This window comes from Martinezella lusitana (assembly GCF_010668395.1).
GTDB classification, from domain to species: Bacteria; Pseudomonadota; Alphaproteobacteria; order Rhizobiales; family Rhizobiaceae; genus Rhizobium; species Rhizobium lusitanum_A.
In genome coordinates, this window is sequence record NZ_WUEY01000008.1 from 1 (window position 1) to 115343 (window position 115343).

Consider the following 115343-nt stretch of genomic DNA (forward strand, 5'->3'; position numbering starts at 1 on the left):
CCCGCCAACCCCAACAACAGCAACCAACGCCGCAATGAGGAGGCTCCGCTTGAGGAGCTTCCGGCCGGCCCTGGGAGCGGGGGCGGCGGGAACGGATGCCTCGACCGCCGGTCCCTTGGGGGCTTCGGCGGCGGGGGACTTTGCTACTTCGCCGGCCGGAGCGGCATCGGCTTGGCTTGCGTTTCTGAACGCATCGTTGCGGGGCAGTTCGACCATGGTCCGTTTCCTTCGGTATCGCCACCCCTTTGCACGGGGCCAATTTTGATGCGATGAAGATGCGTCGGAACGGTCCTTCTGATAATCTCCTCAAATCTGGAAGGATCATCAACTCACAGTGGATAATCCGAGGACGAAATGGATCGGCTGACCAGCCTCACAGTCTTTGGCCGGGTGGTGGAATGCGGCGGCTTTTCCGCCGCCGCTCGCCGGCTCAACATGTCCGTCACCATGGTGGGCAACCATGTGCAGTCTCTGGAAGATCGCCTCGGCGTGCGGCTTCTGAACCGCACGACACGCCGCATCAGCCTGACGGAAACCGGCAAGTATTACTATGAGCGCTCCTCCCAGATTCTTGCGGACCTGGAAGAGGCGGATCGGGCGGCGGGCGCGCTCAGCACCATGCCGCGCGGCACGCTGAAGATCTATACCAGCGGCGCCATCGTCCGCTTCCTGTTGCCCGTCATCAATGAGTTCATGACGCAATATCCCGCGATCTCGCTCGATTTCAATGTCGGCGAACGGTCGATCGACATGATCGAAGAGGGCTATGACCTGATGATCCGCACGCTGCCCGCGCCGGATTCGACGCTCGTCGCGCGCAAGCTTGCGCCCTGGCGTCACATGCTCGTGTGCTCACCCGAATATCGCGACCTGCATCCCATGCCGAAGGTTCCGGCCGACCTCGCGGCGCATAATTGCCTGCAATATGCCTATTATCCCTATGGCGACGAATGGCGTTTCGAAGATGCCGACGGCAATCAGAAAGGCGTCAAGATCTCCGGCAATGTCGTCTCCAACAGCGCCGAGACGCTGCGGTTTCTGCTGGCGAGCGGGCAGGGCATCTTCCTTGCTCCGAGCTTCATCGTCTTCGACGATGTCGCCGCCGGCCGCCTCGTGCGCGCCATGCCCGACTATCGGGCTGTGGAGTTCACGATCAGTGCGATCTACCCGAACCGCAGCCATCTGCCGACGAAAGTGCGATTGTTCATCGACCTGCTGGCGGAGCGTTTCGCCGAACATCGCAAATGGATGACCTGATCGGCCGAGGCAATCCGACTTGCGCGCCAGAGCAGCCGTCCCCCGCTGCCCCGGCAGTCTTGCCAGGGCCGATTTCGCCTGGAATGGTCTTGGCGACCGTCAGCCTATTTCAGCGACACGACGCCGGCCGCGACATCCGGTATGGCCGGAATGATGCCGCTCTTGGCATACCATTCGGCGACTTTGCCGATCTGCGCGGCATCCGCCGCGGAAACCGCCGTCGTCGGGACGGCATTGTTCTCGCCGATCTTCTGGGCGAGGTCGGCCGGCACGTTCATTTCCTTGACCCAGATGGCTCCGGCTTCGGCCTTGTTGGCGATAGACCAGGCATTTTCCGATTTGATCACATCGAAGACGAGCTGAAGCTGGTCGGGTTTCGATTGGGCGAAGTCCTTGCTGGCGACCAGGACGACGGCATTGTCCGAGCGGATGGCGCCGCCGTCGGCGACGACCTTGCCGTCATAGGCTTTCTCGGCGATCGTCAGAAACGGATCCCAGGTGGCCCAGGCATCGACATGGCCCTGGGTGAAGCTTGGGCCGCTGTCGCTGGGGCTCAAATAGACGCGCTCCACGCTCTTCGGATCGACGCCGTTGGTCTCGAGACCCTGCATGAGCAGGTATTCGCCCGTGCCGCCGCGATTGACGGCGACCTTCTTGCCGGCGAGGTCCTTGATGGAGCCGATCGTGGAATCCTTCTTGACGACGATCCCTTCCGAACCCGGCGCCATCTTCTGGTAAGCGAAAATGACCAGCGGGACATTGGCCGCGAGTGCGGTGATCGCGGACGTCGAGCTGCCGGCGGTGATGTCGATGCTGCCGGCGTTCAGGGCTTCAAAGGCGGGAGCTGCCGCCGGGAAAGGCCCGGCCCATTCCACCTTGATGCCCTTGTCGGCAAGCGCCTTTTCGAGCGTGCCGCGTGACTTGGCGAGCGTGATGTCGTTCGGCCCCCGCAGCCAGCCGATACGCACCACCTGGTTCGCCGCTTGGGCGGCGGGGGCGAGCGTTGCGATGGCGGCTGTCGCGGCCATGGCGACGAAGAATTGACGCTTTGTGATCATTTTGCTGTTCCGATCTGCCGAAATGGCGTGCGTGGGAGCGATAGATATCAGGCATGGGAGGGTTCGACGCCGAGCTCGGCCAGGAGCTCGGCTTCGATACGGGCTGCCTCGGGAGAGCTGCGCCGACGAGGATGGTCGAGAGCGACGCGGATCTCCTTGGTAAAGCGGCCGTTTTCGAGGACGAGGATGCGGTCGGCGAGCGTGATGGCCTCCCCTATGTCATGGGTGACCAGCAGAACCGCAGGTCGGTGTTTCTGCCAGAGATCGAACACCAGCCCATGCATGCGCAGGCGCGTCAGGGCGTCGAGGGCCGCAAAAGGCTCGTCCAGCAACAGCAACTCGGGCTCGCGCACAAGCGCGCGGGCAAGCGCTGCGCGTTGCGCTTCGCCACCTGAAAGGGTCAGCGGCCAGGCATTCAACCGATGCGAAAGCCCGACGTCCTCAAGCGTTTGAACGGCGATGGAGCGCGCGTCGCTGCGCCTGACGCCGAGAGTGACATTGTCGACGACCGTCTTCCACGGCATCAGCCTCGGCTCCTGAAAGACGACCGAGCGACGCCGCGGGAGCTGCAATTGCCGCGCCGGCGCATCGTCAAGCCCGGCAAGCATGCGCAGCAAGGTGGATTTACCGGACCCGCTGCGACCGAGGAGGGCAACGAATTCGCCGGCCGCGATCGTCAGATCGATGCCGTCAAGGATTGCCGGGCCGCCGAAGGTGCGTGTGAGGCCGCGGATATCGACCGGCGCCGTCATGCCAGTACCTGCGGGCGCCAGCGCAGCGCATAGGCTTCGATCAGCCGCACCAGCCCATCCGTCAGCAGCCCCATGATGGCATAGACCATGAGGCAGACCACGATGACATCCGTCTGCAGGAAATCGCGGGCATAGGTGATGATATAGCCGATGCCGCTGGAAGCATTGATCTGTTCGCCGACCACCAGACTGAGCCACGCGACGCTGAGGCCATATCGAACACCGATGAGAAGAGAAGGCAGCGCGCCCGGAATGACGACGTGGCGGATGATGCCGAACGTATCGAGCCCCAGCGTGCGGCCGGCTTCGACCAGCTTTCCGTCGATACCGCGAATTCCCCCATGCAGGGTCAGATAGATCGGGAAAACGGCGCCGAACGCGACGAGACCGATCTTCGGCCCTTCGCCGATGCCGAACCAGAGGATGAAGAGGGGCAGAAGCCCGAGAAATGGCATGGCCTTCAGCATTTGAAGCGGCGGATCGATGGCCGTTTCCCCGAGCCTCGACAGGCCGGCGGCAAGCGCCAGCGCGACGCCGACGGCAAGGGCGATGGAAAAGCCGGCCAACACGCGCAGGAAGGAAACCGCAAGACCTGTCACCAGCTCGCCCGAGATGACCAATCGATCGGCGGCCCGGAGGATTTCACTGGGTGCTGCGAGCGTGTGTGGCGAAAGAACCCCCGTCATGCTGGCGATCTGCCAGAGAGCGATGATTGCGACTGGTGAGACGAGGCGTGTCGCAAATCGCACCCGCCGCCCGCCCGCCGGCCGAGGCGGCGGAGAACTGTCGGCCCGACGGGAAAGGTCTTGGTCGATGGTGGATACTTCAGCCATTCGAGGGTTTTCCGCCGAGGTCTCGATCGAACAATGTCGACCAGGTGAAGTGCTTGCGCTCCGGTGCCGTGCGCTCGACGGGAAGTCGGGGCAGAACAAGTTCGCCGAAACGATAGGCCTCCTCCAGAAGCGGCATGCCGGAGAGGATGAACGTGTCGACGCCGACTTTCCGATAGGCTTCCAACGTCCGGATTACCGTATCCGGCGAGCCGACGATGGCGGTGCCCGGACCCGGCCGGACGAGGCCGATGCCCGCCCACAGATTGGGGGAGATCTCCAGATCGCGCAGATTGGCGGGCTTGATGCCGCCGTGCATGGCGCTCATTCTCTGCTGACCGATGGAATCCGTATTGGAGACGAACCGCTGGTTGGCTGCGATCGCCGCATCGTCCATCTGCTCGTAGAGGTCCGCCGCCGCTTCCCAGGCCTTCTCGTCGGTCTGGCGGACGATGACATAGAGGCGTATGCCGTAGTTGAGGTCGCGACCGTGGACTTCCGCGCGGGCCTTCACCTTCTCGACTTTCCGGCCCATCTGCTCCGGAGTCTCGCCCCATGAAAGGTAGGTCTCCACATGCTTGGCGGCGACCTCTATGGCGCTGTCGGACGAGCCGCCGAACCAGAGCGGCGGCGGCTTGATGGCCGATCCGGCCGGCAGCGCGAGTTTCGCCCCTTCCGTCTGGAAATACTTGCCCGTGTGAGTGACGCTTTCACCGGCCATCAGCCGATGCCAGATGGTCAGGTATTCGTCCGCCATCAGATAGCGTTCGTCATGCGGCATCATCATGCCGTAGGCGCCGAGCATCTTGGCGTCTCCGGAGACGACATTCAGCATCAGCCGGCCGTTCGAGAATTCCTGGAAGGTGGCCGCCATCTTTGCCAGAAGCGTCGGAGCGATAAGCCCCGGATGGAAGGCGATGAGGAACTTCATCCGCTCCGTGTAGGGAAGGAGTGCGCCGGCAAGCGGCCAGACGTCATGCGCGCCGGTTGCAAACAGCGCGCCGGTGAAGCCGAGATGGTCATAGGCTTGAGCAAGCTGCTTGTAATAGCCGTAGTCGATGGTGCGCGACCCTTCGGGTTTCCAAGGATAGGCGCCATCCGGCGCGCACATGTACCAGAGTACGTTCATTTCAAATCTCTTTGTCGCTTGTCGTCACTATCGTCAGTCTGGCCGGCAGATCACCGTGGTCGAAGAGCGTGTCGGCCTCCGCCTGCTGTTCGCGCAGAAGCGCGGCATCCGCGGCTGTCGCCTGCCAATTCCGGCCTGAGACGACGCGCGTCCAGGCCCGCCTCTCCGTCTCGTCTCCGCCGGCGGCAAGAAGGGCGGCCGCCTTTTCGGGGTCGGCGGCAATTTCCGCCCCGAGGCGTTGCAGCTCTCCGGCAAAATCGCTCATCGCGTCCCTGGACAGGTCTCGATCCCGGATGGTCCAGAACAGCGAACGGTTTGGAATGAGGTCGCCGCAATGGGCGAGCACACGGAACTCTCCGCTGACGAGCGATTGCTCCAAATGCGGAGCCATGGCGACCCAGGCCTTGACCGTTCCGCTCCTCAGCGCCTCGCGCGAGAGCACCGGCGCCAGGTCGCGGCGATGGATGTCGGCCAGCTTCAGATTTGCTTCCCCGAGCTGCTTGGCAAGGAAGTAGGTGAGAAAGGAGCCGTCGACCAGGGCGACCGCTTCCCCTTTGAGATCGGCGACGTCCTCGATATCGGAGGTTTTCGATACCAGGATTGCGCCGTTGGCCGGGCGGGGCGCCGACGCTGCGACATAGGAAACCGAAAGCCCGGACACCGCCGCAAGGATCGGCGGCGTGGATCCCGTTCCGCCAATATCGAATTCGCCTCGAACGAGCTTGTCCGCCGTGTCACGCCCTTCGTGATAGCCGATGAATTCCGGGTTCATGCCGGCAAACGCTCCCGGCCATAGCGATGCCAGGCGAAGGTGCAGATTGTTCGGATGATGGCCAATCCTGAAAGCCAAGACATTTACCTCGTTGCTTATTGTTATATAAATTTATATAATGACTAGAGAATTCTTGGCGAGAAATTCAACGCTGAAAATTTGAAGAGAAAGAGAAAAAAATTCCGAACAAGCGCAGGATCAGAAGCGGATGACGAGCAGCTCCAAGATCGAGAAAAGCCGGACGCGCCAACCCCATGAACCCAAGGTGAAATGTCGTGCCATCGGGGCCGCCTCCGATTTCCTGAAGGCCATGTCAAATCCGGTTCGGCTGGCAATCCTGTGCGTTCTCATGGAAGGCGCGAGAACCGTGGGGGAGCTGGAGGAGATTCTCGACGTGCACCAGCCGACGCTATCCCAGCAGATCGGTGAATTGCGCGATGCCGGTATCATTGCCGGCAGGCGCGTGGCGAAGGCCGTCGTCTATCGCCTGGCGGACCCGCGCGCGGGCCAGATCATCGGCCATCTGCGATTGCTCTTTCCCGATTCCACGGCGTCCGCCGTATGGCGCGGAACGCAGTTCGAGCCAGCCAATGCTGTGGAGATGGGCTAGATCTCCGATCTGGAACAGCACGGAAATCCAGTGCTGTCGGAAGCCATATCGATGCATGCCCGCATGAGGCGGCGGACGAATTTCCCGGTGAGCCGTTGGTTTAGACATCATCCTGCCGTCGCCCCGGCCGATCAGACACCAAGTTGCGGATAATGACGGACTTTGCGGATGTCGTTTCAATAGTCTCGCGAAAAATAGAAGACTAATTCCATAGACGATATTGGAATGCCGTGGCCGCTTCGATACCCTTCCGGAACATTCGGTATCCGAGGGATTTCAATGACGATAGCAGCAAATTTCAAGGCATTTATTCTGACGGCCGGCCTCGTGTCGTTGCTGTCGTCAGCCGCATTTTCGGCTGACGACAGCAAGCCCGTTCAGGGTGGCACGCTCATCTATCTGGAGCAGCAGTCACACACGAACCTCTATCCGCCCGCGGGCGGCTTTTATCCGAATGGCGGCGTGCTGAACCAGATCACCGACAAGCTGACCTATCAGAATCCCCAGACCTTGCAGATAGAGCCTTGGATCGCGGAATCGTGGACTGTCAACGACACTGCCACGGAATATACCTTCAAGCTTCGCAAGGGCGTGACCTTCTCCGACGGATCGCCGCTCGACGCCAATGCCGTCGCCAAGAACTACGATACGTTCGGCCTTGGCAACAAGGAGCTGAAGCAGCCGGTTTCGGAGGTCATCAACAACTACGACCACAGCGAAGTTGTCGATCCCGATACCGTGAAGTTCTATTTCAAGAAGCCGTCGCCCGGCTTCCTGCAGGGTACGTCGGTGATCGGATCCGGCCTCGTCTCGCTGAAGACGCTTGCGCTGCCCTTCGACCAGCTCGGCGATGCGACGAAGATCATCGGTTCCGGCCCCTTCGTCGTCGCGAGCGAGACGCTCGGCAAGCAACTCGAACTGAAGGCCCGGCCGGATTACAACTGGGGTCCGGCTAAACTCGAGCATCAGGGCCGCCCCTATCTCGACGGTATCAAATACATCATCACCGGCGAAGACAGCGTGCGCATCGGCGCATTGCTTTCCGGCCAGGCCGATTTCATTCGTCAGCTTCAGGCCTATGACGAAAAGCAGGTGGTCGATCAGAGCTTCGCGATCTATGCGGCGCCGACCCGTGGCGTGAACGACAGCGTCGCCTTCCGCCCGGACAATCCGCTCGTCGCCGATATCAAGGTTCGCCAGGCGCTCCTGCATGCCACCAACAACAAGGAAATCGTCGATACGTTGTTTTCGACGAATTATCCGCAGGCAAAGTCGATCATTTCGTCGGCTGCGGCCGGATATGCGGATCTTTCCTCGAAGCTGACCTACGATCCGGCCGCCGCAGAGAAGCTGCTGGACGAGGCGGGCTGGACGAAGGGAGCGGACGGCGTTCGCCAGAAGGACGGCAAGCCGCTTTCGCTCGCTGTCTATGAATCGATACCGCAGCCGCAGAACAAGGCCGTCTTGCAGCTCGTCGCTCAGCAATGGGCCAAGATCGGCGTGAAATTGCAGGTTCTGGCCGGCACATCCGGAAATCTGGTGACCGACAATGTCGATCCGGCCAAGACGCCGCTGGTGGTCGCTGAAGTCGGCCGCGCCGATCCCGATGTCATCAAGAGCCAGTTCTATGCGAAAAACCGCGATGCCCTGCTGCAGAAGGGTGGCCTCAACCCCAAGGCGACGTTCTCGGACGACAAGCTGAACGGCATTCTCGAGACCGTTGCTTCCGAAACCGACAGCGGCAAGCGATTGGCCGCAGCCAAGGCCGCGCAGGAATATCTGCTGGATCAGGCCTATGTCATCCCGTTCTTCGAGGAACCGCAGGTCTTTGCGGGCGCGCCTTATGTGAAGGGGATTGCATTCGAGGCGGTCGGCCGCCCCTCCTTCTACGGCACATGGCTTGCTGCGCATTGATGAAAAGCTGCGAGCCCGGCGTAGCGCCGGGCTCGTCGAATGTGAAGGCGTAAGATCGGCATGGCGAAATACATATTATCCAGAATCGGGCAGGCCCTGTTCGTGCTGTGGGCTGCATTCACGGTGTCCTTCGTGTTGCTGCAGTCGCTGCCGGGTGATGCGGTACTGATCAAGTTTCAAAATCCCGACTATGGGCTGAGCCCCGAGCAGCTTGCCGATATCAGGGCTGCCTACGGCGCCAACGGATCGTTCCTGCAGCAATATTTCCATTCCGTCGGGAATTTCTTGACGGGCGATTTCGGCTATTCCCTGCAGGCGGGGGTTCCGGTGAACTCCCTGCTTGCCACCAACGTGCCGCCGACCCTGCTGCTTGCGGGGCTGGGTTTCGTGGTGGCGGTCATTCTTGCCGTTCTGATCGCGATCGCCTCCAATCTTTCCGGCTTCGCATGGCTGCGCGGCCTGATACAGGCCATCCCCGCGCTCTTCATTTCGGTGCCGACCTTCTGGCTCGGCATCATGTTTATCCAGATTTTCTCCTTCCGCTTCCGCCTCGTGCCGGTCATCAATCCGGGCCCTTGGGAAGGCCTCTTCCTGCCCATTCTGACGGTTGCAGTCCCGATCTCGGCTCCGCTCGCGCAAATATTGCTGAAGAATATCGATGAAGTGCTGACCAGGCCTTTCGTGCCGGTCGCCCGCGCCAAGGGGCTTTCCCATGCAAGGGTCTTGTGGGCGCATGTCGCCAAGAACACGCTGCTGCCGGTCCTGACCGTTGCCGGGCTGTTGTTCGGTGAGCTGGTGGCCGGGGCCGTCATCACGGAAACGGTCTTCGGGCTCAACGGCATCGGCGGCCTGACCAAGCAGGCGGTCGACAGTCAGGATGTCGCCGTTCTCCAGGCGATCGTCATCATTGCCGCATGCGCCTTCGTCGTCATCAATCTCGTCGTCGATCTGCTCTATCCGGTGCTCGATCCGCGTCTGAAGACCAAGCTGGGAGCCGCATGATGGCAAGTATCGAAACCGCCCGCCATCATCCGGGGATCGATGCGTCCGAGCCGGAAGGCAGCACGTCGTCGGCAACGCTCCAGACCCAGCTTCGCGGAAGCATTCCGTCCGGGCGACGGTGGCCAGTCATCCAGCCCGGCCTCGTCCTTGCGTGCCTTGTGCTCGCGCTGGTCGTGCTTTGGGCCATCTTTCCCGGCATTTTCACGGTCTATGATCCGGTTCAGGGCTTGCCGGGCCAGCATCTTCGTGCGCCGAGTGCGGCACATCTGCTGGGGACTGACTCGCTCGGTCGCGACCTTTATGCCCGCATCGTCTATGGGGCCGTGCATTCGCTGTCCGGCGCGCTCGCCGCGGTGGGCATCGCCCTTCTGGTCGGTACGACGCTCGGCGTATTGGCCGGCTCGCTGGGAGGCCGGTTCGAGACCGTCATCATGAGGCTGGTGGACGTCATGCTGTCCATTCCGGACTTGCTGCTGTCGCTTAGCATCATCGTTCTCCTCGGCTTCGGCACGGTCAATGCGGCAATCGCGGTCGGCTGCACGCTGATCGCCAAGTTTGCCCGGTTGGTCCGTTCGGAAGTCGTCACGGTGCGGCGAAGCGAATATGTCGAAGCCGCCTTCGGCAGCGGCGGCACCTTCTTCAAGGTGCTGTGGCGTCATATTCTTCCCAATTCGCTGACCTCGGTGATCGCCTTTGCCGCCCTTCAGGCGGGCTGGGCCATCCTGCAGCTGTCGACCCTCGGCTTCCTCGGCTATGGCGCCCCGCCGCCAACGCCGGAATGGGGTCTGTTGATCGCCGAGGGACGCAACTACATCGCAACCGCCTGGTGGCTGACGGCGGCGCCCGGTCTCGTCGTGGTCCTTGTCGTCATTTCCATCAATCGCATCAGCCGGGCTATCGGAAGGATCGGGAAATGACGGTTCCAGTGATTGGCGCGCTCGAGAGCAACACCGCTCCCATCCTCGACGTGGCAGGCCTGCGGATCGGCTATCGCGACAAAAGCGGCCTGCGCACGGTCGTTCACGATATCGATTTCCAGGTTCGCGCCGGCGAAGTCGTTGCCCTGGTCGGCGAGTCCGGCTCCGGCAAGAGTTCGACGGCGCAGGCGGTGATCGGCCTTCTGCCGGAAGGCGGTCTTCTGCAGCAAGGCACCATCCGCCTGAATGGCGAGGAGATCGGCGGCTGGCCGCAAAGACGGCTGGACAGCATTCGTGGATCGGTTATCAGCCTGGTGCCGCAGGACCCCGGCAATTCCCTCAACCCGGTCAGGACGATCGGCGATCAGGTGGCCGAGATCCTCGTCGTCCATGGCAGGGCTTCGGGGGCCGCCGCCCGCGTCCAGGCGATCGACCTTCTGGAGCGCGTCGGTCTCAGCCAGCCCCAGTTGCGCGCGAAGCAATATCCGCATGAGCTTTCCGGCGGCATGCGCCAGCGCGTGCTGATCGCCATCGCCATGGCCTTGAAGCCTTCGCTTATCATTGCCGACGAACCAACGAGCGCGCTTGACGTCACGGTACAGAGGCACATTCTCGACCTCATCGACGATCTCAGGCGTGAATACGGCACGGCGGTCCTGCTGGTCACGCATGACCTCGGCATTGCCGTCGACCGATCGGACCGGCTGATCGTCCTTCAGCATGGCTGCATTCAGGAGCAGGGGCGTACCGCCGACGTCGTGAGGCATCCGCAGAGCGCCTATACGCGGCGTTTGCTTGCCGACGCGCCGTCGCTGAACGTGGGCCCGCAACGCATTCCCGCTCGGCCGATCGCGTCCGTGCCGCAGCCGGCCGACGACATCATCGTCGTCGACGGGCTGGTTCAGGATTTTGGCCATGACGGAGATGCGGACAGGTTCAGAGCCGTCGATGATGTCTCGTTTCGCGTCCGCCGCGGCAGCACGCATGCGATCGTCGGCGAGTCCGGCTCCGGCAAGACGACGACGATACGGATCGTCTCGGCTTTCCAGCGGCCGACCTCCGGGAAGGTTGTGATCGACGGGCTGGACCTGTCTTCGCTGCGTGGCGAAACGCTCAGGCTTTTTCGCAAGAAAATTCAGCTGGTCTATCAAAATCCCTATGGATCGCTTGATCCACGCCAGACGATAACGACCATCGTGGAAGAGCCGTTGCTGAATTTCGAGCGGCTGCCGCGCCGGGAGCGATTGGCAAAGGTGGCCGCGACCCTCGACAGGGTCAAGCTGCCGGCCGAGGTATTTCAGCGGCGGCCGCACGCGCTCTCGGGAGGGCAGCGCCAACGTGTCGCGATTGCCCGGGCGCTGGTGCTGGACCCGCAGATCCTGGTGCTGGACGAGGCGGTCTCCGCCCTGGACGTAACCGTGCAGGCCCAGATCCTCGATCTTCTGGACGAGCTGCAGCGCGAGCTGGGGCTGACCTACCTGTTCGTCTCCCACGATCTTGCCGTGGTGCGGCAGATCGCAGACACGGTCTCGGTTCTGAACGGGGGGCGGCTCGTCGAAACGGGCACGATCGACGATGTCTTCAGCAATCCGCAGAGCCCCTATACGCGCGAACTGATCGATGCCGTTCCCGGCAAGAAGTTTCCGCGAGTAATCGATTCCACCATCAGTGCAGGATAATTCCATGAGTACGCCATTGTCACCGAAAAGACTGGGCTTCTTCAGCCGCGTTCTCGATCAGGCGGACGCCGCGACCCGCTACCGGCTTGTCGCCGAACAGATCGTTCACGCGGAGGAACATGGCTTCGACAGCGCCTGGGTAGCGCAGCACCATTTCAACGGCGAGGAGGGCGGGCTGCCCGCGCCTCTGGTATTCCTTGCTGCACTGGCGCCGCAGACCTCCCGCATCCGCCTCGGCACGGGCGTCATCACCCTGCCGATGGAAAATGCCGTGCGGGTAGCCGAAGATACCGCCGTGCTCGATCATCTGCTTGGTGGGCGCCTGGAAGTCGGCTTCGGCACTGGGGGAACTCCGCAAGCCTTCCTGCCTTTCGGCCTGGAGAGCGGCGAGCGCGGACAGGTCTATGGCAAGCACCTCGCCCTGGTGCGCGAGGCCTGGGCCGGAGGCGAGCTTGCGGGCGGCAATCGTCTTTATCCCGTCGCGCCGCACCTGCGCGATCGTGTCTGGCAGGCGACTTTCTCCGTCGGCGGCGGCATCCGCGCCGGTGGCGATGGGGATGGGCTGATGTTGTCGCGCACGCAGCCGCGACCGCCGGAAACGCCGGACGCCGAGCTCTGGGACCTGCAGAATCCGATTATCGATGCCTATCTCTCGGCCCTGCCTGTCGGGCGTTCGCCGCGAATTCTGGGCTCGCGCAGCCTGTTCGTCTCCGAGAGCAGGAAGGAAGCCCTGCACTTTGCCGAGATCGGCCTGAGGCGCAACGTCGAGCGCTTCAAGGCGAGCGGCTTTACGTTTTCGGGCGAAACGACAGCCGATTTGATCCGGGCTTTCGACGTTCATGTCGGGACGCCGGATGACGTCATTGCGTCGCTCCGGGCCGATACCGCTTTGTCACGGGTTACGGATCTGGTGTTCCAGGTCCACTCCGTCGATCCGCCGCACGAATATATTCTGCGCTCGCTGGAGCTCATCGCGAAGCATGTCGCGCCTGCGCTCGGCTGGGTGCGGCAAGGTCCCGTCGCGAACGAACCCCGCTTGGCGGCGCGGGTCTGAATACCGGCATTTAAGGAAGGGCATTAGCCATGACGTCACAGACCACCGATACCATCGATCTTCTTGCGGGAATTCACGCCGGATCCTTGCTGGATCGCCTGCGTGCGCAAAGGCCGGAGACGCGCCTCAATGCGCAGAAAAGCTATCAGGCGCTGTTTGAGCCCGCGCATCAGGGCGATGTGACCCCGCGGGAGCGCTTTGCCGTCGCCGTCTTCGTTGCAGGGCTTCACGGCGCCGCCGAGGCCGGCGGCTTCTACGCCTCCAGGCTGAAGGAACAGGCCGGCGGGGCGGCGCTCGCCGTCTCCGTCGATGGGGAAGTCGAGCGCGGCCGCACGAACGGCCCCTATGGGCACTATCCCGCCGGTCCGCTTTCCGGAGAGGATCGGCCCGGACTCGTCTACGAGGTTTCGAACGAGAGCAGGGACGCTCTCGGGCCGAAGCTGGCGGCAGCGCTCGAGCACAGCCATCTTCTGGTTTTCCGTCCGAGAGAGGCAAGTGCTGCGGCGTTGCAAAAGCTGCTCGATGCCGGCTGGACGACCACCGGCATCGTCACGCTCTCGCAGATCGTCGCATTTCTGGCGTTCCAGATCCGCGTTGTCGCCGGCCTCAGGGCATTGGCAGAGAACGCGGCGAATGCCGGGCAGGCGGCTTCGGCCTAGTCGAATCAAGAGGAATTCCCATATGACCGAAACTGTCATTCATCCCGCAATCGAGAACCGGCCGAATGCTTTCACCCAGGCCGAAATCGGCTGGACCCCGTGGCTGCAGCCACTTGACGAGGCGGATCTGACCGAGCGTCACTGGGCCGGTCTCGTGGATGCGTCCCGCGCGAAATCGCCCTACTTCATGTTGCTGGCGCGCGACCCCGACATTCTCCAGGCTCGTACCAAGACGGACAAGGATATCTTCTACAACGTCTCGGCGGGCCTTCCCCGGGCCGAGCGCGAGCTTGCCGCGACGGCCGCCTCGCGCGCGAATGGCTGCATCTTCTGTGCATCGGTTCATTCGCGTTTCGCCTCGCATCATTCCAAGCGGACGGATGACGTGCAGCGTCTGCTGGACGACGGTCTTCAAGCCGATCTCGGCAGCCGGTGGAATGCCGTTGTCGAAGCGTCGGCGGCCCTGACGGCAACGCCATTGCAATTCGGCGCGGACGAGATCGCCAGACTGCGCGAGGAAGGATTGGACGATCTGGAGATTGCCGATGTCATCCATGGCGCGGCCTTCTTCAACTGGGCAAACCGGCTGATGTTGTCGCTGGGAGAGCCGACGCCGGCGGGCTGAGGCTTTCGGGGATACCGAGTACAAGGTTCGCAATAAGAGCCGCGTTGCCGCAAACGGGCATCGCGGCTTTCGCTTTGGCCAAATCGATCCGATCTGGGACTGCCGCTACGATTGCGTCTGGCTTGCCGGCTGTCGCGTTTCCGCCTGGCGCGCTGCCGATACCAGGCGTCGTTGCGCGCGGATGGCGCTCCATTGCTGGTCGATCAGCACGCCGAGCAGGATCACGCCGCCCATGACCGCGAAGTTGAGCGAGGAGGGGATACCGAGAAGGTTCACGAGATTCTGAAGCTCCTGCAAGAGGATGGTGCCGAGCACCACACCGATCAGGGACCCTTCGCCGCCGCGCAGAGAAAAGCCGCCGAGGACCGCCGCGGCGATGGCGTAAAGCTCGTAGAACTGCCCATGGCTCGCCGGCGAAATGGAGCGCGTGTACATGGCGAAATAGATTGCGGAAAGCGCCGTCAGCACGCCGCAGATGGTGTAGGAGACCGTCACCATCTTTCTCGTGCGGATGCCGGAATATTTCGCGGCCTCCTCGTTCTTGCCGATGGCGTAGAGATAGCGGCCATAGACCGAGCGGTGCAGGACGATCCACATGACGGCTGCAATGATCACCAGCGCGATGAAGGTGTTCGGCACGCCGTAGAAACGGCCGGCGGTCAGGAACTCCAGAGTCGGAAAATTCTGGCCGAAAGCAAAGCCGGCCGTGCCGTCCGCCGTGTAGAAGCGCGCCGCGCCGCGATAGATCAGCAAGCCGCAGAGCGTGACGACGAAAGGCTGAAGATTGAGCTTGGTGATCAGCCAGCCATGGATCGCCCCAAGGACGCCGCCGAGGATCAGAATGAGAGGAAGCGCAACCGCCCAGGGCATGTTCTGGACGGCAATGAAATCGATGAACAACACGCCGAGCAGGGCGACCAGCGAGCCGACGGAGAGCTCGATGCCGCCGGTGATGATGACGAAGGCCTGGCCGATCGACAAAATCCCGAAAAGGCCGATAAGGTTCGACGTGTTGGCGAGGTTGATCGGCAGAAGGAAGCGCGGATTGATGATCGCGACGACGATGCCGACGACGATGATCAACAGGAGCAGGCCCAGATCTTTCTTACTCATCGATTTCCATTCCCATTGGCCGCAGCCGTTAGAGCAATTCCAGGAAAAGTGCGCAGCGGTTTTCCGTCCGGAATTGCTTAAAACAAGGAGATAGGGCGGTTCAGAGATCCCATGGATAGCCGAACCGCCCTAGTGTAGCGTCTTGCCGACGGCCAGCAAAAGCACGTTTTCCTGACTGAACTGATCCTTATCCAGAATGCCGGATATCTGGCCCTCGTGCATGACCGCGATGCGGTCGGAGACGCCGATGACCTCCTCCATGTCGCTCGAGATCATCAGGATCGCCACGCCGGCATCGGCGAGCTTGCGCATCAGGCTGTAGATTTCGCTTTTCGCGCCGATATCGATGCCGCGGGTGGGTTCGTCGAAGATCAGCACCTTCGGATGCATCGCCAGCCATTTGGCGAGCACGACCTTCTGCTGGTTGCCGCCTGAAAGCGTGCCGGTGCGGGTCGAGATCGATGGCGCCTTGATGCCGAGCTGCCGGCGCTGGCTTTCGGCCGCTGTATTTTCGCGTTCCGGCGAAACCATGGAGCGGCGCGCATAGGCCGGAAGATTGGGCAGGGATATGTTCTGCGAGATCGGCATATCGAGCAGGATGCCATTGAGCTTGCGGTCTTCGGGCACGAGGAAAATGCCGTTGGCGACGGCGTCCCGGGCGGATCTCAGCTTCAGATCCTGCCCGCCAAGCGCGATGTTGCCGCCGTAGCTCTGGTCGATGCCGAAGAGGACGCGGGCAAGCTCTGTGCGGCCCGAGCCGACGAGGCCGGCGAGACCCAGGATTTCGCCGTAACGGATATCCAGATGGACCGGCTGCATCGGATAGGCGGCGGTCTGGACTGCGGAAATCTTGAGCGCGACCTCACCCGGCGGCCGGGCGGCTTCTATCGAGCGTGCGGCCAATGCGCGGCCGATCATCAGCTTTACCATGCGGTCGTGATCGATCGACTCCTTGGGCAATGTGCCGACCAGAGTTCCGTCCCGCAGCACGACGACGCGATCGGCGACGCGTTCGACTTCATGCAGTCGATGCGAAATGAAGATCACGCTGATGCCGTCCGCCTTCAGCGACGATATGACGGCCAGGAGCTTCTCCGTTTCGGCCAGCGGCAGGCTCGACGTCGGCTCGTCGAGAATGACGAGGCGGGCATTGATGGAGAGCGCCTTGGCGATTTCGACCATCTGCTGCTGGGCGAGCGAGAGCGAAGCCACCGGCGTATCCGGTGAAAAATTGGCGCCGACGCGCTTCAACAGAGGGGCCACCATGTCGCGCAGGCGGCTTCGGTCGACCAGCTTCAGAAAGCCGCCCCGCAGCGGCTCGCGGCCGAGAAAAATATTCGCAGCGACATCGAGATTCTCAAACAGGTTGAGTTCCTGATGGACGAAGGCTATGCCCGAGGCGATGCTGCTTTCGACCGTGAAGGCGCCCTGCTCGGCTCCATCGAGGCGAATGGTCCCGCGGTCCGGCTTGACGACGCCACCGAGGATTTTCATCAGCGTCGATTTGCCCGCGCCGTTTTCGCCGACAAGGCCGATCACCTCGCCGGGAGCGACATCCATCGAGAAATTATCGAGCGCCACCACGCCAGGATAGGTCTTGCCAATTCCCGAGAGGCTCAGAAAAGGCACCGTGGCTTTCGGCGCTGCCAGTGTATCCGATCGTTCAATCATGACGAGTATCGTGCCTGTGCGGTGTGGCTTCGGAAGCCGTCGCGTCGTGAGCATTTCATAAATCCAGCAGCGCCGGTCGCCGCAACCGGCGCTGCTGGAGAATGGCTTTAATTGCCAGCCATCGCCTTCAGATTTGCAGCATAGGCGTCGACGTCATCCTTGCCGATGATCTTCGTCGGGATGATGATCAGCTTGCTGTCCGGAATGCCCGACTTGTCGCCCTTCAGATAGGCGGCCATCAGCTTCATGCCCTGGTAGGCCCAGAGATAGGGCTGCTGTACGACGGTGCCGGCAATGGTGCCTTCCTTGACGCCGCCGAGCGTGATCGGATCGTCATCGAAGCCGACGACGGTGATCTGGCCGAGCTTGCCGGCTTCACGCAGCGCCTCGTAGATGCGCGGTGTGTTGTAGGAGTAGAAGCCGACCATGCAGGTCACGTCCGGGCTTGCAACCAGTGCGTCTTCGACGTTCTTCTTTGCTCTCGTCTGGTCGATGTCGTCGCCGCGCACGTCAACCAGTTCGATCTTCGTGCCGGCTATGCCGTCCTTCATGCCCTGGATGCGCTCCTTGGCATTGTCGGCGCCGAGAAGGCCGACGAAGCCGATGCACTTGCCGCCGTTCGGCAGGGCCTTCTTGGCGATTTCGGCCGCCTGCTTGCCTGCATCGACGTTCGAAGAGCCGATATAGGCGACGCGGTTCGTGTCGGGCGCGTCGCTGTCGGTGGTAAACAGCGCGGTTTCCGAACCGATCTTGTTCAATCCGTCGGTCGAGGTCTTGGGATCGACTGCGGAAACCATGATCCCCTTGACGCCGGCGGCAACGAGGTCTTCCATCAGTCGCTGCTGGATGGCGACCGAGGATTGCTCGGGATACTTCAGTTCCATATCGAAGTCAGGCAGTTCGGCCTGGGCCTTCTTGACGCCGGCTTCGGCGGCTTTCCAGAAGTCGGATGCGCCGTTGACCACAAATGCGAGCGTCGGCTTGTCGGCGGCGTAGGTTGCCGATGCATAGCTTAGCATCAGCCCTGCCGCAAAGGCGGCAGCACCTCGTCTTAGATACTTCATGATCATCCTCCCATAGACCCGCTGGCGGGATCTAGTTGCAAATCGCGGCGGATCGTCCTGCACCCCCTCCAAGGGTTTCTCGCCAAGCGAGATGCGGCACGTCCAACCACAACGCAACGGTATACGACTAATTTCGATTAGTAAATAGAATTAGTAATACAAATCGGCGTTGGACGCGCGCCATAGCGGGGAAAGCGTCGTTTCCCGTGTTATTCCAGTGGCATGTCGCTGTAAATTTGTGGGTGATCTCCCAATTTATCATCGCACCAGTTGCCGAACTCGCTCCATTGGTGATAATAAATATTAGCGAAGCCGGTGGTGGGATCCGTTGGCCGGCCTCGTTTCACGGGAGATGAGACGCAATCATGAAGAAGATATCGGCCGCAAACGGCGATCAGACGGCCGACGACAGCCGGGGCTCGAAGCGAAACGGCCGCCGCCCCGGCGCCAGGGTCACGATGACCGATATCGCCAAGGCCGCCGGTTGCTCGCAGACCGCGGTATCCTTCGTCCTGAACAATACGCCGGGCATGCGCCTGTCGCAGCAGACCCGCGACAAGGTGATCGAGGCTGCCCGCCAGCTCGGCTACGTCGCGCCGGTGCTTTCCACTCCGCCTGCGCTTCTGTCTCCCTCGCAGCTGGACGGGGTGATCGGCTTTGCCGTCGATCAGCTCGCCACCAGCCCGGAGGCGGTCGTTGCGATCGAGGGCGCGCGCCAGGCGTCCTGGAATGCCGGGAACGTGCTGCTCGTCGCGCAAACCATGAGCGATCCGATCATGGAGCCGAGAGCGCTTCAGGCCTTGAGCAACAGCGGGATCTCCGCGCTCATCTACATGACGATCTTCACCCGCGAAGTCGAGGTTCCGGACTATCTCTACGACCTCAACATTCCGATCGTCCTTCTGAATTGCTATACGTCCGACTACGCCTTTCCGGCTGTCGTTCCAAGCGAGATAGCCGGCGGCCAGACGGCGACCCGGCATCTGATCTCGCACGGCCACCATCGCATCGCCACGATCACGGGCGAGCCATGGATGCAGGCAGCACAGGATCGTCTCACCGGTTATCGCCGGGCCCTGGCGACGGCGGACATTCCCTTCGATCCGGAGCTGGTCATCGAGGGCGACTGGTCGGCGAGCGCCGGCTATTCCGGAACGATGAAGCTATTGTCGCTCGCCGAGCGCCCGACCGCGATCTTTTGCCAGAACGACCGCACCGCCATCGGATGCTATGAAGCGCTCAAGGAAGCCGGGCTTCGCATTCCCGAGGACATGTCGGTCATGGGCTATGACGATGAAGACATCTGCCGCCATCTCGTGCCGCCGCTGACGACGTCCGTGCTTCCCCACATGGCCATGGGCCAATGGGCGATCGAGCATCTCGAAACCGCTGTCTTGCCGCGCGAGCGCCGCTACCAGATCACCAAGCTCGAATGCTCCCTTGTCAAGCGCGCATCCGTTGCCGCTCCGGCCGGCCTCACGGCTGGGCGCAAGACCCGGAAAGTCTGACGGAAGCAACGATGCCGGTCTCGGGACCGGCTTCTAAGCGCGAGCGGCCTGTCTGCTCGCCTGCTGCCGGATATCGGCCGCCCCGCCACATTTCCGTCGTCGTGCAGACCGCTCGGACAGAATGGGCCCAATGGTAAGTGCGCAATCGACGTTCTTGCCCGTCGAACCGATGGAAGCCCATGAATTCAATCTGAAAGCGGATGCCATCGTGCGAATGGATGAATTGAAAAGCGGCCGCATTCGGGCGCCTTATGTATCGGGGCGAGACGTAGAAGGGCGGTTTCTTTCGTTAGGCCCCGATAACACAAGCGGGCGAGTTGCTGATCCATGCGTCTCATACTTGTCAACGATGTTTCGACCGTTCGCGGTGGCGCGACCAAGGTGGCGCTGCAATGTCTTGAGGCGAGCCGTGACGCAGGCCTGACCTGTGCCATGCTGGTCGGCGACGATGGCGAAGGCCTGAAGCCCCGCTTTGCCGAAATCCGCACCGTTGCGCTGGGCGAGCGGCCTCTTCGGGAGGGCCCGACAGTCGCCGATGTCTTTGCGAAGAGCTACAACAGACGCGCCTATGAGGCGATGGAAGGGTTGCTTCGGGAATCGAACGAGGAGACCGTCGTCCATGTGCACGGCTGGTCGCAGATCCTGTCTCCCTCGATCTTCTACGCGCTGGCCAAGCACAAGGCCAAAGTCATCGTTACGGCGCACGATTTCTTCCTGAATTGTCCCAACGGAGGGCTTATCAATTTCCGCAGCGGCCATGTCTGCACGGTCAAGCCGCTATCCGCCGCATGCCTGACGACCAATTGCGACAAGCGCAGCTATTTCCACAAGCTCTGGCGTTTCCGCCGGGCCTTGACCCAGCAGGGCGTGGGCGAGGAGTTCTGGAGCCGCGTCGGCATCGTGCTGGCGCATGAAAACATGGAAGCGCATCTGCGCTCCGGCCCGCTGCAGCACTTCACGACCTTGCGCACACCGACGGAGCCGTTGACGCAGGGACCGGTGGCGGCGTGGCGCAACCGCCATACAGTCTTTCTCGGCCGCATGTGCTGGGAAAAGGGGGTGCGGACACTGGCGGACGCGCTTAACAAAACGGGGCGAACGGCAAGGCTCATCGGGCGCGGACCGTTGCTTGCGGAGATGCAGCAGGCGCTCCCGCATTGCTTCGTGCCTGGCTGGCTGAGCGATGAAGAGGTGACAAGGCTTGCCGGGGAGGCGCGCGTTTTCGTCATGCCCTCGCGCATGCCCGAGCCCTATGGCCTGGTTGCGGCCGAGGCATTGATGTCCGGCATCCCGGTCATCGTCAGCAGCAATGCGCTGATAGCGGCGGAAGTCGCGAGCAACGGGGCCGGCCTGGTTTTCGATAGCGGCGATGCGGATTCGCTGGCCGAGAAATTGGCCGAGACCGACGACGACCATCTCATGCGAAGACTGAGCGAAGGAGCATTTGCACTTGGCAAACGCATCGCGCCGAGCAGAGCGGAATGGGCGCGTCGCATGGTGGACATCTATATGGGGCGCAGCGGTTTTCTGGCGCATTAGTGGGGGTGGATGATGGCACATGCTTTGGTGACGGGCGGCTGCGGGTTCGTGGGGCGGCATCTTGTCCGTCGGCTTCTTGCCGAAGGGCTCGACGTCGTCTGCGTCGATTCACTGGTCGCCGGGACAGGAGCGCTTCATCCCGATCTGTGGCAGGGTTTCGGGCGCTCCCGCTTCGTCTTTCTCCAGGAAGACTGCCGCGCATTCTTTGCCCGTCCGGCCGAGCATTTTGACTATGTCTTCCATCTGGCAGCGCTGGTCGGCGGCCGCGTGACGCTGGAGACGCAGGCGCTCGATGTCGCAGAGGATCTGGCGGTCGATGCGGCGCTATGGCAGTGGGCGTCGCGGGCCAATCCCGGTTCGGTGGTTTTCTTCAGCTCCAGCGCGGCCTATCCGGTATCGCTGCAGACAGCCGAGAATCATCGGCTGCTGTCGGAGGACATGATCAACTTCGACGCTGCCGTCGGCGTGCCCGATCTCAGCTATGGCTGGGCAAAGCTGACCGGCGAGTACCTGATGAAGCTCTATGTCGAGCGCTACGGCCGGAGGGCCATCGCCTACAGGCCGTTCAGCGGCTATGGCGAGGATCAGGATCTTGCCTATCCTTTCCCGGCGATCTGCCGCCGCCTGCTGGCGGAAAGAGGGGCTGCGGAAGTCTTCGTCTGGGGCTCGGGCCGGCAGTGCCGCGACTTCATCCACATTTCCGACTGTATCGAGTTCATCTGGCGGACGAAGGAACTGCTTCCCGACGGCGCGAGCCTCAATCTTTCGACCGGCATTGCCACCTCCTTCATGGAGCTGGCCGAGACCGCCTGCCGGCAGATCGGCTGGCAGCCAGCCGTCGTCGGCCGGTCGAGCCGTCCCGAAGGCGTTTTTTACCGCTGCGGCGATACGGCCCTTCAAAGATCCTACGGACTGACGCCGTCGATCAGCCTGGAAACGGGGATCATGCAGATGCTGGAGTATCTGCAATCCGAGTCGGCGCCATATGCGCTCGCCATCTGAACCGTGATCGGCCGGTTCCTGCGGAAGTCCTCGCTTGTCAATGTGGCGGGCGCGGATATAACCTTTATCCATAGGAGAGGCCGCGCCCGTGGAGGAGAAGGCGCGACCGCAGATGTCATGTTCGCTGGGCACGATCCGTTTCTCGTGGCGCTTTCGATAGCGGTCGCGATCATGGGTGGCTATACCGGCTTCGGCTTGGCCGCCCGCATCCGCAGTTCGCCTTCGGTCAACCGCAGGCTGATGCTTGCCGGCGCCGCGGCGTTTCTGGCGTTCGGCATCTGGACGATGCATTTCATCGGCATGCTGGCTGCGCCGATGCCGGCCGATGCCGTCTATCTCGTGCTTCCGACCGTGGTGTCCTTCCTGATCTGCGCGCTGGTCGTCGGCGTCTCCCTCTATTTCGTCAGCATCGGCGAGCCCTCGCGATTGCGGATCCTCGCGTCGGCGCTCCTGCTCGGGCTCGGCATTGCCTCCATGCATTATGTCGGCATTCACGGCCTTGCCGGCCACTTCGGCATCGAGCACGACTACGGGATGGTCGCGCTTTCCGTCGTCATCGCCATCGTTGCCGCCTATGGCGGCTTGCGGATCTATCTCGCGCGCCATGGCGGCTTCAGGCTTGCCTTCAGCGCGGTAGCCTTCGGCATCGCCGTTTCGGGCATGCATTACACCGCCATGTACGGCATGCATTTCCGACCCGCCGGCGGCATGGATCATGCCATGGCGATGGATGGGTTGACGGCCTCGCCGCAGGTGCTGGCGCTGATCGTCGCGCTGCTGTGCTTCCTGATCACCGTCGGCTTTCTGCTGTTTCTCGTGCCGGAAGCCCGCCAGCGGCCCGCTGCGGTCCCCGCCGATCAAGAGATCGTGTCCGGTGAGGACGGGAGCGGGCCGGAGGAGGAGCATCCGCCGGTCGTTCGGCCCCGGACGATCGTCGGCCCGCTTGCGGGCCTCGGCCAGCCACCGCAGCGTTCGACGGCGACGCGGGTGCCGATCGAGGCGGCGAACGGGACGCAATTCATCGACGCCGTCGAGATCCGCAGCATCCGCGCCGACGCCCACTACACGCTCGTCCATGACGGCCAGCGCGAACGCATGTGTCCATGGCCGATTTCCGAGGCGGAGGCGCAGCTCTGTCCCGATATCTTCATGCGCGTCCATCGCAGCCATATCGTGGCGGTGCCGCATATCACCTTCATCCGCAGGGAAGGGGATGGGGCCATGGTGGAACTGGATGGCGTCGTTCCTCACCTGGTTCCGGTCAGTCGCGCCAAGATAGCGGAGCTGAAGTCCCGCCTCGGTCTTGCCAGGGGCGAGACGACGAAAGCTTCGAGATAGGCCAGCCGGCCTGACGCAGTTCGTGCGCCGAATACCGCCGTTCGTGCGAAACTCAACCCTTGGTGATTGATTTTCCCTCCTCTCCTTGCCTGCACCGGCGGCAAGGGAAATGCTCGATTTGCGTCGTGCTCCGATCGAACGGGAGGAAGATCATGATACCGGGCGCATTCGATTTCCATCGGCCGGAAAGCGTGGCCGATGCGATCAGGCTTCTTTCCGAACTTGGCGACGAGGCACGGCCGCTTGCGGGCGGGCATAGCCTTATACCCATGATGAAACTGCGGCTTGCCGCGCCCGAGCATCTCATCGATCTGCACGGCATTGCGGCCCTTAGGGGCATCCGGCGCGAAGGCGATCTTGTCGTCATCGGCGCGATGACGACGCAGCACGACCTTGTGGTCTCTCCGGAGATCTCGAGCTTGCTGCCGATCCTCAAGGAGACGGCGCTGCTGATTGCCGACCCGCAGGTGCGGTATCGCGGCACGATCGGCGGCAATGTCGCAAACGGCGACCCCGGCAATGACATGCCGGCGCTGATGCTCACCCTCGATGCACGCTATCGTCTCGACGGGCCGAGCGGGCGGCGTGAAATCGCCGCCGCCGACTTCTATCAAGGGGCCTATTTCACGGCATTGGAGCCCGGAGAGCTGCTGACGGAGATCGTCATCCCGCAACCGGCAGAGGGACACGGCTACGCCTACGAGAAGCTCAAGCGCAAGATCGGGGATTATGCGACTGCGGCCGCTGCCGTCGTGCTCACCCTCTCCGGCGGCAAGGTCGCAAGCTGTCGTATCGGCCTTACCAACCTTTCAGAGACCGCGCTGCTTGCCGAAGATGCTGCCGCGGCGGTTGTCGGAACGAGTCTCGACGAGGCGAGCCTGCAGAAGGCGGCCCAGCTTGCGCAGGCGATCATGCAGCCGGCCGCCGATGGACGCGGGCCTGCCGAATATCGAAGACATGTTGGCGGCATCATGGTCGTGCGCGCGCTGAAACGCGCCGCCGCCCGGGCCGCGTGAGGAGACGACGATGGCAAAGACGCATGTGACGATGAAGGTAAACGGCGCCGAGGTCGAGGGCCTCGTCGAACCGAGAACGCTGCTCGTCCATTTCATCCGCGAGACCCTGGCCCTGACTGGAACCCATATCGGCTGCGAGACGACGCATTGCGGCGCCTGCACCATCGATCTCGACGGCATGTCGGTCAAGAGCTGCACCGTCTTTGCGGTTCAGGTACAGGGAGCCGAGATCACCACCATTGAAGGCATGGCCAATCCCGACGGCACGCTTTCGGCCTTGCAGGAGGGCTTTCGCCAGATGCACGGTCTGCAGTGCGGCTTCTGCACGCCCGGCATGATCGTGCGCGCCCACCGGCTGCTTCAGGAAAACCCGAATCCCAGCGAGGAGGAGATCCGCTTCGGCATCGCCGGCAATCTCTGTCGCTGCACGGGCTACCAGAACATCGTCAAGGCCATCCAATACGCCGCCGCCAAGATCAACGGCACGGAATTCAAGGAGGCCGCAGAATGAACGAGATCATCGTTACACGCGAGCAGCGCGAGGCCAAGCTCGAGGGCATGGGCTGCAAGCGCAAGCGGGTCGAGGATATCCGCTTCACGCAAGGCAAGGGCAACTATGTCGACGACGTCAAGTTGCCCGGGATGCTGCACGGAGATTTCGTCCGCTCGCCTTATCCGCATGCGCGCATCAAGTCGATCGACAAGGACAAGGCCCTGAAGGTGCCGGGCGTTCTTGCGGTGCTGACGGCCGAAGACCTCAAGGGCGTCAATCTCGCCTGGATGCCGACGCTTGCCGGCGACGTCCAGATGGTGCTCGCCGATGGCAAGGTGCTGTTCCAGAACCAGGAAGTCGCCTTCGTCGTCGCGACGGACCGCTACGCGGCCGACGACGGCATCAATGCGGTCGAGGTCGAATACGAGGCCCTGCCGGTTCTGGTCGATCCCTTCCATTCGATGGACGCGGACGCGCCGATTCTGCGCGAGGATATCAAGGACAAGAAGGACGGCGCGCATGGGCCGCGCAAGCATCCCAATCACATCTTCGAATGGACCGTGGGCGACAAGGACCTGACCGATGCGGCCTTCGCCAAGGCCGAGGTGACGATCAAGGAGCTGATCTCCTATCACCGCACACACCCTTCACCGCTGGAAACCTGCCAGTGCGTCTGCTCCTTCGACAAGGTCAAGGGCGAGCTGACGATCTGGGGCACGTTCCAGGCGCCGCATGTCATCCGAACGGTCGTCGCGCTGATCGCCAAGATCCCCGAACACAAGATCCATGTGATCGCTCCCGATATCGGCGGCGGTTTCGGCAACAAGGTGGGTGCCTATCCCGGCTATATCTGCGCTGCCGTCGCCTCCATCGTCACCGGAAAACCGGTGAAATGGGTCGAGGACCGGATCGAGAACCTGACCTCCACCTCTTTTGCCCGCGACTATCACATGACGACCGAGATCGCCGCCACCAAGGAGGGCAAGGTCACCGGGCTGCGCGTGCATGTGCTGGCCGATCACGGCGCCTTCGATGCCTGCGCCGATCCATCGAAATGGCCGGCCGGCTTCTTCAACATCGTCACCGGCTCCTATGATTTTCCGACGGCCCATTTGGCGGTCGATGGCGTCTATACCAACAAGGCGCCCGGCGGCGTTGCCTATCGCTGCTCGTTCCGGGTCACGGAAGCTGCCTATTGCATCGAGCGGGGCATGGATATCCTTGCCCAGAAACTGGGCATGGACCCTGCCGAGCTGCGATTGAAGAATTTCATCAAGGCGGAGCAGTTTCCCTATCATTCGGCTCTCGGCTGGGAATACGATTCCGGCGACTATCATACGGCCATGCGGAAGATGATGGAGACGGTCGACTATGCCGGTCTCCGCCGTGAACAGGCCGAAAGACGCGCCGCGTTCAAGCGTGGCGAAACGCGGGAGATCATGGGCCTGGGCGTCTCGTTCTTTACCGAGATCGTCGGCGCGGGGCCGTCGAAGAATTGCGATATCCTCGGCATCGCCATGTTCGACAGCTGCGAGATCCGGCTGCACCCGACGGGCGCCGGCATTGCCCGCATGGGCACGAAAAGCCAGGGGCAGGGCCACGAGACGACCTGGGCGCAGATCATCGCCACGGAGCTCGGCATTCCGGCCGACGACATCATGGTCGAGGAGGGCAACACCGACACCGCCCCCTACGGTCTCGGCACCTACGGCTCGCGCTCGACGCCTGTCGCAGGGGCGGCGATCGCCATGGCGGCGCGCAAGGTGAAGGCCAAGGCGCAGATGATCGCCGCGTATCTGCTTGAAGTGCACGAGGACGACCTCGAATGGGATATCGACGGATTTCGCGTCAAGGGCCTGCCGGAGCGGTTCAAGTCGATGAAGGACATCTGCTGGGCGGCCTACAATTCGCCGCCCCCCGGCCTGGAGCCGGGGCTGGAGGCCGTCAGCTACTACGATCCGCCGAACATGACCTATCCCTTCGGCGCCTATCTCTGCGTCATGGACATCGACGTCGATACCGGCGTCTACAAGGTTCGCCGCTTCTACGCTCTGGACGATTGCGGCACCCGCATCAATCCGATGATTATCGAAGGCCAGGTGCATGGCGGGCTGACCGAGGCCTTTGCAATCGCCATGGGCCAGGAGATCCGCTACGACAATGACGGCAACGTCGTGACGGGCTCGTTCATGGACTTCTTCATCCCGACGGCGGTCGAAACGCCGCATTGGGAAACGGATTTCACCGTGACGCCTTCGCCGCATCACCCGATCGGCGCAAAGGGGGTCGGGGAAAGCCCGAATGTCGGCGGCGTTCCGGCTTTCTCCAATGCGGTCAACGACGCCTTCTCCTTCCTGGGCTCGACGCACATCCAGATGCCGCACGATTTCTGGCGCAACTGGCAGGCGGCCAAGCGCCTTGGAGCGATCGCCTGATCGGAAGTGTCCACGATGTCTGCGCAATCCACCTCCCAGGACGCAAAAGGTCCCCTCTCCGCAAAAGGAGAGGGGACGACCAAGGCGGACGTCATGCCGCGCAGCCTGATCGTCGAGCGGCTCGCTGCTGCCGGCTACATTGCCGACCGCGATCTTGCCACCGCCATCGGCCTGATGCAGATGCTCGGCCGTCCCTTGCTGCTGGAAGGAGAGGCCGGCGTCGGCAAGACCGAGGTGGCCAAGGCGCTCGCAGGCGTCCATGAAACGGAACTCATCCGCCTGCAATGCTACGAAGGGCTCGACCAGTCGGCAGCGCTCTACGAGTGGAACTACCAGCGGCAATTGCTGGCGATCCAGGCAAGGCAGGGCACGGACGCCGCCGAGATCGAGCGAGGGATCTTTTCCGAGGACTATCTTCTCGAAAGACCGCTGCTGGCGGCGATCCGCCGGGCGCGGCCGCCCGTGCTGCTGATCGACGAGGTCGATCGGGCGGATGAGGAGTTCGAAGCCTTTCTGCTGGAGCTGCTGTCCGATTTCCAGATATCCATACCCGAACTCGGCACCGTGCGGGCGACATCGATCCCGCATGTCGTCCTGACGTCGAACGGAACGCGCGAGCTTTCCGATGCGCTGCGGCGGCGCTGCCTCTATCACTATGTCGACTATCCCGACGTGGACCGCGAGGCGCGCATCATCATGGCGAAGACATCCGGCGCCGGCGCATCGCTGGCGCTTCAGATCGCGCGCATGGTCGAAAAGATCCGCAAGGAAGATCTGAGGAAAGTGCCTGGAGTGGCCGAAACCCTGGATTGGGCCGCCGTCCTCGTCGGCCTCGACATCGCCGATCTGCATGGCGAGCCGGAAGCCGTCCACGAAACGCTGATGTGCCTGCTGAAAACCCGCGAGGACCGTATGCGGGTCAGCCGCGAGGTGACGGAACGCCTGCTCGGGAGGGTCGCATGAGCTGCTGTGACATGCTTCTGACGTCGGAGGATATGAACGAGTTTTCCCGCCTGGTGGCGGCAAGGCTTGGCGCCTTCCTCAGAACCCTGCGCGACAATGCGTTCGCCGTCGGATTGAAGGAGGGGCAGGACGCCGCGCGTCTCATGCAGACGGATATGGTCGAAAAGCCCGATCTGCTGCGCTCGGCCTTCAAGCATCTCTTCTGCGCCCGTAAAGCCGATTGGGATCGGTTCGAGGGCGTGTTCGATGCCTTCTGGCTCGGCAGGCACGTCCGCTCGCGAACGACGGTTTCAGGCGGAGGGTCCGGGCTTTCGCGGGAGCCGCGGGCTTCGGAGGGTGTGGATGCCCGGAACGGCTCCACGCTCGCCGATCAGGTGCCGGCTCCGGATACGGCCGAAGACCGCAGGACGGGCGGGCAGACCCGGATGGAGGGTGCGTCGCGCGTGGAGGCCCTTGAAAGCATCGATTTCCGCAAACTGGCCGATCCGGCCGATGTCGAAAGAGCGCATGCCATTGCCGCCCGGCTGGCCGCCGCCATGCGCGTCCGCCTGACGCGCCGGCATCAGGCCCGGCGCAAGGGTTACCGCCTCGATCTGCGGCGCACCATCCATCGCAACGTCAGCCACGGCGGCGTGCCGATCATCCCCGTTCGGCGCCGGCGCAAGGACAAGCCGCTGCGGCTCGTCATGCTGCTCGACGCCTCCGGCTCGATGAGCGCCTATACGGCGATATTCCTGCGCTTCATGCATGGCGTCCTCGACGAGTTCCGTGAGGCGGAAGCCTTTCTTTTCCACACGCGGCTTGCCCATGTTTCCGACGCCATGAAAGAACGGGATGCCGCCCGCGCGCTCGACCGCCTGTCGATGATGGCGCAGGGCGCCGGCGGCGGCACGCGTATCGGCGAATGCCTCCAGACCTTCAACCACGCCTATGCCCGGCAGGCGATCCATTCGCGGACCTGCGTGATGATCGTCTCGGATGGCTACGAGACCGGAGACGCGGCGCTTCTGCGGCAGGAAATGGCAGCCCTTGCGCGTCGCTGCCGCAGGATCGTCTGGCTCAATCCGATGATGGGCTGGGACGGTTACGCGCCGGAAGCGGCGGGTATCAAGGCGGCATTGCCCTACGTCGATTTGCATGCGCCCGCCCATTCCTTGCGGAGCCTCGCCGCTCTCGAACCCTATCTTGCCAGGCTCTGAGGGAGGCAAATCATGACCGCCCATGTCGATGTGATGGAGTTGGTATCGAGGATGCGGTCCGCCGAGGAGGCCTTCGTGCTGGCCACGGTCGTCCGCACCGTCGCGGCAACCGCCGCCAAAGCCGGCGCCAAGGCCGTGATCCGTGCCGATGGAACGATCGCCGCCGGATGGATCGGCGGCGGCTGCGCACGCGGCGCGGTCTTGAACGCCGCGCGGGATGCCCTGATCGATGGCCAGTCGCGCCTCGTTTCGGTGCAGCCCGAAAATCTTCTGGCCGAACTGGGCGTTCAGCCGGGCGAAAGCCGTGACGGCGTCCGTTTCGCCAAGAATGCCTGCCCGAGCAAGGGAACGATGGATATCTTCATCGAGCCGATGCTGCCGCGCCCGTCCCTCGTCATCCTGGGAGCGAGCCCGGTTGCAATCGCATTGTCGGAACTGGCGCGGCGCTTCGGGTTTCATGTGACGGCCGCCGCTCCCGCCGCCGATTTCGCTGAGGCGCCGGATGCCGATGCCGTGTTCGATGGCTTCGACATTCCGGCGGGTACGACGACGGACCATTTCATCGTCGTTTCGACCCAGAGCAAGGGCGACGAAAAGGCGCTGAGGGCCGCCCTTGGGGCAAACGCCGCCTATCGCGGCTTCGTCGGCAGCCGCAAGAAGATTGTGTCGCTGAAGACGAAGCTCGCCGCGGAGGGCATGGACCCCGCGGCGCTGGACGCAGTCAAGGCGCCGGCCGGCCTTGATCTGGGGGCAATCACGCCCGACGAGATCGCCCTGTCGATCCTTGCGGAGATCATAGAGTTACGCAGGCATGGCAAGCGCGACACGAGCGCTCGTCCCTCATCATGAAAAGGGGAATATCGACATGGACATGAGTGGCAGCGAAAGGATCGAGGCGCCTCTGGACGCCGTATGGCAGGCGCTCAACGATCCGGAGATCCTGCGGCAATGCATTCCGGGCTGCGAAAGGCTGGAGAAGACCTCCGATACGGACATGACCGCAACCGTTTCCCTCAAGATCGGCCCCATCAAGGCGCGCTTCGAAGGCGCGGTGCAATTGTCGAACCTCGATCCGCCCCATTCCTATCGGATCGCGGGTGAGGGCAAAGGCGGCGTCGTCGGCTTCGCCAAGGGAGGTGCCGATGTGTCGCTCCAGGCCGAAGCCCCCGATGTCACCATCCTCAGCTACGTGGTCAAGGCCGATGTCGGCGGAAAGATCGCCCAGCTCGGCGCGCGGCTGATCGATTCCACCGCCAAGAAGCTCGCAACCGAATTCTTCGGCACTTTCCGGGAAATCGTCGGTAAGTCACAGGACCGGCTGGCAAGCTGACGCCGATATTCCCCGCGCAATCCAGGAGCAGACGAAGGCGGCCGCGCATTTGCAAACCCCGACCGCCCCTGTCGTCGGGTCGGCAAACGGGAGGCGGATGCTCCGACGGTAACTATCGATGACATCGCCCCGATCGGCATCATGGCCATCAGGGCGATGATCGCGCCGGCCGGCTTTCGTTTCAGCAACGCGACCAAAGGGAAGGGTGTGAAATCCGTCCCTCGTTTCAGCGCCCCGATCCGCCGTCGATAAACCTGAGCGGAACGGGTCTCCGCCAAACAAAACAATACAGCCCTCCACTCCCGAATTGAAATTGTTTCCAGCGGTTCGGCGCGGCCAGTGTCCTTCCGGCCGAGCGGCCGTCGACGGAAAATCCGGAGCGCGGGCGATCGTGTCCCGCGCCGGCCATGGGCCGACATCCTGTACCGATGATGTATTTACCATCCGCGGGCGCCCTCCTTATGCTTCATGTCATGGAAACTGTCCCGATCGAGGCAGGGGAGCCAGGATAGTCCTTAGGAGGAAACAGGGAATGACGCAGCTTCTCAGCGCGGATTTTGCTGCATCGAAAAATCGAGGCGGTGCATAGTGGACATTGTTGCAAACGCCGTTCTCAACGCGTTGACCATCATCGGCGTGCTGGCTCTGATCGGCCTCGGCCTGACCATCAGTTTCGGCCTGATGAACATCACCAATCTCGCCCACGGCGAATTCGTCACGGTCGGCGCGTTCACGGTCTATTTCGTGCAAAGCCTCGGCGGTTCGTTCTGGCTTGGCCTCGCGTTTGCGCCCTTGACGGCTGCCGTCGCCGGCATCCTGCTCGAATGGCTGGTGCTGCGCCATCTCTACGAGCGACCGGCAGCGGTCATTCTCGCGACGCTCGGCGCCAGCCTGGTCATCCAGCAGGGGTTGGAATTCCTGTTTGGTCATGGTGCCAAACCGGTTTCCGCACCCTTCGCCGGTACGGTCGATCTCGGTTTCACCACCTATCCTGCCCATCGCATTCTCGTCATTGCCGTCTCGCTCGTCGCGCTGGCCGGCGTGCATCTCGTCATGCGCCGCACCGGCTTCGGCCTCGATATGCGCACCGTCATCCAGAATAGAGACATGGCCGAGGCGGTCGGCATCAACACGCGGCGCACATTCGCCGTGGCATTCGCCTTCGGCGCGGCCCTGGCCGGCCTCGCCGGCGCCCTGATCGCGCCGATGACCTCGGTCCTGCCGCAGATGGGGGTCGGCTACCTCGCCAACGCCTTCTTCGTCGTCATCGTCGGCGGTGCCGGCTCGGTCGGCGGGGTTCTGGCCGGCAGCTCGTTCATCGGCGGCTTGACGACCTTCTTCAATTATCAACTCGATCCGTCGCTGTCGCAGGCCCTCGTGCTTCTCGCCGCCATCGTCATGGTGCGGCTGCGGCCCTACGGCATCGTCGCCATCCGGGGGCGCCAGTCATGAAACAGTATCGCTGGATAACGGTATACGTCGTCGGTATCGCATTCCTCGCCATCTATCCCGCCTTTGCCGGCTCCTACGATCTGACGGTCATGCGCGACGCGCTGATCTTCGCCATGTTCGCCGTCAGCCTCGACCTGTTCTGGGGGCGTACCGGCATTCTCTGCTTCGGCCACGCCGCCTTCTTCGGCGCCGGCGGCTACGCCATGGCGCTGGTAACCCTGTCGTCCGGTCTCGTCGCATCGACATGGCTTGGCCTTCTGGCAGCCATGCTCGTGCCGGCGCTGCTGGCAGCGGTCGTCGGTTATTTCCTTTTCTATGGCGGCGTGCGCGGCAGCTATTTCACCATCGTCACGCTCGCGCTTTCGGTCATCGCGCAGCAGGCGGTCATCGCCTGGAGTTCCGTGACCGGCGGCGATACCGGCCTGCTCGGCATTCCGCCCCTGTCCCCCTGGGGTTTCGATCTCTCCGGCGATCTCGCAAGCTATGCGCTGGTCGCGGCAACGCTTGCGCTGCTGCTGGCCGGCTTGCGCCTGCTGACACGCGGCCGCTGGGGCCAGGTGCTCAAGGCGATCGGCGACAACGAAATCCGCGCGGCGGCCCTTGGCCACGACGCACCTGCGCGCCTGACGGCGGCCTTCGTCCTCTCGGCAGCGATCGCCGGCCTTGCCGGAGCGCTTTATGTATCCGCCTCCGGCGTCGTCGCTCCCGACATGATCGGTCTTGCGCTCTCCACCGAAGTCGTTGCCTGGGTCGTGATCGGCGGGCGTGGCACGCTTATCGGCCCTGTCATCGGTGCGGTTCTGGTGCAGCGCGCCCAGCAGGAGATCAGCAGCCTTAATCCGGTGCTCTGGCCCATGATCATCGGCCTGATGTTCGTCGCCGTCGCCTTCCTGCAATCGGACGTGCTGGAGCGTTTCGCCAAGCGCTTCGCGGCGCGCAAGACGGAGAGGGCGCAATGAACGGAACCCTGCTGCAAGCCGAAGGTATCGGAATGCGCTTTGGTGGCTTCCAGGCCCTTTCCGGCGTCGATTTCGACGTGAAGGAAAACTCGGTCGCCTGCATCATCGGCCCCAACGGCGCCGGCAAGAGCACCTTTCTCAACATCATCACCGGCACGCTCACGCCGACCGCCGGAACGGTGCGCTTCGCCGGCCAGGCGATTGCGGGTCTTGCGCCGCACCGTATCGCCCGGCTCGGCATCGCCCGCAAGTTCCAGATCCCGTCGGTGTTCCCGTCGATGACGGTGGCGGAGAATGTCGAGGTGGCGCTCTGGGGCGGCCGTTCGCCGGCTGGCATCGACGAGATGCTGGAGATTATCGGCCTGTCGCGCCGCCGGCTGGATCTTGCCGGCGATCTCGCCCACGGCGAGAAGCAATGGCTGGAGATCGGCATGGCGATCGCCACCGGGCCGAAGCTGCTGCTGCTCGACGAGCCGACCGCCGGCATGACGCCGGAAGAGACGCGCGCCACCGCCGAGCTGATCCATCGGCTGAGCAACCGCTGCACCGTCGTGGCCGTGGAGCACGACATCAACTTCGTGCGGGCCCTCGACACCGACACGCTGGTTCTTCACCAGGGGCAGTTCTTCCGGCGAGCGCCCTTTGTCGAAATCGAAGCGGACGAAGCCGTTCGCGATGTGTATCTCGGGAGGCGCTGAGATGCTGGACTGCAAGGATATCCGCTCCGGTTACGGCCACCTGCCGGTGCTGCATGGCATCGACCTGACCGTCGGCGCCGGCGAAGTCGTGGCGGTGCTCGGCCGCAACGGCGTCGGCAAGACGACGCTGCTGAAGACATTGGCCGGCGCTCTTGCCCTGCGCTCCGGCGCTATCCGTCTCGGAGGCCAGGACGTCAGCGCGTTTGTCGCCCATCGCCGCGCGCGCTCCGGCATCGCCCATGTGCCGCAGGGGCGCGGTATTTTCGGCCGGCTGACGGTCGAGGAGAACCTGACGGTCGGCACACGAGCCGCCGGCAGCAGGGCGCGCAAGGACATGTTCGACGACATCTTCTCCTTCTTTCCCGTGCTGCGGGAGCGGCGGAGTGAGCCTGCCGGCAATTTTTCCGGCGGCCAGCAGCAGCAACTCGCCATCGCCCGCGCGCTCTGCGGCGAACCGAAGGTGCTGTTGCTCGACGAGCCGTCCGAAGGCATCCAGCCCAACATCGTCCATGAGATCGGCGAGCTCATTCCGCGCCTTGCGCGCCAGTACGGCATCGCGGTGCTGCTGGTCGAACAGAACCTCGACCTCGTCAGCCACGCCGCGACGCGCTGCCTGTTCATGGACAAGGGGCGGGTCGTGCATTCGGTGCCCACGAGCGAGCTTGGCGACGAGGCGCTCCTGAAGAGCCTGCTTGCCCTGTAATTCATCCGCCAACCAAAAAAGAGGGAACGACCAAATGCAATATTCCATCACCCGCCGCACCATGCTGAAGGGGAGTGCCGCCGCTGCGTTCGCTGCGACCGGGCTCGGGGCGCCCGGCATTCTCCGCGCCGCCGATACGGTCAAGGTCGGCCTGTCGATTCCGATCACGGGGCTGCAGGCGATTCTCGGCGAGACGCTGCTCAACTGCTACCGGATGGCTGCCGACGAGCTGAACGCCAAGGACGGCATCGGCGGACGCAAGATCGAACTGATCGTCGAGGACAATCAGACGACCACAAAAGGTTCGATCGACAAGGCCCGCAAGCTGATCGGCCAGGACAATGTCGACGTCCTTATGGGCAACATCATTTCCGTCGAACGCAGCGCCACGCTTTCCGTCACCAGGCGCGCCAAGAAGCTGTTCTTCTACCCGACCCAATTCGAGGGTGGCGAATGCGATCCCTATTTCGTCGCCATGGGCGCGATCCCTCCACAGGAAGTCGACCCGGTCGTGCCGTGGATCGTCGAGAATGTCGGCAAGAGCGTCTACGTCCTCGGCTCGGACTACGCCTGGCCGCGCAAGATGACCGAGGCGATCACCGCCGCGCTCGACAAGGCCGGCGGCAAGCTGGTCGGCGCCGATTTCTATCCCTTCGGCACCCAGGATTTCGGCCCCGCCTTCCAGAAGATCAAGGATGTGAACCCGGATCTGGTGTGGAGCATGGTTGTCGGCAACGATGGCCTGGCGCAGCTCAAGCAATATCGCAGCTTCGACATCAAGCCGCCGATGGTCGGCCCCTCCGACGACGTGATGATTCAGGAAACGCCGGAACTGGCGGCGGGCAGCTATGCCGCGCATTCCTATTTCATGGCTGTCGACACGCCGCAGAACAAGCGCTTCATCGAGAGCTACCGCAAACTCTACGGTGCCGAAAAAATGCTCAATACCATCGGCGAGTCCGGCTACAATAGCCTGCATCTCTATGCACTGGCGGCCACCAAGGCCGGCTCCGTCGAGGATGCAAAGGTACTGAAGGCCTTGCCGACCGTCGAGTTCGAGGCACCGCAAGGCGTCGTGCGCGTTGACGCCAGCAACAATCATTGCGTCCTGCATTCGTTCTTCGCAAAGGTCGACGCCAAGGGCAGCCAGTTCGAAGTGGTCAAGAGTTTCGGCGCCATCGCGCCGGTTACGCCCTACTGCAAGCTCTAGGCGGCACGACGGTCGGCGGCGGGCCGCCGCCGCTGACCTCGCTCCCTGCAATTTCGAGAATGGACAATCATGCAAGCCTCCATCGTCATCCGCAACGCGCGCGTGCTCACCATGGATGAAACGCAGCCGCATGCTGACGCCGTCGCCATCTCCGGCAACCGCATTCTTGCCGTCGGCAGCGATGTCGACGTCGCCCGTTTCGTCGGCCCGCAGACGCGGCGGATCGATGCCGGAGGCGCCACAGTTCTGCCTGGCTTCAACGAAAGCCATCTGCATATCTTCAGCGGTTCGGTTGCGCTCAATACGCTGTCGCTCTTCGGCGTGCGCGGTTTCGACAATCTCAGGACGGCCTTGCTGCGCTTCGCCGCCGAACGGCCCGACAGCAAGCTGCTGATCGGCAAATCGGCCGAATACACGCTCGTTTCCGAGACGCGCAACATGACGCGTCACGATCTCGACGCCATCATCCCGGACCGTCCCGTTATCCTCGTCGCGCCGGATCACCACACCGGCTGGGCCAACACGCTGGCGCTGAAGATGGCCGGGCTGCTCGAAGGCCGCGATGTCGGTGTCGGCAACGAGGTGGTGATGGCCAAGGATGGCCTTGCCCATGGCGAGTTGCGCGAAATCAACGCCATGGGGCCGGTTTTTGCGCTGGGCGATACCGGCGGCCGCGAAGGGCTCGGCTTCGAAACCGGCGGCGAGCCGGCGCATGTGACGGCAACGGAACGGGTTGCCGATATCGCCGTGCTCAGGCAGGGTCTTGCCTATTGCGCCTCGCTCGGCATCACATCGATCCAGAACATGGACGGCAATCTCTACCAGCTCGAACTCATGGACGAGATCGAGCAGACGGACGGTCTGCCGGTGCGCGTGCGCATTCCCTTCCATATGAAAAGTTTCATGCCGCTTTCGGACCTGGAAGCGAAGGCGGCCGTCTGGCGCGACCGTTACGCTTCGGACAAGCTGCGTTGCGATTTCGTGAAAATGTTCATGGATGGCGTCGCCCAATCAGGGACGGCCGTCTTCGTCGATGATTATGCCAACCGGCCGGGCTGGAAGGGCGAGCCTCTCTTCACGCAGGACCATTTCAACGAGATCGCCGCCAATGCCGACCGGCTCGGGCTGTCGATCGCCGTGCATGCCATCGGCGACGGCGCGGTGCGGATGGTGCTTGACGGCTACGAGGCCGCCGCCGCCGCGAACGGTCCTCGCGACCGGCGCAACCGCATCGAGCACGCCGAAGTCGTCCATCCCGACGACCTGCCGCGCTTCGGGCGTCTCGGTGTTGTCGCGTCCATGCAGCCGACCCATCCGCCGGGCAGCGCCGGCACGCCGCTTGAACCCTATGTCTCCTGTGTCGGCGAGGCGCGCTGGCAATATTGCTTTCCTTGGCGCCGCCTCGTCGATACCGGCGCGAGCATCGTCTTCGGCACCGATTGGCCCGTCTCGCCGCTGGCGCCGATCAGCTGCATCTACGACGCCATGAACCGCAAGGTCTGGCGGGATGACCTGCCCGATCATCGCCTGACGCTTGCCGAGACGCTGGCGGCCTATACGCGCACCAGCGCCTGGCTGGAATACATGGAAGACCGCAAGGGCATCCTGCGTGAAGGCTATCTCGCCGATCTCGTCATGCTGTCGGGCGATATCGAAGCCATCGGCCTCGACAAGCTCGATACCCTCCGCCCGGTCCTGACGCTCTGCGACGGGCGCGTCACCTACGAAGCCTGACCTCCCAAGCCGAGGCCGCTCGTTTTCGCGCGGCTTTCTGCCCGCTGGATTTTACGACCCATGCAGAATTTGAAGATCAATGCCGACCGGCTATGGTCGGACATCCATGAGACCGCTGCCATCGGCGGCACCGAAAAGGGCGGCGTACGACGCCTGACGCTCACCGACCTCGATCGGCAGGCGCGCGACTGGCTGGCCGAGCGCTGCCGCGCGCTCGGCTGCGACCTGACGATCGATGAGGTCGGCAACATGTTTGCCTGCCTGCCCGGTACGGATCCTTCGCTGCCGCCGATCGCCATGGGCAGCCATCTCGATACGCAGCCGACCGGCGGCAAGTTCGACGGCATTTTCGGCGTGCTGTCCGGTCTCGAAGTACTGCGCAGCCTGAAGGCTTCCGGCTACCGTACCCGCCATCCCATCCTGCTCGTCAACTGGACCAATGAGGAAGGCGCGCGCTTTTCGCCCGCAATGCTGGGCTCGGGCGTTTATGCCGGCCTGTTCGACCGCGCCTATGCCGACGCGCGGCGGGACGAGGACGGCGTCACCTTCGGCGAGGCGCTGGAGGCGATCGGTTATCGCGGACCCGCGCCGGCCGGGGCGGTGCGGTTCTGCGCCATGTTCGAGCTGCATATAGAACAGGGCCCGGCGCTGGAAGCCGCGAATAAGGAGATCGGTGTCGTGCTCGGCGTGCAGGCGATGCGCTGGTACGATATCGAGATTGGCGGCACGGAAGCCCATGCCGGCTCGACGCCAATGGCCATGCGCCGCGACGCGCTGGCGCTGGCAGCGCGCATGATCCTTACGGTGCAATCGCTCGCCGATGCTCATTCGGCCTCGGTCGCCACCGTCGGCTTCATCGAAAGCGGCCCGAATTCGCGCAATGTCATTCCCGGCCGGGTGCGCTTCAGTGTCGACCTGCGCCATCCGCAGGATGCGGTGGTCGATGCGATGGAAGCCGCATTGAAGGCTTCGGTCGCGGCCCTGCCGGCGGAATTCGACGTGACCTGCTCCGAGGTCTGGCGCAGTCCGGCCGTCCATTTCGATCCTGCCTGCGTCGATGCCGTGCGCGAGGGCGCGGCGCGTGCAGGGCTGTCCACGCTCGATCTCCATTCCGGCGCCGGCCATGACGCCGCCAATATCGGCCGCATCGTGCCGACGGCGATGATTTTCGTACCCTGCCTCAACGGCCTTAGCCACAATGAGGCCGAGAGCATCACCTTCACGCAATGCGCGGCCGGCGCCCAGGCATTGCTCAACGCCATTCTCCTCTACGACAACAAGGATTGGACGCAGGTATGATCGACACACGCAAGTTCTATATCGACGGACAATGGGTCGCGCCGAAGGGCGGCGAGGTTTTCGACGTGGTCAACCCGGCGACGCTGCAGCCGGTCGCTACCATCTCCCTGGCGAGCGTCGAGGATGTCGATGCCGCCGTCGCGGCTGCGCGGCGGGCTTTTGCCACCTATTCGCTGACGCCGCTCTCCGAGCGGCTGACGCTGCTTGAAAGGCTGCAGGCCATCTACAGGCGGCGCTACCGCGAGATGGCCGAGACGATCACCCTGGAACTCGGCGCTCCGGCCACCATGTCCTACGAGCAGCAGGCCGATGTCGGCACCGGCCACCTGCAGGCCTTCATGGATGCTCTGCGCGAGCACCGGCCCGTCGAGGTCCTGCCGAACGGAGAGACGGTATTGCGCGAGCCGATCGGCGTCTGCGGGCTGATCACGCCCTGGAACTGGCCGGTGAACCAGATCGCCCTCAAGGTGATCCCGGCGCTGGCCACCGGCTGCACCTGCATTCTGAAACCCAGCGAGTTCACGCCGCTCAGCGCCCTGCTCTATGCCGAGATGATCGACGAGGCCGGTTTCCCGGCCGGGGTCTTCAACCTTGTCAACGGCAACGGCGCCGTCGCGGGGGCGGCGCTATCGAAACATCCCGATGTCGACATGATGTCCTTCACCGGCTCGACCCGGGCCGGCATAGCCGTCAGCCGTGACGCGGCCGAGACGGTCAAGCGCGTTTCGCTCGAGCTCGGCGGCAAATCGCCGAACCTCATCTTCGAGGACGCGGATATCGAGGCGGCGGTGCGTCGTGGCGTTCAGCATTGCTTCAACAACTCCGGCCAGTCCTGCAACGCTCCGACCCGCATGCTGGTGCAGCGCTCGGTTTACGAGCGCGCCATCATTGCTGCCGAAGCGGCCGGACGCGAGGCGCAGGTGGGAGACCCGGTTCAGCAAGGGCCGCATATCGGCCCGGTCGTCAATGCGCAGCAATGGGAGCGCATCCAGACCCTCATCCGCGCGGGCATCGATGAAGGCGCCCGGCTACTGGTCGGTGGTCCGGGCAAGCCCGAAGGCTTCGCAAGCGGCCATTTCGTGCGCCCGACCGTCTTTGCCGACGTCAGGCCCGACATGCGCGTCTTCCGCGACGAAATCTTCGGGCCTGTCCTGTCGATCACCCCGTTCGACACGGAAGAGGACGCGATCGCACTGGCCAACGACACGCCCTATGGCCTGGCTGCCTATGTGCAGAGCGGCGACGAGGCGCGCATCGGCCGCGTCATCCCGCGGCTGCGGGCCGGCATGATCCACGTCAACGGCGCCGGCCGCCGCTACGGCAGCCCTTTCGGCGGCTACAAGCAATCGGGCAACGGCCGCGAAGGCGGCAAGTTTGGGCTTGAGGACTTCCTCGAAGTCAAATCGATCCATCGCGGCTGAGAACATCGGCCGTGCCGACAGCCTGGCGTCCCGCGCTCCTCAGCCGGGTGCCGGGCCTCGGACGTCTCAGTTCAGATAGTGCTCCAGCGGGTCGTCGTAGAGATTGGGCGCCGACGACACGGATTCGATGAACAACGAAAACAGCTCGGTCTGCGAGGTGATGTCGAGCTTGGCGTAGAGATTGCTGCGGTGGAGCTTCACCGTGGTTTCCGAGATCGACAGCTTTTCCGCCGCCCCCTTCAGCGAATAGCCGCGCAGGATCAGCCGCGCGACTTCGCACTCGCGCTCGGTCAGGATGCTGGAGCCGAAGCGCATCATGGCGTGCTGCAAGGCGACCCCCAGCGGATTTGCCGACCGCTTGCCGGCCGCCGGATTGAGGTCGCTCCAATGGCGCGTAACGGCCGAGCGCAGCAAGGGCTCAAGCTCCCGCAGGATTCCTTCGTCATGGGCATCGAACGGCGCGTTGTTCGCCTGGCGGCTGAGCGATATGGCGAAGGTCACGCGCTCGTCCATCCTGAAGAGATAGTTGAACTCGTCGCCGAAGCCCGCGTCGCGATAATATTCCTGATAGTATTGCGTGTGCGTGAAGTTGGAGGGCGCGACTTCGCTCAGCGCGTAGAGGCCGTCCACGGGCTCCTCGACTGCAATGCCATAAAATGGATCCCGCAAATAAGGGCCGCCGAGATACTTCTGCAGGCCGAGGACGCCACGTTTCGTCGTCCAGTCATGGAACAGCAGTCGCGGGCTGCGATCCCTGTGGTAGATGAGCAGCAAGCTGGCGTCGATGGCGAGATGCTGTTTCAGCGCGCTGGCCAGTTCGGCTTCGAAATTCGCGCGTCCGGCACAGCCGATCAGCCGGGCTGCCAGATCGTATTTCCCCGAGGCAGGCTGGGCTTCGCTGGGCGTGGTCATGGATGCTATTCCCCATCAAAGCGGATGCCGAAACGGTTTCCTGATGGATGCGGCATCGGCCCGTAGCTATACAACGCGGCGGGTTGGCGCGCAATCGGACCTATGCGAAGGATGTATTTCCTCCCCCATACCGCAACTCCATAGTGCTCCCAACCAGCGTGCCATGCACGGCTCCGGCCGCGGGACATGCTGGCGATCCGGACCCCGCGGGGGTGCCGGCAGAGAACCAATCGGCGCCGTCGCGGAAACGGCTTTTGAGGATCAATCCATGCGCTCCTATACCAATGCCGATGTCAAACGCCTCGACATCGAGCACTTCATCCATCCCTATACGGATTTCGCCACGTTTCGGCAGGAAGGCAGCCAGATCACCGCTTCCGCCAGCGGCGTGCATATCTTCGACGAGGAAGGCCGGAAATATCTGGATGGCATTGCCGGTCTGTGGTGCGTGAACCTCGGCCATGGCCGGCGGGAACTGGTGGATGCCATCGCCCATCAGGCCGCGACCATGCAGTATTACAACCCGTTCGGTCATTCGACCAACGTACCCGCGGCCCTGCTCGCCGCCGAACTCGCCGAGCTACTGCCCGGATCGCTGAACCATGTCTTCTATACCACCGGCGGCTCGACGGCGAACGATCTCGCGATCCGCATGGTGCACCACTATTTCAACCGGCTGGGCAAGCCGAACAAGAAGAAGATCATCGCCCGCGTCGATGCCTATCACGGCTCGACCTACGTCACCGCACAGCTGACGGGTATTCATGCCACGAAATATGGCTTCGATTCCGTCGGGCAAGACTTCATCCACCACATCTCCGCCGCCAACTCATACCGCCGGCCGGCCGGCATGTCGGAAGCGGCCTACTGCGACCATCTGGTGCAGGAGTTCGAGGACCGCATCCTGCAGCTTGGACCGGACAATGTCGCCGCCTTCATCGCCGAGCCGATCATGGGTGCCGGCGGCGTTCTGGTCGCTCCTGACGGCTATCATAGGCGCATGCACGCGATCTGCCGGAAATATGGGTTGCTCTACATCGCCGACGAGGTGGTAACCGCGTTCGGCCGTCTCGGCGAATGGAGCGCTTCCGAAGCGTTGTACGGCTATGTCCCGGATATCATGATCCTCGCCAAGGGCCTGACCTCGGGCTACATCCCGCTCGGCGCGGCGGTGTTCTCCTCGGAATTCTACGACGTCATCGCCTCGCCGCAATGCGAGGGCGGACAGCTGACGCTTGGCTTCACCTATTCCGGCCATGCCGTCGCCTGCGCCGCCGGGCTTGCGACCATCGAAACCATGAAGCGCGACGGGCTCAACGAGCATGTGCGCGTTGTGGGGCCGGCCTTCCTCAAGGCGCTCGAAGCCCTCAACGCGTTCGAGATCGTTGGCGACGTGCGCGGCAGCCATCTGATGTGCGGCATCGAGCTCGTCAAGGACAAGGTGGCGAAGCGCTCCTTCGCACCGACGGTCGGCTCGGCCCATCAGGTCTTTCTCGCCTGCCGGGAGCGGGGCCTGATCGTTCGCCCGATCGGGGACAAGATCGTGCTGTCACCGCCGCTCATCTTTACCGAAGAGCATTGCCAGGAGACCGTGCGCATCCTTTCCGAAGCCATTTCCGCCGTTTCCGACACGTTGCTGGCGGCTTGACGCTTCTCCCGGTGGATGCCGCATCCACCGGGATGTCTTGGCCGAGACGCCTGTCCTGTCGAAGCTCAATCCGTAAGTAATTACCTACGCATTGCCGCCAGGCCAATCTGGACCGGGCGCTGCTCCCGATGGACGGATCGGTGCCGATCGTTGGTGGCTCAACCCTCCGGATCAGGCCTGATCGTTGACTTGCCTGCGGATATCGTCGGCGAGCGGGTGCAGAGCCTCCGAAGGGAGAGAGCCGACGAGGCTGTAGCCCAATCCGTTCGTCGCCCAGGTCCAGCCATCGACCTTGCCTTCCGAATAGGGAGCCATCGTTCGCGTCTGGTCCACGATCATGGGTCTCGTCAGCATGACGAGGCGCGTGCCGTGGTCGTTGTCGTACATCAGCATGAGCCCGGCGCCGTGCGGGGTGGAGACCACCCGTCCGCCCATCAGCCGGTATCCGGATTTCGACAGATCCGGCAGCACGGGCCTGCGGCCCATGCGTTCGGTCGCCCAGTCCACCAGCTCGGTCATGTTGTCTGCCCGAAGTTCGACCGGCCTGATCTTGTCGGACGCATAGGTCGCATAACTTTCGGACGCTTCCCGGGCAAGCGCGGCCACGCCTTCGCTCGCCGGGGTCATCATGTCGCGCATGTACCACCCGCCCGATCCGCCGGCGACCAGAAGAACAACGGCCGCGGCAGCGAGCCGCCACGAGGAGAGATGGTTCTGTCGTTTCGTTGCGATCATGTGCTTGAGATTGAGCCGAGTCGGGATCGGCTCCTCTGTTACACTGTCGAATGCGGTGCGCAGGGCATCGCGCTGCGTGGAATAGGATGCGAAACGTCCGGCCACATCCGGATGCCTTTGCAGATAGGCGGAGATCTCTGCGCTGCGGGCTTCGTCCAGGCGGCCGTCGACATAGGCGTGAAGATCGTCTTCGGTAATCGGCTCGTCCGTCATTTCACTCTCCGCAGATGTGATCCCGGTTTAGCGTCGGAGACGGGATTCTCCAAGATTTGTCGCAAACGCTCGCGGCCACGCGAAAGCCGCGACATCACCGTTCCGATGGGGATCGCCAGTACCTCGGCCACCTGGGCATAGGAAAGATCTTCCACCGAGACCAGCAGCAGGACGCTGCGCTGTTCTTCCGGCAGCTGCCGAAGCGCCGACATGATCTCCGCCCTTGCGAGGTCGTCTTCCTGTGTCGCCCTGTGAGCCAGCTGGTCTTCGCCGATATCATCGATGGCGACATTCCGGCCGCGACGCGAAATCTGCCTCAACCGATTGATTGCAAGATTGTGCAGGATGGTGAACACCCATGCACGAGCATCCTCGCTGCGCCGCCGGTTCCAATGGGCGACCACCCGTTCCAGGCAATCCTGTACGAGATCGTCGGCCGCAACCGCATCGTGGAGCAGGCCGCGCGCATAGCGCCGCAGCGCCGGAATCATCGGTTCGAGCTGGGAGAGGAGATCATCCATGTCACACCTTGCCGCGAGTGGAAGGCCCGCTCCTGGGAGCGGGCCATTATTGTCACTTCGCCTGTACCTGCACAACCTCGCCGGACTTGCCGTCGACGGCAGTGGTAACGACGAGATAACGCTTCTCGTCTTTGTGCTTGGCTTCGACGATCTGGCGGATCGGACCGACGGCGTTCACGATGGCGGAACCGGCGGGGTTGGTCATGAATGTCGCCAGAGCCTGGAGCTGGCCGCTTCCGTCGGCCTTTTCCGAGAGAGCCAGGACATAGGGCTTCTTGGGATCGAGGCCAGCGACCGCCGCCTGCAAGACTTGCGTCAGCCCCTGATTGAACAGGGTTACGCTTGTCTCTGGCTTTTTGTCGTCGCTTCCCTTGCCGGTGAGCGTCAGGTGGGCGGCATCTCCCGCAGTCCCGAGCGGCACCAGGTTTTGCGTACCGTCGCCTTCGGGAACGGCGTTCGGAACATAAGCGACGGCCTGGGGCGCCTGGCCGATCGGGATATTGGCGATGACCTTGTTCGTCAGCGTGTCGATCACGGCGAACTGGTCGGCATTCTCCAGCCCGACATAGACGCGGGTGCCGTCACCCGATGGCCAGATGCCGTGAGGCAGATTGCCGACGGGGATGGTCGCGACCTGTTCGAAAGTGTCGGTGCGATATACCTTCACCTCGTTCAATCCACCGACCGTCACATAGGCGAAGCTGCCGTTCTTGTTGACGACGAGATTGACGTGATTGGTGATCGGGCCGGTATCGAGGGTCTTGATGAGATCGAAGGGGGCTTGGGCATCGAAGACCTGGGTCTTGCCGACATCCTTCAGGGTGAACCAGACCTGCTTGCCGTCCGCCGAGGCCGCGATGTTCGGGCAGAACGGGCTTGCCTGCTTCACATGACCGACGATCTGGTGGTCGGCGACGGTCACGACGGCGACATCCGGATTGAAGGACGAGCAGATATAGCCGTATTTGCCGTCCGGCGAGAAAATCTGCATGCCGGGGCCGGGAGCAACCTTGATGCGGGTCTTTTCCTCGAAGCTGTTGGCATCGATGACGGAAATATAGTCTTCGCCGCGAACCGTCACCCAGATTTCCTTGCCGTCCGGCGTGTAGAACGCCTCATGCGGAGACCGGCCGACATAGGTCGTATGCTTGACGGCGTTGGTTGCCGTGTCGATGAACGTCACCGAGTTGGAGCCGATCGAGACGACCGCGAGGGTTTTGTGATCCGGTGAGAATCCCATGCCATGGACGAGCACCTGCCCCTTGTAGAGCGGGCTCAGGTTACCGGGCTGCGGATCGCCGAGCTTGATGACGCCAAGCAGCTTGTTGTCGACGGGGTCGGAGACCGAAACCGTGTTGGAGAACTGTTCGGCCGCATAAATCCGGTCCTTGTGGGTGATCGGAATATCCGGATCGGATGCCAGGCCTGGGGCCTGGCCGGCAAACGCCACGACGGGGAAAAGCACGGTGCTGGCAAGCAGAGCTATGGTCTTCAGGTTGGGTCTCATGTTTGGGGCTTTCTCAGTTGGCCGGTTTCATCATCATCATCCGCATGGCCGGTGCCTGGGATGACGTCTTCTCGTCGGAGCTTGAATTGCTGGCTGCCGCGTTCGCGTCGGCCTGGGTCGGAGCGGCATCGGAGGCCGGCAGCGGATCGCCGAGCGCCATGCGCATGGCGGCGATTTCCTGCTGCTGGTCGACGATGATTTCCTGGGCGATGCGTTTGAGCTGCTCGTTGTTGCCGTAGCGCAGATAGGCCACGGCCATGTCGATGGCACCCTGATGGTGGGGGATCATCATCTCGACAAAATCGCGATTGGCGTCGCCGGTCGGCTTGACGGCCATGTCGTTCATCATCTTGACCATGGCGGCATCGTTTTCCTGAAGGTACGGCCGTTCGTCGGCGGTGCCGGCCGCAGGCTGATGATCGTGGGTCGTCGCGTCCTGGGCGAAGGCCGATACCGGGGCGACGGCGAGGAAGGACGTCGTCACGAGAATGCGGGTGGAGCGGAAGAAGGCGGTCATTGTTTTCTCCTGATCTCTCTCGAAGCGTTCAGGAAGGTAGACACCGTGCATCGCGGTTTATTCCGGAGGGTCGAATATTTTTTGCGAAACGCTTTTCGTGGCCATGGCGAAGAGCCGTGATGTCGGCGGCGATCAAGCCGCAGCTCCCTTTGCGGGCCTGGCACCAGCCTGGGTCAGGCGGGGTCCTCCGTTCCGAGCGCCGCCACAAGCGCTATGACCGCCGCGCCCACGGCGAGTTCGAAAACGGCCCCGGCCGACAGGGCTCTTTCAGCCCAGCGGCTTCGTCTGCGCAAAAGCGGAACGAAGGCATATCGATTGATCATCGCCGTCAAAGCCATGATGGCGACAAGGCCAATCTTCATGAGAAGTTTCGTTTGATAGGCCGATCGCAAATCCGTCGGCAGATGACCGACGACGAGCAGGGTATTGGCGCCGCCACTCAGGAGAACCAGCGCAACGGCGATGTGGCCCAACGTCGAAAACCTGCGCAGGGCCGGGATTGCCTCGGGACGTAGTCCTGGCCGCCGGTTTGCCCGCATGACGAGAACGAAGCCGACGAGGCCGCCGAGCCACGCCCCTGCGGAGAGAAGGTGAACGATGTCGATTGCGGCGTGCCAGCCTCGTGCCGCGCCGCTATTCATCGCCGCATGGCCCGTCAATGCAAGAGAGGAGAGCATCAAGCCCGCAAGGATGGCCTGTACGGCTCCTCGATCCGGTGCCATCGCGCGAACTGAAACGAGAAGCAGCGATCCGGCGGCCAGACATATCCATGCATGTCCGGAGCTTGTCAGCGTGAGAAACGATATCGCCGTTTCAGGATCGATGGCACTGCGCCAGCTATCGGTGACCTCGGCAATCTGCGCCGGAAGAATAGCCAGCGTGGCAAACGAAAGAAGCGCAATGCACCCCGCTGAAATCCCGGCAAGATGCTGCGTCATTGCCGAGCGCAGCGGCGGTGTCGCCGCCAAGGCAACATAGCCGAAACAGCCCCACAGCAGCATCAGGGCCGCATCGATGGTGGCGCGGCCGATGATCCAGATCCAGTCTGCCACAATCACGGCTTGACCGTGAAGCTGTAGCTACCCTCTGTCTTGTGTCCGTCTGTCGCAAGGACGTGCCACTTAACCGTATAGCTGCCCGGACCAAGCTCTGACTGCAGGGGCACGGTCAGGTTCCGATCGCCGTTGGTAAGTGCGGGCTTTCCATGTGAGATCTGCTGGCCGGTCGCATCTATTATGTCGATGCCGGAAAAGGCGATGTTCAGCGCTTCGGTGAAGTCGAGCACGAGCGACGACGGTGAGGCCCTTACTATCGAGCGATCCGAAGGCGTTTCGCCCTCAAGATGCGCATGTGCGAGAGCCGGACTTGCCGCGAGGATGCAACCGAGGCTGCCGAGGGCGAAAATGGTCGAAGCGCATTTCATTGGGAATGTCCTTATCGATTGGCGGAACGAGTTCTGCCGACGTGGACATTGACCGGATGCGTTTATTCCATCCCCTCCAAAAAATCGAACTGCAAGACCGCCTGGGACCTATCGCGTCTCGAAGACAGGTTTCCCCGTATCGCGAGGTTCACGAACCCGCCTTCCAGAAGAAGGCAGGTTTCAGCAGCATGTTGGTCTGCTCGGTCTGAAAGGCGGCCTCGGCGCTCAGGCGGCGATAGGCGAGCCATTGCTCGTCGGTATAGAGGGCGGCCCGGCGGCGCTCGCGGTCGGCGGCGTCCTGGAACTGCCAGAGATGGACATAGGCGTTGACGTCGCCAGTCTCGACCGTGCCATAGAAGAGAGGATCGCCGAGATGGCGGCTTTGCGCGGCAAAGCCTTCGCGGGCATAGGCGGCAAGCTGGGCGGAGACCGTTCCGGGCCGGCAGCGATAGGTTCTGAGGTCATAGAGCATGGGGAGTTATCCTGGTTATCAGGCCGATACCGCCGTACGCCAGCCGAACCGCGCCGCAGCCCGGTTGACGAGGTCACGGCCGATGGGGATCGCCGACGTGGCGGCGGGCGAGGGGGCGTTGCAGACATGAATGCTGCGGGCGGTTTCGCGAATGAGGAAATCGTGCACGAGCGTGCCATCGGCCAGGACGGCCTGGGCGCGGATGCCGGGGCGATAGGGTTGCAGGTCCTTCAGCGTCAGCTCCGGGCAATAGCGTTGGCAGAGCGCGAGATAACCGCGCCTGTTCAGCGAATTCCACATCTCCGAAAGGCCGGAGCGCATGTTGGCGCGGATCACCCTGCGGAAGCCGGGATAGGCGATCATCTCCGCAAGGTCGCGCAGGCTGACGTCGCCGAAGCGGTAGCCGTCCCGGGCGAAGGCCAGAACGGCGTTCGGGCCGACGGTCACATAGCCGCCGATCATCTTCGTCAGGTGGACGCCGAGGAAGGGCAGGGCCGGGTCGGGGATCGGATAGATCAGATGGCTGACGATATCGTTCTTGTCGGCGCCGAGCCGGTAATATTCGCCGCGGAAGGGCACGATCCGAAAATCGAGATCGAGGCCGCCGAGCCGGGCGATGCGATCGGCCATGATGCCGGCGCAGGCGATCATGTTTTTCGCCTTGATCTCACGCTGGCTGGCGCCGATCGTCACGCCGGATGGCTCCTCGCCGATGCGATCGACGGTGGCGCCGGTGATGATCTCGACACCGCGTTCCTTCAGCAGCTTCGCCATGGTGCGCGCGACGAGGCCGTAATCGACGATGCCCGTCGTCGAGACGAAGAGAGCGCCGACGCCGCGGATATGCGGCTCGCGCCGGCGCAGTTCGGCGGCATCGAGACGCTCGACCGGCAGGCCGTTGGCGATGCAGCGCTCGTGCAGGGCGGCCATGCGGTCGAGCTCGGATGCCTGCGTCGCCACAAGCATCTTGCCGCACTGCTCGTAAGGCAGGCCATGGTCGCGGCAGAAGCGGATCGTCGCCTCGACGCCCTCCTTGCAGAAGCGCGCCTTCAGGCTGCCCGGCTGATAGTAGACGCCCGCATGAATGACGCCGCTGTTGCGGCCGGTCTGGTGCATGGCGACATCGCGTTCGCGCTCGAGGATGACGATCGAGAGACCGGGATAGCGGGTGCTGACCTCCAGCGCCGTCGCCAGGCCGACGATACCACCGCCGATGATTGCTAGGTCGTAACTCATGATGGATTCCCGGGTTCATGAGGGCCGGCCGGCGCCGGCCCTGCTTGCGCATCAGACGATCGGGGCGATCTTCTGCTTGCCGTTCTTGCGTTCCCATTCCGCCCAGGCGTCGTGCTCGTTGATGTCGCGCAGCGGCTCCGGATCGGAATAGATGATGTCGGCGATTTCATCCTTGCGCAGGAAGGTAACGCCTTTGTGCTTGCTCGCATATTCCAGGAAGCGCGCGAGCGAGCGGACGCGATAGGGGCGGCCCTGGATGCGGTCATGTGTGGAGATCGCCATCATGCGCCGGCGCGTTGCACCTTCCTCGTAAAGCTGGTCGAACTCGTCCTTCAACTGCTGTTCGTACTCGCCGGTCGAAAACTTGTAGGCCTCGAACTGGATGATGTCGTTGAGGTTCAGCGAATAGGGAACGATCGCCATGTCCTTGTCGCGCACCTTGATGAGAAAGGGTTCGTCCCGGCTGACGTCGTCGATGAAATACTTGAAGCCGAGCTCCTGCAGGATCTTCAACGTGTTGATCGTGCCACGCATGGCTGCCCCGTTGTAGCCGATGGGTACCTGGCCCGTTGCGCGTTTCACGCTGTCGATATTGTCCTGGATGAACTTCTTTTCGGCTTCGTAGTCCAGGTCGTATTGCTGCACCCAGTCGCGGCCGTGGGCAGCCGCTTCGTGGCCGCGATCGACAATCTCCTTGGCGACCTCGGGCGCGCGATCGACGGCCGAGCCGACCATGTGCGACGTCACCTTGATGCCGAGCCGGTCCCAGAGATCCAGCATGCGCTGGATGCCCTCGCGGTAGCCGTATTTGTACCAGGACTTGGTCGGAAAGTCCGGATAGGTCGGGTCCATGTCGATGAAGCCGGAAAAGGGTCCGCCCGGCCCGTAGGGCGCTTCGCCGCCTGCTTCCATTTGCATCGAGATGGAAATGACGAGACGGCTTCCATCAGGCCAAAAGGCTTTACTCATGATTGAACTCCATTCATGCGTGGGGGATTGGGGGGCGGAGGCCGGTGGCCTCCGCCCGAGGGGTCACTTGCCCGTCCAGATCTTGGCATAGGCGTCACGATAGCCGTTATCCGGATCGTAGACATTCTTGGGTCCGCCGTCCGAGCCGATGTTCGCTGCGACGACCAGATGGACGGGGGCGGAAAAGCCCGATGCCGGCTGGCCGGCGAAGGCGCGGTTCAGTTCGTCCACCGCCTGCCAGCCCTGCAGGTGAAGCGGCTCGGCCACCGTGCCGGACTGGTAGAAATTCGTGCGGATGCGCTGGAAGGCCGCCTCGCTTCCGTCACCGGCGGAAATGTTGCGGGGATGACCGTCCTGGGCGATGCCGGCGGAGGCGAGCGAGGCCGACATGAAGTCGAAGGTCAGGTCGTTGATGCTCAGCGTGTAGGTCCACTGATCGCCGAAGCGCTGCAGCAACGAGGTCGTCAGCTGTGGAATACGGGTGCTCGCCTCTGCAAGCGGTGTATCCTCCACGTCGAGAACCTTGCAGCCGCCGCACGCCTTGATGACATTGGCCATGGCGTCCGATTTCGCGACGGCGATCGCATAGGTCGAGTCGGTGAAGATCACCACGCCGGCCTTGCCGCCGGAATCGGCGACCGCGAACGAGGCTGCCGCCTTGGCGACGTCGAGCGGATCGGTTGCGATGTTGGTGAAGAGCTTGAACTCTTCGGAAGGCCCCGGATTGGTGACGGAATGCCAACCCACTACCTTGATGCCGGCACCCGCCGCTTGCGCGATAAGTTCGGCCTGTTCCTTGGCATCCACCGTGCCGAGCACGATGCCGTCAGGCTTGAGTGCAATGGCCTGCTGCAGGGCGGAGGAGCGCCCGGAGACGGTTCCCTGGCCGTCCAGCACGCGCACCGTCCAACCGATCGCCTTTCCGGCTTCCGCCACGCCGTCGCCGACACCGAGCGCGCCGCCGTTGCGCTGGTCCGCCGAGACGTAGACGATCGTCTTGCCCTTCTGGGCGGCGGGGCCCGAGGTCGGGCCCGTCCATGGCGGGTTCGGCTTGGTGACCGCGGCGATGTAGTTCTGCGCGGCCTGCGCGCCATCGTCCTGGGCATAAGCGGAGATGGCCGTCATCGTGGTTCCGAGCAGCCCGAGGGCAAAAAGGCCGATGCTTTTCCGGTAGTTCAATGTCATTTGATATCCTCCCTTGCATGACATGTTGCGAATGTTGGCTGACGCGGGCGTCAGGTCCCGATTTTCTGGGGCGGCTTGGCTCGGCCGATGGCGCGGCGGCGCTGCGAATACCCGGCGATGCCGATGGCGACGAGCAACGTCATGCCGTTGAAGAGCGGCTCGACGTAGAAAGCGCCGCCGAATTGTTGAATGCCTGAAATGCCGACCGCGAGGATGCTGACGCCGATGACCGTGCCCCAAACGTTGACGCGGCCGGGCTTGATCGTCGTGGACCCCAGAAAGGCGCCGACCAAAGCCGGCAACAGGAATTCGAGACCGACGCTTGCCTGGCCGATGCGCAGCTTGGCGGCAAGGACGATGCCGGCAAAGGCGCCGAGCACGCCCGAGGTGACAAAGGCGCCGATGACGAAGCGGCGGGTGCGAATGCCGTTCAGCGACGCGGCGCGCTGGTTGGCGCCGATTGCATAGAGCATGCGACCGATCGGCAGGTAGTCGGCGACGACCCAGAGCACGATGCTGATTGCCAGCACATAGAAGGCGGCGACAGGCAGGCCGAAGATATTGGTAGCGTAGATATTGGTGAATTCAGGCGGCAACGCACCGATGACCTGACGACCGCCGGTATGCCAGAGCGCCAGCGCATAAAGCACCGTACCCGTGCCGAGCGTGGCAATGAAGGAATCGATCTGGGCGATCTCGACGAGAAGGCCGTTGATAAGCCCGAGAAGTGCTCCAAGAGCCAGAACCACGAGCACGGCCGCGATCCAGTTGAAGCCATATTGGGTCTGCAGGCTGATGGCCAGCACATGCCACATGACGATGCCGTAGCCGACCGTCAGGTCCATGCGGCCCGCCATCATCGGCACCATGGCGGCGAGCGCGAGGACGCAGATGATAGACTTGTCGCCGAGCACCGAACGCAGGTTGAGCATTGTCGGAAAGGTCGTCGGCAGCAGGATGCTGAACAAGATGATCAGCGCGACGGTCAGGATCGGCAATCCGTAGACCGGCAAGAGCCGCATCATGCGCTGCAGGAGCGACAGATGCGCGAGCTCCCTCGGCGTGGGTTCCAACGCCGTCGATTTGATAGATTCCATGATATCCTCCCTTCCGGCCCGCAGAGTTTGGCCGGCGTCTTTGTGTGCAGGTTGCTGTCAGGCTACGGGCGAAAGCGATGCGGCGCCGAGAAGCTTGGTGACCGATAGATCGGCCGCCGGAATTTCCGCCACCACCTTGCCGGAATGGAACACGTAGGCGCGGTGGCAAATGGCCGTCACCTCCTCGAAATCGGTCGAGATCAGCAGCACGCTCAGGCCGTTCGACAGTGCGTCGGCCAACAATCGGTAGATCTCCGCCTTGGCGCCGATATCGACACCCGCGGTCGGATCCTCGAGAACGAGGACTTTCCCGCCGATGCGCATCCAGCGCGCCATCACCACCTTCTGCTGGTTGCCGCCGGACAGCGTTTCGATCGGCGCGGAGGGCAGGTTCGGCCGCAGCCGGACCCGGGCCCCCATGGTCTCCGCTTCCCGGTCCTCGGAGGCCGAAGAGCGCAGGCCGAAGAGGCTGCGGCCGGAGGCCACCGGGTTCAGGAACATGTTCTCGCGCACGCTCATGCCCTGGGCGACGGATTCGGCATTCCGGTCTCCCGCAACCATCAGCACACCCTGGGAGATGGCATCGAGCGGATCGTGCGGGAGATAGGCGGCGCCCGAAAGGCGGATGGTGCCGGAGGTGACCTTTTCGGTGCCGAACAGCGCCTTGCCGATCGCGTCCTGCCCGGCGCCGCGCAAGCCGACGAGACCCACGACCTCACCGGTCTTCAGCGAAAGATCGACGGGCCCAACGGTCCCGATCGCGACGGCTTCGAGACTGAGGACGGTCCCGGCCCCGTCCGGCGCCGATGGGCGCACGAAGACCTGCTCGTGCGGCCGGCCTATGATCGACTGGATCAGGGAGCCGGCGTCTATCTCCGAGGTTTCGGCAGTCGTCGCGACAACGCCGTCACGCAGGACCACCACGCGGTCGCAGAGCGCATAGACTTCATCGAGGCGATGGGAGACATAGATCATTCCGACGCCGCGCGAACGCAGCCGCCGCAGCACGTCATGCAGCCTCTCGACCTCGGACTGCGGCAGGCTGGCCGTGGGTTCATCGAGAACGATCAGCTCGGCATTGCTGGCCAGAGCCCTGGCGATGGCGACGAGCGACTTGTCGGTGCGGCTCAGGCTTTCGATGCGGTCACCGGGATCGATCTCGCCGCCGATCTCGGCCAGCGCCCGGCTTGCGCGCTCGCGGCTGGCACGCCAGTCGATCAAGCCGAGGCGGCGCGGGTAGCGGGTGGCGAGCATCATGTTCTCGGCCACGGTCATCCAGGGGATCAGGCCGAGGTCCTGGTGGATGAACGCAACGGATCCGGCTTTGGTCGCGGCCGGGACGCTGTCGCCCTTGAAGCTCAGGGTGCCGGTATCGGCCTGATACACGCCGGCCATGATCTTGATGAGGGTGGATTTGCCTGCACCGTTCTCGCCCAGCAGCGCAACGATCTCGCCTCGGGACACCGCGAACGAAACTTCGCGCAGCGCTATCGTGCCGCCGAACCTCTTGCCGACGCCCGAGACGTCCAGAAGCGTCTCCGAAGGGCGGCCTGAATGAGCCCCCGGCGGTGCGTAACCAAGACTGGACATGTTCGTTCCTCCCCGGAGCGGTTTTAGATTTTCTGCTCCTCACCACTTGCGACGCTGATCTTGTCACGTTAAACCAAGGCCGTCATTCGGAAATAGGCCAGCAATTTACTAATATCGGACAATCTCGCGGAGGACGAAATGAAAGCAATGGAGCCTGAGGAAAGCTGTCCGCTAAGCGGTTCGGTAAAAGTGATGCAGCGCTTCGTTCTCGGGAGGCGGGACGAGCGCTTCGCGATTTCGCGCGCCCAGCCGTCCCATGCCGTGGAACTGAAGCTCTCCTCCTTCGATGCGAGTTCCGAGCGCGAATCCGGCGGCATGCTCGTTTGCGTTCACGATGGAGAGGCGAAGCTGTTTGGCGCCGCCGGCTGCTGGACCCTGCCGTCCGGCCACATGGTCTTCATACCCGCGGATCGCTCTTATCGTCTGGTGGCGACCGGTCCTGTGGAGCTGACACTGGTAAAATTCACCGGCGCCGAAGCGGTTTGGCATCATCCGGGCTGCTGGGCCGTCGCGATGCCGGCACTTGCCGTCGAGATGGCCTCCTTCGCGCGTCGCTGGGGCGTGGATCGCGATCCGGCCGACCAGGTCGCCAATGATTTCTTCCGTACGATGGGCCATCTCTTCGCGATCTGGTTCGATACCAGGCGCAAGATGTGGACCCCCTTCGGCAACGGACCCGACATGGAGCGGGTCATCGAATTTGCGCGCGATCATCTCGAAACCGCGTCGCTGACAGATGCCGCCGCCGCGGTTGCGATGTCCGAGCGTACCCTGCGCCGCCGCTTCAAGGACGAACTTGGCATCAGCTGGCGGGAATTTATCAACGAACTTCGCATGAGCGAGGCGATGCGCCTGCTGCGCCAAGGCAATATCAGCGTGACGGAGACGGCCTATGCCGTGGGCTTTAACAGCATCGGCGCCTTCACAGTCGCCTTTACAAGCTATACCGGATCGACGCCGGGTAGTTTCGTACGGCGGCACACGAAGGCCGGCCGGATCTCCGGCCGGGATGTGCATGACGGACAAGGCACCGCACCCCTATCGCTTCATGGAGAAGAACGCCGGCGACAGCACGCTTAGGTTCACTGCTGAGGCTGGTCGCGGAAAACGAGTTCGAGCAGGATGTCGGTCGGCGTTTGCACGAAGATGCGGCGCTCGCCGAGTTCCGGCAGATTCATGAGCGAATGAGGAATGCGCAGCGCCTCCACCTTGCCGAGCATTCCTTCGTAGTCGTCGAGGCGGAAGGCGACGTGGTCGATCGCCTCTCCATCCCGTTTGACCGGCCCGCCACGGGCGGGAATAAGATGGACGATCGGCTCGCTGCCGGCATAAAGCCAATAGCCGGGGAAGGAAAAGGCCGGGCGATAACCGACCTTCAGGTCGAGAAGCGTCTCGAAGAAGGTGCGCGTCGCCTCAAGGTCGCGGGTCCGCAAGGTAACGTGGTCGAGCAGATACACCGTCATGCCGCAGCTCCCGTTTGTGCAAACACCTTGAACCAGTCGGGCAGCGATGGCCCCTTTGGCTGCCATCCCAGACGACGGGCGTTGAGCGCATTGACGTAGCTGTTGGAAGCGACGCCGAGCCTGGCGCTTTCACCGAATTGGCGGATGATGTCTGCCACCGGAACGCTCACCGTCCGGCCGTCGAGTTCAGGCAGGGCGCCGATCATCTCCGCGATTTCCCTAAAGGAGTTGTATCCGTTCTCGGCAAAGAAAAACGAGCCGCCGGGCGCCTTCTCGAGCACCAGCAGGTAGAGGCTCGCGAGATCGTCGATGTGCACGTTCGAATAGACGTTCAGGCCCTTGCCGAAATAGACGCCGGCGCCGTTCTGGCGCGAGAGGCCGATGAGCTTGGGAATCTGATCGCTGTGGGGTTGTATGCCGTGGCCCGCGCCGTAGATCATCCCGGGGCAGATGACGATCGTGCGAACGCCCTTTTCGATCGCTGCCTGCCGCACATAACGGTTCAAGTCGACGCGGGAGCGCCGGTGGGGAACAGGTTCGAAATAGTCGTCCTCGGCGAGCGGCACTTCGGCGGCATATTCGCCATCGGCATGGTCGGTAACGATCGAGGATCCGGAGGTGTGGATCAAAGGCTTGCCGCTGCGCTCGAGCGCGGTGACGAGCGTGATCACCGAGCCCGCGTGATCGGCGTTGGCAGAGTGGATGACCGCGTCGGCCGCTTGCGCAAGTGCCGTCAGCTTCTCGGCGTCGTCGAGTTCGCCGACGACGGCATCGATCCCGCGCGCCTTCAGCAAAGGGACGTCCTTCTCCGATCGCACCAATCCGACAATGGTGTGGCCGGCGGTTTTGAGGCCCTCGGCGACCGAGCCGCCGATGTAGCCGGCCGCTCCCGTGACAAAGATCTTCATGATGTTCCTTTCGCGCGCCGTTCCTGTCTTGTCTCGGCGGCGGCTTGACTATAGTGTCGACTAAATGACAGCGGTCGCTGTCGTTTGTGCGACAGTGATTACTGTCGAATTGAATGTCAAGAGGGTCATGTGTCCTATGGTCAAGACTTGGTCGGCCGATAATCCCAAGGCTGCGTTGATGGAACGCAAGCGCGCGCTCATCGTCGACGCCGCGTTGAAGGCGTTTCTGGATTCCGGCTACGCCGAAGCCTCGGTCAATCATATCGCGGCGGAGGCGGGGGTCTCGATCAAGACCCTTTATCGGCATTTTGACAGCAAAGACGACCTCTTCAGCGCGGTCATGCAGGCGGCCTGCGACCAGCCGCTCGGTCCGCATGCACCCATTCAGGACGGGACGCCAGCCTGGTATGATCTTCCTCCTGACGAGGCATTGCCGATAGCCGGTGAAGAGTACCTTCGGCACGTCCTGTCTCGCACACAGCTTGCGCTCTATCGCGTGGTTGCGCGCGAGGCCGATCGCTTCCCCGATCTGGGCCGCAGATACCAGGAGCAGACGAGTGGCAGCATATATGCGCAGTTTGTCCGCTATCTCGAGCTTTGGGCCGAGCGCGAGGATTGGCGCCTCGTCGATAAGCGCCGCGCCGCCCAAACATTCGCCGCTCTTCTCAAGGCCGGGATCTTCGACGAGGCTCTTCTAGGCCTGGGCGTGGCGTCGCCGCAGGAGATTGCAGAGCGGGCGGAGAGGGCTTCCCGTGAGATACTGCTACTCCTAAAGGCCCGGTAGAATCATACCTGCGCGGCCGCCAGATCGGCGATTTCGCATCAGGCAGCCATCCGCGCCATGTCCCTTTGCCGTGCGGAGGACGGAGCGCTGCTCTGAAGAGTGCTTCTATGCACGCACCGCATCGAGAACGGCCTGGACAAGGCGGCTCGATCGAACATTCCGCGGCCGCAGCAACCCGATTTCGCGATGCGGGGCATTTCTCAGCGGCAGCCGCGCAACTCGCAGGTTGTCGAAAAGCGAGGAGCGCCAGTCGGGCATCAGCGATACGCCCAATCCCGCTTCCACCATGACCGCGATCGCCTCCAAGGAGTCCAGCTCAAGCCATTCACGCGGCAGGATGCGGAGCGACTGGAGATAGGTATCCGCCAGGCGCCCGCCCCAATTGCTTCTGTCGTAGCGGATGAACGGCTGCTCGCGCAGCAATTGATCGGCGGGTGTTTCTGCGAATTCCGGCGGCGCCAGCAGAACAAACGGCTCCGAGCGGATCAGATCCCACTGCAATGTCTTCGGTATGGGGAAGGGCGGCTTGACGAGGATTGCAGCATCGATCTTCTCTTCCAGAAGCCCGTTGTAAAGCTCTGCGGACGTGCCGGGCAACAGGAAGATGTCTACGCCGGGAATGGTGTCGAAAACCCGCCGTAACCCACCGGGAAGCAGCCCCGTCAACGCCGTCGAGATTGCCCCGAGGCGCAGTTCGCCGAATGCCTGGTCGTCGTGCGCCAGACTTTTCAGCTCTCTGACCTCCGACAGGACCCGCCTGCTCTTTTCCATGATGGCGAGGCCAGCCTGCGTGGGTTTCACGCGCCTTCCGGAGCGCGCGAGAAGCGGCAGGCCGATTTCATCTTCCAAGGCTTGAATGCGCTGCGCGATGCCGGCCGGCGTCACGCCAAGCCGTCGCGACGCTTCCGCCAGCGAGCCATGCTGGGCGACCATCAGGAAGGTTTCGAGGAAGCGCGTTTCCATAATCATATTTTCTATCGTCTGAAAGAACAAAAAGGAAGGTTTTCTTTTGTTTTCGAGCGGTCATAGTAGCCCCGAACCATTGGAGGAAGAGTTGGATCTTCAGTTGAACAACAAGACGGCACTTGTCTTCGGCGCCGGCGGCGGCCTTGGCGGGGCAATTGCAAAATCGCTGGCGGCCGAGGGTGCTTCCGTCGTCGTCGCGGATATAAACGAAGAGAGCGCGAGAGTGACTGCGGATGCCATCGCGGCCGAAGGCGGCAAGGCGATTGCGCTCTCATGGGATATCGCCGACCTGTCGTTGATCGGCGGGAAGCTCGATGAAATCGGCAAGGCATTCGGCCCAGTCGACATTCTGGTCAACAATACCGGCGGACCGCCGCCGACGACGGCTGCGGGACAATCGCCGGCAGAGTGGTCGAAATATTTCGACATGATGGTCAGGTCCGTCATCGCCGTCACGGATGCCGTTCTTCCGTCCATGCGCGAGCGCAAGTGGGGCCGCATCATCACGTCGACGTCGTCGGGCGTCGTCGCACCGATCGCCAATCTCGGAATATCAAACAGCCTGCGCCTTGCGCTGGTGGGCTGGTCGAAGACCCTCGCGCGCGAAATCGGCCGCGACGGCATCACGGCCAACGTCGTCTTGCCGGGCCGCATTGCGACCCAGCGCATCGTTTTTCTCGACGAGCAGAAGGCGAAGCGCGAGAACAGGCCGGTGGCGGATGTCACCGCCGAGAGCACCGGCTCCATTCCGGTCGGACGCTATGGCGATCCGAAGGAATATGGCGACACGGTCGCTTTTCTCGCCAGCCCGCGCGCATCCTATATCACCGGCTCCATCATCCGCATCGATGGCGGCCTGATCGGCAGCATCTGAAAGAAAGCGAGGTCTTCATGTCACTCGATCCCCGCACGGTTGAACTACTGCAGGGCATTTCAACGGCGACATTGACGACGGTTCTGTTGAAAAAAGGGCTGCGCAATGTCTGGATGCGCGGCACAAAGCCGTTGAAGGCGGGCCAGGGGCGTGTCGTCGGCAAGGCATTCACGCTGCGGTTCATTCCTGCCCGCGAAGACCTTGCCACGCCCGCCAACTGGGCTTCGCCGATCTCGACCCGCGCCGCCATCGAAGCAATGCCCGAGGGCTGCATCGCGGTGGCGGATGCGATGGGGACCGTCGACGCCGGTATCTTCGGCGATATCCTCTGCGCCAGAATGGCGAAACGCAATGTTGCCGGTCTGGTGACCGACGGTGTGATGCGCGATGCCGAGGGCGTTCTCGCAAGCGGCATGAAGGTGTGGTGCAACGGCGTGGCCGCGCCGCCTTCGGTTGCCGGCCTGACATTCGTCGGCTGGCAGGAACCGATCAACTGCGGTGGTGTCGCCGTCTTCCCGGATGATATCGTCGTGGTCGACGAAGACGGGGCGGTCCTCATTCCGGCGGCATTTCTGGAACACGTTATCGCCGAGGCTCCCGAGCAGGAGCGTATGGAAGCGTGGATCATGCGTGAGGTCGATCGAGGCGTACCGCTTCCGGGCCTCTATCCGATGAATGCAGAAACGAAGGCCAGATATCAGGCCTGGAAGGACAGCCAGCAATGACGTTCAGCACCGAATCCAAAGGCGTCTATGCGATCGCGACAACGCCGTTCTTCGAGGACGGCTCGATCGACTTCAATTCGATCGACAGGCAGACGGACTTTTACGAGGAAAGCGGCTGCACCGGTGTTACGATCCTGGGCATCATGGGGGAAGCCCCGAAGATGGAACCGGAAGAGAGTAGGGCCATCGTCAAGCGGGTCGTCGCCCGCGCGAGGATTCCCGTCATCGTTGGCGTCTCGGCGCCGGGTTTCGCGGGGATGCGCTCCCTGGCGCGAGACTCGATGGACATGGGTGCGGCAGGCGTGATGATCGCGCCGCCGCCGGCGCTGCGGACGGACGACCAGATCGTCAATTATTTCGCCGGCGCCGTCGAAGCCGTCGGCGAAGACGTGCCGTGGGTCCTTCAGGACTATCCGCTCACCTTGACCGTCGTCATGGCGCCCGGTGTGATCGCGAAAATCATGACCAACCATAAATCATGCCTGATGCTGAAGCACGAAGACTGGCCGGGTCTGGAGAAGATTTCGACGCTGCGCGCAATGCAGAAGGCTGGCACGTTGCGCGACTTCTCGATCCTGTGCGGCAATGGCGGTCTCTTTCTCGATTTCGAGCCCGAGCGCGGCGCCGATGGAGCCATGACCGGCTATGGCTTCCCGGACATGCTCACCGAACTGATGGCATTGTCCGCCGCCGGCAAAAGGGACGAGGCGCACGACCTGTTCGATGCCCATCTGCCGCTGATCCGCTACGAGCAGCAGCTCGGTATCGGCCTTGCCGTCCGCAAGCATGTGCTCAAGCGGCGCGGCGTGATTGCCACCGACGCGCAACGCAAGCCGGCGCAGATGCTGACGCCGGCCGCGAGAGCCGAGGTCGACTATCTCCTTGCCCGCGTCGGCAGGCGCGACGAACGGGCAGCGCTTTAACCGAAGCCGCCGCCGAGCAGGAAAGCCGTTCTCCGATCTCGACGTTCGCATGTTTCCAGGCAGAGGCGCGGGCGTTTCGCCTCGGCTGCGTGCCAGCGCGACAAAGGAATCGGGCAACCGGTCCGGCGGCAGACGCTAGAAACGTCCTGCCGTCAAACGGTTGCCGTCCTTCAGCAGCGTTGCCGGAGCAGCCTCCAACGCCGACCGGGAAGACGGTGCGATGCGGAAGCCATTCCTTCCCGCCGATTTCACCTCGTAGAGGACATGATCGGCCTTTGCGAATATATCCTTTGGCGATTGCCCAGGCACGATGATGGCCGCCCCGACCGACGTCGCGATCCGAATGTTCCTCGCCGGCGTCGAAATCGTCCAATGCATGCCTTTTACGACGCGGGCGGCGATCTTTGCGAGATCTTCGGGCGATGAACACGGATGGATGACGGCAAATTCGTCGCCGCCGATGCGGGCAACCATATGCGCATCGGGGACAGCCCGCGATAGCCTGCGGCCGGCAACCTTCAGGCAATCGTCACCGGCCTGATGCCCGAGAGTGTCGTTTACGGACTTGAAGCCGTCGAGGTCCGCCAGGAGCAGGGCCTTGGCCCCATGGCCGTCGGCTCCGCATATCTCGCTCAGGAAAGTTTCAAACCTCGTCCGTGAAGTCAGCCCCGTGAGGATATCGCGCTCTGCCAGATGGCGGAGCTGCTCCATCATCGTCTTCTCGGCGGTGATATCCTGCTTGACCCCGAAGATCCTTGTGGCCGTCCCGCCCGCAAACTCCACGCAGGCGGTTATTCTTATCCAGCGATTGTTTCCTTTTGCCGTAACTATCTGGGCGTCGAGGGTGAAGCCTTCACCTGTGCGAATTGCCCTGTCGCGAAGCTCGTTGAGCTGCCTGCGGGTCCCCGGGGTGTAGAGCCTGACGATTTCATCGCGCGCCAGTGCTGTCTGCGGGGCAAGATCGAAGAATTCATAGACCGTATCCGTCCATTTCAGCGTCTGGTCCGGCAGGCTGCATTCCCATACTCCGATCCGGGCTGCTTTGAACGAACGGTCAAACAGTTCCCGCAAATGCATGAACTCCTGGGAGCCGACTGCATGAGGCTGCGGTATTTCATTTTCATTGCAAGGCATGCGACGCCCTCGCCAGCTGAACGAAGATGGTTTCCCGATCCCGTCGTCATGTCCGGGATTACCATCGGGAACAGAGGCTGGCACATATTGCTTGCGTTCGGGTTTCTAAAAAATATCGAAAGGCTAAATTTTTTCCAACCTAGGCTCGTGCTCGATGCACTGGCTTCATGCCCGGGGCGCCAAAATGAGGCATTTCGTTTGCAAACGGGGCAATCTCAGGCCGCAGGTGCTGCGAAACCAGGTTGCATCCCGCTGAAACGGCGGCATCTCGGGCATGGCCATAGGCTGGCATTCGTGTCGCCATACTCCCGATTAGCGGGTCAAATTCCCGTTTTGCAGAAATCCCGCAGCCTGTGGGCGGCGGCCAGCATATCGGCCGTGCGATCATCGTTCACAGGATCGACATCGGTCGACAGCTTGATCATCGCAAAGTCCGACTCCGGGTCCATGTAGATATATTGGCCGAAGATGCCGAAGCACATGAAGACGCGGCTGTCGGGGTCCTCGATCCAGAACTGGTTGCGATAGGCTCCCCGCGGCAGCGCGCCCTGGCGCTTGTTGCCGAAGATCTCGTGATCGGCATCGCGGATCGCCTCGATCCACGCGGCTGGCACGATCTGGCGCCCATGCGCCTTGCCGCCGCGCAGCAGGAGCAAGGCAAAACGGGCAAAATCGCGCAGCGTCGCATTGAAACCACCGTCCGCAAGGCCGAAGCCGCCACGGTCGAGCGTGATGTAGGCGTCGTCCTCTGCGCCCATTGGCGCCCAGAGTTCCTCGCTGATCAAGTCCGCAAGATGCTTGCCGGTCGCACGTTGCATGATGAAGGCCAGCACATCCGTTTCGATCGACCGGTACTGGAAGGCCTTCCCATGCGGGCGCTCCTGCTCGGTAAGCTGGAGGACGAGCTGCCATACGGTCATCGGCCATGCGGGATCAATGACGTCGAACCAGCCGCTTGCCTGCCCAAGCTTCTGCATGTGGGAACCAGGCGTCGTGTAGGTCTCGTCAAAATAGACACCGCTCGTCATGTCGAGCACATGCTGGACCGTCGCGCCGCGATAGCCGGTCCCTTCCAGCTCCGGCAGATATTTCGTCACCAGCGCCTGCGGATCGATAAGCCCGCGATGGACGAGAATGCCGAAGACCGCCGAGGTGACGGACTTGGAGACCGACATGGCGAGATGCTGCCGGTAGGGCTTAAGCCCGTTCATGTAGCGTTCCGCGACGACTTCGCCGCGTGAGAGCACCATGAAGCCGTCCGTTGCGCTTTCCTCCAGATATTGTGCCATCGTGCGGCGTCCGGCGCGCGTCTCGAAGACGATACCGTCGATATTGCGCTTGCGTTCCGGGAGCGGCAGGACCGAGCCGGGACCGCGCCAGATCTGTGCGGTGGGCGCCATCTCGCGCACATGCTGGAAGGTCCAGCGATGATAGGGTGGAAAATCCCATTCCCCGCGCGGGATGATGGGAGCGCCGGGGTTTTCCGGGTCGCGCTGCCACGGTTGCCTGCTGGAATTCATGAGTTCCTCCCTTTTGCTGACGTGGCGATATCAAGCGATCGCTTCTTCCTAAATTTGTGATCTCAGATCACGTATAAAGTCAACTTATTTTCTGCGTTACCGCTTGCGATACGAAATTGATACGATATGGATTATCAGATCTGAGATCACAGTGCGCGGTCTTTGACATCGTTAAGAATTCGAAATAATATCGATTTTTTGATAGATATTCAGCCATTGTGGAAGGTAATCTCGATGTTAATGATCGAGAAATGAAAGCTGGATTGGGAGATTATCGAGAATTGCAGGACGTCTTGCCTCGAGGGGGCCGTCAAAAACTAGATCGAATTTTGTTCAGTTTTCGGTGAGTTTTATTCGGTGGGAAATTGGTGAATTTCTGAGCTAACCGCCGGAATCCAGCTGCCGCAACAAGGCTAAGGAGTGGAGATTTCATGGTCGATACGACCACATTCGAAGAGAGATACGGCTTTCGCCGCGATGAGGTGACGCTCGCGAACTGGCGTCTCGATCCCTACGGCAGATGGTCGTTCCAGAATGTCGGCGAACTGGTGCCGAGCGCGCATGTCTGGCGCGGGACGGGAGCCGAGGACGCGCCTGCAGCGGAAACGTCCGCTCTCGTCGCCGAGCGAGTACGGCTGGCGAACGGTGAGGAGCGGATCGCGGATTTCCTCGCGCGCTCCTATGCCGACGCGCTCGTCGTCATGAAGGGCGGACATTTCGTTGCGGACTGGTTTGCACCGAGCATGGATTTCGGCAACCGCCATATCACTTTCTCGATCAGCAAGTCGATCACGGCTGTCGTCGCCGGCGCCCTGCAGGAACGCGGGCTGCTGGATCCCGGCGCGCCGGTCGTTCAATACGTGCCGGAGGCCGAGGGTTCCGCTTACGGCGATGCTACCGTGCAGCATGTGCTGGACATGACGGTGGCTATCGACATCGACGAAGCCTACCTGGACCCGCAAAGCCCGTTCGGTCGCTATCGTCGCGCCATGCTCTGGAATCCGGGCGGCGGAGAGGAGGGGCTTCGGGAATTCCTGTGTAGTCTCAGGCGCCTGCCGGGCGACCATGGGGAAATCTTCCGCTATCGCTCGCCGAACACCGATATGCTCGGCATCATCCTGGAGCGCGCCTCCGGCCTGCGCATGGCGGATCTCTTGCGCGAGATAATCTGGGCTCCGCTCGGGGCACGGGGCGAGGTGACGATGACTGTCGACCGCGAGGGAACAAGCCGTGCCTCCGCCGGCATTTCGCTCACCCCGCGCGACCTGGCGCGTTTCGGCGAGATGATGCGGCAAGGAGGCACGGCGAACGGAACGCGCGTCGTGTCCGAAGCCTGGGTAAGCGGTACGCTCAGCGGCGGCAGCAAGGCTGCGTGGGACCGCAGCGATTTCGCACCTCTGTTTCCGAAGGGGCGCTATCACAACAAATGGTATCAGACAGGCGAGGGGAGCTTCTGCGGCATCGGCATCCACGGTCAATGGCTCTACATCGATCCCGCAGCGGACGTGGTCATCGTGCGCATGAGCTCGCAGCCGGATCCTATCATGGAAGGCTTCGATCGCGATAATCTGGCGCTGCTCGGGCAATTGGCGCGCATGGTCTGACGGACTCAGGCCGTTGCTCGCGATGGTGCTTGCGCGAGCAACGGCAAATCTTCTACCAAAGGCATCTTCGGAGCAGCATTGTTTTTCGAGTGGTGGATATGACGGCGAAGAAAGCGGCAAACATCACGGCCATCGAAGCCCCGGTGCCGATGCACGAGCAAGTGTATCATCAGATCGTGCAAGCCCTCATGGCCGGGCACTTCGAACCGGGACAGAAGCTGACCTACCGTAAGGTCGCCGAGCAGTTCGGGACAAGTCCGATGCCTGTTCGCACGGCATTCCAGCGCCTTCAGGCGGTGCGCGCGCTGAACCTGCTTCCAAACGGCAGCGTCGAGGTTCCGCTTCTCAGCGTGGCCTCCTTCAACAATCTGACGCAGGCGCGAATCTCCATCGAGGGCACGGCAACGGAGCTTGCGACCACCAGGCTCAACGGCAACAGCTTGCGCACCGTGCGCCATCACTGCAAGGAGCGCACCGAAGCCGCCAGGGCCGGCGATATCGACCGCTATCTTCAGGCAAATTTCGATTTCAAGTTCTCGATCTACCGGCATTGCGGTAACGAGTATCTCCTGTACCTGATCGAGATCCTCTGGCTCCAGGCGGGTCCGTTCCTGCGCAAGCTGGTGGAAGGAGCGCCCTTCACTCCGACCGAGGTGCTGGACGTCGATTTTCATGAAAGGATTCTCGAAGCCCTGGAGGCGAAGGATCCGCGCGGCGCGCGTGACGCGGTGGTTCACGATATTCGCGAGGCGGCGGACTATATGGTCAAATATGCAAAGTTCTCCGCGGCCGATGCGGACGGCCCAGCCGATAGCGACCTTGCCTAGCGACGCTTCAATCGGGTGAGGCGGAAATGCTGGAGACACTCGCGGAATTGGCCGGCGCGACTGGGCTCGGGTTTGCATGTGCCGCCGCGAATGGCTTCTCTTTGCATGCGAGATCCGGATTGAGCCTGCCCATCCGGGCAGCTTCGCTAAACTTAAGGTAGATGTTATTATCCAGGACACCGGCCCGGATGCCACCCGCGAGCCGGATAGAGTGCAGCGTCCGACGACAATAACATGCCCCACCATTGTCGTCGGATGCACGCGCTCGTTCGGTGCTCACAAAGCCCGCTTGCTTCCGCCATCGAAACGCTCAGACCCCGTCCGCAGATGCCGGCAATGCGAGGCGCGTGGCATCGGAAATGGCGACGGCTGAACCACTTTGTACAAAGTGGTTCTTGCCGATCTTGCTATGGACCGTTCAGCTCGCACAACGAACCGGATGGAGGGGACCAATGACCGAAGACAGGCAAGCGATCGTGTTCGCGAATGGCAGCGGCGAGTTCTGGACCGAGGAACGATGCCATATCACGGAGCTGCATAACTGCGATGCCTCGCCGGAGGCGTCGCTGGCATTGGCTCGGGTCGAGGTCGGTATAACCACTCAGCTGCACAGCCTCACCGGCGTGATAGAACGGTACATCGTTCGTCAAGGGGAGGGGATACTTGAGATCGACGGCGTGAAACAGAAGCTTCGGGTTGGCGATCAGGCCGTGATACCGGCCGATGCGGCGCAGCGTATCGAGAATACCGGCCTGGTGGATCTGGAATTCTACTGCCTGTGCACGCCCCGCTTTTTCCCGGAGGCATATGTCAATCTGGAGCGATAGATGACTTTTGCTTCCGTCTAGGCAGCGCGTGCCGTGCCGGCCAGATCGCAGATCGTTTCGATCGCGAACCGCATGATTTCAGGCGGGCGAACGAAGGGCAGGCGAAGGACGTCGCCGAAATTCTCGTGGGCGGAATAGCCGGGGCCGGCTGATAGGAACAGGCGATGACGCTGGGCTTCCTGGCATAGTGCGACCGCATCGATGCCGGGCATACGGATCCACATTGCGGTACCCGCTGAAGGGCGCGACCAGCGCCATCGGCCTGCGGCTCTCTCGGCAATGAGATCCTCGGCGATTTTCAGGTGGCTCGCGATTTCCTGGTGACGATAAGCCCGCGCCTCCGGGATATTTTCAAGCAGGCCGATGGCGAGATGCTGGTCGAACATGGAGCAGCCCAGGTCGTTGACGGCCTTGAAGCTTGCCAGCCGCTTCACCACCGGAGGCGCCGCGCGGATCCAGCCGATGCGGATGCCGCCCCAGAACAGCTTGGAAAGCGTGCCGATCGTGGCGACATGGTTCGGATCGACCTCGCTCGCAAACAGGCGGGGCGTTGCTCCAGCAAGGGTCGAAAGCTCGTTCTGCGCTCCATCCTCCACAAGGAAAGTCGGATGACGTTCGAGCAAGGCCGCGAGGTCGCGGCGGCTTTCGTCGTCCAGCGACCTGCCTGTCGGATTGTGGGCTTCCGGAAAAAGATAGAGAAGTTTCGGTCGGTTCTTGAGCGCCTTTTCGAGCTGCGGCATGTCGAGCCCGCGTTCCGTGACCGCGACCGGAACGATCCTCGCATTGCGTCGGCGGAAGGCTTCGAGCGAGCCGCGATAGACGGGGTCTTCGACGATGACAGCATCCGACGCGTCGACCATGGCGTTGGCGAGCAGCCATACCGCCTGCTGCGCGCCGCTGGTGATGAGGATGTTGTCCGGGTGGGTCGCCAGCCCCAGATCGGTATAGTAGCGGGCGACCGCCCAGCGGAGGGCGGGCAGGCCGGACGCGTCATAGCCGAGGCCCGCAGCCACGCTTGCAAGCTCCGTACCGCGTAATGAAGCGAGCATCCGGGTTAGGATCGGTGACGGCGGCAACGCGCCGCTGGTCATGTCTATATCCTGCGGATGCGCGGGAATCTCGCCGGCAAGGCGGGTATGCGCGGAGCCGGGGGCCGTTGCGGACGCGATGATGCGGTGGCCGCTGCCATGGCGGCTGTCGAGCACGCCTGCATCCCGCAGCGAGGCATAGGCCGCGACGATAGTTCCCCGGCTGACCGCAAGCGCTGCCGCCAGCGCGCGTTCGGAAGGCAGCAGGCCACCGACGGGCAGCTCCCTCGCCGTGATCAACCGGGCGATGGCCGCACTCAGCTGTTGGCTGACTTTGCCCTCCGGCGCCCGCCAGTTTCCGATGAGCCGGCTGATCCTCGCCGGTGAAATCCTGTTCATGCCTGGTCCACTTCTCGACAAGTGGACTTTGTCAGATCCGGCGGAGTGGAGCAACTTGGTTTGCGGAGAACAAAGGGAGGACTCTCCGCTGAAAAGGCCAGGAGGAGGCTCGTGCTTGCCGTCGATATCTCCCGTTCCCATGCGGGTGTGGTTGGCTCCGGCTCCCGGGTCAAGGCAGAGACCAGGGCTTGCCCAGGCAAATCACCGAGGCTGCGCCCTTTGCCGCCATGCTGCCGGGGATGATGGCCGCTCGGCCCGAGTGGACGCCGAAAAAATGACAGATACTTGAGGAGGAAGCGATGACTATAGCGAAGACGATTTATGTGGCGGGCTCCATCGATACGAAGGGCGACGAGCTGCGCTATGTGGCGGATCTGATCAGAGCGCAGGGGTTGCCCGCGATCCTGGTCGATCTTTCCACGGCCAGACCGTCGGATGACGCCGATGTCGATGCGAAGACTGTCGCGGGTTTCCATCCCGGCGGCGCGGACGCGGTCTTCACCGGGGACCGCGGTTCCGCGGTTTCCGCCATGGGGCTGGCGTTCGAGCGCTTCATCCTGTCGCGCGCCGATGTCGGCGGCGTGATCGGCCTCGGCGGCTCCGGAGGCACCGCGATGGTCACGCAGGCCATGCGCGTTCTGCCGGTGGGCACGCCGCGCGTGATGGTCTCGACGGTGGCCGCCGGCAATATCAGCGCCTATGTCGGTCCCAACGATATTGCCATGGTGAATTCGATAACCGACATAGCCGGGCTCAACCGCATCTCGCGGACGGTGCTGTCGAATGCCGCCAACTCGATTGCCGGGATGGTCCGCAACCGGCGGGAAGCCGAGCAGGACGACAGGCCGGCGCTGGGTCTCACCATGTTCGGCGTCACCACGCCTTGCGTTTCCCAGGTCGTCGAGCAGCTGCGCGACCGCTTCGAATGCCTGGTATTTCACGCCACCGGCATCGGCGGCCAGTCGATGGAAAAGCTTGCCTCCTCCGGCTATCTGGCCGGCGTCCTGGATATCACGACGACGGAAGTATGCGATCTCCTGTTCGAAGGCATTCTGCCCGCAACGGAAGACCGTTTCGGTTTCCTCGCGCAGTCGGCGCTGCCCTATGTCGGCTCCTGCGGCGCGCTCGACATGGTCAATTTCGCGGGCATCGACACCGTTCCGCAGAAATACCGTCACCGCAATCTCTATGTGCACAATCCGCAGATCACGCTGATGCGCACCACGGTCGAGGAGAACGTGGCCATGGGAAAATGGATCGGCGAGCGCCTCAACCGAAGCGTCGGGCCGGTGCGCTTCCTTCTGCCCTTGGGAGGGGTGTCGCTTCTCGATGCGCCGGGCCAAGCATTTCATGATCCGGAAGCCGATGCGGCCCTGTTCGACGCCATCGAGCATACCGTCCGGCAGACGGACGAGCGCATCGTTCTCCGGGTGCCGCACGCGTTAAATTCACCGGAATTCAGTTCCGAAGTTGTCCGCCACTTCAATGAAATCAGTAGAGGTCGCTAGCATGAAGTTCGAAAGAAGCCAGTTGCTGGACAAGTTTCGCCAGCAGATCAAGGCGGGGATTCCCATTATCGGCGGCGGGGCGGGCACCGGCCTTTCCGCCAAATGCGAGGAAGCCGGCGGGATCGACCTGGTCGTCATCTACAACTCAGGCCGATACCGCATGGCCGGGCGGGGGTCGCTGGCCGGCCTGCTCGCCTATGGCAACGCCAACGAAATCGTCATGGACATGGCGCGCGAAGTGCTGCCCGTGGTCAAGCACACGCCGGTTCTCGCAGGCGTGAACGGCACGGATCCGTTCTGCAATTTCGATTACTTCCTCGACGAGCTGAAGGCCGTGGGTTTCGCCGGTATTCAGAACTTTCCGACCGTGGGTCTGATCGATGGCAGATTCAGAGCCAATCTCGAGGAGACCGGTATGGGCTACGCGCTGGAGGTGGAGGTCGTCCGCCTGGCGCGCGCCAAGGATCTGCTCACCACGCCCTACGTCTTTTCCGCCGACGACGCGCGGGCCATGACGGAGGCCGGGGCCGATATCGTCGTCGCGCATATGGGATTGACGACGGGCGGGTCGATCGGCGCCGATACCGCGCTTACGCTCGAGGCCTGCGTGGACGAGGTCAACGTGATCGCCGCGGCTGCGAGCGGCATCAATCCCGAGGTGATCGTTCTGTGCCATGGCGGTCCGATCGCGGAACCGGAGGATGCCCGCTACATCCTGGAACGGTGCCCGGGCTGCCACGGATTCTATGGTGCCTCCAGCATGGAGCGCCTGCCGGTGGAAAAGGCGCTCGTGGCGCAGACGCAGGCTTTCAAGAATCTCGTCATTCAACGTTAGGAGGGGAACATGGCCAAGGCCTATGCAAGCGCGGTGATCGACGCGCCGATCGAAGCCGTATGGGAGGTCGTGCGCGATTTTAACGGCCTGCCGAACTGGCATCCCGCCATTGTCGGAAGCGAGATCGAAGGCGGGTTGAGCAGCAGCGATGTCGGCTGCATTCGCTCCTTCCATCTCACGGATGGCGCGCATGTGCGCGAGCGGCTGCTTGCGCTCAGCAACTGCGATCATTCGCTGTCGTACAGTTTCGTGAAGCCCGCATTTCCGGTCAAAAACTACGTGGCAAGCATAAGGCTGCTTCCGATTACCGAAGGCAACCGGACGTTTGCGGAATGGACGGCCACCTTCGACGAGGAGCCGGAAGATGCTGGAAAATATGTGGAAATCGTCTCCTCACATGTTTTCGCTGCCGGCTGGAAAGCGCTTAAATCGAAGCTCAACGAATAAGCAGGCGTGGTGGACGTACCGCTGCCGGCACCCCCGCTATTCGCGATTGTGAATGAAGGCGGGATGGAAGTCCCGCCTGAATGGCCTTGGCCGAAGGCGCCGGAGCATGTTCTTTCATAATCCCAGATCGGCAAGGGCCTTGCGCATGATGCCGGTGTCAGCATCGATACCGGTCCAGTATCGGATCGCGATGACGCCTTGGTTGACCAGCATCCCAAGTCCGTCGGCGGTGCGGCAGCCCCGTGCTTGCGCTTGCCTGAGGAACGGCGTCAGGGGTGGGTTGGGAATGCCGTCGGCGACCACCATGTTCGCGTGCAAGCTGTCCGGTTCGATGTCCGGCATGGCGTCGATATCCGGAAACAGGCCGATCGACGTGGCGTTGATGACGATATCCGTCTCTTCCGGTATGCGATATCGCCCCACCCAGGGCCGGTAGCGCCCCTTGGCCGGCGTCTGTCCGTCAATCACGGCGGCGACGTCCTCTCCGCGTCCGGCACTGCGGTTGACGACGGTGATGTCGGTCGCGCCCGCCAGGGCCATCTCGACGCCCACCGCCCGGGCCGCCCCGCCTGCTCCGAGCAGCACAACGCGCTTGCCTGCAGGGTCGATGATGTCCCGCAGCGCGGCAACGAAGCCTTTTCCGTCGGTGTTTTCGCCGATCAGACGGCCCTCGCGGCGAACCACGGTATTGACCGCGCCGATGATGCGGGCGGATTCGCCGAGCCCGTCCAGATGCTCGATGACCGCCACCTTGTGGGGCAGCGAGCAATTGAAGCCCATCCAGCCCATGGCGCGGGCGCCGCGCACGGCATCTTCAAGCGCGTGCGGAGCGACCTCGCAATTGATGTAGCGCCAGTGGAGACCATGATGCCGATACGCCGCCTCGATCATGGCGACGGTGGGGTTTTCTGCGGCCGGTATGGCAAAGGAACCGGTCAGCGGTGAAAGAAAATTATGAACCATGGAAAGCTCCCGGATGGTCAGGCGGCGAGATTGTCGTTGCGCCAGGAAGCGCGCAGGTGATTGCCGACGCGCAGGGCCTGCGCGCAGACCGTGAGTGCCGGGTTGAGTGCCGCCGAGGATGGGAAGAACGAAGCGTCGACCACATAGAGATTGGGATGGTCATGGGTGCGGCAGACGGAATCGAGAGCCGACTGCGTCGGATCGACGCCCATGCGCACGGTGCCGCATTGATGGGACGGTGCCTCGATGCCGAAGGAGTGGCGCAGGACCACGGGGAAGATTTGCCGCAGCCGGGCGCGCGCATGCTCCACGAAACGGTCATGCGCGGATCGGCCCCCCGGATGATAGGCCACTTCGACCCGATCGCCCGGCAGAAGACGGACGCGGCTTTCGGCTCGTGGCAGGTCCTCGGACATGCACAGCCAATCGACGCTATGGCGCCCGAGGAGATTGGCAAGCGGGCGCGGCATCCAGGAGTAGGCGGAGCGGATCATCGGCCCCTGAATGTTGCCGAGCATCTGGATGTTGCCTCGCGCAGCGCCGTCACCCGGCACGCCGTGATAGAAATCGTTGACGGACAGCGTTTTGGGAAATTTCGTGTCGTTCACGCGAAACGGCATGAGACCCATCAACCCGCTCAGGTGATGGTTCATCAGGTAACGGCCGACGACGCCCGAGCTGTTGGCAAGCCCATTGGGATGGGCAGCGTCGGTCGAGCGCAACAGCAGAAGTGCGGAGTTGATCGCGCCGGCGCTAAGGACGAACAGCGGCGCCTCAATGCGCATGATCTCGCCGCCGCGCCGCACTTCGACCGCCGCTATGCGCCCGTCCGAGGCAGGAAGGAGCCGCGTCGCCTGCGCCCCTGTCCAGAGCGTGACGTTGGGATGTTTCAGGACTGGCCGGATCAATCGCATCTCACCATCGCCCTTGGCGCCATAGCGACAGACGAAGGCATCGCAGGTGCCGCAGCGCCGACAGCTTCCGCCGGGACCAAAATCCACCGCAGACGGCATGAAAAAGGGGCGAAGGCCCTGCGTGAGCAGTCTTTCAGCCATATCGGCGATGACCGGCTCGTGCGGAATGGCCGCGTGGGAATAGGGATGGGAGCGAGCGCCCTCGGTCGGATCCTGTCCCGCCTGCCCGCGCACGCCGAACAGGCGCTCCGCCTCGTCGTAAAAAGGTTCGAGATCGTCATAGGAAAAAGGCCAGGACGGGGATGTGCCATCTTCATGCTCCGTTTCGCGAAAATCGGTGTCGCGAAACCGGAACATGGCTGTCCCGTAGAACTTCGTGTGCCCGCCGACATAGTAATACTGGCCGGGGCGGTAGCGGCGACCGGCCTCATCCTGGTATTCCTCTCTGGTCCGGTAGCGCGCCTGGGTGAAAACCGCTTCCGCATCGGCATTTTCCGGTTCGTTCGGCAGGAAGCTGCCCCGTTCCAGGATAAGTATCCTTGCGCCCGTTTCGGCGAGCTGGCGGGCTACCGTGCCGCCGCCGACGCCCGATCCGATAATCACCACATCCGGTCTGATCGCCGCTTCCATCCGTTCCTCCTGTTGCCGGGTAGGGTGACATTACGGATGGCAACGGATTGCGCCATTCCCTCGGGCCGCAAGCTTTTGTATGATTGCCGCATTATGGTGCGATAGAAGCGGAGCAATAGGTCAATGCAGCCCTGGTTCGAAACGGTTGCCATTCCGGCGGATCGCTCCTGGCTTCTGTTCGACCGGCAATTGCCCGATTTTCCGTTCAACTGGCATTACCATCCGGAGTTCGAGCTGACCTTGACGGTCGATAGCGGGGGCGTGCGGTTCGTCGGCGATCATGTGGAGCGATACGGCGACGGTGATCTCGTTCTGCTCGGGCCGAACCTGCCGCACGCGTGGCAATCCGAGGCGCTGATCGGCACGGCGCGGCTGCACCGGGCCATCGTTTGCTGGTTCTCGCGCGAATGGATCGATGGCCTCATGGCGTTGATGCCGGAGTATAGCGGCCTTGCTGCTCTCACCGCTGCGGCGGGGCGCGGGCTGGAATTCGACGCGGCGACCGTCGCGCGCCTGCGGCCGCGCATGCTGGCGCTCGGCACGCTGCCGCCGGCGATGCAGGCGCTGGAATTGCAAGGGATTCTGCTCGACCTCGCTTCGGTCCGCGGGAGGTCGCTGGCCTCGGGAGAGGTTTCGGTGAGCGAGACGCCGCGTGACCGGGAGCGGATGCGACGGGTACTTACCTGGTTGCACGCCCATTACCGCGAACCGCTGCGGCTCGCCCCACTCTGCGCCATCGCGCATTTGACGGATAGCCAGTTGCAGCGTGTGTTCAAGCGCAGCACCCGCATGTCGATCAGCCAGTATGTGACGCAATTGCGGATAGGCGAGGCTTGCCAGATGCTGGTGCAGACCGATCTCCCGATGAACCATATCGCCGTCGAATGCGGCTTTTCCGATACGGCGCATTTCGCCCGTCAGTTTCGCGCCGCCAAGGGCCTGCCGCCGACGCATTATCGACAGAGCTTCAAGATCTCCGCAACGCGCGCTTAGCCCGGATTGTCCGAAACCGTCGCGGAGGATGGCCCAATCCGCATGCCATCCCGGGCGTCTGTCAGCCGGCAACATCGTCGAGCGATGGAGCGCCGGCCTCAGGGCAGCCTCGCCCGGCGATTTCCATGATGCCGCCGGCATGACTGTGGCGACAAGATGCGTGCAGTTTCTCTTGCCTGCCGTTGCTGCCCGCCACTGACCGGATCGGCGGCGGGCGAGATGCCAGGGCGTCGGCTTCAGCGCATCGCCTTGCCGTCTCCGTCGAATCGGTGAAGCTTCTCTTCCGGAAAGACCATGGAGATCTCCTGGCCCGCCGCTACCATGAGGTCACCGCCGCCGCGGACGATGACGTGGCCGGCATCCGGTAGGTCGACTTTCAGAAAAGTGTCGCTGCCGAGATGTTCGGCGAAGGCAACGGTGCCGCTGATCCCGGTTCCGGCGGCGGATATCCGGATATGTTCCGGCCGGATGCCCAGCGTCGCGGCGCCATGGGCCTCTGCATGACGACCGGTAAGGAAGTTCATGGCCGGCGAGCCGATAAAGCCGGCTACGAAGAGATTGGCGGGTGACTTGTAGAGCTCCAGCGGCGTGCCGACCTGTTCGATCCGGCCCTGGTTGAGCACGACGATCTGGTCCGCCATGGTCATGGCCTCGGTCTGGTCGTGCGTGACATAGATTGTCGTCGTCTTCAGCCGGTCGTGCAGATCGCGGATCTCCGCGCGCATCTGCACGCGCAGCTTGGCGTCGAGATTGGAGAGCGGTTCGTCGAACAGGAAGACTTTGGGATCGCGCACGATCGCGCGACCCATGGCGACACGCTGGCGTTGTCCGCCGGACAGCGCTGCCGGCTTGCGGGCGAGATAGGGTGTCAGCGCCAGTATGCCGGAGGCATGGTCGATGCGCTTGCCGATTTCCTCCTTGTCCCGCCGCATCAGCCGCAGCGCAAAACTCATATTGTCGGCGACCGTCATGTGCGGATAGAGCGCGTAATTCTGGAAAACCATGGCGATGTCGCGCTCGCGCGGGGCCAGGTCGTTGACCACGCGGCCGTCGATGTTCATTTCGCCGCCGGAAATCGTCTCCAGGCCGGCGATCATGCGCAGAAGCGTCGATTTTCCGCAGCCGGACGGACCGACGAGCACGACGAATTTCCCATCCTCGATCTCGACGCTGAGATTGTGCAGGACCTGCAAACCTCCGTATTGCTTCGAGACATTGTCAATGACCACACGCGCCATCAGTACCTCCCTTGACACAAAAACAAAGTGATTTAATATAAATATTGCCTGCTCGATCGCTCGTCGTCAACGGGCGGCACGGCAACAAATTTGGGAGGGAATTATGAACTATCTGACGCGCCGCGTTGTCGCGGTCGCCGCGGCTGCCATGGTCGCTTTTCCGGTTTTCGCAGAGGATCTCGTCACCAATGAGCGCGCCGGCAAGGCAGATGCGCCCAACAAGTTGGTCCTGGCGTTGCCGGCTTGGGAGAGCCCGTCATTCTCGGCCGTGCCGGCCTGGGCCGACGGCTACAAGAAGCTTTATGGCGATTTCATTTCCAAGCATCCGGATTGGCAGATCGATTTTCAATACCAGAGCGACGATACCGGTCAGGTGGCAGCCCGCCTGCTGGAGCAGGCCAAGGCCGGCAATGCGCCAGATTGCTCGGCGATCGACAGCTTCGTGCTGCAGCAGTTCATCGACAACAAGGTGCTGAAGCCGATGACGCCCTATTTCACCAAGGAGCAGGTCGCGGATCTCTTTCCCTTCATCCGCGACGTCGTCGTCGCCAAGGACGACCAGCTCTATGCTTGGTGGTGGGCGACCGACATCCGCGTCTTGTGGCGCAACACCGATATCGTGCCTGCTGCGCCAAAGACCTGGGCCGACTTGAAGAAAGCCGCGCTCGCGTCGAAGGAAAAAGGCATGGAGGGCGTGCTGTTCAATGCGGGCCGCTGGGAAGGCACGACCTTCGACTGGCTGGCGAATTTCTGGTCGCAGGGCGGCAAGCTTGTCGATACCGACGCCAAGCCGATCTTCGGCGAAGGCGACAATCGCGCCAAGATGATCAAGGCGGTCGACTACTACAAGGATCTCGTCGATTCCGGCGCCGCACCGAAGCGCGTGCTCAACATCAAAGCCTATGACGACATCAACGCCGCTGCCGCCGCCGGCACCACCGCCCTGTTCGTCGGCGGCAACTTCCAATACGGTCAGCTGAAGAACGCGCTGGAGCCCGACGATTTCGCCAAATGGCAGCCGTCGCCGCTTCCCGGTCCGACGGAATCGCAGCATTCGGCCGGCACGGGCGGCTGGGCTTTCGGCTCCTTCAGCAATGATCCGAAGAAGGTCGAGTTCTGCGCCGATCTCGTCAAGGAGGTCTACAACGGCCCGGCCAACGCCTTGCAGGATCAGTTGCCGACCCAGCGTTCGCTGTTCGACAAATACGATCAGTTCAAGACGCCGATCGACAAGGGTTTCGCGGCAGCTCTGGAAAACGGCAACGCACGTCCCGGCGTCGCGATCTATCCGGAAATCTCCAACCAGATCCAGATCATGATGGGCGACGTGCTTTCCGGCACCAAGTCCACCGAGGAAGCGGTCGATGCCGCCTACAAGGCCTCGCTCGCCGCCTATTCCAGCAAATAACGGGCTTCGGCGGGCTTTCCCGCCGCGGATATGGCAACTTTCCGCCCTGGGCATGGGCGCGGTTTCGGTGTGGACCGGCCGCGTTCATGCCGGGAGGGCAGGCACGGAACGATTTTTATGACCGTTGCAGCATTCAGCAGTTCTTCAGGCCGGACGCGGACCGCCAGCAGGCCGTTCTCCGGCTCGGCCTGGCCTTGGCTCTTGCCGGCGATCCTCGTATTGGGATTGTTCTATCTCTATCCGATCCTCGACGCCTTCCGGCTGGCCTTCACCAACCAGACGCTGCTCGGCAGCGACGGCGGTTATTCGCTCGACAAGATGCGACAGATCCTCGGCAATCCGGCTTTGCCGCTGACATTGTGGATCACCTTTGTCTTCACCTTCGGCAGCGTCGTGGGCCAGCAATTGCTCGGCCTGTTCATCGCGCTGGTGGTCATTCGCGCCGAGAAGCGGCGCCTGTTCGGGGCAACGTTGCTGCGCACCGCGGTCATGGTCGCCTGGGTGGTACCGGGCATTGCCGGCGGCATCGTCTGGCAGATGCTGTTCAGCGAAGCGCCGTTCGGGGCGATCAATGGCTTGCTGCGCCTTGCCGGTATCGCGCCGGTTGCCTGGCTTTCCGATCCGGCCAACGCCATCTGGTCGGTGGTCATCTCCAATATCTGGCGCGGTACGGCCTTCTCGATGATCGTGATGTACGCGGCGCTGAAGACCATCGATCCCGTCCTGTTCGAGGCCGCGGCCGTCGACGGCGCCAATCCCTTGCAACGCTTCTGGTACGTCACCCTGCCGCAATTGCGCACGGCGATCCTGGTCAACATGGTGATCATCACCATCCAGACCCTGAACACCTTCGACGCCATTCTATCCTTGACCGGCGGCGGACCGGGCAGGGCGACGGAGGTGCTCTCGCTCTTCACCTACAACCTCGTCTTCCGCAACTTCGATCTTGCCGGCGGCAGCGTGCTGTCGGTGCTGATGCTGGCGATCAGCCTGGTATTGGCGATGGTCTATGCTCGCTTTCTGCCAAGGGAGGCCGCCGAATGAATGCAAGGATCAATGCCCGGATGGCGGAACGCATCGGCGATGCTTTCAGCTATATCTTCATGCTGATCGTTTTCGCCTTCTTTGCCGGACCGCTGCTGTGGCTGCTGTCTCTGGCACTGCGCAGCCGTCGCGAGATCTATCTCGGAGTCGCTCGCTTCATTCCGAAGAACCCGACGCTCGATAATTTCTACGCCGTTCTCACCAACGCTTCCTTCGCGGGTTACCTTTGGAACGCCCTGCTGCTTTCATGCCTTTCGGCCCTCGGCGTGCTCGTCGTGTCCCTGCCGGCGGCCTATGCCTTCTCGCGGCTGCAAATGCGCGGAAAACCGATCTGGATGCTGGCGATCCTGGCTTTCCAGATGGTCTCGCCGCTGGTGATCATGGTGCCGCTTTACCGCTATATGAGCTCGCTCGGCCTGATCAACAGCCTGTTCGGCGTGGTCATGGTCTATGTGGCCCTCGGCGTACCCCTGGCCGTATGGCTGCTGAAAGGCTTCGTCGACGGTATTCCGAAAAGCCTGGACGAGGCGGCGATGATCGATGGATGCACGCCGTTCTCCGCCTTCTGGCGCATCATCGTGCCCCTGTCGTCGCCTGGTGTCGCCTCGGTGTTTATCATCACCGTCATCGCCGGCTGGTCGCAATTCCTGGTGCCGTTCCTGTTGATCACCCAGGACAACATGACGCCGGTCGCCGTGGGCATCTTCAATTATGCCGGCTCGAGCAACGACAGCTCGATCCAGTTGCTGGCCGCCGCCTGCCTGATCTCCGTCGTGCCGGCCATCATCGCCTTTCTCGCTCTGCAACGCCTTATTCTGGAAGCCATGACCGCCGGCGCGGTCAAAGGCTGACGTCAAAACCCGACAGGACATGCCATGCATCTTACTATCGCCCAACGCCTCGACCGTCTGAAGGTCAGAACCGCCGAAATCAGCCATTGGCGCGAACGCGCCACGTCCTCGATCGATGGCTGGACCTTCGACGGTCAGGAAATCGCCATCGGACAGGCCTGGCCACACCGCAAGGGCATCGTGCATTTTGCCGCCAAGGCCCGCGTGCCTGACGGCTGGCCTCTGGAGGAGAGCCGCCTGCAGCTCGATCTTGGTGGCGAAAGTCTGGTCACTCTCACCTTCGAGAGCGGCAAGCGTGAGAGCTTCGGCCTCGATCCCTTCCATCAGGAATTCCCGCTGGCAGGCCGCGAGATCGCCATCGCCACCGACAGCGTCGCCCGGTTTCCCTTCGGCGAACCGAACCGCGAACCGAAGCTCATCCGGGCCCGGCTTGCCTGGCTGGATATACCCGTCCATCGCCTGAACCTGTTGCTCAGGCAGGTCGTCGAGGCCATCGAGGCGCTGGGTGAACACGACGTTGTCGCCCATATGCTTGACGCGGCCGAAGACACATTGCGCAGTCTCGACTGGCCCTCCGCCACGGAGCCGTATGTCGCGCGCACGGCCAATGCCGAATGGCAGCAGAAGATCTGGGAACTGCCGGAGATGATCGACGATCCGGCGGCGTTGTCGGATGAGGAACGCGCCACGGTCGTCGCGGCTTACGACGCCCTGCTCGATCGCCTGCGGGCCCTCCAGGCACGCTACCCCCAAAACGGCGAACTGTTGCTGACGGGCCATGCCCATATCGACCTTGCCTGGTTGTGGCCCTACGGCGAGACCCGCCGCAAGATGCGCCGGACCTTCCATACTGCGCTGTCGCTGATGGAGCGTTCGGATGATTTCCGCTTCAACCAGTCGACCGCCCATTACTACGCGCAGATCGAGGCTGATGATCCCGCGCTGTTCGAGCGCGTCAAGGCGCAGGTCGCAGTCGGCAAATGGGAAACCATTGGCGGCATGTGGGTGGAGCCCGACACGATCATGCCGACGGGCGAGAGCCTGGTGCGGCAGATTCTCTATGGCCAGCGCTATTTCGAAAAGACCTTCGGCGTGCGTCACACCGTCTGCTGGCTGCCGGATTGCTTCGGCTTCGCCGGTGCCTTGCCGCAACTCCTGCGCCAGGGCGGCATCGACAGCTTCTTCACGACCAAGGTCAATTGGAGCGAAACCAACAAGTTCCCCTATGACCTCTTCTGGTGGGAAGGGCTCGACGGCAGCCGTGTGCTGGCGCATGCGTTCGACAATCCCATGCTCGGCTATAACGGCTTCGTGCAGCCGGATTGCTTCATGCCGACCTGGAAGAATTTCCGCCAGAAGGTCGAGCACGATACGTCGCTTCTGGCGGTGGGCTACGGCGACGGCGGCGGCGGCGTCACGCCTGAAATGGTCGAGCGGGAAGTGCAGCTTCGCGATTTTCCCGCCATTCCGAAGGCGCGTTGGGGCACGGTCGAGAATTTCTTTGCCGGTGCTCACAGGGCCGCCGAAAAAAAGCGTCTGCCAGCCTGGTCGGGTGAGATCTATCTTGAGCTGCACCGGGCGACGCTGACCACGCAGAGCGGCGTCAAGCGGCTGCACCGCAAGGCCGAGAGAGCGTTGATAACAGCCGAAATCCTGGCCTCCGTCGCCTATATGGCGGGCGCGGCGGCGAAGCCGCCGAGCCTGGAGACGGACTGGCGCGTGACCCTGAAGAACGAGTTTCACGATATCTTGCCGGGCTCGGGCATTCGCGAGGTCTACGAGGACGCCGAGCGCGAACTCTCCGAGGTTATCGGCCATGCAGAGGCCTCTCAGGCGGCGGCGATGGCAGCCATTGTCGGCCATCTGCCGAAAGGCGGCATCGCCGACGCCGTGGTGGTCGCCAATCCGTCGCTCGATGTGCGGCCGTTGCGTGCCGTGCTGGACGACGGCACGGTGCTGGCGACGGGCGACGTGGTGGCGCCCTTGTCCGTTCAGGTATTCGATCGCTCGGCGCTCACTCCCGCCGGCGTCCTGCGCGCGGATGTGAACCGGCTGGAGAATGACCATATTGCCGTTGTCATAGGCTCCGACGGCCTGATATCGAGCATGGTGCACAAGGCGACCGGCCGCGAGGCGCTGGCCGAAGCCGCCAACCAGCTCTGGGTCTACCCGGCCGACAAGCCGCGCAATTGGGATGCGTGGGACATCGATGCCGATTATGCGGAAAAGGGCATCCGTCTCGACAGGCCCGAAAGCATCGAACTGGCCGAGAACGGGCGGCATCGTGCTGCGATCAAGGTCGTCCACCGCTATCGCGACTCGACGATCACGCAGTTCTACGTGCTGACCGCCAATGCCAAGCGCCTGGATATCGAAACCCATATCGACTGGCACGAGCGGCGCGCATTGCTGCGGTCGCTCAATCCGGTGGCGGTCCGGGCTCGAACGGCAGCCTTCGAATGCGCTTATGGGATTGTCGACCGGCCGACGCATACCAACACCTCCTGGGATGCCGCGATGTTCGAAGCAGTCGCCCATCGTTTCGTCGATCTCAGCGAACCGGACTTCGGCGTTGCCTTGCTCAATGACGCGAAATACGGCCATAGCGCCCGGGGCAATGTGCTCGGCATCAGTCTTGTGCGCGGGCCGATCTATCCCGATCCCCTGGCCGACGAGGGGGAACAGCGCTTCACCTATTCGTTGCTGCCGCATGAGGGCGAATGGCATTCCGGCGGCGTGCGCGAGGAAGCGGACGATCTCAATCAGCCGCTGATAGCCGTCAGTGCCGCCGGGTTGGCCGCCACCTCCCTCGCGCCGCTGTCGGTAACCGGGGTCCCTGTCGCGCTTTCCGCCCTGAAGCCGGCCGAGGATAGCGATGGCCTGATCCTGCGTGTTTACGAGCCGGCAGGGCGCCGGGGCGGACTGGAGATCGCACCGGCCGGCAGCTGGCGCGTTGGCGAAGCCGTCACCCTGATGGAAGAGCCTGACCAACGGAGCGGCGGCCGGGACATCACGCCGTTCGAGGTCAGAAGCTGGAGGATCGAGCGGACGTGACAGTTGCGCAGCATTGACGGATGACGGTAGAAGGAGGGGAGATATCAAGTTCTGGACAGATGAACGCTGAAGCCAAATATGCGAGCGCTACCGACCTTGCCGGATCCAATGGCGAGCAGGCAGCGCTCCACAACAGGGGTGTGGTGCTGCGCGCCATTCATCGCGGCGCGCCGATCTCCCGCACGGAGATCGCGCGTCAGTCCGGGCTGACCAAGCAGGCCATCGCCCGCATCGCCGAAAAGCTGATCGACGACGGGCTGGTGGTGGAGGCTCGCCGGCGGCACGGCCTGCGCGGCCAGCCGGCGATCGAACTGGAAATCAACCCCTCGGGCTGCTTTTCCGTCGGCGCCAATATCGATCGCGATCATCTGACGATCGTCGCCATGGACGCGACCGGAGCTGTGCGCGGCCGTGTCCATCACGAAAGCCGCTTCCTGATGCCGGAGGAATTCATCCGGCTGATGCGTGACGCGCTGCAGGGCTTTCGACAAAAGAAGATCATCGACGAGACGCGCTTCGCCGGGATCGGCATTGCTATTCCCGACTGGCTGGGCGAGGTGCCGGTCATCGGATTTCCCGCAGCCTATCATGCCTGGACGGATTTCGATATTCCGGCTGCGCTTGCCAAGTTGACGCCACATCCCGTTTTCATCGACAACGACGCCAATGCGGCGGCGGCGGGCGAGCTGCAATTCGGTCTCGGTCGCGAAAGTCGAACCTTCTTCTATATCCTCGCAAGCGCCTGTCTGGGCGGCGGCCTCGTTCTTGACGGCCAGCAGCACCGCGGCGTCGCCAAGATGGGCGGCGAAATCGGCTGGCTGCCAACCGGCACGGATCCGGGCGGTTTCGGCGGCGGAGTCCAGCCGCTCGGCAAGATCGTGTCGCTGTTCATCCTCTACGACTTCCTGCGCCAGCACGGTATCGAGGCATCGGAGCCGAAACATTTGCTGGCGCTCGACGGCAGGGGCAAGGCGCTGCTGTCGCAATGGTTGAGGCAGGTGAGCGTTCATGTCGCCGAAGCAGTCACGCATGTCGGCCTTATCATCGATCCCGACGCCATCCTGATCGGTGGCCGCCTGCCGGTGCGCCTCATCGATGAGTTGCTGCTCTATGTTCATGAGCAATTGGAGCGCTCGGGCGCCGATTATCCGCCGGTGCATCGCGCGGCGGCGTCCGAGGATGCGGCAGCCCTTGGCGCTGCCGCCATGCCGCTTGCCCATGCGCTGATGCTGCGGACCGCCGATGCCGCCTGATCGTGCCCCTCCAGCTCCCGGCCTTGGCCACGCGCAGATCGCCGACCATAATTCGCGGACGATCCTCGAGGCGCTTCGTCGCAACGGACCCATGACGCGGCTGGAGCTGGCGGCGTTGACCGGGCTGACCGCTCCCGGGGTGACCAATGTCCTGCGCCGTCATTTGGCGGAAGGATTGATCGTCGAGGGCCAGCGCCGGACGCAGAACGCCCAGGTTCCCTCCGCCGAATATGCGTTGCGACCGGACGGTGCCTTCGCGATCGGCCTCAGGCTGCGGCGAGACAGGGTTTCCGGCATGCTGGTCGATCTGGACGGCCGGATCCGCAGCCGCGCCAGCGTACCCCGTACCAATGCGGATGAAACCGCCATTGCCGCGGCGTTCGAAGAACTGCACGCCGCAGCCGGCCCTTCCGCCAATCTCGTCGGCATCGGCCTGGCATTGGATGATTATGGCGCCGACGACGCGCAAAAGGTGCGGCAGGTGTTTCCCGACCGCCTCGTCGTAGCTGAACTCGATACGCTGGCGGCGGTGCTTGCGGAACGCACGGTCGGCGCCGGCATACCGGAAGCCGGCATGGTGATGGTGCTGCTCGAGGAGCGTATTCGCTCGGGACTGTTCCTGCATTCCATTCCCTTTGCCGGCGCCCGCGGCCGTGCCGGGCGGATCGGCGGCATGCTGACCGGGCCTGATCGCCTCCAGCTCGACCGGGTTTGCTCCGCGGATGCTTACATGGCTGCCGTGGAAAATCCCGACGGCGGTTCTGCCGAGGCGACGGCCGCCGCCTGGATCAAGAAGGCGGCGGTCCACCTGTTCGACGCGCTTATGGCGATCGCCGGGTTCGTTGCGCCTGGCAAGATCGTGCTTGACGGCGATCTGCCGAGCGATGTCATCGATGCCCTGATCGTGGCCATGCGGTGCGTTGCGGCAAGCCAGCGTCCGGAAAGCCCGCCTCCGCCGCTGCCGCCGGTGACGCCGGCTACCTTCGTGGGCGACAGCGTTCTTCTGGGAGCTGCCTTGCTGCCATTTTTCGACGTTCTCCTGCCCAAGCGTTCCGTCGCTGAATGAAGAGCCATGCCGATAGTATCGAACCATCAGCCAGGTTTGTCGCCGTATTCCTGCCGGTCTTGGCTCCCGTGGATCGACGCAGCTTGATCGAGTGATACGAAACCCGGACCCACGCAGCCGAGGTGAATTGGCATCTCCTGCATCCTCTTGTATCCATGGAACCGTGGGTAGGCAGGTCTTCAGGCGGATAGTAAAATGCTGGACAAAGTGACGAAAGATGATCGCGTGCTTATCCTTTCGCCCCATCTCGATGACGCCGTGCTCAGTGCCGGCGGCTTCATGGACCGGGCGGTGAAGAGCGGCATCTACGTTGTTGCGGCAACGATTTTTACAGCCGACATGGACGTCGAAGGAGAACCGTCGCCGCTGGTTCGTGAACTGCATGAATGGTGGGGGCTGGGCGACAATCCATACGAGGTGCGTCGCAAGGAGGATATTGCCTCGATCGCATATCTGGGCGCCGAATATATCCACGGCGGCATGTCGGATTCCATCTATCGCAGGGACAGCAATGGCATGCCCCTCTATGCCACCCGGGAGGCGGTATTCTCTCCTCCTTCCGATAGGGATCCCGCCTGGAATCCGCTGAAGGACCTGCTTTCGCAATGGCTCGACGCGGTGCGTCCAACCATTGTTCTCAGTCCGATGGCGGTGGGCCGTCACCTTGACCATGTCGTCACCACGGAGACGTTCCGGACATGCTGCGGGCGACGGGATGTCGATATCTATCTCTACGAAGATATTCCCTACTCGGCCGGGTTCTTCCCGCCAAACTACCCCGACAACGTGCCTGCGGCGATCAAGCGGACGAACTGGAAAATAAAAGGACATGTGGACCTGGACGTCGATTTTGACCGCAAGTTCGGGGCGATCATGAAATACGGATCCCAGATCGCCGAGATCTTTCCCGGCCGCGATGCCGAAAAGGAACTCAGAGAGTACATGCGCGCAGTTTCGGGACGTGGCTTCAAGGAGCGCTTCTGGCATGTCGATGCCGGATTGGATTGATCCCCGCCGCCATTGATTTCCTGCCTTCGTCCGATGACGGTCCGTAATCGCCCGCGTTCGTCGTCCGTCTCAAGGGCGCCGACGACTATCCATCGCACCGCGGATGGAGCGAAAGAGAGAGGGTTCCACGGAACCGGACAGGGTTTTGTCGTGGCGATCCCCGGCAATCGAACCGCCTTTTATCCCGCTGCATAGCGTCGAGCGCTGCCCGTCCGCATTCCCGGGCTTCTGCCTTTTGCCTCATCTCGATCATGGAACGGATTTCTGTCTTCCCGTGCATAAAAGTATCAGCATGCCTTTAGTCTAGTAAAATTATAGACAATATTTGTGACCGTTCGGCTTGTGCAATCGCCTCTCGCATTCCGGAGTATGCGACCAAGCGGCAGCGATAAAATCAGGGACGGGATATGAAAAGAAACTATTCGTTTAAGGATAATGGCAAGCGGGGCGTCATCGGTATCGCCCTCGCGTTTTCTCTTTTGACGTCATTCGCCGCGTCGGCAAGCGCCGCATCCGATCCGTCAAAGCCGATCGATGGCGGCATTCTCACCGTGGGATTGGCAACCGATACGGCGATCATCGACCCGTCGATCACGGGAAGTTCGATCACTGCCGTCATCACCCGCAATATCGTCGATTCCCTTGTCGGACAGGCCGAAGACAACAGTTTCACGCCATGGCTTGCCGAACGCTGGGAAGTCGGCAACGACAACAAGGTTTACACCTTTCACCTGCGTCAGGGAGTGACGTTCAGCGACGGCACGCCGCTCGATGCGGCCGCCGTCAAATATAATTTCGATCGCATTCTCGACCCGAAGACGACCTCCAGCTACGCAAAGTCGCTTCTTGGCCCTGTCGACAAGATCGAGGCCCCGGATAACCATACGCTTGTCATCCGCTATCGGCAGTCCTTCGCGCCATTGCTGCAGGGACTGAGCCTCCCCTATCTCGGCATCCAGTCGCCGGCCTACCTGCAAAAGGCACAGAGCACCACGAATACGGTAATCGGCTCCGGTCCCTACGTGCTCGACAATTTTACCAAGGGAAGCGGCAGCAAGCTCAAGCGCCGTGCCGATTACAATTGGGGTCCCGGTTATGCCAAGCATAAGGGGGCGGCCCATTTCGACCAGATCGTCTTCAAATATCTTCCCGAGGCTTCCGTGCGCCTGGGCGCGCTGTCGAGCGGGCAGGTGCAGGCAATCGACGCCGTGCCGCCGGCAAACTACCGTTCCGTTCAAGGCAACGGCAAGCTGCAGGTGGTGACGAAGGAAAATCCCGGCGTCAACAGCTCCTATTTCCTCAACACGTCGAAGGGCCCGTTTCAGGATCTGAAGGTCCGTCAGGCCTTTCAAAGTGCGGTCGATGTGGCCGCAGCGGTGAAGGCGGCTTATTTCGGCACGTTGAAGCCGGCAGACAACATCCTTGGCCCGTCGACGCTCTACTACGATCGCAATATCTCAAAAAAGTGGGGCTTCGATCTGGCCAGGGCGATTCGCCTGCTGGATGAAGCGGGCTGGTCGCAGAAGGATGCCGACGGGATCCGTAAGAAGGATGGCGCCCGGCTGACCCTGCACTATGTCTTCGACAGCACCTCGACCGCGGCATCGGACCTGACGCTTGCGCAGGCCGTGCAGTACCAGGTGAAGCAGGCGGGCTTCGACCTTCAGCTTGATCCGGTCGATGCCGGCGGATGGACTGCCCGCACCAACGCCAACGACTACGATCTCGTTTCCTTCTACTACGTTCGCGCCGAGCCCGACATCCTGCGTACCGTGTTTCATTCGGCCTATATCCCGCCCAACGGTCAGGATGTGTCCCGGATCAAAAGCCTGGACGAGAAGCTGAACACGGCGATCGGAGCATCGGACGCAGAACGCAAGCGCCTTTATCAGGAAGTGCAGGCGGAAATCATCGAGCAGGCCTATGCCGTGCCGCTCTTCGTCGCGGCCTATCAGCTCGGCGCATCCAAGAAGCTGGCTGGCATTTCCTGGGCGACCAACGCGAAACCGAACTTCTATGACGCATGGTTGGATCAGTAAAATCATGAGGACCGTTTTGCGGCGGGCCGGCGTCATCGTTGCCGTACTCTGGGGTGCGGCAACGATCGCGTTCGTCGCGATCAAGCTCATCCCCGGCGATCCGGTTTCGATATTGTCGGGCGGCGAGAACGTCGTCGGCGAGGCGGAGCGCGCCGCGCTGATCCGGGACTACGGGCTGGATCGGCCATTGATCGTGCAATATGCGCACTATCTCGGCAAGGCGCTCCGTGGCGACTTCGGAGACAGCTATCAGTACCGGCAACCCGTGCTGGAGGTCATCTACGAGGCGGCAGGGCCGACCCTGCAGCTGGCAGGCAGCGCCGTTGTTCTCGCCTTGCTGCTGGCGATCACTGTCGCCCTGGTGACGGCTGGCCGCCGCAGAAGCCTTGCAAGGCTGTCGTCGGGCTTCGAACTGATACTGCTGAGCACGCCGGTCTATTGGATCGGCATCGTTCTGCTGACGATTTTCAGCTTCAATCTGCAATGGTTTCCGGTAACCGGCGATGATGGTCTTTCGTCCCTTGTCCTGCCTGCGATTGCCCTTAGCCTGCCTTTGGCCGCCCTCTTGAGCCAGGTGCTTCGCGACGGACTGGAAGAGGCGCTGTCACAGCCATTTTCCCTGACCGTCAGGGCCAGGGGTGTCGGGGAAACGGTGTTGCGCGTCCGGCACGGGTTGCGGCACGCGGCGCTGGCGGCGTCGACGCTGACGGGCACCCTTCTCGCCAGTACGCTCGGCGGCTCGATCCTCACCGAAACGGTGTTCGGCCGGTCCGGAATCGGCCAGATCACGCTTCAGGCGATCAGGACACGCGACATGCCGCTGGTTTTGGGGCTCGTCATGCTGTCGGCCCTGGTTTTCGTGATCGTCAATCTGCTGGTCGATGCCCTCTACCTCATGATCGATCCACGTTTGCGAAGGACGGAACTGTGAGCGCAGCCGATTTTACAGAGGATCGCCCGCAAGCGCATCGTCAAGCAGGCAGCCATCCGTGGCTGTCTTTCGGCTTGCTCGCGCCGCTGGCATTCGTTGTCGTCCTGGGTGTGGCGATATGGGCGCCGCAATGGTTTTCCTCTTTCGATCCTGAGGCGGTCGATCCGAATGTGATATTGCAGGCGCCGGATGCCACGCACTGGTTCGGAACCGACGACCTGGGACGCGACCTCTTTTCCCGCGTCGTCTACGGCACGTCCCAGTCTCTGACCATCGGCATCGGCGCGACGCTGATTGCCAGCATCGGCGGCACCATTCTCGGCACGACGGCAGCCCTGGCGCCGCGGGTTATTGGCCGGTTGTTGCTGCGTGTCATCGATATCCTGCTGGCCTTTCCCGAAATGCTGCTGGCCTTGCTGGTCATCGCCGTTCTCGGCCGAGGGCCGGTCAACACGCTCCTGGCTGTGGGCCTTTCCAGCATAGCGGGCTATGCAAGGCTGATCCGCTCGCAGGTTCTTCAGGTCAGATTGTCCGGCTATGTCGAACATGCCGTTGCGCTTGGTGAATCTCCCTGGACCATCATATTCCGGCATATCGTGCCGAACGCGATGCGCCCGCTGCTGATCCTGGCGACCATCGGCGTCGGGAGCGCCGTCCTTTCGGCATCGGCCCTGAGCTTTCTAGGGCTCGGCGTTGTCCCTCCTGCCGCCGAATGGGGCGCTCTTCTCGCCAACGGCCGCAATTTTCTCGACATAGCGCCATGGGTGAGCCTGCTGCCGGCAAGCGTCGTCGCTGTTTCCGTGATTTCGATCACGCTGCTGGGCCGGCGCCTGCAAACTCTTCTGGCGACGGGCGACCTGCGATGAACATTCAAACGAGCCTGCAAACCTTCCGCGGCAAAGCTGCCGGACAAAAGCCGCTGCTTGAGGTGAAGGGCCTGCAGGTGAGTTTTTCGACCTCGCAGGGTCGGGTGAATGCCGTGCGCGATCTTTCCCTGCAAATCGCCCCCGGAGAGATCTTTGCCCTGGTCGGCGAGTCCGGATCGGGAAAATCCGTAACGGCACGCACGATCATCGGCCTCGCCGGCCCCCGAGCTTCGGTGAGGGCCGACGCAATCACCCTGGCGACCCATGACGGCCGGGTTCTCGATCTCCTGGACCTGTCGGAGAAAGCCTGGCGGCGCGTGCGCGGTCGCGAGATCGGCTTCGTCCTTCAGGATGCTCTTGTTTCGCTCGACCCATTGAGAACGATCGGCCGCGAAATCGCCGAGCCCATTCTTGCGCATGGCCTGGCGCCGCGCTCGCTCGTTTCATCGCAGGTGCTGGAGCTGTTGAGTCGTGTCGGCGTTCCCGAGCCGGACGTGCGGGCAGGGCAGTACGCGCATGAACTGTCGGGTGGACTGCGGCAGAGGGCCTTGATCGCCTCGGCACTCGCAGCGCAACCAAGGCTGCTGATTGCCGACGAACCGACCACGGCGCTGGATGTCAGCATCCAGAAAAGAATACTGGCCATATTCAGGGAACTGGCCGACGCAGGCCACGGCATACTTCTGATTACGCACGATCTGGCGGTCGCCGCGCAACTCGCCCACAGGGTTGGCGTCATGCAGAACGGGCAGCTGGTCGAGACCGGGCCGGCCCATGATGTCCTGTCGCATCCCGGGCACGACTATACCCGGCGCCTGCTGGCTGCCGTACCGACTGCGGCAAACCGTGGTCGGCACCTGAGCAATCCAGCGTCTCCCCTGCCGAACCGGCAGACTATCCGTTCGGACGACCGCTTGCTGGAAGTCCGCAACATATCGAAGAGTTTCAGGCGCGGGGACGGCAGTCTTCTCCGCGCCGTGAAAGACGCGTCCCTTCACGTCGATCGCGGCGAGACGCTCGGCGTGGTCGGGGAATCCGGATCGGGCAAGACGACGCTCGGCAAGATCGCGCTCGCTCTGCAGTCTCCGGATTCCGGCGCCGTTCTGTTCGAGGGGCGTCCCTGGAGTTCGCTCCCGGAGCGCAGCCGCCGTCCCCTGCGGGCCGGCATGCAGACCATCAGCCAGGATCCGCTCAGCTCCTTCGATCCGCGCTTTACGGTGGAGCGCATCATCGCCCAGCCCTTGCGGCTCTATACCGGACTTGATCGGGCAAGGCGTCGCGAGAAGATCGTCAATCTGCTCGAACTGGTCGGCCTGTCGCCCGATTTGCTTGGCCGCCGGCCGCAAGCGCTTTCCGGTGGCCAGCGGCAGCGCGTGTCCATCGCCCAGGCGCTTGCGGCTGCGCCGAAGCTGCTGATCTGCGATGAGCCCGTTTCAGCCCTGGATGTCACGACGCAGGCGCAGGTCCTGGATCTTCTGGTCGATCTGCAGGCGAGGCTTGGCCTGTCGATGATCTTTATTTCGCACGATCTTGGTGTCATCCAGCACGTCAGCCACCGGATCGTCGTCATGAAAGAAGGAGCGGTTGTTGAGGCCGGAGCGGTCGAGCAGGTCTTCGGGCAGCCGCAACATGCCTATACGCGCGAGCTCGTCGCCTCCGTGCCCAATTTTTCCAATCTCTAGCGGGAGCGCTTCAGGGCTTTTCCACGCTTGCGGCGCGAGGGCGCCGGGCAGCGCATTCGGCGGCGGCGCAGCAAACGGGAAAAACATTTCTCTTCACCAGCCAAGATTGGGCGCTGCTCTCTCCAAAATGTGACAGTGAAAAAATACACTCCGGATGCTGAATTGCAGGAGTTAGTATGTCCAGCCAGGCCGCCAATGTCATCGATTTCCAAGCCTATCGCGATGCGCGCGACAGGAGCGTTGCGACTTCGCCGAGTGAAGACCCCGTCTTGCCTGTACAGCCGTTTCTGATGTGGGTCCCCTATATCGGTTTCATCCCGGTCGTGCCTTTCGGCAAGCAGCAAAATTATGGCGCTTGAGGTAGACGACCCAAGCCATCTGCCCTCGAGAGCTGACTCGCTCGACGAAATATCGGCGTTGACCGGCCAAAACCTCCGACGCTTGCGCACGCGCCGCGGCTATTCGCTGGATCGGCTTGCCAAGATATCCGGCGTCAGCAGGGCCATGCTCGGGCAGGTCGAGACAGGCAAAAGCAGCCCGACGATTACCATTCTCTGGAAGATTGCCGCAGCTCTGGATGTGCCTTGCGGCTCGCTGATCGCCGAACCGCGCGACACGGCGCTGCAGGTTCTCACCCATGCGAAGGCCAAGGTTCTATCGGCCTCGGAAGGGCGGTTTCAGACGCGCGCGCTTTTCCCCTATGAAAGCGAGCGCAAGGTAGAATTCTACGAATTGCGTATCGCACCGCATCACGCCGAACTGGCCGAGGCACATCGGCCGGGCACGCTGGAAAACCTGGTCGTTTCCCGGGGGACCGTGGAAATCGTGGCCGGCAGGCATGCGCCCCAGATTCTGGGGGAAGGGGATGCCATATTGTTCGAGGCCGACGTTGCGCACAGCTATCGCAACATGACGGGCAACGAGGCTGTGCTCTATCTGGTCACGAGCTACATCGAGGAAGTTCGCGGCTGAGCGCGGCGCAGTAAAAAAGCCGCCCTTGCGGGCGGCTGAAGCTGACGGAGATCCGGTATCAAATCCGGCTCAGGGAAGCGGAGATGATATCAGGCTGCTTCCATCATGCAGCACATCATCATGTTGCCGCACATCATCATCATCGGCATGCCATTCGACATCATGGACATCATGCGCTTGCAGGCTTCCATGAACATGTCCTTGTCCATGCCGTCCATCGGCATCATTTCGCAGACCATGCCCTTGGCGGTCATCTTGCAGGTCATCTTGCCCATCATCATCTGCATCATGGGCATCATCATCGGGTTCATCATCGGCATCTGGCCCATCATGGGCATGCCGCCCATCATCGGATTCATCATGGGCATGCCACCCATCATGGGGTTCATCATTGGATTCATCATCGGCATCATGTTCATTGCAGGATTCATCGTCGTCATCTCCCGTGATCCGCTGCGTTGCGGCCTTCAATGAGTGTTGAGTTATGCCAACTAATTTCTGCTTTCAATGCAGAAATATATTTTAATATTCTTTCCTCCAATAGAATAGATGTGCATCCGCTGATCCTGAGATTATTTTCACGATAGCAGAAAATCCTCTGTTATTTCAGAGGGCCGGTTGATGACGAGCGATCGTCGATCGGGAGAAGGGCGCCGCTTGGCCGCTCGCTTTCAGAAAAGTTCATTTTCTTGGCAACGCGCGGATTCTCGAAAAATGATTCCTTTAGTGCACTAAATTTATAGACAATATGACAGGGCCATTCTGTTTCCGTCCGTAGCGCAGCCCGTCATTCATGTTTCCGGCTGCTTCGGGCGCCTGCGCCAGGAGTTCTCATGGATACGGTTCTCTATCTCGCCTCCCTCGCAACACGGCCCACCTCTTCGCTGAGCCGAAGGATCTGGCCGACCTTGCAGCATCTGCTGGCCGCCCTGATGGTCCTGGTTTCGCTTGCCCTTTTGCTGCACGCCGCCTGCGGTGCGTGACGTATTGCGGAGGCCTGCTTTGCTGCTTCATGAACGGGAGTTATGAGTGACAAGAATATACAACGGTTTTGCGGATCTCATCGGAAACACGCCGCTTCTCGAGCTCCACAACTATCGGCGCAACAGAAATCTCGAGGCCAGAATTCTTGCCAAGATCGAGTATTTCAACCCGGCCGGCAGCGTGAAGGATCGCATTGCCTGGGGGGTCATCAAGGAAGCCGAAGAGGCCGGAAAAATCCGCCCCGGCGATTTGCTGGTGGATGTGACGAGCGGCAATACCGGCATTGGCCTCGCTGCCGTCGCTGCCTCGCGCGGCTATCGGACGAAATTCTACCTCAGCGACAATATCAGCCAGGACAAGGTGAAGCTGCTTCGTCTCTTCGGTGCGGAGATCGTCACCGTGAAGAATGAGTTCTTTCTCGATCCGGAGGCGCTCGACAAGATCACGGCGCGCGTTCGGGAGGAAAATCCGACGGCCTTCTTTACCGATCAGCTCGCCAATCCGGCCAATCCGCACACCCATTTTGAAACGACGGGGCCGGAGATCTGGCGGGATACGGAGGGTGCCATCGATATCTTCGTTACCGGCGTCGGCACCGGCGGCACCGTGTCCGGGGCGGGCAGGTTCCTGCGGTCCCGAAAGGCCGATCTGAAGATCGTGATCGCCGAACCGGCGGTCGAATCCCTGCCGACCGAGGAAAACCCTTATCCGGACGAGATCGACGGCGTTCATAAGGTGACCGAGGTGCCGGCGGAGCAGTTGCCGCGCAACTTCGACACGACGATTGCCGACGAAGTGATCTCGCTCAATACCGCCGATGCGCGCGCCGCGGCGATAGCGTTGGCCCGGGAAGAGGGGATATTTGCCGGAACATCGTCAGGCGCCATACTGTGGGTCGCGACCCAACTTGCGGCTCGAGCGGAAAATGCCGGAAAGCTCATCGTTGCAATCCTGCCCGATACCGGCGAGCGATATCTCTCGGCATTGACGGAGCAGGCGCCATGAGCGGCGGGAGCGACCACCCAAAGCCGTTCGGGCCGAATACGCAGCTCGTACGTGCTGGCTATGATCCCTTCGACTATCACGGTTTCATCAATCCGCCGACCGTGCATGCATCGACCGTGCTCTTTCCGGACGCGCAGACGATGGAGCAGCACGGACAGAAATATACCTACGCTACTCGCGGCACGCCGACCGCCGATGCGCTTTGCAATGCAATCAACGAGCTGGAAGGGGCGGCCGGCACGATCCTCGTCCCTTCCGGCCTTGCGGCCGTCACCATCGCGTTCCTTGCCTATCTGTCGCGCGGAGACCACGCGCTGGTCGTCGATTCCGTCTATGGCAACGTCCGGCATTTCTGCGACACGATGCTTGCCCGCTTCGGCATCGAGGTCGACTATTACGATCCGGCGATCGGCCCGGATATAGAAGCCCTTTTTCGTGCCAACACCAAGCTGGTCCATACGGAGGCACCCGGCTCGAACACGTTCGAGATCCAGGATATTCCGGCCATTGCCGAGGTCGCGCATCGGCATGGTGCGGTGGTGACGATGGACAATACATGGGCAACGCCGCTCTTCTTCAAGCCGCTCGATTTCGGCGTCGACGTCTCCATCCAGGCATCGACGAAGTATCCGGCGGGCCATGCCGATATCCTGATGGGGACGATCTCGGCGAACGACAAGCACTGGCGGCAATTGAAGCGCGCGAACGGTGCTCTCGGCATGGCCGGATCGCCCGACGATGCCTATCAGGTTCTTCGCGGGCTGCGCACGATGGGCGTGCGGCTGGCACGACACCAGGCAAGCACCGTGGCGATCGCGAACTGGCTGGAAGGGCGTGCCGACGTCGCCCGCGTTCTTTATCCCGTTCTGGAGAGCTTTCCCGGTCATGGTATCTGGAAGCGCGATTTCAAGGGCGCGGGAGGCGTGCTTTCCTTCGTGCTTGCAACCGACCGGAAAGATGATTTCAAATCCAAGGCCCAGAGATTTCTCGACGAACTGTCGCTATTCGGCCTCGGCTATTCCTGGGGCGGCTATCAAAGCCTGGCGCTCCAGGTCGATCTCAGCGATCGACGCGTCCTGCAGCCGCCAGAAGAGGGGCCGCTCATCCGCCTTCAGATCGGCCTGGAAGATATCGACGACCTTGTGGCCGATCTCGAGCGCGCCTTTGCGGCCGCGGCGCTCGCATAAGCAGCAAACCCATAGGCGTGGATAGCGCGGGAGGAAGCGGCACCGGCAAATCGGCGGTGCCATTCCCTGTCAGCCCGGATCGGCACCGAGCGTCAGGCGCGTTTCGCCGTGCTGACGCCTCCGGTTCCGGCAAGATAGGGCGGAAGTTCCAGGTTTGAGCGGAAATCGTCTCCCAGATAGTCCGTGTCGATCAGTGCGCGGCGGCGCAGCTCCGGCAGCAGTCCGTTGACGAGCAGATCCTCCTGATCGGGGTTGCCGAAGCCGTGCAGGGAAAGGACATCCAGAACGCCCGCACGGAATCGCTCCTCGATCGCGTCGGCGAGTTGTTCCGGCGTGCCGGCGATGGACCAGTGTCCCGTTTCCTGCGCCTGGATGATGAGTTCCCGCAGGGTCAGTCCGTCGCGGGCGTACCGCCGGAAAATCTCCACCCGTCCGCGCCGGCGATTGATGCTGGTGACTTCCGGCAACAGCGTTTCCGGCAGGGGCTTGTCGAGCGGCAGGTCGGAAAGGTCGAGATTTCCGCCCAGCATGTCCGCCAGTTTGAGGCGACCCTGCTCGTAGTCGATACGCTCGTGCTTTTCCTTCAGGCGCCTTGCCACATCCGCTTCCGACTCTCCGATCACCGAATGGAAAGAGTTCATGATGAAGGGCAGGCCGTTTGTCCGTCCGAACCCCTTCGCCTGACGACGCAGTTCCCTCGCAAAGGCAATGGCGTCTTCGAGCTTCGGCTGCGACGTGTAGACGACCTCGGCGTATCGCGCGCCGACACTCACGCCCGCCTCGGATTGTCCGGCCTGAAATTGAACCGGGCGCCCCTGCGGCAAGGGCGGCACGTTGAGCGGGCCGTCGACGCCGAAATGCTTGCCACGATAGTTGATCGGGTGGAATTTCGAAGGATCGATGGCGATTGCGCCGGATGCCTTGCGCTCGGCCGCGTCCCTGTCATTGGCATCGTAGAGAGCATTGACGATTTCGATGAACTCGGCGGCGCGCTCGTAACGCTCTTCCGGGCTTGGCAGAGCCCCGCCGAAATTCTCCTCGCCGACCGAGGACGTCACCGCGTTCCAGCCGGCGCGTCCGCCGCTTGCATGGTCCAGCGTGCCAATCTGCCGTGCCAGGTTATAGGGATGATGGAAGGTGGTGGAGACGGTCGCGATCAATCCGATTTGCGAGGTCGCCTGGCTCAGCGCCGCAAGGGCTACGATCGGTTCCTGAATGCCGGCGGTTCCTGCAAGGCCCGCTGGGTCGATATGAAGGAGATCGGCGGTGAAGAGGCCGATGATCTTCTCGGCTTCGGCTTTTCGGGCGAGTTCGACCGCTCGTCTGATGCCCGTTTGCGGGCTTGCGTCGTTTCCTGCCGCAATGACGCTGGCCGCGCCGGTCAGGGTCTTCAGGCGCCGAATTGTCTTGAATGCCATGGCGGTTTCCTTGCGGTTTCGAAGATCTATGCGGGCGGCTATCCGTACCGGCGGCTGCGGTCCGCCGGATCGAAGCCGGTGCGCCGGATCAGGTCATGTGACAATTGTCCTCTCCCGACGGATCGGCTCATTTGTTAATCTATATTTTTAATGGACTATTGAATCGAGCAATGATGTTTCAATCATCGACTCCACAATAAAAGATCATGTCCTGCCTAAAGGCGCGGCGATCTGCATCCTGACGGTGCGAAGTGACGAGCGGGATTTCGGACGTCGGCGCCACCGGGACACTGGCGACACCGGACAGCTTTCAGACCGCAATTGGAGGCGCATTCTTCATGACTGATATCATCGTCCGGTCGTCGCTGCCGGATCCCGCGGCCCAACCTTTGATCGAAGGGCTCATCGACGAATACGACGGAAGATACGGTGCGGTAAGTCGCCCCGGCGGCGCGCGCACCGAAATCATGCGTTACCCGCTCGCACTGTTTGCCCCGCCGCTCGGCGATTTTCTGCTGTTGCTGCGAGACGGACAAACCATCGCAGGCGGTGCTTTCATGAGCCATGACGATGAGACGGCCGAGCTCAAACGCATATGGACGCATCCCGAACTGCGGCGCCAGGGGCTGGCACGCCGCATCGTGATCGCCCTTGAGGAAAGCGCCGCCGAGCTCGGCTATTCGCGCGCTTATCTTTCCACCGGCTTTCGCCAGCCCGAGGCCGTGGCGCTTTACATATCGCTCGGATATCGACCGCTGTTCGACACGACGGTCGACCCGGCTTTCTATCGTTCCCTGCCGTTCGAAAAGCATATTGGGGAAAAGGCCGGACGGGCCGGCTCGTCGCCAGTGTATCCTCCAGCCGCATCTTTCGAGGAAGCGACGGCCCGTGTCACCGAGCTGAAAGCCGAGCAGGAGGAGAAGATCAGGGCGCGTCTTGCGTCGTATGAAACATCCGCGGCCTGAGGGCTTGAGGCGTGCTCCAGCCGATTGGCCGGGGCATTGCGACCTGGGCTGAGGCTGCGTCGTGTCCGGTCGCCCTTCGGGGTTCCCGCGACCAACCTTGTCGAGGCAAGCCTGCCGTGCTCAGCGAATGGGATTCATCAAGGAACCGACATGATTGTTTGCAACCCGAAGGCATATGAAACCGTGTGCCGAAGCGATCGAAGGTCCGTGCGCCAAGGCGAGATGGATCTGACGAATGATCTGGTCGCTCTAAGCCTGCGCGACGAGGTTGATCCGGGTCCAGACCCATCGCGGACACCGATTGCCGACGACGAGCTGGAGGCGCTGGCGGAGCGGCTGCATCGCGAGGCCGAAGGAGAGGCGCTTTGGGTCTTCGCCTACGGTTCCCTGATATGGAAGCCGGATTTCGATGCCGTGGAGTCGCGCGTCGGCGCGATCAAGGGATGGCATCGCTCCTTCTGTCTTCGCATGACGCGCTGGAGAGGTTCTCTGGCGCAACCGGGGCTGATGCTTGCATTGAAGAGGGGCGGATACTGCAAGGCGATCGTCTTCAGATTGAACGACGATGATCGCCTGGGTCAGATCAGGCGAATGCTGCGCCGCGAGATAGGCACGCTCAACGATGCCGCCGCCATACGGTGGATCCGGGTGCAGACGGACGAGGGTCCGGTGCGGGCTTTGGTCTTTTGGGCCGATCCGAAGGGGGCGCACGTCACCTCCAAACTATCGTTGGACGTGGTGGCTGCCATCCTGGCAAGGGCGTGCGGCCATAGAGGGTCCTGTGCCGAATATCTCTATCTCACCGTGAAGCATCTCGAGGCCCGGGGCATCCGGGATCTCAATCTCTGGAAACTTCAGACGCTCGTCGCAAACGAGCTCAGGGCGATCCACAAACTGGACAGCACGGCGATGGCTGTCCCTCCCGCCATCAGGGAGTCCGCGTGACGGCAGATATGCCGGCAATTGCGATGTGGTCGTGACGGGCTGCTGACGCCCGCTCCCGTCTTTTTCACGCGGCAGGGCTCCGGTCTTTCCTGTGATCCTCTTTATCACCTGGGGAAAGCAGGGCCGCGGGTGTATAACAAGAACATTCGATATTGGATCGGGCATCGGCATGCCCTAGATCAGGCTTGAAGAGAGCATGCATCAGCCGTCTTCCCGTACCTCCCGGGAAGGAGAAGGACACGCAATGATCTACGATGCCGTTATTGTGGGCTCCGGTTTTTCTGCCATCGCTACGGTTTGCAATCTCGTGGAACTGCTTCCCCAATCGGCATCTGTCGCCGTTATCGGCGATGATCCCGGTTTCGGGCGCGGCACCGCCTATCGCACCGAGCTGTATCTGCATCGTCTGAATGTGCCGGCCGGCCGGATGAGCCTGTTTCCGGATCGCCCGAACGCCTTCGTCGACTGGTTGCGGGAACATAAGCGACCCTTGGATGCCGGGGACTTCGCCTCCAGACAGGATTATGGCCTCTATATCCGCGACAGCCTGGCCGCTCTCCTGCGAAACAAGAAACCGCGCTGCCGGGTCGATTTCATCAAGGCGAAGGCGACCGGCTGTGTCGAGCGCTACGGCGGAGCGCTCGGCTTCCAGCTGGACAATGGCAATGAGATCGCCGGACGAAGCATAGTGCTTTGCCTGGGCGTCGGAAACGCCACGTTGCCGGTCGACCTCTCGCAATTGTCCGCAGACGCGCGGGCGCATATCGTCGAAAACCCATGGCGGCTGTCCTGGCTCAGACGTGTCCAGACGGGCGACAGCGTTTGCATCCTCGGTTCGGGCCTGACGATGATCGATCAGGCCCTGGCCCTGTTCGCCCATGGTTTTACGGGACATGTGACCGTGTTGTCTCGCCGGGGACTTGTTCCGCTCGCTCATGTCAGTCACCCAAAGCCGCCGCTGGAGATCGACGTCGGAGCATTGCCCACGCAGCTGAGCGAACTCCTGCACGTCTTTCGCCACGAGAGCAGGCATGGCGACGACTGGCGCAGGCTCATGGACGGTCTGCGACCGCAGACGCAAGCGCTCTGGAGCAGGCTACCGGATGCCGAGCGGCGACGCTTTCTTCGCCATGCATTGCCCTGGTGGAACATCCATCGCCATCGCGTCGCGCCGGATGTGTTCCTCAGGTTCGACGGCATGATTCAAAGCGGCCAGATTTCGGTTCGCGCCGGATACCTGCTGGATGTGGAGGGTGCCCGCCCGCTGACACTGCGCTATCGGCCGCGGGGAAAGAAGCTTGTCACATCCATACAGGCGGACTGGATCGTCAATTGTACCGGTATGGAGCGGGCGGGCATAGCACACTCACCGCTGCTGCAGGAAATGCGCCGTCAAGGTTTGATCGAAGCCGATCCGCTTGGTCTTGGCATCGTCGTCGACAAACAGTCGCGCATCCCGCGCTCGGAAGGCACCGATACGGTCATTTATGCGGTGGGGGCGCTCACCGCGGGCCAGTTCTGGGAAATTACGGCGGTTCCGGATATCCGCATACAGGCGAGGAGCGTCGCTCAAGCCATAGCCGGGAAAGTCTGAGTTCCGGACCTGCTTTTTGCTGAGATCACGGTCGTCTGCCTGTTTGAAAGCCGCTGAAGCCTATCGAGCAGTTTCGGGAAAAAATATTCCACCCATGCGTAATCACGGGTATTTCCGTCTTTGCCTATAAAATACATGGACTTTATCTTCCCCTGGTTATGGCTGTCATGCTCATCGCCATGGTCTCCTCGTGCAATTTGCGGGCGGCTATGTCGTGCGCGGCCTGAGCATGCGCTGAATCTGCAATACCGTCGGGAGTGATCCGTGACCGATCAGATCGTATCACCGGTTTTACCGGAGCTTGAAGAGGGCAGCGCCAGGCGTCCCTTGCCGCCACGCGTTCCGTATCTCGTCCGGTCGGATGCCGAAGCGCTGGAGATTGCGGATGCTCTCGCGGCCCGTTTTGCGGCGGGCGCCTCACAGCGGGATCGCGAACGTCGCCTTCCCTGGGACGAGGTGGAGGCTTATACCGCAAGCGGGCTCGGCGGCATGACCGTTCCCAAGGAATTCGGCGGAGCCGACGTTTCCCATGTGACGCTTGCCAAGGTCTTCGAAATCCTGTGCGCCGCCGATCCGGCACTTGGACAGATCCCGCAGAACCAGTTCGGCGTGCTCGCCCTGCTGCGCGATGTCGGCTCCCGCGAGCAGAAGAGCCGCATCTACGGCGATATTCTGAGCGGCTATCGCATCGGCAATGCCGGGCCGGAGCGCGGGCAGAGGGCGGTCGATCACAGCACGACCCGTATTTCTCATTCGCCTTACGGGCCACGGTTGACGGGGCGGCGCTTCTATTCCACCGGTGCCATCTTCGCCCATTGGATTCCGACGCGCGCCGTCGACGACCAGGGACAGGCAGTGCAGGTCTGGGTTCGCTATGATGCCCCCGGCGTGCGCGTGATCGACGACTGGTCTTCCTTCGGTCAGCGGACCACGGCGAGCGGATCGGTCGAATTCGTCGATGTGCCTGTCGATAGGGATCTGATCTTTCCGGTCTGGTCCTACGTGAACAAGCCCGGTCTGGCTGGACCTGTCTCGCAGCTCATACAGGCCGCCATCGATTCCGGCATAGCCGTTGCGGCCATTGCCGATACCCTCGCATTTGTTCGCGATCATGCGCGGCCGTGGATGGATTCCGGTCTGCAATCGGCCTGCGAAGACCCGACCATCCTGCATGAAATCGGTGATCTGCACACCGAACTGCACGCGGCGCAGGCATTGCTCTACGAGGCGGGCGCGATCATCGACGAAGTTGCGCGGGCGCCCGTCACCGACGCCTCCAGTGCACGGGCCTCCGTCGCCGTTGCCGAGGCCAAGATCCTGACGACGGAGATTGCCCTGCAGGCGACTGAGAAGCTCTTCGATCTCGCCGGCTCCGCTGCCACGCGCGCGTCCCACAATCTCGATCGGCACTGGCGCAATGCCCGTGTCCATACGCTTCACGATCCGGTTCGGTGGAAGTATCACCTGCTCGGCAATTATCAGCTCAACGGTGTATTCCCGAACCGTCATCAATGGAATTGATCGAGAAGACCATGACGAACACCGATCCTCATCCCACAATCGAAGCCGCGCCGGCCCCGGCGGAGCGGCCAGATCTGATTGCGGATGACCGTCAGGCCATTCAGGTCGCGGCCGAACTGGCGGCAACGTTCGCCGAGGGGAGCGCCGAACGCGACAGAGATCGCCTGCTGCCGTGGCGGGAACTGGAAAGCTTCAGCCGCAGCGGCCTGTGGGGTATGACCGTTCCGCGCGCGTTCGGCGGCGCCGGCGTTTCCACCGAAACCTTGGCCAGCGTCATTGCCATTATCGGCGCTGCCGACGGATCGTTGTCGCAAATTCCACAAAATCATTTTTATGCGATCGAGGTCCTGCGCGTCGGCGCGTCGGTTGAGCAGCAACGCTTCTTCTATGATCGGGTTCTGGCCGGCGAGCGTTTCGGCAACGCGCTGGCCGAAATCGGCAAGCGTGATTTCAAGCGACGTACACGGCTCCACCGGAAAGCCGGCGAATGGCGTGTCGACGGAAAGAAATTCTATTGCACCGGCGCCATATATGCGCACTGGATTCCGACTCTCGTCGTCGCCGAGGAAGAGGGGAGAGATGTGACCTATCTCGCCTTCGTGCCGAGAAACGCGCCCGGGGTCACCGTCATTGACGATTGGGAGGGTTTCGGCCAACGGGTTACCGGCAGCGGCTCGGTCGAATTCGCGCAGGTGAAGGTGGAGCCGGAATGGATCGTGCCGTTCCAGGCCTCCTTCGAGCGACCGACGACGATCGGCCCGGTGGCGCAGATCATGCATGCGGCAATCGATCTCGGGATAGGGCAGGGCGCCTATCGGGAGACGTTGCGCTTCGTCCGCGAGCGGGCGCGGCCCTGGCTCGACTCCAGTGTCGAGCATGCGGCGGACGATCCCTTGACATTGCACCAGGTCGGCAATGTCTGGCTGCGTCTGCGCGCCGCCGAAGCACTGCTGAAGCGGGCAGCGAAAGAGACGGATGCCGCCCGCGCCGATATGACGGAAGACAGCGTGGCCCGGGCCTCGATCGCCGTCGCCGAAGCAAAGATCCTCGCGACCAAGGCCAGCTTGCTTGCCGCAAACAAGCTGTTCGAGCTTTCGGGCACGTCATCGACCTTTGCCGGCGACAATCTCGATCGCCACTGGCGCAACGCACGCACGCATACGCTTCATGACCCTGTACGGTGGAAATATCAGGCCGTCGGAGACTATTATCTCAACGGCAAGCGCCCGCCGCGTCATGGTGCGATCTGAATTGGAACGACAGGTAAAATGGTGACCAAGAAAAAGCAGATCCTGCTCAATGCATTCAACATGAACTGCGTGGGACATATCAATCACGGGCTATGGACGCATCCGCGCGATCAGTCCGACCGTTACAAGACGCTCGGCTACTGGACCTCGCTTGCCGCCACCTTGGAGCGCGGCCTGTTCGACGGCATATTCCTGGCCGACATTCTCGGCGTCTACGATGTTTACCAGGGCTCCGTCGATCTTACCTTGCGGGAATCCATTCAGCTGCCGGTCAACGATCCCTTGCTGCTTGTGCCTGCCATGGCGGCCGTGACGCAGCATCTTGGTTTCGGGGTAACCGTCAATGCCGGCGCGGATGCGCCATACGTTTTTGCAAGACGCATGTCGACGCTGGATCATCTGACCAGCGGGCGCATCGGCTGGAACATCGTCACCGGCTATCTCGATAGCGCCGCCCGGGGCCTGGGCCTCGATATGCAGCTCGAGCATGATACCCGTTACGATCGGGCCGACGAATATCTCGAAGTGCTCTACAAGCTTTGGGAGGGGAGCTGGGAAGACGGCGCTGTCCTCGTGGACAGGGAAAGGCGCATCTACGCCGATCCGGCAAAGGTCCATGCGATCGATCATGAAGGGAAATTCTATCGCGCGCGCGGCTACCACCTGGCTGAACCGTCGATCCAACGCACGCCGGTTCTCTATCAGGCAGGGACGTCCGGCAGAGGCAGGCAGTTTGCCGCCCGCCACGCCGAATGCATCTTCATTGCCGCCGCCGATAAAAGCGCGGCGCGCGCAGCTGTCCTGTCCTTGCGCGAGGCGGTCGTTGCCGCCGGGCGAAGGCCCGATGACGTGAAGATATTCCTCGGCATAACCGTCATTACGGACCGGTCGGCCGCCGCGGCGCAGGAAAAATACGCCGAATACCTGCGCTATTCCAATCCCGAGGCGGGGCTGGCGCATTTTTCGGCCAGCACGGGCATCGATTTTTCCCGGTACGACCTCGACGAGCCCATCGTCTACGGAACGTCCAACGCCAGCCAATCGGCAACGCAGACCGCGCAGCAGCGTGGCTGGACAAGGCGGCAATTGCTGCATGAGCTTGCCATCGGCGGCCGCTATCCCGTGATCGTCGGCGATGCGGCAACGGTCGCGGACGAGCTTGCGGCATGGGTCGCCGAGGGTGAGGTCGATGGCTTCAATCTCACCAGGACCGTGGCGCCGGAAGGCTTTGAGGATTTCATCGATATTGTCGTGCCCGCCCTGCAGGACCGTGGTCTCTACAAGACGTCCTATGCGGAAGGCTCGTTGCGACGAAAGATCTTCGATGAGAACGACCGGCTGCCCGAGCGTCACAGCGGCGCGTCCTATCGATATCGGTAGGCAATTCCTGCCATTTCGAGTGAAGGCCGCCGCTGCGGGTCGTGTCGCTTTTCACAGCCGATCTTCGCGGTTTGAGCGCGCTTCCGATCTAATAAGGCAATGCGACTGGAGCCGGAGAGAGCGTCGTTCGGCTTGACAAATGCATCGTTTGATCCAACCATATGCGGATGAAAGCATCGCACTTCCATATTGCGTCCTGTCCGACGCATCGGCCGTTTCCCATCGCGGGAAACTGACCCCGGCTCGGCCCATGTCCCGAGTACGGGGCTTGTTTTTCATCCTGCATTTTTCTTCCTGACCGTCAGGAAAGCCAAGGCTTTCCGCAGTATTCGGTTAGCACCAGCGCGAGCACCATCATGTCAGCAAAACAGAAAGTCGGCCTCCATCAGGGCAAGCCCAATATCGTCATTTGCCATACGGATCGCGAGAGGTTGACGAAGCTTGCAGAAGCGATTTCCGATCGTTCACCTGATATTGCCGAGGAGCTGCTGGTCGAACTGGACAGAGCAAAAGTCGTGAAAGATGGAGGTCTGCCGGGAAATATCGTGCGGATGGGATCGTCCGTGAAATATCGCTCGGATGACGGACAGGAGCGTCATGTTTCGCTGGTCTATCCTGGCGAGGCAGACATTTCGCTCGGGAAGATTTCTATTCTCACCCCGATCGGGACAGCCTTGATCGGGCTTTCCGCCGGTCAGTCGATCGATTGGATCGCCCGCGACGAACGCAGCCACCACCTGACGGTCATAACCGTCGAAGCTCCGGATCCGGTGAGGAAAGGGGAGGCTTGATACGCCTGTCGAAGGCATCTTCGCGTCTGCATGTTCCCGGCACGCTCAATCGGTGTCTGGCGCCGCAATGCTATGATTATCCAGGCGCCAAAGCGTGTCGCGATCGTTCGCGCTCGCTTCTGCGCGGCACGCCTTAGACGGCAACCAGATGACTTGGAGATACGGTTCGATATTCGAGCGGTTTCGCCAAATAATCGACCGGCCGGATCGGGCTCTTCAACTCGTCGCTCGCAGCCATGCGCTTCTCGCGCCGGCGATCGGGATCAGGCACGGGAACGGCGGCCATCAGCTTCTTCGTGTAGTCATGTTGCGGGTTGCCGAAGACCGCCGCCCGCGGGCCGATCTCGACGATTTCGCCCAGATACATTACGGCGACGCGATGGCTGACGCGCTCCACCACCGCCATGTCGTGCGAGATGAACAGGAAGGAGAGGTTCAGTCTCTGCTGGAGATCGAGCATCAGGTTGATGACCTGCGCCTTGATCGATACGTCGAGCGCCGACACACTTTCGTCAGCGACGATCACCTTCGGCTCAAGCGCCAGCGCGCGGGCGATACAGATGCGCTGACGCTGGCCGCCGGAGAATTCGTGCGGATAGCGGCCGGCCATGTCCGGTGTCAGCCCCACCTTGCGTAGCATGTCGGCAACGACGTCCTTTGCCTGCGTGGCCGTTCCCATTCCGTGTTCGAGATAGGGTTCGGCAATTGCCTGGCCGACCGTCATGCGCGGGTTGAGCGAAGCGAACGGGTCCTGGAAGATCATCTGCACGGATTTGCGCATCTCGCGCATTTCGCGCTTGTTGAGCGAGAGCACGTCGCGGCCGCCGACGATGACGGAGCCGGATTGCGGCTCGATCAACCGCATGATGGCGCGGCCGGTGGTCGACTTGCCGCAACCGGATTCGCCAACGAGAGACAAGGTCTCGCCGGCAAAGAGATCGAAGGAAACATTCTCGACCGCGTGCACGCGGCCCTTCAGGCTGCCGAACAGACCAGAATGGATGTCGAAGCGCTTGGTAAGGTTCTTCACCTGGAGGACCGGCTTTTCTGTGGCCACTGTATCCGGGACTTCGACAGGCGTGTCGGATTCTCCCGTTGCCGTATTGACGACAGGAAAGCGCAGCGGCCGCTCGTATGCCTGCATCGAGCCGAGTACGGGCACGGCCGACAGCAGCACGCGGGTATAGGGATGCTGGCCGCGATGGAAGATATCGGCCGTCGCGCCCGTCTCCACCTGCTCGCCGCGAAACATGACGACCGTGCGATCGGCGATTTCCGCGACCACCCCCATGTCGTGGGTGATGAACAGGACAGAGGTTCCTTCCTCTTCCTGCAGCATTTTGATGAGGTCGAGAATCTGGCCCTGGATCGTGACGTCGAGCGCCGTCGTCGGTTCGTCCGCGATCAGCAGTCTCGGTTTCGACGCCAAGGCCATGGCGATCATCACGCGCTGGCGCATGCCGCCGGAAAAGCGGTGCGGATATTCGTTGAAGCGCGAGGCGGCCGACGGGATCCGGACCTTCTCCAGCAGCCGGATCGTTTCCGCTTTGGCGTCCGCGGCCGACATGTCCTTGTGGCAGAGCAGCGCCTCAGAGATTTGATCGCCGATCGTGAAGAGCGGATTGAGTGATGTCATCGGTTCCTGGAAGATCATCGAGACATCGTTGCCACGCACCTTGCGCATCTCGTGCTCGGGAAGCGAAAGCAGGTTGCGGCCGCCGAGCATGATCTTGCCCTCGATGCGGCTTGAATCGCTCTGCAGCAACCGCATGATCGAAAGCGAGGTCACGCTCTTGCCCGAGCCGCTCTCGCCGACGATCGCTAACGTCTCTGCGGGCGAGACCGAGAAGGAAACATTTCGCACGACCGGCTTCCATTCGCCGTCCACCAGGAACGAGGTGGTGAGGTTCTCGACGGAGAGAACCGGTTCGGCAGCCTCTATGGTCCTTGCCTGCGATGTGCTCATCTTTGTTCCTTTCTTTCGGTCCTCGCCACCGATCAATCCGGCCAATTCAGCACACCGTCGAAGCGATGCCTGCTGCGGTTCTCGATCGGCGTTGCAATGATCTCGTTGGATGCGCGCGCCTTGTCGAGTTCTTCGCCGAGGCGGGTCGCCACGATCGTTTCCTGACCGGGATGCAGGTTGCATGGATCGAGATAGAAATAGTGGTGCTCCACCTCATGGTCCCGAACGATCACGGGTGGATTGCCGCGGCCGAGCGCGGCGGCAAGGTCCCAGGCGCTGATATGCGCTTCCTGGGCCGAGATGACGACGCGCAGACGGTCGAGCGGGTTGTTGGTCGGATCCGGCTCGATCAAGGCGGTGACGCCCGGGCGGCCATCCAGAGTTTGCTTCCACAAATTCAGATAGCCGGTTTCGCGTTCGCGGATGCCTGAATGGTCGCGCTTTTCCCATGCTTCCAACGCCGCCATGACACCATAGACGCTTTCCTTGCCGACCTTCATGCCACGGCCGATACCCATATTCTGAAGGAAGGCATTGCGTACCAGTTCCTTCTTTCCGGTGACGATGCCGGAGGTCGGGCCGCCAAGGAACTTATGGCCGGAATAGAGTACGATATCGGCGCCCTGAGCCAGGAAAAGCTTCAGATCATATTCCGAGGCCGCATCGACGATGACCGGTACGCCCTTGGCATGGGCTATCTCCACGAATTCGGTCAGATGCAGCAGGCCATAATTCACCACATGATGCGACACGACATAGACGGCTGCCGCGGTTTTCTCCGTTATGGCGTTTTCCATGTGGAAACGGTGCGTCGACGTCGCCTGGCCGACCAGCACGGTCTTGCCGCCGGCAAGGCGGATCGCCTGGTCGACGGGCGCGCCATAGCTCACCACATGGCCCATCTGCAGGATGACTTCGTTCTTTTCCGACGCGACGTCTGGCAATTTCTCGATGGCGAGCAGGTTGTTGCCGGTGATGGCGGCGGCGACCGCGAGGCTGATGCCCGAGGAGCAGGATGCCGTCACGAAGCCCGCTTCACCGCCCGTCAGACGCGCGATGACGGCGCTTGCCTTGCGCTGGAGGTCATTGATTTCCACGAACTGCGGCAAGATCGCCGTCATGGCCGCAATGGCTTCGGGAACGACGATCGACGCGCCAAGGCTCGTCATCGTGCCGGATACGTTGATGACGGGCCTCAGACCGATTTTGGTACGGATATCATCGGACATTCTGTCTCTCCAAAGTGACGGCAGGCTGCTGATTGTCATCGACAGTTATGCCATAGTAATGTAATAGCTTGTCAAAATTCCATGAGGAGCGCTGATTTGGACGCCAAGACTCTATCGCCAGCCCCTCCCGAAGATGCCGCTTCCACGAGCGAGATCAAAGGCGCGCGCCGCTCGCGCGTAAGCGGCATCGACCGCGCGCTGCAGGTCATTGATTATCTCTACGAAACCGGTGCGCCGGCCGGAGCCTATGCGATTGCCAAGGCGGTGAAGGCACCTCTTTCGACCGTTTACGTCATCATCGACGATCTGGTGGAAAAGAACATGCTCGGCCGCAACGCCGACGGTACGGTCTGGCTGGGCGCCCGCCTTTATCATTACGGGCTTGCCTATGCGCGGTCGCTGGATTTCATGAGCGTCGCGACCCGCGAAATGCACGACCTCTGCCAACAGGCGGGGGAGACGGTTCAAGTCTGCGGCCGCGATGGCGATCATATGCTGGTGCTTGCCATGGCGGACGGGCCAAGCCATTTCCAGGTCACCTCCCGCGTCGGCACCCGCGTGCCATTGAACTGGACGGCATCCGGCCGGCTTCTGGTCGGCCACCTGCCGGAGAAGGAGAGGATCGAGCTTTTCAAGCGCTGCGCGCGCACGTCCCCGACCGGCCGCGCCGAGATCGATGCCCGCGTGCTCTCGGATTCTGCTGGCAAGGCGTTTAACGAGCGCCTGTCGATCCAGGTGGCCGAGTCCGATTATGCGGTTGCCTGCATCGCTTCGCCGGTCGTCGACCGTAACGGCCAATGTGTCGCGACCATTTCGATTGTGCTGCCGGAACAGAAGGTCTTTTCCGACGGCAACCACTATGGACAGCAGGTGCGCGCTGCTGCCGAGCAGATCGAAACGTTGATGGGCTGGCGCAATCACTGACCTTGTTCTCCTCAGTCGTTGAGCGAGACGATCGCCTCGATCTCGACGGTGATGTTGCCGGGTAGCGATCCGAAGCCGACGGCCGAGCGCGCATGTTGACCCGCCTCGCCGAAGACCTCGATGAACAGGTCCGAGCAGCCATTGATGACGCTCGGATGATCCTCGAAGTGCGGAACGGCGTTGACCATGCCGAGCAGCTTTACCACCCGCTTCACCCGGGAAAGGTTGCCGAGTGCTTCATGCATGACGGCCAGGAGGTTGATGCCCGTGAGCCGGGCGTGCTGATAGGCACGATCAACGCCGACGTCTCCGCCGACCTTGCCGGCGTGGAGACGGCCGTCCAGCTCCCGTGGCCCTTGACCCGATAGATACAGCACATTGCCTTCACGAACATGGGTCACGAAATTGGCGATCGGCGGCGGCGGCGGCGGCAGCTCGATACCGAGCGCGGCCAGTCGCTCATAGGGTGTTTGCGCTGCGGAGGCGACCTGTATTGGAGACGTGTTCACGGATGCTCCTGCCATGCGATTGGAGTGTTTCAACTAGCGCCACGAATAGCCGTGGCTGTGGCGGACGAGTTTGCGGGCGCGGGGAATATAGCGGGAAGCTGTGATCGCCTCGGCTCCGATGATCGAATGGCGCGGCTCGAACAGCTTCTGCAGGCGCGAGACGTCACCGTTGGAATCGGTCGCCTCAAGGTCCGCATCCACCAGGTCGAAGATGGTGAAATCTGCCCGTTCGCCGACCGCCAGCCGATTTGCCATCGAAAGCTTGATGACCGAGGCCGGTGCATGCGTGACCGCCTCCACCACCTTGTCGAACGGCATGCCGACCGAGAGCAGTTTGGACATGGTGGTCGCGAGATCCCAGACCGGGAAATTCATGGAGTGGCCGTGCAGGTCCGTCGAGATCGAGTAGGGCAGCAGGCCGCGCCTGATCGCCGCTTCCGCAACCTTGAAGGAGAAGGAGGCGCCTCCGTGGCCGATATCGAGCCGAATGCCTTCGCCGGCGCAGCGCTCGGCGAGATTGTAGAGATCCTCGTCTTCCATGATGCTGGAACCGGCCTTGCCGTTGAAGCAATGTGTGACGACATCGCCGGGCCCGAGAATTTCAAGCACCTCGTCATAGAGCGCCGGCGGCTCGCCGACATGCACCATCATCGGAACCTTCAGGATCTTGGCGATTTTCTTGCCGAGCTTGACGGGTGTCACGCCCCAGGATCCGGTGATCACATGACTGGCGCGGACCTTGATGCCGACGATGTGCTCACTGTTCTGCGCGTAGCATTCGAGGATGCGGTCGAGGTCGATGTCCTTGATATCGCGCAGTTCCGGGACACGATTGCAGGCGACGAGGCCGATCGAACCGAGATTGAGGAAAGCCTTGATGCGTTCCCTGGATGGTTCGATGATATATTCGCGAAATCCATGAAAATTGGCTTCGCCGGCCGAACCCGCATCGACAAGCGTGGTGACGCCGCGTTCGGCGCCGCACTCGGATGGACGGATCGAAATGTCCGTGCCGCCATGCCAGATATGGACATGCAGGTCGATCCAGCCGGGAGAAATCCAGGCGCCTTTGCCGTCGATGCGCTCGACGTCGGCGGTGGCGGCGAGCTGCGAGCCGGTGGCGGCAATCCTGCCGTCGGCGCCGACCAGAATGTCGATCACGCCGGCCGGCGTGTCGCTGCCGAAAGCCATGGGCTTCACATTGGTGAGGAGGAGCGGCTTGCCCGCTTTTTCACCGGTCATTTACAGGTCCTTTCGAAGTCTTGGATCGAGCATGTCCCGCAGGCCGTCGCCGACCATTTGCAGCGACAGCACGGAGAGGATGATGGCGAAGCCGGGGAAATAGGTCATCCAGTCGGCCTGGCCGATATACTGGCGGCCGGCGGCGATCATCGTTCCCCAGGTCGGGATTTCGGGGCTGACGCCGAGGCCGAGGAACGAGAGCCCGGCTTCGGCAAGCATTGCGCTGGCGAAAAGAAACGAGCCCTGCACCAGGATCGGTGAAAGGAGATTTCGCAGGATGTGCCGCGTCATGATATGGAATGTCGAGATGCCAAGGGCTCTTGCCGCTTCCACGTAGGGGAGCTCGCGGATGACCAGCGTCGAGGCCCGCACGATGCGCGCAAGTCGCGGCGAATAGACGATCGACAGCGCGACGATGACCGTCGTCAGAGAGGGGCCGAGGGCAGCGACGAGCGCAATGGCAAGCAGAATGTCGGGAAACGCCATCATCGCGTCGATCAATCGGGCGATCGGCGTGTCGAGCTTCTGGAAGAAGCCAGCGAGCAGGCCAAGCGTGACGCCGATTACCGCCGACAGCGCCACGACCGCCGCTCCCACGAGCAGCGACAGACGCCCGGCATAGATGGTGCGAGAGAAGACGTCGCGGCCGAATTCGTCGGTGCCGAACCAGTAGATCTGGCTCGGTGGCTTCAGTCTGTTGACGATCGAGAGTTTCGAGGGCGAATAGGGCGCGATCCACGGCGCCAGGACGGCAAGCAGCACGAAGATCGTCAGCACAACAAGACCGACGGCGACGGTCTTGCGCTTCAGCAGGCGACGAAGGAATTTGCTGCGCTCGCCCGGCGCCCGCTTCGGTGTATCGGTGACAATATCGGCCATCAGTAGCGTACCCTCGGATCAACCAGCAGGTAGAGCATGTCGATCACAAAATTGATCAGGACGTAGAGGCCCGCGATGACGAGCAGGGCACCCTGGATCACCGGATAATCGCGGCGCAGCACCGCGGAGACGACGAGGCTTCCGACGCCCGGCAAGCCGAACACGGTCTCGGTGACGACCGCGCCGGAAATCAGTACCGCGGCTGTGAGCCCGAGAACGGTGAGAATGGGAATGAGCGCATTCTTCAGCGCATGCTTCAGGATGACGCGGCGCTCGACGAGCCCCTTGGCGCGGGCGGTGCGGATATAGTCGTCTCCGAGCACATCAAGCATCGATGCGCGGGTGAAGCGCAGGATCAGCGCCGAGGAGACGAGGCCGAGCGCGAATGCGGGAAGCGTCAGATGATACATGCGGTCCAGGAAGCTTGCGCCCGGTCCGCCATAGCCGGATACGGGAAACATCCCCAGCCTCACTGCGAAGAACTGCATGAGGATCAGGCCGAGCCAGAAGCTTGGAATGCTCGCCGCCAGCATGCCGATCGTCATCGAAAGCTGGTCAATGAATGATCCGCGCCGATAGGCTGCATAGATGCCGATCGGCAGCGCGATGACACCCGCAATGAGAAGCGAGAACAGTGTGAGGAAAAAGGTTGGCTCGGCGCGCTCAAGCAGTGCGGAACCGACCGGAATGTTGAGGAAGATCGACTGACCGAGATCGCCCTTCAGCAGCTGGCCGATATAGAACACGTATTGAACGAAGATGGACTGGTCGAGGCCGAGCCGAATTCGCAAGTCTGCAATATCCTGGGCGGTCGCGTCCGGGCCGAGCATGACGGCGGCCGGGTCGCCGGGCGTCACGCGCACGATCACGAAGACGATCGTCACGACGAGAAACATCACGACGATCATGCCTGCCAGGCGTTGAAGGATGTAGCGTATCATTCGTTCGGTTCCCGGGTCCGCAAACGGACAGGATCGGAGGCGGGCGCCGGCCACGGCCGGCGCCCGAACGTCTCGAAATGGCTTACTTCTTGATCGATGCGTTCCAGAAATAGGGCCACGGCGCCGGATCGACGCCCTGAAGCTTGGTGGAGATCGCCGCAACGGCGTTGAAATCGCCGATCTTCATCATGGGCGCTTCGTCATAGATGGTCTTTTGAACGTTCGCCCAAAGCTCGATACGCTTTTTCGGATCGACCTCCGTGTTGAACGCGTCGACCGCGGCCTTGCTCGCAGGCGTGTTCCACCAGCCGGGCGAGCTTGCCGAAAGCGTGCCGATCAGGGCGGGTTCGGGCAGGAAGGGGCTGTGGGTGATGTAGATGTCCCACAATGCCTTGTCGGCGCGGCGCTGGGTGAGCGTTGCCCAATCGACCACTTGAAGATCGACCTGGAAGCCCGCAAGCTTCAGATATTCGGCGGCGACTTGCGCCATCTTGTAGTGGAACTCGTATTGGCGGCTGGTCAGGATGCGGATCGGTTCGCCGTTGTAGCCTGCGGCCTTGGCGGCTGCCGCGGCACCCTCCGTATCGGCGACGTTGTAGTTGCCTTTGACGCCGGCATCCGTGCTCCATGCATAGGGAGCGGGATACAGGTTGCCGTCAAGCGTATAGAAGTCCGTGCTGCCGAAGGCCGCTGCGAGCATGTCCTCCATGCTGAGAGCCTGCCGGATCGCCTTGCGGATCGCGACATTCTTCGCGATGCCGTCCGCTGTATTGAAGACGAAGACCGGATAACCGAAAGGTTTTAGAAGCAGCGGCTGCGTCGCCGAAGCGGATTTCAGCTTGTCGAAGGATTCGACCGGAAGAGAGTCGATATAGTCGTACTGGCCCGAAATGGCCGCCTCGACGCGGGTATTGGCGTCCGGGACCGGAACGAAGCGGATTTCATCGAGATATTGATGGCGCGCACCGCCGTAACCGTTGCTTTCTCCGTCGCGTGACTTGTAGCCATCGAAGCGGACGAGCTGGATATACTGGTCAGGCTTGCGCTCCTTCAGCATGTAGGGACCGGTGCCGATGAAGTCGGTCATCGTGTCAGCCTGCTTGCTGGCGGGGATGATGATGGCGGCGGAGTTATTGAAGGCAAGCAGCGAGGTGAGAGGGGCGTAAGGCTGCTTCAGCTTGATGACGACGGTGGCCGGATCCGCGGCGGCGATCGAGTCGATAAAGCCGCCCGCCTGCTTGCCACGCGATGCCAGCTTGATCCAGCGGTTGAGCGAGGCGACGACGTCGTTGGACGTCATGACACTGCCGTCGTGGAACTTGATGCCGGTCCTGAGCTTGATCGTATAGGTCTTACCGTCGGCGCTGATCTCGGGCAGGCTTTCGGCAAGAAGCGGCGTGGCGTTCCAGTTCTTGTCGAACGTATAGAGCGTCTCGAAGATATGTTGCGTGACGATGCCGACAAGATCGGCGGTTGAGGTCATCGGATCGAGCGTCGGCGGCTCTCCGATCGTTGCCACGTTTATGACGCCACCTTTTTCCTGGGCCATCAATAGTGAAGGAGCTGCAATCAGGGCAGCGGCAATCAGGAATCCGACTTTCAGATTCATCGAGTCTCTCCCATTTATGTTCCACAATTATGTTATATAAGCTTTTATAGAAGAATACAGGACGTGCGCTGCGTGTCAATGGTTCAGCAGATAGGTGAAAAACGCGCATCGGCCAGAGGAGCGGTTCGATCCCGCCTTTGAAGGCGTCGCGGACAGCCAGGCTTCTTGCGCACGGACATTTGGACCAGAACTCGAGACCAACTGTGACCGACGTCCGACCGGGCAATCGTGGATCGGGATCCCCTGCCAATTCGACGCGTCGCGAAAATAGCGCTTGCGTGCCCATTATAATTAGGTAAGTTGCCTAATAAATGGATCGAGGCGCATGATTGCTGGAATTGATATCGGTGGAACCAAAACGCAGCTCGTCGTCGAGGCGGGCAGCGAGACGATGGGCGAGAGGGTCCTCCACACCGCCGAATGGCGGGCCCGCGTCGATCACGATGCGGATGCGCAAGCGCTTGTTTCGCTGCTGGTCGCAACGGCCGGCGCGGCGCCGGCGGTCACTGTGGTCGGCGCGCATGGATGCGACAGCGACGACGATCGGCTTGCCCTGCAGCGGAGACTGGCCCGGCACCTGCCCGGCACGGTTCTCGTTCTCAACGACTCCGAGTTGCTGCTGCCGGCAGCAGGCAAGGCCAGCGGCATCTCCGTCATCAGCGGCACCGGTTCGATTGCGGTCTCCCGTGACGCTTTGCGGAGGATGATCGCGTCGGGCGGCTGGGGCTGGTATCTCGGTGACGAAGGAAGTGCGAGCGGCCTTGTCCGCGAAGCTGCCCGCATCATTCGCTTTGCGCTCGATCAGGGCGAGGCGCTTGATCCGCTCGGGCGGAACTTCATCGAAGCCCTTGCCGTCTCATCGCCCATCGAGATTGGACGGACGCTCGGCG

At 62.3% G+C, this 115343-nt stretch carries 106 protein-coding genes and 1 pseudogene (1 of these 107 running past the window's edge); 67 read left to right on the plus strand and 40 right to left on the minus strand.

All coding sequences use genetic code 11. The annotated features are described in order from the left end of the window. Positions 1-216: pseudogene (locus tag GR212_RS36860) on the minus strand (HlyD family secretion protein); the annotation flags it as partial. 138 nt (positions 217-354) lie between these two features. On the opposite strand from GR212_RS36860, the gene GR212_RS18490 reads away from it, so the two are divergent. Further along, on the plus strand, positions 355-1257 hold the full coding sequence (locus GR212_RS18490) for a LysR family transcriptional regulator (protein ID WP_163988108.1): 903 nt from the start codon (positions 355-357) through the stop codon (positions 1255-1257). A 104-nt stretch (positions 1258-1361) separates the two neighbouring features. Here GR212_RS18490 and GR212_RS18495 read toward each other — a convergent pair whose 3' ends face one another. Genes GR212_RS18495 through GR212_RS18515 form a run of 5 tightly spaced genes read right to left on the minus strand, consistent with a single transcriptional unit; the run spans position 1362 to position 5876 of the window. After that, positions 1362-2315, minus strand: a complete 954-nt coding sequence (locus GR212_RS18495) for an aliphatic sulfonate ABC transporter substrate-binding protein (protein ID WP_246725802.1) — start codon at positions 2313-2315, stop codon at positions 1362-1364. A 47-nt stretch (positions 2316-2362) separates the two neighbouring features. Further along, positions 2363-3067, minus strand: coding sequence for an ABC transporter ATP-binding protein (locus GR212_RS18500; protein WP_163988109.1), 705 nt, complete (start codon positions 3065-3067; stop codon positions 2363-2365). Beyond that, the gene (locus GR212_RS18505) at positions 3064-3900 is read right to left on the minus strand and encodes an ABC transporter permease subunit (RefSeq protein WP_163988110.1); all 837 of its coding nucleotides are present in this window, start codon (positions 3898-3900) and stop codon (positions 3064-3066) included. The genes GR212_RS18500 and GR212_RS18505 overlap by 4 nt, the downstream gene beginning before the upstream one ends. After that, positions 3893-5026 (minus strand): LLM class flavin-dependent oxidoreductase, encoded by a 1134-nt coding sequence (locus tag GR212_RS18510; protein ID WP_163988111.1) that lies wholly within the window; start codon positions 5024-5026, stop codon positions 3893-3895. The genes GR212_RS18505 and GR212_RS18510 overlap by 8 nt, the downstream gene beginning before the upstream one ends. A gap of 1 nt (position 5027) precedes the next feature. Beyond that, positions 5028-5876: an ABC transporter substrate-binding protein gene (locus tag GR212_RS18515; protein WP_246725803.1), complete on the minus strand. Its 849-nt coding sequence runs from the start codon at positions 5874-5876 to the stop codon at positions 5028-5030. Positions 5877-6006: 130 nt separating this feature from the next. Here GR212_RS18515 and GR212_RS18520 point away from each other — a divergent pair, with 130 nt between their 5' ends. From GR212_RS18520 to GR212_RS18555, 8 genes are all read left to right on the plus strand, one after another. After that, complete coding sequence (locus GR212_RS18520) at positions 6007-6408, plus strand: ArsR/SmtB family transcription factor (RefSeq protein WP_163988112.1); 402 nt, start codon at positions 6007-6009, stop codon at positions 6406-6408. Between the two features lie 279 nt (positions 6409-6687). Then, positions 6688-8322 (plus strand): TIGR04028 family ABC transporter substrate-binding protein, encoded by a 1635-nt coding sequence (locus GR212_RS18525; RefSeq protein WP_163988113.1) that lies wholly within the window; start codon positions 6688-6690, stop codon positions 8320-8322. 60 nt (positions 8323-8382) lie between these two features. Continuing rightward, positions 8383-9324 carry an ABC transporter permease gene (locus tag GR212_RS18530; protein WP_163988114.1) on the plus strand — a complete coding sequence of 314 codons (942 nt, stop codon included), beginning with the start codon at positions 8383-8385 and terminating at the stop codon, positions 9322-9324. Continuing rightward, entirely contained in the window at positions 9324-10241 is a 918-nt protein-coding gene (locus GR212_RS18535) for an ABC transporter permease (RefSeq protein ID WP_163988484.1), read from the plus strand. Before GR212_RS18530 ends, GR212_RS18535 begins: the two co-directional genes overlap by 1 nt. Beyond that, positions 10238-11920, plus strand: a complete 1683-nt coding sequence (locus GR212_RS18540; RefSeq protein WP_163988115.1) for a dipeptide ABC transporter ATP-binding protein — start codon at positions 10238-10240, stop codon at positions 11918-11920. Before GR212_RS18535 ends, GR212_RS18540 begins: the two co-directional genes overlap by 4 nt. Before the next feature lie 4 nt (positions 11921-11924). After that, positions 11925-12974 carry a putative FMN-dependent luciferase-like monooxygenase gene (locus GR212_RS18545; protein ID WP_204326652.1) on the plus strand — a complete coding sequence of 350 codons (1050 nt, stop codon included), beginning with the start codon at positions 11925-11927 and terminating at the stop codon, positions 12972-12974. A 29-nt stretch (positions 12975-13003) separates the two neighbouring features. Next, positions 13004-13633 (plus strand): CMD domain protein, encoded by a 630-nt coding sequence (locus GR212_RS18550; RefSeq protein WP_163988116.1) that lies wholly within the window; start codon positions 13004-13006, stop codon positions 13631-13633. Positions 13634-13655: 22 nt separating this feature from the next. Further along, on the plus strand, positions 13656-14258 hold the full coding sequence (locus GR212_RS18555; RefSeq protein ID WP_163988117.1) for an alkylhydroperoxidase domain protein: 603 nt from the start codon (positions 13656-13658) through the stop codon (positions 14256-14258). A gap of 105 nt (positions 14259-14363) precedes the next feature. Here GR212_RS18555 and GR212_RS18560 read toward each other — a convergent pair whose 3' ends face one another. The 3 genes from GR212_RS18560 to GR212_RS18570 all read right to left on the minus strand — a co-directional run bounded on the left by GR212_RS18560 (position 14364) and on the right by GR212_RS18570 (position 18106). Further along, the gene (locus tag GR212_RS18560; RefSeq protein WP_163988118.1) at positions 14364-15371 is read right to left on the minus strand and encodes an ABC transporter permease; all 1008 of its coding nucleotides are present in this window, start codon (positions 15369-15371) and stop codon (positions 14364-14366) included. A 129-nt stretch (positions 15372-15500) separates the two neighbouring features. Continuing rightward, complete coding sequence (locus tag GR212_RS18565) at positions 15501-17042, minus strand: sugar ABC transporter ATP-binding protein (protein WP_163988119.1); 1542 nt, start codon at positions 17040-17042, stop codon at positions 15501-15503. Positions 17043-17149: 107 nt separating this feature from the next. Further along, positions 17150-18106 (minus strand): sugar-binding protein, encoded by a 957-nt coding sequence (locus GR212_RS18570; protein ID WP_163988120.1) that lies wholly within the window; start codon positions 18104-18106, stop codon positions 17150-17152. Between the two features lie 458 nt (positions 18107-18564). Here GR212_RS18570 and GR212_RS18575 point away from each other — a divergent pair, with 458 nt between their 5' ends. The 19 genes from GR212_RS18575 to GR212_RS18665 all read left to right on the plus strand — a co-directional run bounded on the left by GR212_RS18575 (position 18565) and on the right by GR212_RS18665 (position 40405). Continuing rightward, complete coding sequence (locus tag GR212_RS18575) at positions 18565-19614, plus strand: LacI family DNA-binding transcriptional regulator (RefSeq protein WP_204326658.1); 1050 nt, start codon at positions 18565-18567, stop codon at positions 19612-19614. A 327-nt stretch (positions 19615-19941) separates the two neighbouring features. Further along, positions 19942-21153: a glycosyltransferase family 4 protein gene (locus GR212_RS18580; protein ID WP_163988122.1), complete on the plus strand. Its 1212-nt coding sequence runs from the start codon at positions 19942-19944 to the stop codon at positions 21151-21153. A gap of 9 nt (positions 21154-21162) precedes the next feature. Next, positions 21163-22155 (plus strand): NAD-dependent epimerase/dehydratase family protein, encoded by a 993-nt coding sequence (locus tag GR212_RS18585; protein WP_246725805.1) that lies wholly within the window; start codon positions 21163-21165, stop codon positions 22153-22155. A gap of 117 nt (positions 22156-22272) precedes the next feature. Continuing rightward, the gene (locus GR212_RS18590; RefSeq protein ID WP_163988123.1) at positions 22273-23493 is read left to right on the plus strand and encodes an MHYT domain-containing protein; all 1221 of its coding nucleotides are present in this window, start codon (positions 22273-22275) and stop codon (positions 23491-23493) included. A 152-nt stretch (positions 23494-23645) separates the two neighbouring features. Further along, positions 23646-24509, plus strand: a complete 864-nt coding sequence (locus GR212_RS18595) for an FAD binding domain-containing protein (protein WP_163988124.1) — start codon at positions 23646-23648, stop codon at positions 24507-24509. Between the two features lie 10 nt (positions 24510-24519). Next, positions 24520-25020 (plus strand): (2Fe-2S)-binding protein, encoded by a 501-nt coding sequence (locus GR212_RS18600; RefSeq protein WP_163988125.1) that lies wholly within the window; start codon positions 24520-24522, stop codon positions 25018-25020. Beyond that, positions 25017-27437 (plus strand): aerobic carbon-monoxide dehydrogenase large subunit, encoded by a 2421-nt coding sequence (locus GR212_RS18605; protein ID WP_163988126.1) that lies wholly within the window; start codon positions 25017-25019, stop codon positions 27435-27437. The genes GR212_RS18600 and GR212_RS18605 overlap by 4 nt, the downstream gene beginning before the upstream one ends. Before the next feature lie 93 nt (positions 27438-27530). Beyond that, positions 27531-28400, plus strand: coding sequence for an AAA family ATPase (locus GR212_RS18610; RefSeq protein ID WP_163988490.1), 870 nt, complete (start codon positions 27531-27533; stop codon positions 28398-28400). Next, positions 28397-29599, plus strand: a complete 1203-nt coding sequence (locus GR212_RS18615) for a vWA domain-containing protein (protein WP_163988127.1) — start codon at positions 28397-28399, stop codon at positions 29597-29599. The genes GR212_RS18610 and GR212_RS18615 overlap by 4 nt, the downstream gene beginning before the upstream one ends. 12 nt (positions 29600-29611) lie before the next feature. Continuing rightward, positions 29612-30448 carry an XdhC family protein gene (locus tag GR212_RS18620; RefSeq protein ID WP_163988128.1) on the plus strand — a complete coding sequence of 279 codons (837 nt, stop codon included), beginning with the start codon at positions 29612-29614 and terminating at the stop codon, positions 30446-30448. 16 nt (positions 30449-30464) lie between these two features. After that, entirely contained in the window at positions 30465-30929 is a 465-nt protein-coding gene (locus GR212_RS18625) for a CoxG family protein (protein ID WP_204326653.1), read from the plus strand. Between the two features lie 588 nt (positions 30930-31517). Then, positions 31518-32381, plus strand: coding sequence for a branched-chain amino acid ABC transporter permease (locus tag GR212_RS18630; RefSeq protein WP_348643485.1), 864 nt, complete (start codon positions 31518-31520; stop codon positions 32379-32381). Further along, positions 32378-33340: a branched-chain amino acid ABC transporter permease gene (locus tag GR212_RS18635; protein WP_163988129.1), complete on the plus strand. Its 963-nt coding sequence runs from the start codon at positions 32378-32380 to the stop codon at positions 33338-33340. The genes GR212_RS18630 and GR212_RS18635 overlap by 4 nt, the downstream gene beginning before the upstream one ends. Beyond that, complete coding sequence (locus GR212_RS18640; protein WP_163988130.1) at positions 33337-34038, plus strand: ATP-binding cassette domain-containing protein; 702 nt, start codon at positions 33337-33339, stop codon at positions 34036-34038. Before GR212_RS18635 ends, GR212_RS18640 begins: the two co-directional genes overlap by 4 nt. A 1-nt stretch (position 34039) precedes the next feature. Further along, the gene (locus GR212_RS18645) at positions 34040-34741 is read left to right on the plus strand and encodes an ABC transporter ATP-binding protein (protein ID WP_163988131.1); all 702 of its coding nucleotides are present in this window, start codon (positions 34040-34042) and stop codon (positions 34739-34741) included. A gap of 34 nt (positions 34742-34775) precedes the next feature. After that, positions 34776-35951 (plus strand): substrate-binding protein, encoded by a 1176-nt coding sequence (locus tag GR212_RS18650; protein ID WP_163988132.1) that lies wholly within the window; start codon positions 34776-34778, stop codon positions 35949-35951. A gap of 69 nt (positions 35952-36020) precedes the next feature. After that, positions 36021-37685, plus strand: a complete 1665-nt coding sequence (locus tag GR212_RS18655) for an amidohydrolase (RefSeq protein WP_163988133.1) — start codon at positions 36021-36023, stop codon at positions 37683-37685. A 60-nt stretch (positions 37686-37745) separates the two neighbouring features. Next, complete coding sequence (locus GR212_RS18660) at positions 37746-38984, plus strand: Zn-dependent hydrolase (protein WP_163988134.1); 1239 nt, start codon at positions 37746-37748, stop codon at positions 38982-38984. Next, the gene (locus GR212_RS18665) at positions 38981-40405 is read left to right on the plus strand and encodes an aldehyde dehydrogenase family protein (RefSeq protein WP_163988135.1); all 1425 of its coding nucleotides are present in this window, start codon (positions 38981-38983) and stop codon (positions 40403-40405) included. The genes GR212_RS18660 and GR212_RS18665 overlap by 4 nt, the downstream gene beginning before the upstream one ends. Before the next feature lie 66 nt (positions 40406-40471). Here GR212_RS18665 and GR212_RS18670 read toward each other — a convergent pair whose 3' ends face one another. Then, complete coding sequence (locus GR212_RS18670; protein WP_163988136.1) at positions 40472-41317, minus strand: helix-turn-helix transcriptional regulator; 846 nt, start codon at positions 41315-41317, stop codon at positions 40472-40474. A gap of 268 nt (positions 41318-41585) precedes the next feature. Here GR212_RS18670 and GR212_RS18675 point away from each other — a divergent pair, with 268 nt between their 5' ends. Continuing rightward, a complete protein-coding gene (locus GR212_RS18675) occupies positions 41586-42965 on the plus strand; it encodes an aminotransferase (RefSeq protein WP_163988138.1) in 1380 nt (459 codons plus the stop codon). A 171-nt stretch (positions 42966-43136) separates the two neighbouring features. On the opposite strand, the gene GR212_RS18680 is transcribed toward GR212_RS18675, so the two are convergent. From GR212_RS18680 to GR212_RS18735, 12 genes are all read right to left on the minus strand, one after another. Beyond that, a complete protein-coding gene (locus GR212_RS18680; protein WP_163988140.1) occupies positions 43137-43913 on the minus strand; it encodes an anti-sigma factor family protein in 777 nt (258 codons plus the stop codon). After that, on the minus strand, positions 43910-44434 hold the full coding sequence (locus GR212_RS18685) for an RNA polymerase sigma factor (RefSeq protein WP_163988142.1): 525 nt from the start codon (positions 44432-44434) through the stop codon (positions 43910-43912). The genes GR212_RS18680 and GR212_RS18685 overlap by 4 nt, the downstream gene beginning before the upstream one ends. A gap of 52 nt (positions 44435-44486) precedes the next feature. Then, positions 44487-45941 (minus strand): YncE family protein, encoded by a 1455-nt coding sequence (locus GR212_RS18690; protein WP_163988144.1) that lies wholly within the window; start codon positions 45939-45941, stop codon positions 44487-44489. Positions 45942-45954: 13 nt separating this feature from the next. After that, positions 45955-46458: a DUF305 domain-containing protein gene (locus tag GR212_RS18695; protein ID WP_163988147.1), complete on the minus strand. Its 504-nt coding sequence runs from the start codon at positions 46456-46458 to the stop codon at positions 45955-45957. Between the two features lie 173 nt (positions 46459-46631). Continuing rightward, positions 46632-47510: a copper homeostasis membrane protein CopD gene (gene copD, locus GR212_RS18700; protein WP_163988149.1), complete on the minus strand. Its 879-nt coding sequence runs from the start codon at positions 47508-47510 to the stop codon at positions 46632-46634. 2 nt (positions 47511-47512) lie between these two features. Then, positions 47513-47881 (minus strand): copper homeostasis periplasmic binding protein CopC, encoded by a 369-nt coding sequence (gene copC, locus GR212_RS18705; protein WP_163988152.1) that lies wholly within the window; start codon positions 47879-47881, stop codon positions 47513-47515. A 148-nt stretch (positions 47882-48029) separates the two neighbouring features. Further along, entirely contained in the window at positions 48030-48353 is a 324-nt protein-coding gene (locus tag GR212_RS18710; protein ID WP_163988153.1) for an NIPSNAP family protein, read from the minus strand. Positions 48354-48371: 18 nt separating this feature from the next. Next, positions 48372-49589 carry an L-2-hydroxyglutarate oxidase gene (gene lhgO / locus GR212_RS18715; RefSeq protein ID WP_163988155.1) on the minus strand — a complete coding sequence of 406 codons (1218 nt, stop codon included), beginning with the start codon at positions 49587-49589 and terminating at the stop codon, positions 48372-48374. A gap of 51 nt (positions 49590-49640) precedes the next feature. After that, positions 49641-50558 (minus strand): polysaccharide deacetylase family protein, encoded by a 918-nt coding sequence (locus GR212_RS18720; RefSeq protein WP_163988157.1) that lies wholly within the window; start codon positions 50556-50558, stop codon positions 49641-49643. 63 nt (positions 50559-50621) lie between these two features. Further along, positions 50622-51743 carry a substrate-binding domain-containing protein gene (locus tag GR212_RS18725; protein WP_246725806.1) on the minus strand — a complete coding sequence of 374 codons (1122 nt, stop codon included), beginning with the start codon at positions 51741-51743 and terminating at the stop codon, positions 50622-50624. A gap of 50 nt (positions 51744-51793) precedes the next feature. After that, entirely contained in the window at positions 51794-52840 is a 1047-nt protein-coding gene (locus tag GR212_RS18730) for an ABC transporter permease (RefSeq protein ID WP_163988159.1), read from the minus strand. A gap of 57 nt (positions 52841-52897) precedes the next feature. Continuing rightward, the gene (locus tag GR212_RS18735) at positions 52898-54430 is read right to left on the minus strand and encodes a sugar ABC transporter ATP-binding protein (protein ID WP_163988161.1); all 1533 of its coding nucleotides are present in this window, start codon (positions 54428-54430) and stop codon (positions 52898-52900) included. 138 nt (positions 54431-54568) lie between these two features. Between GR212_RS18735 and GR212_RS18740 the strand changes: the two genes are divergently transcribed. Then, on the plus strand, positions 54569-55510 hold the full coding sequence (locus tag GR212_RS18740) for a helix-turn-helix transcriptional regulator (protein WP_163988163.1): 942 nt from the start codon (positions 54569-54571) through the stop codon (positions 55508-55510). 2 nt (positions 55511-55512) lie between these two features. Here GR212_RS18740 and GR212_RS18745 read toward each other — a convergent pair whose 3' ends face one another. Together GR212_RS18745 and GR212_RS18750 are read right to left on the minus strand one after the other, a co-directional pair. After that, the gene (locus GR212_RS18745) at positions 55513-55893 is read right to left on the minus strand and encodes a VOC family protein (protein WP_163988165.1); all 381 of its coding nucleotides are present in this window, start codon (positions 55891-55893) and stop codon (positions 55513-55515) included. Next, positions 55890-56801, minus strand: a complete 912-nt coding sequence (locus GR212_RS18750; RefSeq protein ID WP_163988166.1) for an NAD-dependent epimerase/dehydratase family protein — start codon at positions 56799-56801, stop codon at positions 55890-55892. The genes GR212_RS18745 and GR212_RS18750 overlap by 4 nt, the downstream gene beginning before the upstream one ends. Positions 56802-56937: 136 nt before the next feature. On the opposite strand from GR212_RS18750, the gene GR212_RS18755 reads away from it, so the two are divergent. Next, complete coding sequence (locus tag GR212_RS18755; RefSeq protein ID WP_163988168.1) at positions 56938-57585, plus strand: TetR/AcrR family transcriptional regulator; 648 nt, start codon at positions 56938-56940, stop codon at positions 57583-57585. Between the two features lie 105 nt (positions 57586-57690). Here the strand turns inward: GR212_RS18755 and GR212_RS18760 are convergent, their stop codons facing one another. Further along, on the minus strand, positions 57691-58554 hold the full coding sequence (locus GR212_RS18760; RefSeq protein ID WP_246725807.1) for a LysR family transcriptional regulator: 864 nt from the start codon (positions 58552-58554) through the stop codon (positions 57691-57693). 85 nt (positions 58555-58639) lie between these two features. On the opposite strand from GR212_RS18760, the gene GR212_RS18765 reads away from it, so the two are divergent. Genes GR212_RS18765 through GR212_RS18775 form a run of 3 tightly spaced genes read left to right on the plus strand, consistent with a single transcriptional unit; the run spans position 58640 to position 61073 of the window. After that, on the plus strand, positions 58640-59425 hold the full coding sequence (locus tag GR212_RS18765; RefSeq protein WP_163988170.1) for an SDR family oxidoreductase: 786 nt from the start codon (positions 58640-58642) through the stop codon (positions 59423-59425). A 17-nt stretch (positions 59426-59442) separates the two neighbouring features. Next, on the plus strand, positions 59443-60150 hold the full coding sequence (locus tag GR212_RS18770) for a ribonuclease activity regulator RraA (RefSeq protein WP_163988172.1): 708 nt from the start codon (positions 59443-59445) through the stop codon (positions 60148-60150). Beyond that, positions 60147-61073 (plus strand): dihydrodipicolinate synthase family protein, encoded by a 927-nt coding sequence (locus tag GR212_RS18775; protein ID WP_163988174.1) that lies wholly within the window; start codon positions 60147-60149, stop codon positions 61071-61073. Before GR212_RS18770 ends, GR212_RS18775 begins: the two co-directional genes overlap by 4 nt. Positions 61074-61208: 135 nt before the next feature. Here the strand turns inward: GR212_RS18775 and GR212_RS18780 are convergent, their stop codons facing one another. Both GR212_RS18780 and GR212_RS18785 read right to left on the minus strand, forming a co-directional pair. Then, on the minus strand, positions 61209-62150 hold the full coding sequence (locus GR212_RS18780; RefSeq protein ID WP_163988176.1) for a sensor domain-containing diguanylate cyclase: 942 nt from the start codon (positions 62148-62150) through the stop codon (positions 61209-61211). 377 nt (positions 62151-62527) lie between these two features. Continuing rightward, positions 62528-63727: a serine hydrolase domain-containing protein gene (locus GR212_RS18785; RefSeq protein WP_163988177.1), complete on the minus strand. Its 1200-nt coding sequence runs from the start codon at positions 63725-63727 to the stop codon at positions 62528-62530. A gap of 431 nt (positions 63728-64158) precedes the next feature. Between GR212_RS18785 and GR212_RS18790 the strand changes: the two genes are divergently transcribed. From GR212_RS18790 to GR212_RS18800, 3 genes are all read left to right on the plus strand, one after another. Next, positions 64159-65331 carry a serine hydrolase domain-containing protein gene (locus GR212_RS18790; RefSeq protein ID WP_163988179.1) on the plus strand — a complete coding sequence of 391 codons (1173 nt, stop codon included), beginning with the start codon at positions 64159-64161 and terminating at the stop codon, positions 65329-65331. Positions 65332-65429: 98 nt separating this feature from the next. Next, complete coding sequence (locus GR212_RS18795) at positions 65430-66158, plus strand: GntR family transcriptional regulator (RefSeq protein ID WP_163988181.1); 729 nt, start codon at positions 65430-65432, stop codon at positions 66156-66158. 452 nt (positions 66159-66610) lie between these two features. Continuing rightward, positions 66611-66985, plus strand: a complete 375-nt coding sequence (locus tag GR212_RS18800) for a cupin domain-containing protein (RefSeq protein WP_163988183.1) — start codon at positions 66611-66613, stop codon at positions 66983-66985. A 17-nt stretch (positions 66986-67002) separates the two neighbouring features. On the opposite strand, the gene GR212_RS18805 is transcribed toward GR212_RS18800, so the two are convergent. Beyond that, positions 67003-68412, minus strand: a complete 1410-nt coding sequence (locus GR212_RS18805; RefSeq protein WP_163988185.1) for a PLP-dependent aminotransferase family protein — start codon at positions 68410-68412, stop codon at positions 67003-67005. 299 nt (positions 68413-68711) lie between these two features. On the opposite strand from GR212_RS18805, the gene GR212_RS18810 reads away from it, so the two are divergent. Genes GR212_RS18810 through GR212_RS18820 form a run of 3 tightly spaced genes read left to right on the plus strand, consistent with a single transcriptional unit; the run spans position 68712 to position 71202 of the window. Beyond that, positions 68712-69920, plus strand: coding sequence for a Tm-1-like ATP-binding domain-containing protein (locus GR212_RS18810; protein WP_163988187.1), 1209 nt, complete (start codon positions 68712-68714; stop codon positions 69918-69920). Between the two features lies 1 nt (position 69921). Next, positions 69922-70755: a phosphoenolpyruvate hydrolase family protein gene (locus tag GR212_RS18815; RefSeq protein ID WP_163988188.1), complete on the plus strand. Its 834-nt coding sequence runs from the start codon at positions 69922-69924 to the stop codon at positions 70753-70755. Between the two features lie 9 nt (positions 70756-70764). Then, on the plus strand, positions 70765-71202 hold the full coding sequence (locus GR212_RS18820; protein WP_163988190.1) for an SRPBCC family protein: 438 nt from the start codon (positions 70765-70767) through the stop codon (positions 71200-71202). A 114-nt stretch (positions 71203-71316) separates the two neighbouring features. On the opposite strand, the gene aroE is transcribed toward GR212_RS18820, so the two are convergent. Next, entirely contained in the window at positions 71317-72165 is an 849-nt protein-coding gene (gene aroE, locus GR212_RS18825; protein WP_163988193.1) for a shikimate dehydrogenase, read from the minus strand. Between the two features lie 17 nt (positions 72166-72182). Then, positions 72183-73709, minus strand: coding sequence for a GMC oxidoreductase (locus GR212_RS18830; RefSeq protein ID WP_163988194.1), 1527 nt, complete (start codon positions 73707-73709; stop codon positions 72183-72185). Between the two features lie 123 nt (positions 73710-73832). On the opposite strand from GR212_RS18830, the gene GR212_RS18835 reads away from it, so the two are divergent. Continuing rightward, positions 73833-74702, plus strand: coding sequence for a helix-turn-helix domain-containing protein (locus tag GR212_RS18835; RefSeq protein ID WP_163988196.1), 870 nt, complete (start codon positions 73833-73835; stop codon positions 74700-74702). Between the two features lie 236 nt (positions 74703-74938). On the opposite strand, the gene GR212_RS18840 is transcribed toward GR212_RS18835, so the two are convergent. Next, positions 74939-75940, minus strand: coding sequence for an ABC transporter ATP-binding protein (locus GR212_RS18840; protein WP_163988198.1), 1002 nt, complete (start codon positions 75938-75940; stop codon positions 74939-74941). Positions 75941-76043: 103 nt separating this feature from the next. Here GR212_RS18840 and GR212_RS18845 point away from each other — a divergent pair, with 103 nt between their 5' ends. The 13 genes from GR212_RS18845 to GR212_RS18905 all read left to right on the plus strand — a co-directional run bounded on the left by GR212_RS18845 (position 76044) and on the right by GR212_RS18905 (position 92114). Next, positions 76044-77348: an ABC transporter substrate-binding protein gene (locus GR212_RS18845; RefSeq protein WP_163988200.1), complete on the plus strand. Its 1305-nt coding sequence runs from the start codon at positions 76044-76046 to the stop codon at positions 77346-77348. A 117-nt stretch (positions 77349-77465) separates the two neighbouring features. Then, positions 77466-78392: a carbohydrate ABC transporter permease gene (locus GR212_RS18850; RefSeq protein WP_163988202.1), complete on the plus strand. Its 927-nt coding sequence runs from the start codon at positions 77466-77468 to the stop codon at positions 78390-78392. Beyond that, the gene (locus GR212_RS18855; RefSeq protein WP_246725808.1) at positions 78389-79243 is read left to right on the plus strand and encodes a carbohydrate ABC transporter permease; all 855 of its coding nucleotides are present in this window, start codon (positions 78389-78391) and stop codon (positions 79241-79243) included. The genes GR212_RS18850 and GR212_RS18855 overlap by 4 nt, the downstream gene beginning before the upstream one ends. Before the next feature lie 24 nt (positions 79244-79267). Continuing rightward, positions 79268-82297 carry an alpha-mannosidase gene (locus GR212_RS18860; protein WP_163988204.1) on the plus strand — a complete coding sequence of 1010 codons (3030 nt, stop codon included), beginning with the start codon at positions 79268-79270 and terminating at the stop codon, positions 82295-82297. A gap of 59 nt (positions 82298-82356) precedes the next feature. Next, the gene (locus GR212_RS18865; RefSeq protein ID WP_163988206.1) at positions 82357-83550 is read left to right on the plus strand and encodes an ROK family transcriptional regulator; all 1194 of its coding nucleotides are present in this window, start codon (positions 82357-82359) and stop codon (positions 83548-83550) included. Then, positions 83540-84616 (plus strand): ROK family transcriptional regulator, encoded by a 1077-nt coding sequence (locus tag GR212_RS18870; protein WP_163988208.1) that lies wholly within the window; start codon positions 83540-83542, stop codon positions 84614-84616. Before GR212_RS18865 ends, GR212_RS18870 begins: the two co-directional genes overlap by 11 nt. A 195-nt stretch (positions 84617-84811) precedes the next feature. Continuing rightward, positions 84812-85624, plus strand: a complete 813-nt coding sequence (locus GR212_RS18875; protein WP_163988210.1) for a PIG-L deacetylase family protein — start codon at positions 84812-84814, stop codon at positions 85622-85624. Positions 85625-86031: 407 nt separating this feature from the next. Beyond that, on the plus strand, positions 86032-87663 hold the full coding sequence (locus GR212_RS18880) for an ABC transporter substrate-binding protein (protein ID WP_163988212.1): 1632 nt from the start codon (positions 86032-86034) through the stop codon (positions 87661-87663). A 4-nt stretch (positions 87664-87667) separates the two neighbouring features. After that, complete coding sequence (locus tag GR212_RS18885; RefSeq protein ID WP_163988213.1) at positions 87668-88594, plus strand: ABC transporter permease; 927 nt, start codon at positions 87668-87670, stop codon at positions 88592-88594. Beyond that, positions 88591-89460, plus strand: coding sequence for an ABC transporter permease subunit (locus GR212_RS37110; protein ID WP_163988216.1), 870 nt, complete (start codon positions 88591-88593; stop codon positions 89458-89460). Before GR212_RS18885 ends, GR212_RS37110 begins: the two co-directional genes overlap by 4 nt. Then, a complete protein-coding gene (locus GR212_RS18895; RefSeq protein ID WP_163988217.1) occupies positions 89457-91142 on the plus strand; it encodes a dipeptide ABC transporter ATP-binding protein in 1686 nt (561 codons plus the stop codon). The genes GR212_RS37110 and GR212_RS18895 overlap by 4 nt, the downstream gene beginning before the upstream one ends. 176 nt (positions 91143-91318) lie before the next feature. After that, a complete protein-coding gene (locus GR212_RS18900; RefSeq protein ID WP_163988220.1) occupies positions 91319-91501 on the plus strand; it encodes a hypothetical protein in 183 nt (60 codons plus the stop codon). Further along, entirely contained in the window at positions 91491-92114 is a 624-nt protein-coding gene (locus tag GR212_RS18905; RefSeq protein WP_163988222.1) for a helix-turn-helix domain-containing protein, read from the plus strand. Before GR212_RS18900 ends, GR212_RS18905 begins: the two co-directional genes overlap by 11 nt. 89 nt (positions 92115-92203) lie before the next feature. Here GR212_RS18905 and GR212_RS37115 read toward each other — a convergent pair whose 3' ends face one another. Further along, entirely contained in the window at positions 92204-92404 is a 201-nt protein-coding gene (locus GR212_RS37115) for a hypothetical protein (protein ID WP_246725810.1), read from the minus strand. On the opposite strand from GR212_RS37115, the gene GR212_RS37120 reads away from it, so the two are divergent. From GR212_RS37120 to GR212_RS18925, 4 genes are all read left to right on the plus strand, one after another. After that, positions 92403-92588: a hypothetical protein gene (locus tag GR212_RS37120; RefSeq protein ID WP_246725811.1), complete on the plus strand. Its 186-nt coding sequence runs from the start codon at positions 92403-92405 to the stop codon at positions 92586-92588. The genes GR212_RS37115 and GR212_RS37120 overlap by 2 nt on opposite strands. A gap of 359 nt (positions 92589-92947) precedes the next feature. Beyond that, positions 92948-93097 carry a hypothetical protein gene (locus GR212_RS18915; RefSeq protein WP_163988226.1) on the plus strand — a complete coding sequence of 50 codons (150 nt, stop codon included), beginning with the start codon at positions 92948-92950 and terminating at the stop codon, positions 93095-93097. Between the two features lie 46 nt (positions 93098-93143). Further along, complete coding sequence (locus tag GR212_RS18920; protein WP_163988228.1) at positions 93144-94103, plus strand: pyridoxal-phosphate dependent enzyme; 960 nt, start codon at positions 93144-93146, stop codon at positions 94101-94103. Further along, on the plus strand, positions 94100-95290 hold the full coding sequence (locus GR212_RS18925; RefSeq protein WP_163988230.1) for a cystathionine beta-lyase: 1191 nt from the start codon (positions 94100-94102) through the stop codon (positions 95288-95290). The genes GR212_RS18920 and GR212_RS18925 overlap by 4 nt, the downstream gene beginning before the upstream one ends. Before the next feature lie 92 nt (positions 95291-95382). On the opposite strand, the gene GR212_RS18930 is transcribed toward GR212_RS18925, so the two are convergent. After that, a complete protein-coding gene (locus GR212_RS18930) occupies positions 95383-96708 on the minus strand; it encodes an NtaA/DmoA family FMN-dependent monooxygenase (protein WP_163988232.1) in 1326 nt (441 codons plus the stop codon). Between the two features lie 338 nt (positions 96709-97046). Here GR212_RS18930 and GR212_RS18935 point away from each other — a divergent pair, with 338 nt between their 5' ends. The 7 genes from GR212_RS18935 (at position 97047) to rnk (ending at position 105154) form a co-directional block, all read left to right on the plus strand. Further along, positions 97047-97673 (plus strand): GNAT family N-acetyltransferase, encoded by a 627-nt coding sequence (locus GR212_RS18935; RefSeq protein ID WP_163988234.1) that lies wholly within the window; start codon positions 97047-97049, stop codon positions 97671-97673. Between the two features lie 222 nt (positions 97674-97895). Further along, entirely contained in the window at positions 97896-98618 is a 723-nt protein-coding gene (locus GR212_RS18940; RefSeq protein WP_163988236.1) for a gamma-glutamylcyclotransferase, read from the plus strand. 244 nt (positions 98619-98862) lie between these two features. Further along, positions 98863-100212 carry an FAD/NAD(P)-binding protein gene (locus GR212_RS18945; protein ID WP_163988238.1) on the plus strand — a complete coding sequence of 450 codons (1350 nt, stop codon included), beginning with the start codon at positions 98863-98865 and terminating at the stop codon, positions 100210-100212. A gap of 264 nt (positions 100213-100476) precedes the next feature. Next, on the plus strand, positions 100477-101733 hold the full coding sequence (locus GR212_RS18950) for an SfnB family sulfur acquisition oxidoreductase (protein WP_348643486.1): 1257 nt from the start codon (positions 100477-100479) through the stop codon (positions 101731-101733). Between the two features lie 11 nt (positions 101734-101744). Continuing rightward, positions 101745-102983 carry an SfnB family sulfur acquisition oxidoreductase gene (locus GR212_RS18955; protein ID WP_163988240.1) on the plus strand — a complete coding sequence of 413 codons (1239 nt, stop codon included), beginning with the start codon at positions 101745-101747 and terminating at the stop codon, positions 102981-102983. Positions 102984-103001: 18 nt separating this feature from the next. After that, positions 103002-104363 carry an LLM class flavin-dependent oxidoreductase gene (locus GR212_RS18960; protein WP_163988242.1) on the plus strand — a complete coding sequence of 454 codons (1362 nt, stop codon included), beginning with the start codon at positions 103002-103004 and terminating at the stop codon, positions 104361-104363. Positions 104364-104719: 356 nt separating this feature from the next. Next, entirely contained in the window at positions 104720-105154 is a 435-nt protein-coding gene (gene rnk / locus GR212_RS18965) for a nucleoside diphosphate kinase regulator (protein WP_163988244.1), read from the plus strand. A gap of 133 nt (positions 105155-105287) precedes the next feature. Here rnk and GR212_RS18970 read toward each other — a convergent pair whose 3' ends face one another. Both GR212_RS18970 and GR212_RS18975 read right to left on the minus strand, forming a co-directional pair. Then, entirely contained in the window at positions 105288-107120 is a 1833-nt protein-coding gene (locus GR212_RS18970; RefSeq protein WP_163988246.1) for an ABC transporter ATP-binding protein, read from the minus strand. 32 nt (positions 107121-107152) lie between these two features. Beyond that, on the minus strand, positions 107153-108349 hold the full coding sequence (locus GR212_RS18975) for an aminotransferase class V-fold PLP-dependent enzyme (RefSeq protein WP_163988248.1): 1197 nt from the start codon (positions 108347-108349) through the stop codon (positions 107153-107155). A gap of 81 nt (positions 108350-108430) precedes the next feature. Here GR212_RS18975 and GR212_RS18980 point away from each other — a divergent pair, with 81 nt between their 5' ends. Next, positions 108431-109273 (plus strand): IclR family transcriptional regulator, encoded by an 843-nt coding sequence (locus GR212_RS18980; RefSeq protein ID WP_432444379.1) that lies wholly within the window; start codon positions 108431-108433, stop codon positions 109271-109273. Between the two features lie 11 nt (positions 109274-109284). On the opposite strand, the gene GR212_RS18985 is transcribed toward GR212_RS18980, so the two are convergent. From GR212_RS18985 to GR212_RS19005, 5 genes are all read right to left on the minus strand, one after another. Next, complete coding sequence (locus GR212_RS18985) at positions 109285-109797, minus strand: RidA family protein (RefSeq protein ID WP_163988252.1); 513 nt, start codon at positions 109795-109797, stop codon at positions 109285-109287. Between the two features lie 18 nt (positions 109798-109815). Beyond that, positions 109816-111024 carry an amidohydrolase/deacetylase family metallohydrolase gene (locus GR212_RS18990; protein WP_163988254.1) on the minus strand — a complete coding sequence of 403 codons (1209 nt, stop codon included), beginning with the start codon at positions 111022-111024 and terminating at the stop codon, positions 109816-109818. Further along, complete coding sequence (locus tag GR212_RS18995) at positions 111025-111903, minus strand: ABC transporter permease (protein ID WP_163988257.1); 879 nt, start codon at positions 111901-111903, stop codon at positions 111025-111027. Further along, complete coding sequence (locus GR212_RS19000) at positions 111903-112844, minus strand: ABC transporter permease (RefSeq protein WP_163988258.1); 942 nt, start codon at positions 112842-112844, stop codon at positions 111903-111905. The genes GR212_RS18995 and GR212_RS19000 overlap by 1 nt, the downstream gene beginning before the upstream one ends. Before the next feature lie 82 nt (positions 112845-112926). After that, positions 112927-114453, minus strand: a complete 1527-nt coding sequence (locus GR212_RS19005) for an ABC transporter substrate-binding protein (protein WP_163988260.1) — start codon at positions 114451-114453, stop codon at positions 112927-112929. Between the two features lie 325 nt (positions 114454-114778). Here GR212_RS19005 and GR212_RS19010 point away from each other — a divergent pair, with 325 nt between their 5' ends. Beyond that, positions 114779-115343 carry the 5' portion of an N-acetylglucosamine kinase gene (locus tag GR212_RS19010; protein WP_163988262.1) on the plus strand. The gene runs 389 nt beyond the window's last position, so 565 of the gene's 954 nt are visible here — the first part of the coding sequence; its start codon is at positions 114779-114781; its stop codon lies off the right edge, out of view.

Bases quoted from the DNA above. Each gene is read 5' to 3' on its own strand.
- GR212_RS18945 (WP_163988238.1), top strand. From the start codon at position 98,863: ATGATCTACGATGCCGTTATTGTGGGCTCCGGTTTTTCTGCCATCGCT.
- GR212_RS18665 (WP_163988135.1), top strand. From the start codon at position 38,981: ATGATCGACACACGCAAGTTCTATATCGACGGACAATGGGTCGCGCCG.
- GR212_RS18720 (WP_163988157.1), bottom strand. From the start codon at position 50,558: ATGAGTAAAGCCTTTTGGCCTGATGGAAGCCGTCTCGTCATTTCCATC.
- GR212_RS18660 (WP_163988134.1), top strand. From the start codon at position 37,746: ATGCAGAATTTGAAGATCAATGCCGACCGGCTATGGTCGGACATCCAT.
- GR212_RS18865 (WP_163988206.1), top strand. From the start codon at position 82,357: ATGAACGCTGAAGCCAAATATGCGAGCGCTACCGACCTTGCCGGATCC.
- GR212_RS18870 (WP_163988208.1), top strand. From the start codon at position 83,540: ATGCCGCCTGATCGTGCCCCTCCAGCTCCCGGCCTTGGCCACGCGCAG.
- GR212_RS18995 (WP_163988257.1), bottom strand. From the start codon at position 111,903: ATGGCCGATATTGTCACCGATACACCGAAGCGGGCGCCGGGCGAGCGC.
- GR212_RS18860 (WP_163988204.1), top strand. From the start codon at position 79,268: ATGCATCTTACTATCGCCCAACGCCTCGACCGTCTGAAGGTCAGAACC.
- GR212_RS18805 (WP_163988185.1), bottom strand. From the start codon at position 68,412: ATGAACAGGATTTCACCGGCGAGGATCAGCCGGCTCATCGGAAACTGG.
- GR212_RS19000 (WP_163988258.1), bottom strand. From the start codon at position 112,844: ATGATACGCTACATCCTTCAACGCCTGGCAGGCATGATCGTCGTGATG.
- GR212_RS18770 (WP_163988172.1), top strand. From the start codon at position 59,443: ATGTCACTCGATCCCCGCACGGTTGAACTACTGCAGGGCATTTCAACG.
- GR212_RS18645 (WP_163988131.1), top strand. From the start codon at position 34,040: ATGCTGGACTGCAAGGATATCCGCTCCGGTTACGGCCACCTGCCGGTG.
- GR212_RS18990 (WP_163988254.1), bottom strand. From the start codon at position 111,024: ATGACCGGTGAAAAAGCGGGCAAGCCGCTCCTCCTCACCAATGTGAAG.
- GR212_RS18895 (WP_163988217.1), top strand. From the start codon at position 89,457: ATGAACATTCAAACGAGCCTGCAAACCTTCCGCGGCAAAGCTGCCGGA.
- GR212_RS18640 (WP_163988130.1), top strand. From the start codon at position 33,337: ATGAACGGAACCCTGCTGCAAGCCGAAGGTATCGGAATGCGCTTTGGT.
- GR212_RS18550 (WP_163988116.1), top strand. From the start codon at position 13,004: ATGACGTCACAGACCACCGATACCATCGATCTTCTTGCGGGAATTCAC.
- GR212_RS18750 (WP_163988166.1), bottom strand. From the start codon at position 56,801: ATGAAGATCTTTGTCACGGGAGCGGCCGGCTACATCGGCGGCTCGGTC.
- aroE (WP_163988193.1), bottom strand. From the start codon at position 72,165: ATGGTTCATAATTTTCTTTCACCGCTGACCGGTTCCTTTGCCATACCG.
- GR212_RS18615 (WP_163988127.1), top strand. From the start codon at position 28,397: ATGAGCTGCTGTGACATGCTTCTGACGTCGGAGGATATGAACGAGTTT.
- GR212_RS18925 (WP_163988230.1), top strand. From the start codon at position 94,100: ATGAGCGGCGGGAGCGACCACCCAAAGCCGTTCGGGCCGAATACGCAG.
- GR212_RS18980 (WP_432444379.1), top strand. From the start codon at position 108,431: ATGAGGAGCGCTGATTTGGACGCCAAGACTCTATCGCCAGCCCCTCCC.
- GR212_RS18930 (WP_163988232.1), bottom strand. From the start codon at position 96,708: ATGGCATTCAAGACAATTCGGCGCCTGAAGACCCTGACCGGCGCGGCC.
- GR212_RS18875 (WP_163988210.1), top strand. From the start codon at position 84,812: ATGCTGGACAAAGTGACGAAAGATGATCGCGTGCTTATCCTTTCGCCC.
- GR212_RS18585 (WP_246725805.1), top strand. From the start codon at position 21,163: ATGATGGCACATGCTTTGGTGACGGGCGGCTGCGGGTTCGTGGGGCGG.
- GR212_RS18850 (WP_163988202.1), top strand. From the start codon at position 77,466: ATGACCGTTGCAGCATTCAGCAGTTCTTCAGGCCGGACGCGGACCGCC.
- GR212_RS18725 (WP_246725806.1), bottom strand. From the start codon at position 51,743: ATGACATTGAACTACCGGAAAAGCATCGGCCTTTTTGCCCTCGGGCTG.
- GR212_RS18815 (WP_163988188.1), top strand. From the start codon at position 69,922: ATGAAGTTCGAAAGAAGCCAGTTGCTGGACAAGTTTCGCCAGCAGATC.
- GR212_RS18985 (WP_163988252.1), bottom strand. From the start codon at position 109,797: ATGGCAGGAGCATCCGTGAACACGTCTCCAATACAGGTCGCCTCCGCA.
- GR212_RS18675 (WP_163988138.1), top strand. From the start codon at position 41,586: ATGCGCTCCTATACCAATGCCGATGTCAAACGCCTCGACATCGAGCAC.
- GR212_RS18570 (WP_163988120.1), bottom strand. From the start codon at position 18,106: ATGAAGTATCTAAGACGAGGTGCTGCCGCCTTTGCGGCAGGGCTGATG.
- GR212_RS18680 (WP_163988140.1), bottom strand. From the start codon at position 43,913: ATGACGGACGAGCCGATTACCGAAGACGATCTTCACGCCTATGTCGAC.
- GR212_RS18620 (WP_163988128.1), top strand. From the start codon at position 29,612: ATGACCGCCCATGTCGATGTGATGGAGTTGGTATCGAGGATGCGGTCC.
- GR212_RS18600 (WP_163988125.1), top strand. From the start codon at position 24,520: ATGGCAAAGACGCATGTGACGATGAAGGTAAACGGCGCCGAGGTCGAG.
- GR212_RS18690 (WP_163988144.1), bottom strand. From the start codon at position 45,941: ATGAGACCCAACCTGAAGACCATAGCTCTGCTTGCCAGCACCGTGCTT.
- GR212_RS18735 (WP_163988161.1), bottom strand. From the start codon at position 54,430: ATGTCCAGTCTTGGTTACGCACCGCCGGGGGCTCATTCAGGCCGCCCT.
- GR212_RS18560 (WP_163988118.1), bottom strand. From the start codon at position 15,371: ATGAGTAAGAAAGATCTGGGCCTGCTCCTGTTGATCATCGTCGTCGGC.
- GR212_RS18525 (WP_163988113.1), top strand. From the start codon at position 6,688: ATGACGATAGCAGCAAATTTCAAGGCATTTATTCTGACGGCCGGCCTC.
- GR212_RS18975 (WP_163988248.1), bottom strand. From the start codon at position 108,349: ATGTCCGATGATATCCGTACCAAAATCGGTCTGAGGCCCGTCATCAAC.
- GR212_RS18885 (WP_163988213.1), top strand. From the start codon at position 87,668: ATGAGGACCGTTTTGCGGCGGGCCGGCGTCATCGTTGCCGTACTCTGG.
- GR212_RS18505 (WP_163988110.1), bottom strand. From the start codon at position 3,900: ATGGCTGAAGTATCCACCATCGACCAAGACCTTTCCCGTCGGGCCGAC.
- GR212_RS18800 (WP_163988183.1), top strand. From the start codon at position 66,611: ATGACCGAAGACAGGCAAGCGATCGTGTTCGCGAATGGCAGCGGCGAG.
- GR212_RS18520 (WP_163988112.1), top strand. From the start codon at position 6,007: ATGACGAGCAGCTCCAAGATCGAGAAAAGCCGGACGCGCCAACCCCAT.
- GR212_RS18635 (WP_163988129.1), top strand. From the start codon at position 32,378: ATGAAACAGTATCGCTGGATAACGGTATACGTCGTCGGTATCGCATTC.
- GR212_RS18840 (WP_163988198.1), bottom strand. From the start codon at position 75,940: ATGGCGCGTGTGGTCATTGACAATGTCTCGAAGCAATACGGAGGTTTG.
- GR212_RS18940 (WP_163988236.1), top strand. From the start codon at position 97,896: ATGGATCTGACGAATGATCTGGTCGCTCTAAGCCTGCGCGACGAGGTT.
- GR212_RS18655 (WP_163988133.1), top strand. From the start codon at position 36,021: ATGCAAGCCTCCATCGTCATCCGCAACGCGCGCGTGCTCACCATGGAT.
- GR212_RS18730 (WP_163988159.1), bottom strand. From the start codon at position 52,840: ATGGAATCTATCAAATCGACGGCGTTGGAACCCACGCCGAGGGAGCTC.
- GR212_RS18540 (WP_163988115.1), top strand. From the start codon at position 10,238: ATGACGGTTCCAGTGATTGGCGCGCTCGAGAGCAACACCGCTCCCATC.
- rnk (WP_163988244.1), top strand. From the start codon at position 104,720: ATGTCAGCAAAACAGAAAGTCGGCCTCCATCAGGGCAAGCCCAATATC.
- GR212_RS18530 (WP_163988114.1), top strand. From the start codon at position 8,383: ATGGCGAAATACATATTATCCAGAATCGGGCAGGCCCTGTTCGTGCTG.
- GR212_RS18500 (WP_163988109.1), bottom strand. From the start codon at position 3,067: ATGACGGCGCCGGTCGATATCCGCGGCCTCACACGCACCTTCGGCGGC.
- GR212_RS18755 (WP_163988168.1), top strand. From the start codon at position 56,938: ATGGTCAAGACTTGGTCGGCCGATAATCCCAAGGCTGCGTTGATGGAA.
- GR212_RS18835 (WP_163988196.1), top strand. From the start codon at position 73,833: ATGCAGCCCTGGTTCGAAACGGTTGCCATTCCGGCGGATCGCTCCTGG.
- GR212_RS18820 (WP_163988190.1), top strand. From the start codon at position 70,765: ATGGCCAAGGCCTATGCAAGCGCGGTGATCGACGCGCCGATCGAAGCC.
- GR212_RS18855 (WP_246725808.1), top strand. From the start codon at position 78,389: ATGAATGCAAGGATCAATGCCCGGATGGCGGAACGCATCGGCGATGCT.
- GR212_RS18535 (WP_163988484.1), top strand. From the start codon at position 9,324: ATGGCAAGTATCGAAACCGCCCGCCATCATCCGGGGATCGATGCGTCC.
- GR212_RS18740 (WP_163988163.1), top strand. From the start codon at position 54,569: ATGAAAGCAATGGAGCCTGAGGAAAGCTGTCCGCTAAGCGGTTCGGTA.
- GR212_RS18710 (WP_163988153.1), bottom strand. From the start codon at position 48,353: ATGCTCTATGACCTCAGAACCTATCGCTGCCGGCCCGGAACGGTCTCC.
- GR212_RS18580 (WP_163988122.1), top strand. From the start codon at position 19,942: ATGCGTCTCATACTTGTCAACGATGTTTCGACCGTTCGCGGTGGCGCG.
- GR212_RS19005 (WP_163988260.1), bottom strand. From the start codon at position 114,453: ATGAATCTGAAAGTCGGATTCCTGATTGCCGCTGCCCTGATTGCAGCT.
- GR212_RS18915 (WP_163988226.1), top strand. From the start codon at position 92,948: ATGGATACGGTTCTCTATCTCGCCTCCCTCGCAACACGGCCCACCTCT.
- GR212_RS18790 (WP_163988179.1), top strand. From the start codon at position 64,159: ATGGTCGATACGACCACATTCGAAGAGAGATACGGCTTTCGCCGCGAT.
- lhgO (WP_163988155.1), bottom strand. From the start codon at position 49,589: ATGAGTTACGACCTAGCAATCATCGGCGGTGGTATCGTCGGCCTGGCG.
- GR212_RS18625 (WP_204326653.1), top strand. From the start codon at position 30,465: ATGGACATGAGTGGCAGCGAAAGGATCGAGGCGCCTCTGGACGCCGTA.
- GR212_RS18670 (WP_163988136.1), bottom strand. From the start codon at position 41,317: ATGACCACGCCCAGCGAAGCCCAGCCTGCCTCGGGGAAATACGATCTG.
- GR212_RS18830 (WP_163988194.1), bottom strand. From the start codon at position 73,709: ATGGAAGCGGCGATCAGACCGGATGTGGTGATTATCGGATCGGGCGTC.
- GR212_RS18555 (WP_163988117.1), top strand. From the start codon at position 13,656: ATGACCGAAACTGTCATTCATCCCGCAATCGAGAACCGGCCGAATGCT.
- GR212_RS18780 (WP_163988176.1), bottom strand. From the start codon at position 62,150: ATGCATTTGCGGGAACTGTTTGACCGTTCGTTCAAAGCAGCCCGGATC.
- GR212_RS18760 (WP_246725807.1), bottom strand. From the start codon at position 58,554: ATGATTATGGAAACGCGCTTCCTCGAAACCTTCCTGATGGTCGCCCAG.
- GR212_RS18590 (WP_163988123.1), top strand. From the start codon at position 22,273: ATGTTCGCTGGGCACGATCCGTTTCTCGTGGCGCTTTCGATAGCGGTC.
- GR212_RS18955 (WP_163988240.1), top strand. From the start codon at position 101,745: ATGACGAACACCGATCCTCATCCCACAATCGAAGCCGCGCCGGCCCCG.
- GR212_RS18565 (WP_163988119.1), bottom strand. From the start codon at position 17,042: ATGATTGAACGATCGGATACACTGGCAGCGCCGAAAGCCACGGTGCCT.
- GR212_RS18490 (WP_163988108.1), top strand. From the start codon at position 355: ATGGATCGGCTGACCAGCCTCACAGTCTTTGGCCGGGTGGTGGAATGC.
- GR212_RS18905 (WP_163988222.1), top strand. From the start codon at position 91,491: ATGGCGCTTGAGGTAGACGACCCAAGCCATCTGCCCTCGAGAGCTGAC.
- GR212_RS18775 (WP_163988174.1), top strand. From the start codon at position 60,147: ATGACGTTCAGCACCGAATCCAAAGGCGTCTATGCGATCGCGACAACG.
- GR212_RS18960 (WP_163988242.1), top strand. From the start codon at position 103,002: ATGGTGACCAAGAAAAAGCAGATCCTGCTCAATGCATTCAACATGAAC.
- GR212_RS18880 (WP_163988212.1), top strand. From the start codon at position 86,032: ATGAAAAGAAACTATTCGTTTAAGGATAATGGCAAGCGGGGCGTCATC.
- GR212_RS18970 (WP_163988246.1), bottom strand. From the start codon at position 107,120: ATGAGCACATCGCAGGCAAGGACCATAGAGGCTGCCGAACCGGTTCTC.
- GR212_RS18795 (WP_163988181.1), top strand. From the start codon at position 65,430: ATGACGGCGAAGAAAGCGGCAAACATCACGGCCATCGAAGCCCCGGTG.
- GR212_RS18810 (WP_163988187.1), top strand. From the start codon at position 68,712: ATGACTATAGCGAAGACGATTTATGTGGCGGGCTCCATCGATACGAAG.
- GR212_RS18935 (WP_163988234.1), top strand. From the start codon at position 97,047: ATGACTGATATCATCGTCCGGTCGTCGCTGCCGGATCCCGCGGCCCAA.
- GR212_RS18510 (WP_163988111.1), bottom strand. From the start codon at position 5,026: ATGAACGTACTCTGGTACATGTGCGCGCCGGATGGCGCCTATCCTTGG.
- GR212_RS18685 (WP_163988142.1), bottom strand. From the start codon at position 44,434: ATGGATGATCTCCTCTCCCAGCTCGAACCGATGATTCCGGCGCTGCGG.
- GR212_RS18605 (WP_163988126.1), top strand. From the start codon at position 25,017: ATGAACGAGATCATCGTTACACGCGAGCAGCGCGAGGCCAAGCTCGAG.
- GR212_RS37115 (WP_246725810.1), bottom strand. From the start codon at position 92,404: ATGATGCAGATGATGATGGGCAAGATGACCTGCAAGATGACCGCCAAG.
- GR212_RS18900 (WP_163988220.1), top strand. From the start codon at position 91,319: ATGTCCAGCCAGGCCGCCAATGTCATCGATTTCCAAGCCTATCGCGAT.
- GR212_RS18650 (WP_163988132.1), top strand. From the start codon at position 34,776: ATGCAATATTCCATCACCCGCCGCACCATGCTGAAGGGGAGTGCCGCC.
- GR212_RS18545 (WP_204326652.1), top strand. From the start codon at position 11,925: ATGAGTACGCCATTGTCACCGAAAAGACTGGGCTTCTTCAGCCGCGTT.
- GR212_RS18610 (WP_163988490.1), top strand. From the start codon at position 27,531: ATGCCGCGCAGCCTGATCGTCGAGCGGCTCGCTGCTGCCGGCTACATT.
- GR212_RS18595 (WP_163988124.1), top strand. From the start codon at position 23,646: ATGATACCGGGCGCATTCGATTTCCATCGGCCGGAAAGCGTGGCCGAT.
- GR212_RS18575 (WP_204326658.1), top strand. From the start codon at position 18,565: ATGACCGATATCGCCAAGGCCGCCGGTTGCTCGCAGACCGCGGTATCC.
- GR212_RS37120 (WP_246725811.1), top strand. From the start codon at position 92,403: ATGGGCATCATCATCGGGTTCATCATCGGCATCTGGCCCATCATGGGC.
- GR212_RS18785 (WP_163988177.1), bottom strand. From the start codon at position 63,727: ATGAATTCCAGCAGGCAACCGTGGCAGCGCGACCCGGAAAACCCCGGC.
- GR212_RS18495 (WP_246725802.1), bottom strand. From the start codon at position 2,315: ATGATCACAAAGCGTCAATTCTTCGTCGCCATGGCCGCGACAGCCGCC.
- GR212_RS18845 (WP_163988200.1), top strand. From the start codon at position 76,044: ATGAACTATCTGACGCGCCGCGTTGTCGCGGTCGCCGCGGCTGCCATG.
- copC (WP_163988152.1), bottom strand. From the start codon at position 47,881: ATGAAATGCGCTTCGACCATTTTCGCCCTCGGCAGCCTCGGTTGCATC.
- GR212_RS18745 (WP_163988165.1), bottom strand. From the start codon at position 55,893: ATGACGGTGTATCTGCTCGACCACGTTACCTTGCGGACCCGCGACCTT.
- GR212_RS18695 (WP_163988147.1), bottom strand. From the start codon at position 46,458: ATGACCGCCTTCTTCCGCTCCACCCGCATTCTCGTGACGACGTCCTTC.